General features: G+C 39.8%; 100 protein-coding genes, 2 tRNA genes, 1 other RNA gene and 3 pseudogenes (1 of these 106 running past the window's edge). 54 read left to right on the top strand and 52 right to left on the bottom strand.

The genetic code is table 11. The features are described from left to right. Together EAL04_RS01500 and topA are read right to left on the bottom strand one after the other, a co-directional pair. Positions 1-209 carry the beginning of a radical SAM protein gene (locus EAL04_RS01500; protein ID WP_120972798.1) on the bottom strand. It extends 718 nt beyond the left edge of the window, so 209 of the gene's 927 nt are visible here — the first part of the coding sequence; it begins with the start codon at positions 207-209; its stop codon lies beyond the left edge, outside the window. Further along, entirely contained in the window at positions 202-2,412 is a 2,211-nt protein-coding gene (topA, locus tag EAL04_RS01495; protein WP_120972796.1) for a type I DNA topoisomerase, read from the bottom strand. Before topA ends, EAL04_RS01500 begins: the two co-directional genes overlap by 8 nt. A gap of 166 nt (positions 2,413-2,578) precedes the next feature. Here topA and EAL04_RS01490 point away from each other — a divergent pair, with 166 nt between their 5' ends. Both EAL04_RS01490 and EAL04_RS01485 read left to right on the top strand, forming a co-directional pair. Next, positions 2,579-4,123 (top strand): flagellin B, encoded by a 1,545-nt coding sequence (locus EAL04_RS01490; RefSeq protein ID WP_000010023.1) that lies wholly within the window; start codon positions 2,579-2,581, stop codon positions 4,121-4,123. 60 nt (positions 4,124-4,183) lie between these two features. Next, entirely contained in the window at positions 4,184-6,067 is a 1,884-nt protein-coding gene (locus tag EAL04_RS01485; protein WP_162982446.1) for a motility associated factor glycosyltransferase family protein, read from the top strand. A 28-nt stretch (positions 6,068-6,095) separates the two neighbouring features. On the opposite strand, the gene EAL04_RS01480 is transcribed toward EAL04_RS01485, so the two are convergent. Next, positions 6,096-6,392 (bottom strand): hypothetical protein, encoded by a 297-nt coding sequence (locus EAL04_RS01480; protein WP_120972791.1) that lies wholly within the window; start codon positions 6,390-6,392, stop codon positions 6,096-6,098. A 20-nt stretch (positions 6,393-6,412) separates the two neighbouring features. Continuing rightward, positions 6,413-7,051 (bottom strand): class II aldolase and adducin N-terminal domain-containing protein, encoded by a 639-nt coding sequence (locus EAL04_RS01475; RefSeq protein ID WP_120972789.1) that lies wholly within the window; start codon positions 7,049-7,051, stop codon positions 6,413-6,415. 210 nt (positions 7,052-7,261) lie between these two features. Here EAL04_RS01475 and EAL04_RS01470 point away from each other — a divergent pair, with 210 nt between their 5' ends. Genes EAL04_RS01470 through dnaK form a run of 3 tightly spaced genes read left to right on the top strand, consistent with a single transcriptional unit; the run spans position 7,262 to position 10,557 of the window. Continuing rightward, positions 7,262-8,092: an HrcA family transcriptional regulator gene (locus EAL04_RS01470; RefSeq protein ID WP_120972787.1), complete on the top strand. Its 831-nt coding sequence runs from the start codon at positions 7,262-7,264 to the stop codon at positions 8,090-8,092. Beyond that, positions 8,092-8,664 carry a nucleotide exchange factor GrpE gene (gene grpE / locus EAL04_RS01465; RefSeq protein WP_120972785.1) on the top strand — a complete coding sequence of 191 codons (573 nt, stop codon included), beginning with the start codon at positions 8,092-8,094 and terminating at the stop codon, positions 8,662-8,664. Before EAL04_RS01470 ends, grpE begins: the two co-directional genes overlap by 1 nt. Before the next feature lie 30 nt (positions 8,665-8,694). Further along, positions 8,695-10,557: a molecular chaperone DnaK gene (dnaK, locus tag EAL04_RS01460; protein ID WP_120913351.1), complete on the top strand. Its 1,863-nt coding sequence runs from the start codon at positions 8,695-8,697 to the stop codon at positions 10,555-10,557. Between the two features lie 254 nt (positions 10,558-10,811). Here the strand turns inward: dnaK and EAL04_RS01455 are convergent, their stop codons facing one another. Continuing rightward, a complete protein-coding gene (locus EAL04_RS01455) occupies positions 10,812-11,402 on the bottom strand; it encodes a hypothetical protein (RefSeq protein WP_120972783.1) in 591 nt (196 codons plus the stop codon). Between the two features lie 120 nt (positions 11,403-11,522). On the opposite strand from EAL04_RS01455, the gene EAL04_RS01450 reads away from it, so the two are divergent. The 6 genes from EAL04_RS01450 to EAL04_RS01425 all read left to right on the top strand — a co-directional run bounded on the left by EAL04_RS01450 (position 11,523) and on the right by EAL04_RS01425 (position 18,711). Next, the gene (locus EAL04_RS01450; protein WP_162982445.1) at positions 11,523-12,440 is read left to right on the top strand and encodes an O-acetylserine-dependent cystathionine beta-synthase; all 918 of its coding nucleotides are present in this window, start codon (positions 11,523-11,525) and stop codon (positions 12,438-12,440) included. Between the two features lie 23 nt (positions 12,441-12,463). Further along, complete coding sequence (locus tag EAL04_RS01445; RefSeq protein ID WP_120972781.1) at positions 12,464-13,606, top strand: cystathionine gamma-synthase; 1,143 nt, start codon at positions 12,464-12,466, stop codon at positions 13,604-13,606. A 37-nt stretch (positions 13,607-13,643) separates the two neighbouring features. Continuing rightward, complete coding sequence (locus EAL04_RS01440; RefSeq protein ID WP_000783570.1) at positions 13,644-14,102, top strand: S-ribosylhomocysteine lyase; 459 nt, start codon at positions 13,644-13,646, stop codon at positions 14,100-14,102. 141 nt (positions 14,103-14,243) lie between these two features. Further along, a complete protein-coding gene (locus tag EAL04_RS01435) occupies positions 14,244-15,989 on the top strand; it encodes a bifunctional metallophosphatase/5'-nucleotidase (RefSeq protein WP_120972779.1) in 1,746 nt (581 codons plus the stop codon). A gap of 214 nt (positions 15,990-16,203) precedes the next feature. Continuing rightward, on the top strand, positions 16,204-17,901 hold the full coding sequence (gene tlpB / locus EAL04_RS01430; RefSeq protein ID WP_120972777.1) for a methyl-accepting chemotaxis protein TlpB: 1,698 nt from the start codon (positions 16,204-16,206) through the stop codon (positions 17,899-17,901). A 30-nt stretch (positions 17,902-17,931) separates the two neighbouring features. Further along, positions 17,932-18,711, top strand: a complete 780-nt coding sequence (locus tag EAL04_RS01425) for a glycosyltransferase family 2 protein (protein WP_120972775.1) — start codon at positions 17,932-17,934, stop codon at positions 18,709-18,711. Here EAL04_RS01425 and EAL04_RS01420 read toward each other — a convergent pair. The 3 genes from EAL04_RS01420 to tlpA all read right to left on the bottom strand — a co-directional run bounded on the left by EAL04_RS01420 (position 18,694) and on the right by tlpA (position 22,802). Next, the gene (locus EAL04_RS01420; protein ID WP_120972773.1) at positions 18,694-19,455 is read right to left on the bottom strand and encodes an outer membrane beta-barrel protein; all 762 of its coding nucleotides are present in this window, start codon (positions 19,453-19,455) and stop codon (positions 18,694-18,696) included. The genes EAL04_RS01425 and EAL04_RS01420 overlap by 18 nt on opposite strands. 213 nt (positions 19,456-19,668) lie before the next feature. Continuing rightward, the gene (locus tag EAL04_RS01415; RefSeq protein ID WP_120972771.1) at positions 19,669-20,775 is read right to left on the bottom strand and encodes an epoxyqueuosine reductase QueH; all 1,107 of its coding nucleotides are present in this window, start codon (positions 20,773-20,775) and stop codon (positions 19,669-19,671) included. Then, complete coding sequence (gene tlpA / locus EAL04_RS01410) at positions 20,775-22,802, bottom strand: methyl-accepting chemotaxis protein TlpA (RefSeq protein ID WP_120972769.1); 2,028 nt, start codon at positions 22,800-22,802, stop codon at positions 20,775-20,777. The genes EAL04_RS01415 and tlpA overlap by 1 nt, the downstream gene beginning before the upstream one ends. A gap of 204 nt (positions 22,803-23,006) precedes the next feature. On the opposite strand from tlpA, the gene thrC reads away from it, so the two are divergent. Both thrC and EAL04_RS01400 read left to right on the top strand, forming a co-directional pair. Next, on the top strand, positions 23,007-24,467 hold the full coding sequence (gene thrC / locus EAL04_RS01405; protein ID WP_120972767.1) for a threonine synthase: 1,461 nt from the start codon (positions 23,007-23,009) through the stop codon (positions 24,465-24,467). Positions 24,468-24,573: 106 nt separating this feature from the next. Then, positions 24,574-25,287 carry a hypothetical protein gene (locus EAL04_RS01400; RefSeq protein ID WP_120972765.1) on the top strand — a complete coding sequence of 238 codons (714 nt, stop codon included), beginning with the start codon at positions 24,574-24,576 and terminating at the stop codon, positions 25,285-25,287. 150 nt (positions 25,288-25,437) lie between these two features. Here the strand turns inward: EAL04_RS01400 and EAL04_RS01395 are convergent, their stop codons facing one another. Next, entirely contained in the window at positions 25,438-26,382 is a 945-nt protein-coding gene (locus tag EAL04_RS01395; protein ID WP_120972763.1) for a D-2-hydroxyacid dehydrogenase, read from the bottom strand. A 73-nt stretch (positions 26,383-26,455) separates the two neighbouring features. On the opposite strand from EAL04_RS01395, the gene EAL04_RS01390 reads away from it, so the two are divergent. Next, a complete protein-coding gene (locus EAL04_RS01390; RefSeq protein WP_120972761.1) occupies positions 26,456-26,986 on the top strand; it encodes a hypothetical protein in 531 nt (176 codons plus the stop codon). A 95-nt stretch (positions 26,987-27,081) separates the two neighbouring features. Next, positions 27,082-27,978 (top strand): alpha-1,2-fucosyltransferase, encoded by an 897-nt coding sequence (locus EAL04_RS01385; protein WP_120972759.1) that lies wholly within the window; start codon positions 27,082-27,084, stop codon positions 27,976-27,978. Here the strand turns inward: EAL04_RS01385 and EAL04_RS01380 are convergent. The 3 genes from EAL04_RS01380 to EAL04_RS01370 all read right to left on the bottom strand — a co-directional run bounded on the left by EAL04_RS01380 (position 27,975) and on the right by EAL04_RS01370 (position 29,963). Beyond that, complete coding sequence (locus EAL04_RS01380) at positions 27,975-28,829, bottom strand: DNA-methyltransferase (RefSeq protein WP_120972757.1); 855 nt, start codon at positions 28,827-28,829, stop codon at positions 27,975-27,977. The two genes, EAL04_RS01385 and EAL04_RS01380, sit on opposite strands and share 4 nt — an antisense overlap. Continuing rightward, complete coding sequence (locus tag EAL04_RS01375) at positions 28,826-29,665, bottom strand: type II restriction endonuclease (protein WP_120972755.1); 840 nt, start codon at positions 29,663-29,665, stop codon at positions 28,826-28,828. Before EAL04_RS01375 ends, EAL04_RS01380 begins: the two co-directional genes overlap by 4 nt. Before the next feature lie 206 nt (positions 29,666-29,871). Then, a tRNA-Ser gene (locus EAL04_RS01370) sits at positions 29,872-29,963 on the bottom strand. A gap of 132 nt (positions 29,964-30,095) precedes the next feature. Between EAL04_RS01370 and fabD the strand changes: the two genes are divergently transcribed. The 9 genes from fabD (at position 30,096) to tlpC (ending at position 40,309) form a co-directional block, all read left to right on the top strand. Further along, entirely contained in the window at positions 30,096-31,025 is a 930-nt protein-coding gene (fabD, locus tag EAL04_RS01365) for an ACP S-malonyltransferase (RefSeq protein ID WP_001199001.1), read from the top strand. An 11-nt stretch (positions 31,026-31,036) separates the two neighbouring features. Continuing rightward, positions 31,037-31,732, top strand: a complete 696-nt coding sequence (locus tag EAL04_RS01360; protein WP_120972753.1) for a 5'-methylthioadenosine/adenosylhomocysteine nucleosidase — start codon at positions 31,037-31,039, stop codon at positions 31,730-31,732. A gap of 221 nt (positions 31,733-31,953) precedes the next feature. Beyond that, positions 31,954-33,993, top strand: coding sequence for an RNA polymerase sigma factor RpoD (rpoD, locus tag EAL04_RS01355; protein ID WP_120972751.1), 2,040 nt, complete (start codon positions 31,954-31,956; stop codon positions 33,991-33,993). Between the two features lie 19 nt (positions 33,994-34,012). Continuing rightward, positions 34,013-35,386, top strand: a complete 1,374-nt coding sequence (locus EAL04_RS01350) for an SH3 domain-containing C40 family peptidase (protein WP_120972749.1) — start codon at positions 34,013-34,015, stop codon at positions 35,384-35,386. 53 nt (positions 35,387-35,439) lie between these two features. Then, positions 35,440-36,792 (top strand): FAD-dependent oxidoreductase, encoded by a 1,353-nt coding sequence (locus EAL04_RS01345; protein ID WP_120972747.1) that lies wholly within the window; start codon positions 35,440-35,442, stop codon positions 36,790-36,792. Between the two features lie 5 nt (positions 36,793-36,797). Continuing rightward, a complete protein-coding gene (locus EAL04_RS01340) occupies positions 36,798-36,986 on the top strand; it encodes a DUF5408 family protein (RefSeq protein ID WP_001178798.1) in 189 nt (62 codons plus the stop codon). A gap of 351 nt (positions 36,987-37,337) precedes the next feature. Next, entirely contained in the window at positions 37,338-37,763 is a 426-nt protein-coding gene (gene rplM, locus EAL04_RS01335; RefSeq protein WP_000167675.1) for a 50S ribosomal protein L13, read from the top strand. Next, positions 37,760-38,149: a 30S ribosomal protein S9 gene (gene rpsI / locus EAL04_RS01330; RefSeq protein ID WP_001227269.1), complete on the top strand. Its 390-nt coding sequence runs from the start codon at positions 37,760-37,762 to the stop codon at positions 38,147-38,149. Before rplM ends, rpsI begins: the two co-directional genes overlap by 4 nt. A gap of 138 nt (positions 38,150-38,287) precedes the next feature. Further along, positions 38,288-40,309: a methyl-accepting chemotaxis protein TlpC gene (tlpC, locus tag EAL04_RS01325; protein ID WP_120972745.1), complete on the top strand. Its 2,022-nt coding sequence runs from the start codon at positions 38,288-38,290 to the stop codon at positions 40,307-40,309. 429 nt (positions 40,310-40,738) lie between these two features. Here the strand turns inward: tlpC and EAL04_RS01320 are convergent, their stop codons facing one another. From EAL04_RS01320 to rpsT, 4 genes are all read right to left on the bottom strand, one after another. Next, positions 40,739-42,508, bottom strand: a complete 1,770-nt coding sequence (locus EAL04_RS01320) for a dentin sialophosphopreproprotein (protein WP_120972743.1) — start codon at positions 42,506-42,508, stop codon at positions 40,739-40,741. Positions 42,509-42,756: 248 nt separating this feature from the next. Beyond that, on the bottom strand, positions 42,757-43,524 hold the full coding sequence (locus EAL04_RS01315) for an outer membrane protein (protein WP_120972742.1): 768 nt from the start codon (positions 43,522-43,524) through the stop codon (positions 42,757-42,759). Between the two features lie 423 nt (positions 43,525-43,947). After that, the gene (gene prfA, locus EAL04_RS01305) at positions 43,948-45,006 is read right to left on the bottom strand and encodes a peptide chain release factor 1 (protein ID WP_120972739.1); all 1,059 of its coding nucleotides are present in this window, start codon (positions 45,004-45,006) and stop codon (positions 43,948-43,950) included. Between the two features lie 122 nt (positions 45,007-45,128). Continuing rightward, complete coding sequence (gene rpsT / locus EAL04_RS01300; RefSeq protein ID WP_001273615.1) at positions 45,129-45,398, bottom strand: 30S ribosomal protein S20; 270 nt, start codon at positions 45,396-45,398, stop codon at positions 45,129-45,131. An 89-nt stretch (positions 45,399-45,487) separates the two neighbouring features. Between rpsT and glmM the strand changes: the two genes are divergently transcribed. From glmM to EAL04_RS01250, 10 genes are all read left to right on the top strand, one after another. Continuing rightward, a complete protein-coding gene (gene glmM, locus EAL04_RS01295) occupies positions 45,488-46,825 on the top strand; it encodes a phosphoglucosamine mutase (RefSeq protein ID WP_120972737.1) in 1,338 nt (445 codons plus the stop codon). Next, on the top strand, positions 46,819-47,292 hold the full coding sequence (gene lspA, locus EAL04_RS01290) for a signal peptidase II (protein WP_120972735.1): 474 nt from the start codon (positions 46,819-46,821) through the stop codon (positions 47,290-47,292). Before glmM ends, lspA begins: the two co-directional genes overlap by 7 nt. A 20-nt stretch (positions 47,293-47,312) precedes the next feature. Further along, positions 47,313-47,388 (top strand) — tRNA-Val (locus EAL04_RS01285). Between the two features lie 249 nt (positions 47,389-47,637). Beyond that, a complete protein-coding gene (gene ureA / locus EAL04_RS01280) occupies positions 47,638-48,354 on the top strand; it encodes an urease subunit alpha (protein ID WP_000779231.1) in 717 nt (238 codons plus the stop codon). A 3-nt stretch (positions 48,355-48,357) separates the two neighbouring features. Then, on the top strand, positions 48,358-50,067 hold the full coding sequence (gene ureB / locus EAL04_RS01275; RefSeq protein ID WP_000724295.1) for an urease subunit beta: 1,710 nt from the start codon (positions 48,358-48,360) through the stop codon (positions 50,065-50,067). Positions 50,068-50,259: 192 nt separating this feature from the next. Next, entirely contained in the window at positions 50,260-50,847 is a 588-nt protein-coding gene (ureI, locus tag EAL04_RS01270) for an acid-activated urea channel protein UreI (RefSeq protein WP_000901274.1), read from the top strand. A 1-nt stretch (position 50,848) separates the two neighbouring features. Continuing rightward, positions 50,849-51,361: an urease accessory protein UreE gene (gene ureE / locus EAL04_RS01265; protein WP_120972733.1), complete on the top strand. Its 513-nt coding sequence runs from the start codon at positions 50,849-50,851 to the stop codon at positions 51,359-51,361. A gap of 22 nt (positions 51,362-51,383) precedes the next feature. Further along, positions 51,384-52,154 (top strand): urease accessory protein UreF, encoded by a 771-nt coding sequence (locus tag EAL04_RS01260; protein ID WP_120972731.1) that lies wholly within the window; start codon positions 51,384-51,386, stop codon positions 52,152-52,154. Positions 52,155-52,182: 28 nt separating this feature from the next. Beyond that, positions 52,183-52,782: an urease accessory protein UreG gene (gene ureG / locus EAL04_RS01255; protein WP_000238762.1), complete on the top strand. Its 600-nt coding sequence runs from the start codon at positions 52,183-52,185 to the stop codon at positions 52,780-52,782. Next, positions 52,782-53,579, top strand: a complete 798-nt coding sequence (locus tag EAL04_RS01250; RefSeq protein WP_120972729.1) for an urease accessory protein UreD — start codon at positions 52,782-52,784, stop codon at positions 53,577-53,579. Before ureG ends, EAL04_RS01250 begins: the two co-directional genes overlap by 1 nt. An 84-nt stretch (positions 53,580-53,663) precedes the next feature. On the opposite strand, the pseudogene EAL04_RS01245 reads toward EAL04_RS01250, so the two are convergent. The 10 genes and pseudogenes from EAL04_RS01245 to EAL04_RS01200 form a co-directional block, all read right to left on the bottom strand. Continuing rightward, positions 53,664-56,094 (bottom strand): annotated as a pseudogene (locus tag EAL04_RS01245) (FtsK/SpoIIIE domain-containing protein). Further along, positions 56,087-56,434 carry a hypothetical protein gene (locus tag EAL04_RS01240; RefSeq protein ID WP_120972727.1) on the bottom strand — a complete coding sequence of 116 codons (348 nt, stop codon included), beginning with the start codon at positions 56,432-56,434 and terminating at the stop codon, positions 56,087-56,089. The pseudogene EAL04_RS01245 and the gene EAL04_RS01240 overlap by 8 nt, the downstream one beginning before the upstream one ends. A 1-nt stretch (position 56,435) precedes the next feature. After that, a complete protein-coding gene (locus EAL04_RS01235; protein WP_120972725.1) occupies positions 56,436-56,861 on the bottom strand; it encodes an SMI1/KNR4 family protein in 426 nt (141 codons plus the stop codon). Continuing rightward, entirely contained in the window at positions 56,831-58,204 is a 1,374-nt protein-coding gene (locus EAL04_RS01230) for an HNH endonuclease (RefSeq protein ID WP_120972723.1), read from the bottom strand. The genes EAL04_RS01235 and EAL04_RS01230 overlap by 31 nt, the downstream gene beginning before the upstream one ends. A 10-nt stretch (positions 58,205-58,214) precedes the next feature. After that, positions 58,215-58,475 (bottom strand): type VII secretion protein, encoded by a 261-nt coding sequence (locus EAL04_RS01225; protein WP_108583499.1) that lies wholly within the window; start codon positions 58,473-58,475, stop codon positions 58,215-58,217. 15 nt (positions 58,476-58,490) lie between these two features. Next, complete coding sequence (locus EAL04_RS01220) at positions 58,491-59,060, bottom strand: hypothetical protein (RefSeq protein WP_120972721.1); 570 nt, start codon at positions 59,058-59,060, stop codon at positions 58,491-58,493. Beyond that, positions 59,057-61,476, bottom strand: a pseudogene (locus EAL04_RS01215) (hypothetical protein). The gene EAL04_RS01220 and the pseudogene EAL04_RS01215 overlap by 4 nt, the downstream one beginning before the upstream one ends. Before the next feature lie 10 nt (positions 61,477-61,486). Beyond that, on the bottom strand, positions 61,487-61,849 hold the full coding sequence (locus EAL04_RS08275; RefSeq protein WP_423750106.1) for a hypothetical protein: 363 nt from the start codon (positions 61,847-61,849) through the stop codon (positions 61,487-61,489). A 247-nt stretch (positions 61,850-62,096) separates the two neighbouring features. Beyond that, a pseudogene (locus EAL04_RS01205) lies at positions 62,097-62,940 on the bottom strand (coiled-coil domain-containing protein). Next, the gene (locus EAL04_RS01200) at positions 62,941-63,786 is read right to left on the bottom strand and encodes a hypothetical protein (RefSeq protein WP_240454642.1); all 846 of its coding nucleotides are present in this window, start codon (positions 63,784-63,786) and stop codon (positions 62,941-62,943) included. 25 nt (positions 63,787-63,811) lie between these two features. On the opposite strand from EAL04_RS01200, the gene EAL04_RS08045 reads away from it, so the two are divergent. After that, complete coding sequence (locus tag EAL04_RS08045) at positions 63,812-63,985, top strand: hypothetical protein (RefSeq protein WP_240454640.1); 174 nt, start codon at positions 63,812-63,814, stop codon at positions 63,983-63,985. Between the two features lie 302 nt (positions 63,986-64,287). Here the strand turns inward: EAL04_RS08045 and EAL04_RS01195 are convergent, their stop codons facing one another. Beyond that, a complete protein-coding gene (locus tag EAL04_RS01195) occupies positions 64,288-64,497 on the bottom strand; it encodes a hypothetical protein (protein WP_000848999.1) in 210 nt (69 codons plus the stop codon). 312 nt (positions 64,498-64,809) lie between these two features. Here EAL04_RS01195 and EAL04_RS01185 point away from each other — a divergent pair, with 312 nt between their 5' ends. From EAL04_RS01185 to EAL04_RS08040, 10 genes are all read left to right on the top strand, one after another. Then, complete coding sequence (locus EAL04_RS01185) at positions 64,810-68,367, top strand: bifunctional proline dehydrogenase/L-glutamate gamma-semialdehyde dehydrogenase (RefSeq protein ID WP_120972713.1); 3,558 nt, start codon at positions 64,810-64,812, stop codon at positions 68,365-68,367. A 26-nt stretch (positions 68,368-68,393) separates the two neighbouring features. Beyond that, positions 68,394-69,884, top strand: a complete 1,491-nt coding sequence (gene putP, locus EAL04_RS01180; protein ID WP_120972711.1) for a sodium/proline symporter PutP — start codon at positions 68,394-68,396, stop codon at positions 69,882-69,884. Positions 69,885-70,084: 200 nt separating this feature from the next. Beyond that, positions 70,085-71,317: an HNH endonuclease gene (locus EAL04_RS01175; RefSeq protein ID WP_120972709.1), complete on the top strand. Its 1,233-nt coding sequence runs from the start codon at positions 70,085-70,087 to the stop codon at positions 71,315-71,317. After that, the gene (locus tag EAL04_RS01170) at positions 71,314-72,399 is read left to right on the top strand and encodes a DNA cytosine methyltransferase (RefSeq protein ID WP_120972707.1); all 1,086 of its coding nucleotides are present in this window, start codon (positions 71,314-71,316) and stop codon (positions 72,397-72,399) included. The genes EAL04_RS01175 and EAL04_RS01170 overlap by 4 nt, the downstream gene beginning before the upstream one ends. Further along, the gene (locus EAL04_RS01165) at positions 72,377-73,069 is read left to right on the top strand and encodes a DNA-methyltransferase (protein WP_120972705.1); all 693 of its coding nucleotides are present in this window, start codon (positions 72,377-72,379) and stop codon (positions 73,067-73,069) included. The genes EAL04_RS01170 and EAL04_RS01165 overlap by 23 nt, the downstream gene beginning before the upstream one ends. Positions 73,070-73,127: 58 nt before the next feature. Beyond that, positions 73,128-74,120 (top strand): agmatine deiminase family protein, encoded by a 993-nt coding sequence (locus tag EAL04_RS01160; protein ID WP_120972702.1) that lies wholly within the window; start codon positions 73,128-73,130, stop codon positions 74,118-74,120. Then, complete coding sequence (gene hypF / locus EAL04_RS01155) at positions 74,117-76,369, top strand: carbamoyltransferase HypF (RefSeq protein WP_162982447.1); 2,253 nt, start codon at positions 74,117-74,119, stop codon at positions 76,367-76,369. The genes EAL04_RS01160 and hypF overlap by 4 nt, the downstream gene beginning before the upstream one ends. An 11-nt stretch (positions 76,370-76,380) precedes the next feature. Further along, a complete protein-coding gene (hypE, locus tag EAL04_RS01150; RefSeq protein WP_120972698.1) occupies positions 76,381-77,379 on the top strand; it encodes a hydrogenase expression/formation protein HypE in 999 nt (332 codons plus the stop codon). 117 nt (positions 77,380-77,496) lie between these two features. After that, on the top strand, positions 77,497-77,721 hold the full coding sequence (locus tag EAL04_RS07970; protein ID WP_205585775.1) for a hypothetical protein: 225 nt from the start codon (positions 77,497-77,499) through the stop codon (positions 77,719-77,721). Positions 77,722-77,729: 8 nt separating this feature from the next. Further along, entirely contained in the window at positions 77,730-77,972 is a 243-nt protein-coding gene (locus tag EAL04_RS08040) for a hypothetical protein (protein ID WP_240454638.1), read from the top strand. Positions 77,973-78,367: 395 nt separating this feature from the next. Here EAL04_RS08040 and EAL04_RS01135 read toward each other — a convergent pair whose 3' ends face one another. The 14 genes from EAL04_RS01135 to EAL04_RS01070 all read right to left on the bottom strand — a co-directional run bounded on the left by EAL04_RS01135 (position 78,368) and on the right by EAL04_RS01070 (position 90,586). Next, positions 78,368-79,300 carry a GDP-L-fucose synthase family protein gene (locus EAL04_RS01135; protein ID WP_120972696.1) on the bottom strand — a complete coding sequence of 311 codons (933 nt, stop codon included), beginning with the start codon at positions 79,298-79,300 and terminating at the stop codon, positions 78,368-78,370. Then, complete coding sequence (gene gmd / locus EAL04_RS01130) at positions 79,293-80,438, bottom strand: GDP-mannose 4,6-dehydratase (protein ID WP_120972694.1); 1,146 nt, start codon at positions 80,436-80,438, stop codon at positions 79,293-79,295. The genes EAL04_RS01135 and gmd overlap by 8 nt, the downstream gene beginning before the upstream one ends. Positions 80,439-80,478: 40 nt before the next feature. Further along, a complete protein-coding gene (locus EAL04_RS01125) occupies positions 80,479-81,891 on the bottom strand; it encodes a mannose-1-phosphate guanylyltransferase/mannose-6-phosphate isomerase (protein ID WP_120972692.1) in 1,413 nt (470 codons plus the stop codon). Between the two features lie 70 nt (positions 81,892-81,961). Further along, complete coding sequence (locus EAL04_RS01120; RefSeq protein WP_120972690.1) at positions 81,962-83,098, bottom strand: DNA type IV secretion system protein ComB10; 1,137 nt, start codon at positions 83,096-83,098, stop codon at positions 81,962-81,964. Further along, a complete protein-coding gene (locus EAL04_RS01115; RefSeq protein ID WP_120972688.1) occupies positions 83,091-84,077 on the bottom strand; it encodes a TrbG/VirB9 family P-type conjugative transfer protein in 987 nt (328 codons plus the stop codon). Before EAL04_RS01115 ends, EAL04_RS01120 begins: the two co-directional genes overlap by 8 nt. Then, positions 84,077-84,820 (bottom strand): VirB8 family type IV secretion system protein, encoded by a 744-nt coding sequence (locus tag EAL04_RS01110; RefSeq protein ID WP_120972686.1) that lies wholly within the window; start codon positions 84,818-84,820, stop codon positions 84,077-84,079. Before EAL04_RS01110 ends, EAL04_RS01115 begins: the two co-directional genes overlap by 1 nt. Beyond that, positions 84,817-84,930, bottom strand: a complete 114-nt coding sequence (locus EAL04_RS01105) for a hypothetical protein (RefSeq protein ID WP_001217873.1) — start codon at positions 84,928-84,930, stop codon at positions 84,817-84,819. Before EAL04_RS01105 ends, EAL04_RS01110 begins: the two co-directional genes overlap by 4 nt. Positions 84,931-84,945: 15 nt before the next feature. Next, entirely contained in the window at positions 84,946-86,001 is a 1,056-nt protein-coding gene (locus EAL04_RS01100) for a type IV secretion system protein (protein ID WP_120972684.1), read from the bottom strand. Between the two features lie 7 nt (positions 86,002-86,008). Further along, positions 86,009-87,013, bottom strand: a complete 1,005-nt coding sequence (locus EAL04_RS01095) for a PDZ domain-containing protein (protein ID WP_120972682.1) — start codon at positions 87,011-87,013, stop codon at positions 86,009-86,011. Then, positions 87,013-87,315 (bottom strand): YbaB/EbfC family nucleoid-associated protein, encoded by a 303-nt coding sequence (locus EAL04_RS01090; RefSeq protein ID WP_000347926.1) that lies wholly within the window; start codon positions 87,313-87,315, stop codon positions 87,013-87,015. Before EAL04_RS01090 ends, EAL04_RS01095 begins: the two co-directional genes overlap by 1 nt. A gap of 2 nt (positions 87,316-87,317) precedes the next feature. Next, positions 87,318-87,671: an aspartate 1-decarboxylase gene (gene panD / locus EAL04_RS01085; RefSeq protein ID WP_033740615.1), complete on the bottom strand. Its 354-nt coding sequence runs from the start codon at positions 87,669-87,671 to the stop codon at positions 87,318-87,320. Beyond that, positions 87,661-89,883, bottom strand: coding sequence for an AAA family ATPase (locus EAL04_RS01080; RefSeq protein WP_120972679.1), 2,223 nt, complete (start codon positions 89,881-89,883; stop codon positions 87,661-87,663). Before EAL04_RS01080 ends, panD begins: the two co-directional genes overlap by 11 nt. Beyond that, positions 89,883-90,158 (bottom strand): ATP-dependent Clp protease adaptor ClpS, encoded by a 276-nt coding sequence (locus tag EAL04_RS01075; RefSeq protein WP_120972677.1) that lies wholly within the window; start codon positions 90,156-90,158, stop codon positions 89,883-89,885. Before EAL04_RS01075 ends, EAL04_RS01080 begins: the two co-directional genes overlap by 1 nt. A 14-nt stretch (positions 90,159-90,172) precedes the next feature. Next, positions 90,173-90,586 (bottom strand): universal stress protein, encoded by a 414-nt coding sequence (locus EAL04_RS01070; protein ID WP_001023008.1) that lies wholly within the window; start codon positions 90,584-90,586, stop codon positions 90,173-90,175. Between the two features lie 110 nt (positions 90,587-90,696). Between EAL04_RS01070 and EAL04_RS01065 the strand changes: the two genes are divergently transcribed. Further along, positions 90,697-92,460 (top strand): hypothetical protein, encoded by a 1,764-nt coding sequence (locus EAL04_RS01065; protein ID WP_120972675.1) that lies wholly within the window; start codon positions 90,697-90,699, stop codon positions 92,458-92,460. 3 nt (positions 92,461-92,463) lie between these two features. Continuing rightward, positions 92,464-93,120 (top strand): dethiobiotin synthase, encoded by a 657-nt coding sequence (gene bioD, locus EAL04_RS01060; RefSeq protein ID WP_120972673.1) that lies wholly within the window; start codon positions 92,464-92,466, stop codon positions 93,118-93,120. Here bioD and EAL04_RS01055 read toward each other — a convergent pair. After that, positions 93,097-93,624: a DUF1523 family protein gene (locus EAL04_RS01055; protein WP_162982444.1), complete on the bottom strand. Its 528-nt coding sequence runs from the start codon at positions 93,622-93,624 to the stop codon at positions 93,097-93,099. The genes bioD and EAL04_RS01055 overlap by 24 nt on opposite strands. Positions 93,625-93,690: 66 nt before the next feature. Further along, on the bottom strand, positions 93,691-94,968 hold the full coding sequence (gene icd / locus EAL04_RS01050; protein WP_120972671.1) for an isocitrate dehydrogenase (NADP(+)): 1,278 nt from the start codon (positions 94,966-94,968) through the stop codon (positions 93,691-93,693). A gap of 201 nt (positions 94,969-95,169) precedes the next feature. Here icd and EAL04_RS01045 point away from each other — a divergent pair, with 201 nt between their 5' ends. The 4 genes from EAL04_RS01045 to lpxE all read left to right on the top strand — a co-directional run bounded on the left by EAL04_RS01045 (position 95,170) and on the right by lpxE (position 101,899). Then, positions 95,170-96,450, top strand: coding sequence for a citrate synthase (locus EAL04_RS01045; protein WP_000117368.1), 1,281 nt, complete (start codon positions 95,170-95,172; stop codon positions 96,448-96,450). Positions 96,451-97,094: 644 nt separating this feature from the next. Then, positions 97,095-99,143 (top strand): Hop family adhesin SabA/HopD, encoded by a 2,049-nt coding sequence (sabA, locus tag EAL04_RS01040; protein ID WP_120972854.1) that lies wholly within the window; start codon positions 97,095-97,097, stop codon positions 99,141-99,143. Positions 99,144-99,744: 601 nt separating this feature from the next. Next, entirely contained in the window at positions 99,745-101,316 is a 1,572-nt protein-coding gene (eptA, locus tag EAL04_RS01030; protein ID WP_120972669.1) for a phosphoethanolamine--lipid A transferase EptA, read from the top strand. 49 nt (positions 101,317-101,365) lie between these two features. Continuing rightward, complete coding sequence (lpxE, locus tag EAL04_RS01025; RefSeq protein WP_240454644.1) at positions 101,366-101,899, top strand: lipid A 1-phosphatase LpxE; 534 nt, start codon at positions 101,366-101,368, stop codon at positions 101,897-101,899. A gap of 39 nt (positions 101,900-101,938) precedes the next feature. Here the strand turns inward: lpxE and nspC are convergent, their stop codons facing one another. The 3 genes from nspC to EAL04_RS01010 form a co-directional block, all read right to left on the bottom strand. After that, a complete protein-coding gene (nspC, locus tag EAL04_RS01020) occupies positions 101,939-103,156 on the bottom strand; it encodes a carboxynorspermidine decarboxylase (protein WP_120972665.1) in 1,218 nt (405 codons plus the stop codon). Continuing rightward, a complete protein-coding gene (cheV1, locus tag EAL04_RS01015; protein ID WP_120972663.1) occupies positions 103,153-104,118 on the bottom strand; it encodes a chemotaxis protein CheV1 in 966 nt (321 codons plus the stop codon). The genes nspC and cheV1 overlap by 4 nt, the downstream gene beginning before the upstream one ends. A 103-nt stretch (positions 104,119-104,221) precedes the next feature. Continuing rightward, positions 104,222-105,562, bottom strand: a complete 1,341-nt coding sequence (locus EAL04_RS01010; RefSeq protein WP_162982443.1) for a COG3014 family protein — start codon at positions 105,560-105,562, stop codon at positions 104,222-104,224. Positions 105,563-105,738: 176 nt separating this feature from the next. Between EAL04_RS01010 and ffs the strand changes: the two genes are divergently transcribed. Continuing rightward, positions 105,739-105,836: signal recognition particle sRNA small type (gene ffs, locus EAL04_RS01005), an RNA gene on the top strand. A 30-nt stretch (positions 105,837-105,866) separates the two neighbouring features. On the opposite strand, the gene EAL04_RS01000 is transcribed toward ffs, so the two are convergent. The 6 genes from EAL04_RS01000 to dnaG form a co-directional block, all read right to left on the bottom strand. Next, the gene (locus tag EAL04_RS01000) at positions 105,867-108,230 is read right to left on the bottom strand and encodes a VirB4 family type IV secretion/conjugal transfer ATPase (RefSeq protein WP_120972659.1); all 2,364 of its coding nucleotides are present in this window, start codon (positions 108,228-108,230) and stop codon (positions 105,867-105,869) included. 1 nt (position 108,231) lies between these two features. Next, complete coding sequence (locus tag EAL04_RS00995) at positions 108,232-108,495, bottom strand: hypothetical protein (protein WP_000584956.1); 264 nt, start codon at positions 108,493-108,495, stop codon at positions 108,232-108,234. Further along, complete coding sequence (locus EAL04_RS00990; protein WP_001272690.1) at positions 108,495-108,776, bottom strand: TrbC/VirB2 family protein; 282 nt, start codon at positions 108,774-108,776, stop codon at positions 108,495-108,497. Before EAL04_RS00990 ends, EAL04_RS00995 begins: the two co-directional genes overlap by 1 nt. 146 nt (positions 108,777-108,922) lie before the next feature. Beyond that, positions 108,923-109,750 (bottom strand): DUF5718 family protein, encoded by an 828-nt coding sequence (locus tag EAL04_RS00985; protein WP_120972657.1) that lies wholly within the window; start codon positions 109,748-109,750, stop codon positions 108,923-108,925. 88 nt (positions 109,751-109,838) lie between these two features. Further along, a complete protein-coding gene (locus EAL04_RS00980) occupies positions 109,839-110,891 on the bottom strand; it encodes an MnmA/TRMU family protein (protein WP_120972655.1) in 1,053 nt (350 codons plus the stop codon). Continuing rightward, the gene (dnaG, locus tag EAL04_RS00975; RefSeq protein ID WP_120972653.1) at positions 110,888-112,567 is read right to left on the bottom strand and encodes a DNA primase; all 1,680 of its coding nucleotides are present in this window, start codon (positions 112,565-112,567) and stop codon (positions 110,888-110,890) included. The genes EAL04_RS00980 and dnaG overlap by 4 nt, the downstream gene beginning before the upstream one ends. A 285-nt stretch (positions 112,568-112,852) precedes the next feature. On the opposite strand from dnaG, the gene groES reads away from it, so the two are divergent. Both groES and groL read left to right on the top strand, forming a co-directional pair. Then, complete coding sequence (gene groES, locus EAL04_RS00965; protein WP_120855516.1) at positions 112,853-113,209, top strand: co-chaperone GroES; 357 nt, start codon at positions 112,853-112,855, stop codon at positions 113,207-113,209. A gap of 25 nt (positions 113,210-113,234) precedes the next feature. Continuing rightward, positions 113,235-114,875 carry a chaperonin GroEL gene (groL, locus tag EAL04_RS00960; RefSeq protein WP_001040278.1) on the top strand — a complete coding sequence of 547 codons (1,641 nt, stop codon included), beginning with the start codon at positions 113,235-113,237 and terminating at the stop codon, positions 114,873-114,875. The last annotated feature ends 468 nt before the right edge of the window (positions 114,876-115,343 follow it).

Below are 115,343 nucleotides of genomic sequence, written 5' to 3'. Positions count from 1 at the left end.
TTGTTTAGGGCGTTTTGAATAGCGTTAATCAAGGTTTCCACTTTGATCACTTCTTCCATGCGTTCAATGGGCTTGGCTTTACCCAACTCGCAATAAATGCAATTGTAATTGCATTGTTTTTTAGAGGGCGATAGATCCACGCCCAAAGACTTCCCAAAACGCCTGGATAAAACAGGCCCAAAAACGACAGGCGGATTTTCTTTAGCCATTATCTTCCTCTAAAAACACGCGCTCTTTGCATTTGATGCATTCATGCACCTTTTTTTTGCGATAGATTCTTTCACTCATTAAATAATGGCATTTTTCACAGCGTTTGTTGATGGGCTTATGGTTGGATAAAAAATTGCATTTAGGGTAATTGTTACAGCCATAAAACGAGCCTTTCTTACTCCTTTTTAAGGCAATATCCCCTCCGCATTCTGGGCATTTCACGCCTTCTATTGTTTCTTTGGCGTTAGGGGTGTTTTTTAACGATTTGGTGTTTTTGCATTCAGGGTAATTGTTGCAAGCTAAAAACGCACCGTTTCTGCTGAATTTTTGCACCATTTCCCCTCCGCATTTTTCGCACAATTCTTGCTTGGCTTCATCATTGGCGTTTTCAGTCTGTTTGACATATTTGCATTTAGGGTAATTATTGCAAGCGATAAACTCCCCATAACGGCTATTCTTTTTGACTAATTCCCCCCCGCATTTAGGGCATGATTGGCCGGTTTTTTCATGCACTTTTTGAGAGATGATATTCTTTTTCCCGGCTTCAATTTTATCCATAAAGGGGTAGTAAAAGTCCTTTAAGACTTGCTGGTAGTCGGCTTTATTTTGAGCGATATTGTCCAGTTCTTCTTCTAAAGAAGCGCTGAATTTGGAATCCACGATTTCTTCAAAATGCTTTTCTAAAATTTCTATCACTTTAAAAGCGCTCTCTAAAGCGCTGATTTGCTTTTTTTCTACCTTGATGTAGTCTCTGTTTTGTAAAAGAGAAATCGTTGGGGCGTAGGTGCTGGGCCTGCCTATGCCTAAACTTTCTAAAACTTTAATCAAACTCGCTTCTGAATAGCGCGCTGGAGGCTCTGTAACATGAGTGTTGCTCTCTAGTTTTTCTAATTTAATGGGATCATTTTCTTTCAAATTAGGGAGCAATTTGTCCTTATCGTCATTGCCTAAGATTTTATAATAGCCATCAAAAAGGAGTTTTCTCCCACTCGCTTTAAACTCGCCTTTTTCGCAAGCCACAACCACGCTTTGGCTTTCAAAAAGAGCGTCTTGCATTTGAGAAGCTAAAAAGCGTTTGTAAATTAAAGTATAGAGCTTTAATTCTTCAGGCTTAAGGTAGTCTTTTAAAGCGTTTGGCTCTAAAATAATAGAAGTGGGCCTGATCGCTTCATGGGCTTCTTGGGCGTTTTTATTCTTGCTGGAATAGACTTTGGCTTTAGGGGGTAGGTAGTCTTTGCCATAGTCTTTTAAAATCTTATTCCTCGCTTCTTCTAAAGCCTCTTTAGCGATATTCAAGCTATCGGTCCTCATGTAAGTGATCACCCCCATAACCCCTTGCGGGGTGGCTACGCCTTCATATAATTTTTGAGCGATACTCATGGTTTTTGTGGGCGAAAAGCCTAAAAGACTGGAAGCGCTTTGCTGTAAAGTGGAAGTCATGAAGGGGGGCGGTGTGGGGGATTTTTTAGACTTTTTAACGATACTAGAGATAGTGTAGCTTTCTTTTTCTAATTCGTTTTTAATTTCTTGGGCTTTTTTTTCATCAATAAGTTCTTGGGCTTTGAGTTTGTTGCCCTTATAGCTGATGAGTTGCGCTTCTAAATCCGGCTCAAAGTAAGCGTCTAGCGTGAAGTAGGTTAAAGGCTTAAAGGCTTTGATTTCCCTTTCTCTATCAATCACAAGCTTTAAAGCCGCGCTTTGCACCCGCCCAGCGCTCAAACCTTTAGTGATTTTAGATGAAATCAACGAGCTGAGCTTAAAACCCACGATCCGATCCAAAAAGCGTCTGGCTTGTTGGGCATTGACCTTAGACATGTCAATTTGTCGTGGGGTTTTTAGAGCGTTTAAAATCGCATTTTGCGTGATCTCATGAAAAACAATCCTGGGATAACTCTCCAATTTCCCTCCAATCAAACATGCCACATGATAGCCTATCGCTTCCCCCTCTCTGTCTTCATCGGTAGCGATATAAGTAATAGACGCCTTTTTAGAAAGCTCTATGATCTGTTTGACAAGCTCTTTGTGGTCTTTATCCACGACATAATTAGGAGTGAAGCCGGTTTCATCAATCTTAATGCCTAAAGCGAATTTGGATAAATCCCTAACATGCCCTTTAGAGGCAATAACTTCGTAATTTTTATCCAAAAAATTTTTAATGGTTTTGGCTTTTGCGGGGGATTCTACGATAATAAGGTGCTTCATTGAACGCCTTTAATAAAATGTTTATACCTATTAATGAATGATTGTAGCATAGAATTTTGACTAAACGATTCATCAAACCATAAAATTCTATAACGGCGCTAAAAATCAAAGAGTTGGAACACCCTTTGCTTGACTAACAGCAAATATCTATGCAAAGGATGCAAACATGAGTTTTAGGATAAATACCAATATCGCCGCTTTAACTTCTCATGCGGTAGGGGTTCAAAACAACAGAGACCTTTCAAGCTCGCTTGAAAAGTTAAGCTCAGGGCTTAGGATCAATAAAGCCGCTGACGATTCTAGTGGGATGGCGATCGCTGATAGCTTAAGGAGTCAAAGCGCGAATTTAGGCCAGGCGATTCGCAACGCTAATGACGCTATTGGTATGGTTCAAACCGCTGATAAAGCGATGGATGAGCAAATCAAAATCTTAGACACCATTAAAACCAAAGCCGTTCAAGCCGCTCAAGACGGGCAAACTTTAGAAAGCCGAAGAGCACTCCAGAGCGATATTCAAAGGTTGTTAGAAGAACTAGACAATATCGCTAACACCACAAGCTTTAACGGCCAACAAATGCTTTCAGGAAGTTTTTCTAACAAAGAATTTCAAATTGGCGCGTATTCTAACACCACGGTTAAGGCGTCTATTGGCTCAACGAGCTCAGATAAGATCGGGCATGTGCGCATGGAAACCTCTTCTTTTAGCGGTGAAGGCATGCTCGCTAGCGCGGCGGCGCAAAACTTGACTGAAGTGGGTTTGAATTTCAAACAAGTCAATGGCGTGAATGATTATAAGATTGAAACCGTGCGCATTTCCACAAGTGCAGGCACAGGGATTGGAGCGTTAAGCGAAATCATCAATCGTTTTTCTAACACCTTAGGCGTTAGGGCGTCTTATAATGTCATGGCCACCGGCGGCACTCCCGTGCAATCAGGAACCGTGAGAGAGCTTACCATTAATGGCGTAGAAATTGGAACCGTGAATGATGTGCATAAAAACGACGCTGATGGCAGATTGACTAATGCGATCAACTCCGTCAAAGACAGGACCGGCGTGGAAGCGAGCATGGATATTCAAGGGCGCATTAATTTGCACTCCATTGACGGGCGCGCGATTTCAGTGCATGCAGCGAGCGCGAGCGGTCAGGTTTTTGGGGGAGGGAATTTTGCGGGGATTTCTGGGACACAGCATGCGGTTATTGGGCGCTTAACCTTGACGAGAACTGACGCTAGAGACATCATCGTGAGCGGTGTGAATTTTAGCCATGTGGGCTTTCATTCCGCTCAAGGGGTGGCAGAATACACCGTGAATTTGAGAGCGGTTAGGGGTATTTTTGATGCGAATGTGGCTTCAGCAGCCGGGGCGAACGCTAATGGCGCACAAGCGGAGACCAATTCTCAAGGTATAGGAGCCGGAGTAACAAGCCTTAAAGGGGCGATGATTGTGATGGATATGGCAGATTCAGCGCGCACGCAATTAGACAAGATCCGCTCTGATATGGGTTCGGTGCAAATGGAATTGGTTACCACCATTAACAATATTTCTGTAACCCAAGTGAATGTCAAAGCGGCTGAATCTCAAATCAGAGACGTGGATTTTGCTGAAGAGAGCGCGAACTTTTCTAAATACAATATTTTGGCGCAAAGTGGGAGTTTCGCTATGGCGCAAGCGAATGCGGTGCAACAAAATGTCTTAAGGCTTTTACAATAACAGCCCTTGATTTAAGGGGGCGTTAGCCCTTTTTATAAGTTATTTTTATAAGTTAAAATGATGGATATTTATCAAAAAAACTTACAAGCTCTTTTCAAAAAAGACCCTCTTTTGTTCGCAAAGCTCAAAGCCATTAAAGAAAACAAAAAATACGAAGTGTTTTTAGGGAATGATAGCGCGAATTTCAACCTCTTAGATAAAGAAACAAACACGCCCTTATTTGAAAAAAGCCCGCTAGATTCAAGCTTAGAGCTATACAAAAATAGCGAAATTTACATGCTTTATCCTTATTTGTATTATTTTGGCTTGGGTAATGGGGTGTTTTATCGCTTGCTTTTAGGCAATGGCAATTTAAAACGCTTGGTGGTCATTGAGCCTGAAATAGAAATTATTTTCATCGTGCTGAATCTTTTGGATTTTTCCACGGAGATTTTAGAAAATCGTTTGATTGTATTGCATGCAAGTTTTTGCAATTACAACATGATCGCTTCATTGTTTGATATGGATAAAAAGTCTCGTTTATACGCAAGAATGTATGATTTAAAACTTTTTAACGCTTATTATGAACGATATTCCAACCAAATGATAGAAATCAACCAGCATTTCACGCGCGCTTTAGAGCATGGCGCTATTAGCGTAGGCAATGACGCTAAAGACGCGCTCATAGGCATCAAACAGCATGCCGCTAATTTGCCTGAAGTCATCAAAAGCCCTAGTTTAGTGGATTTTGTGAACGCTTTAAAAAACAGAGACACCGCCATTATTGTTTCAACCGGGCCCAGTTTGAACAAACAACTCCCCCTTTTAAAAGAAATCGCTCCTTATGCGACGCTTTTTTGCATAGACGCTTCTTTCCCTATTTTAGCCAGAGCCGGTATCAAGCCTGATATTGTGTTGTCTTTAGAAAGGGTGGATTTAACGGCGAAATTCTATGAAGAAACCCCCTTAGATTTTCAAGAAGGCGTTATCTTTGCTTTGACTTCCATTGTGCATAAACGATTGATTCAAGCGGTTAAAAAGGGGGTTAAGCAATTCAGTTTCCGCCCCTTTGGTTATACCAACCTTTTTGATTTGCACCAGTATGGCTATGTGGGCATAGGCATGAGCGCAGCGAACATGGCGTATGAATTAGTGGTGCATTCTCGTTTCAAAAGATGCGTGTTTATTGGGCAAGATTTGAGCTTTTCACAAAGCGGTAACAGCCATGCTAGTGGGGCGATTTATGGCGATAAAGAGATCAAGCCTAAAAAAGATAAAGATAAGATTTTTATAGAAAAATACGGGGGTAATGGGGAAGTAGAAACCACTTTAGTGTGGAAACTTTTCTTAGAATTTTTTGAAAAAGATATTTTCAACACGCCCTATAAATTAGAAGTCATTAACGCTACTGAAGGGGGGGCTAGGATTAAAGGGACTAAAGAAATGCCCTTTAAAGAAGTGTGCGAAAGAATAGATAAATCCAAGCCAAAGCCTCCTATCAATCTTATTTATCCCACCCAATCAGAACAGGCTAAAAATTTAAAGATCGCTAGGCAAAAATGCGAAGAGATCATCAAATACGCCAATGAGAAAAAAACGCAAGTTGAAGAAGCGTTTTTAAAGGTGGCAGAGTTTTTAGAAAAAGTGGAAAAGCTTCATGAAGAAAGCAAATTAGAAGAGTTGGATTTTACAGAATTAGAAAATTTGAGCGCTGAAATTGATAACGTTAAAGAGCTTTTTGATGACAAGCGATTCAATTCGTATTTCATGGATGCGATACAATCTTACATCTTCCACCAGGAATTGCATATCGCTGAAATCGTGTGTAAAAAAACGAGTAATGAAGACGAATTAAGGGCTAAGCAATTAGAATACATTTACGCGCACAAATACTGGCTTTTTAGTTTAGCGGGTGGGATGGATTGCGTGATAGAAGCGATCAAAATGGCTTTGAAAGAATGGTAAAAACCCCTTTTTTTAAGCGTATGTGTCTTTAAGCGTATGTGTCTAGGCTGGAATAAATTTTAGGGGTATTTTCGCCATCAGCAAGGCTTTTTTCAACTTGGGATTTATCTTTAATCTCGCCGTCGTTATTGATAGCGTTTAAAGCTTGTAACCGGTCAAAATCAGGGGCGTTTGGCGCATTATTTTGGCTGAAACCATCTTGAATACTGCTTTGTTGTAAATCCTGCTCTGCTTGATTCCTATCCTTTATGGTTGCGTCATTATTGATATTGTTCAAGGTTTGGAGCTGTGTGAAATTAGGGGTGTAATGGGTGTTGATGGTCATGTTTTATCCTTTTTAGCTTTTTACACGCTCAATCGTGGATCATCATTATAGCAATAATCCATTAAATCGCCCAATCGTAAAACCTTGCATGAGTTTTCAATCAAATCAAAAACTTCCATGAGTTTAGAAAGCTCTCTGTGGTAGGCAAAAATCCCACACCCCTTAATGAAAACAAAATATTTTTTGCTCTCTTGTAATTGGCGTAAAATTTCTGTATCCGCTCTTTCTTGCCAGCTGTCATAATCTTTGGGGTTAAAAATGGCAATTTCTTCGCCCAAAGAACGATACCCTAAATAATCCCTAGGGAGCAATCGGTTGTGGCGCAAGGAATACGCCAAACTATAAGGAGGGCGCGCGTAAGCGATGAATTTAGCATCCAAAAACTCCCGATACACGCCCGCATGAATGGGCGAATCCAGGCTCGCTTCTTTCCAGCGGTAATCTATCTTGTCATGCAAGACCAGTAAGGTGTTTTCATTCAATTGATCAAAAACAGCGTTTCTTTTATTGATCACAAATTGGTTAGTGCCAATGCGCGCCGAAATGGAGCCTTGATAAAGCCCAAAAAAACCCTTTCTAAACATGGATAATGAAATGCTTTGGAGCGAATGAATCAGATTGCTGTCAATGCTTCTTGTGTGTGTGTTCATGTTTATCATGATAACAAGTTTTTTTAATAAAAGGTATTAGTTGCCTAACAGATCTAAATTAAATCAACTCTATAAAAAATCCTAATTTAATGATAGTAAATAAATTTAGTTATACAGACTAAAGTTTAAAGAAAAATCGGGTAATTTTTATCACTTTTTTAAAACAAGTGATAGATTATTAACTTTTTGCGCTATAATGCGAGGGTTCTTTCATCAAGAATGGTGATTGACGAGATTTTTCAAATAATGATGTTAAGAAGAATTAAAGTAGGTTCTAATTTGAATAAAAAAGAGAGTTTGTTAGATGCGTTTGTTAAAACCTATCTGCAGATTTTAGAACCCATTAGCTCTAAACGCTTGAAAGAGTTGGCAAACTTGAAAATATCTTGCGCGACGATCAGGAATTATTTTCAAATCCTTTCTAAAGAGGGCATGCTTTATCAAGCCCATTCTAGCGGCGCTAGATTGCCCACTTTTAAGGCGTTTGAAAACTATTGGCACAAGTCGTTGCGCTTTGAAGTTTTAAAGGTGAATGAAAAACGCTTAAAAAGCGCGAGTGAAAATTTTGGGCTTTTTACGCTGTTAAAAAAACCCAGTTTGGAGCGTTTGGAAAGAGTCATTGAATGCGAAAAACGCTTTTTGATTTTGGATTTTTTAGCGTTTTCTTGTGCGGTGGGTTACAGCGTTAAAATGGAGAAATTTTTATTAGAGCTTGTGGGTAGAAGCGTTAAGGAAGTGCGCTCCATCGCTGCTTCTGTCAATGCGTTGAGTTTGGCCAAGCAATTAGAGCGTTTGGAGTATTCCAACACACAAATTGCGCGCTTTAATCTAATGGGGTTAAAAACGCTTTTAAACAGCCCTTTATTTTTTGACATTTTAGAGGGTAAGGTTTTGGAGCGTTTGAGTAAGGGGTTGCATTTTATAGAGCCTGATTGCATGCTAGTAACACGCCCTATAGAATTTCAAAACAAGCGGATGCAACTGCTTTGCGTGGGGAAACTAGAATGCGACTATGAAGGGTTTTTTCAAACGATTTCTGAGGAGGAATAATGAAAGATGAACACAACCAAGAACACGATTTAAGCCAAAAAGAGCCGGAGTCTTATCAAAACGCTTGCGCTTGCAAAGAACAACAAGATGAAGAAAAACAAGAAGCGAGCGAAAAAGAAGGCGAGATCAAGGAAGATTTTGAGCTTAAATATAAAGAAATGCACGAAAAATACTTGAGAGTGCATGCGGATTTTGAAAACGTGAAAAAGCGCTTAGAAAGAGACAAGAGCATGGCGTTAGAATATGCGTATGAAAAAATCGCATTGGATCTATTGCCGGTGATTGATGCGCTTCTTGGGGCTTACAAGAGTGCTGTAGAAGCGGATAAAGAGAGCGCTTTAACCAAAGGCTTGGAGCTTACGATGGAAAAGCTGCATGAAGTTTTGGCAAGGCATGGCATTGAGGGGATTGAATGCTTAGAAGAATTTGATCCCAACTTCCACAATGCGATCATGCAAGTCAAAAGCGAAGAAAAAGAAAACGGGAAAATCGTGCAGGTTTTGCAACAGGGTTACAAGTATAAGGGTAGGGTTTTGAGGCCGGCAATGGTGAGCATTGCTAAAAACGATTAAAACATTTATTTTAATAAGAAAGGATAACGCATGGGAAAAGTTATTGGAATTGATTTAGGGACAACCAACTCCGCAATGGCGGTTTATGAAGGTAATGAAGCAAAGATTATTGCGAACAAAGAGGGTAAAAACACCACTCCTTCTATTGTGGCTTTTACAGATAAGGGCGAGATTTTAGTGGGCGAGAGCGCCAAAAGACAAGCGGTAACCAACCCAGAAAAGACCATTTATTCTATTAAAAGAATCATGGGCTTGATGTTTAATGAAGATAAGGCTAAAGAAGCTGAAAAACGCTTGCCTTATAAGATTGTGGATAGGAATGGGGCTTGCGCGATTGAAATTTCGGGTAAAGTTTATACCCCTCAAGAAATTTCAGCCAAAATTTTAATGAAGCTCAAAGAAGACGCTGAGAGCTATTTAGGCGAGAGCGTTACGGAAGCGGTGATCACCGTTCCTGCTTATTTTAACGACAGCCAACGAAAAGCGACTAAAGAAGCCGGCACGATTGCAGGGCTTAACGTTTTAAGGATTATTAATGAGCCTACTAGCGCGGCGTTAGCTTATGGCTTGGATAAAAAAGAGAGCGAAAAAATCATGGTTTATGATTTGGGTGGGGGGACTTTTGACGTTACCGTGTTAGAAACAGGCGATAATGTCGTGGAAGTTTTAGCCACAGGGGGCGATGCGTTCTTAGGAGGCGATGATTTTGACAATCGTGTGATTGATTTTTTAGCGGCTGAGTTTAAAAGCGAAACGGGCATTGAGATTAAAAACGACGTGATGGCGTTGCAACGCCTGAAAGAAGCGGCTGAAAACGCTAAAAAAGAATTGAGCTCTGCGATGGAGACTGAAATCAATTTACCCTTTATCACCGCAGACGCTACCGGGCCTAAACACTTGGTTAAAAAACTCACTAGGGCTAAATTTGAAAGCTTGACAGAAGATCTCATGGAAGAAACGATTTCTAAAATTGAAAGCGTGATCAAAGACGCGGGGCTAACCAAAAATGAGATTTCAGAAGTGGTGATGGTGGGTGGCTCTACTCGTATCCCTAAAGTCCAAGAAAGGGTGAAAGCGTTTATCAACAAAGAGTTGAATAAAAGCGTCAATCCTGATGAGGTCGTGGCGGTGGGAGCGAGCATTCAAGGGGGCGTGTTAAAAGGCGATGTGAAAGATGTGCTTTTATTAGACGTTACGCCTTTAAGTCTTGGGATTGAAACTTTAGGAGGCGTGATGACTAAAGTGATTGATAGAGGCACGACTATTCCTGCGAAAAAATCTCAAGTGTTCTCAACCGCTGAAGACAACCAGCCTGCTGTGTCTATTATGGTTTTACAAGGTGAGAGGGAATTGGCAAGGGATAATAAATCTTTGGGTAAATTTGATTTGCAAGGCATCGCTCCCGCTCCAAGAGGCGTGCCGCAAATTGAAGTAACCTTTGATATTGACGCTAATGGGATTTTAACCGTGTCAGCGCAAGATAAAAATACCGGCAAAAGCCAAGAGATTAAAATTTCTGGTTCTAGCGGGTTGTCTGATAGCGAGATTGAAAAAATGGTGAAAGACGCTGAATTACACAAAGAAGAAGACGCTAGGAAAAAAGAAGTGATTGAAGCGAGAAACCATGCCGATAGTTTGGCACACCAGACCCAAAAGAGCCTTGATGAGCATAAAACGAACTTGAATGAAAACGACGCTAACGAGATCCAAAACGCCATTAACGCTCTTAAAGATTGCATCAAAAACGATAACGCTACTAAAGCGGAGCTTGAAGACAAAACGAAATTATTAGCGCAAGCGGCTCAAAAATTAGGCGAAGCCATGGCGAATAAAAACAACGCTGAGCAACCCAAGAAAAAAGACGATGATGTGATTGATGCGGAAGTGGAGTAAAAACGCTTTTAAAACTTCTTTCAAGCGAGCGGTTTTAATCAAAACCCGCTTGCTTTTTTATTTGCATCAATGGGATACCGATTGCAAAGTCTAAAAAACACTCAAAGCGTTTTTTTTAATCCAAATATCAAAGCTTGATTGTAATCAAGCGATAGCTTTTCAAGGTTTATTTTAAAAAGCGTTGGTGGGATTTTAGGAAAATCCCTTATGAGAGAGTTCTTTTTTGGTATGGGGTTGTTTCATCAAGTTATTTCTTAATGGCTCGCGCTAGATGGCTCTAATTCAAAATGCGCAGTAGGGATTTGATTAAATTCATTAATAAGGTGTAAAAAATAGTCTGTAATGCTTTCAAGATCGGATTCTAAATCGTCATAGAGCTTTTGATAGCATGCGTTTTCAATAATGATCTTATCATACGCTAGGCATTTTTGACACTCTTTTTCCCCATCTTTCTCTCTGGATCGACCTATGCAAAGATCAAACTTTTTTACATTCTCGTGCTCGCGATAGTGCTCGCACCAATAGTAAGCAAACCAAATATAAAAACCTTTTTTTGGGGTTGGTTTTTTACCATTGACAAACTCTTCCCCTAAAATATCCTGACGGCAAAAGGCGATGGATGGCTCATGGGATAAATTCCCAGAGCCAAGACTGATTTTGCACGCATAACCCCATGGCGCTAAAAACTCGTTCAGCCCGTTTTGGCATGAAGCCCGCTCTGGTGCCGTTGGGGTTTTGCCTGTTTGCTTTTTCTCTTGTGCTTTAGCGTCTATTAGCTCTACAAACTCTCTTAACAAGTCTTGAAACGCTTTTCTTTGCTCTTCATTCCATTCTATCGTTTTCATTGAAAGCTCCTTGATCGATCTTAATAAGCTCAAATTTTATCCTTAATTTTACTCCATTTAATGAGTTTAGGCATAATCGCTAAAATTGAGTTATTGTTATTTTTATTATTAGGAGGAATAATGATCCTTACCGCAATGCAAGACGCCATAGGCCGCACCCCCGTTTTTAAATTCACCAGAAAGGATTACCCCATTCCATTAAAGTCCGCTATTTACGCCAAACTAGAGCATCTAAACCCAGGAGGGAGCGTTAAAGACCGCTTAGGCCAATACCTCATAAAGGAAGCGTTTAGAACGCACAAAATCACTTCCACAACGACCATTATTGAGCCTACTGCAGGCAATACCGGCATCGCTCTAGCCTTAGTGGCAATCAAACACCATCTCAAAACCATCTTTGTTGTCCCGGAAAAATTCAGCACAGAAAAACAGCAAATCATGAGAGCTTTGGGGGCTTTAGTGATCAACACGCCTACTAGCGAGGGGATTTCTGGCGCCATTAAAAAAAGTAAAGAGCTAGCCGAAAGTATCCCTGATAGCTATTTGCCCTTGCAATTTGAAAACCCTGACAACCCTAACGCTTACTACCACACCCTAGCCCCTGAGATTGTCCAAGAATTAGGCACAAACCTTACGAGCTTTGTAGCCGGGATAGGGAGTGGAGGCACTTTTGCAGGCACAGCCAGGTATTTGAAAGAGCGCATCCCTAATATCCGCTTGATTGGGGTGGAGCCGGAGGGTTCTATTTTGAATGGGGGAGAGCCTGGGCCTCATGAGATTGAGGGCATTGGCGTGGAGTTTATCCCCCCTTTTTTCGCAAACTTGGATATTGATGGCTTTGAAACGATCTCAGATGAAGAGGGTTTTAACTATACCAGGAAATTGGCCAAGAAAAACGGCTTATTAGTGGGGAGCTCTAGCGGGGCAGCTTTTGCGGCAGCCTTGAAAGAAGTGCAACGCCTCCCCGAAGGCAGCCAGGTTTTAACCATTTTCCCGGATGTTGCCGATCGTTATCTTTCTAAAGGTATTTATTCATAAAGATTCAATAAAAAGGAAAAACCATGCGCATGCAAACCAAATTAATCCATGGGGGCATTAGCGAGGACGCAGTAACAGGGGCAGTGAGCGTGCCTATTTATCAAACTTCCACCTACCGCCAAGACGCCATAGGCCGCCATAAGGGCTATGAATACTCTCGCTCAGGCAACCCCACGCGCTTTGCTTTAGAAGAACTCATCGCTGATTTAGAAGGGGGGGTTAAGGGGTTTGCTTTTGCCTCTGGTTTAGCCGGGATCCACGCCGTTTTTTCCCTCTTGCAATCAGGCGATCATGTGTTATTGGGCGATGATGTCTATGGGGGGACTTTCCGCTTGTTTAATAAAGTGCTTGTCAAAAACGGGCTTTCTTGCACCATCATAGACACTAGCGATATATCCCAAATTAAAAAGGCTATCAAGCCCAACACCAAAGCCCTTTATTTAGAAACCCCTAGTAACCCCTTGCTTAAAATCACGGATTTAGCGCAATGCGCTAGTGTCGCTAAAGATCATGGTTTGCTTACTATCGTGGATAACACCTTTGCCACCCCCTATTGCCAAAACCCGCTTCTTTTGGGGGCGGACATTGTGGTGCATAGCGGCACAAAATACTTAGGCGGGCATAGCGATGTGGTTGCCGGTCTTGTAACCACTAATAATGAAGCACTAGCCCAAGAGATCGCTTTTTTCCAAAACGCTATCGGCGGGGTTTTGGGCCCTCAAGACAGCTGGCTGTTGCAAAGAGGGATTAAAACGCTGGGATTACGCATGGAAGCCCATCAAAAAAACGCTCTTTGCGTGGCTGAGTTTTTAGAAAAACACCCTAAAGTAGAGAGGGTTTATTACCCAGGCCTTCCCACTCACCCTAATTACGAACTAGCCAAAGCCCAAATGCGTGGCTTTAGTGGGATGCTCTCTTTCACCCTCAAAAATGACAGCGAGGCGGCTCTTTTTGTAGAAAGCCTTAAATTATTCATTTTAGGCGAGAGTTTGGGCGGGGTGGAAAGTTTGGTTGGGATTCCGGCGTTTATGACCCATGCGTGTATCCCTAAAGAACAACGAGAAGCTGCAGGGATTAGAGATGGCTTGGTGCGTTTGTCTGTGGGGATTGAGCATGAACAGGATTTGTTAGAAGATTTAGAGCAAGCGTTCGCTAAAATAAGCTAAAGTTTCATTACAATTTATGAATAAAGGAGTTAAAAACATGAAAATGAATGTAGAGAGTTTCAATTTGGATCACACCAAAGTCAAAGCCCCTTATGTGCGTATCGCTGATCGCAAAAAGGGCGTTAATGGGGATGTGATTGTCAAATACGATGTGCGCTTCAAGCAACCCAACCAAGATCACATGGACATGCCAAGCTTACATTCTTTAGAGCATTTAGTCGCTGAAATTATCCGTAACCATGCCAGTTATGTCGTGGATTGGTCGCCTATGGGTTGCCAAACGGGATTTTATCTCACGGTGTTAAACCATGACAATTACACAGAGATTTTAGAGGTTTTAGAAAAGACGATGCAAGACGTGTTAAAGGCTAAAGAAGTGCCTGCCAGCAATGAAAAGCAATGCGGTTGGGCGGCTAACCACACTTTAGAGGGCGCACAGAATTTAGCACGCGCTTTTTTAGACAAACGCGCTGAATGGTCTGAAGTGGGGGTTTGATGAATGGGGGGAATGATTTTACTCCCCTACCCCCTTACCCATTTTGCCCATAAGCGTTAAATGCCAATCAAAAACCATCGTATCGGTGTTAATATTATGTAAAAATTAATGTTATGAATCTCTTGTATTAGAAGGATTTCAATGAAAAAATGGATTTTGGTCATCTTTTTAACGCTAACACTTTCAGTATCTGCAAAAGAAGTCAAAATAGTGTTTTTAGAAACTTCAGACATTCATGGGCGGCTTTTTTCGTATGATTATGCGGTGGGGGAGCAAAAACCCAATAACGGCTTGACAAGGATTGCGACTTTAATCAAAAAGCAAAGGGCTGAGAATAAAAATGTGGTTTTGATTGACAGCGGGGATTTGTTACAAGGCAATAGCGCGGAGTTGTTTAATGATGAGCCAATTCATCCGCTAGTTAGAGCCGAAAACGATTTGAAATTTGATGTTCGTGTGCTTGGGAATCACGAGTTTAATTTCAGTAAAGATTTTTTAGAAAAGAATATTAAGGGGTTTAATGGCGGTGTCGTGAATGCGAATATTATCAAAATTGTAGACAATAAGCCGTTTGTGAAGCCTTATATGATTAAAAAAATTGATGGCGTGAGGGTGGCGGTTGTGGGGTTTTTGGTGCCGCATGTCCCAACTTGGGAGGCTTCTACGCCTGAGCATTTTGCAGGATTGAAGTTTTTGGACGCTGAAGAGGCGTTAAAAAAGACCTTGAAGGAGTTAAAAGGGAAGTATGATATTTTGATTGGCGCTTTTCACTTGGGGCGAGAAGATGAAAAAGGTGGCGATGGGATACCGGATCTGGCGAAAAAATTCCCGCAATTTGACATCATTTTTGCTGGGCATGAGCATGCGGTTTATAACACCAAAGTAGGGAAAGTGCATACCATTGAGCCTGGAGCGTATGGGGCTTATCTGGCAAAAGGCGTGGTGGTGTTTGACACTAAAACGAAGAAAAAAACCATAACGACTGAAAATTTACCCACTAAAGATATTCCAGAAGATGAAGAATTAGCGAAAAAATATGAATATGTGGATAAAAAATCAAAAGAATACGCTAATGAAGTGGTTGGCGAAGTGACAAAAACCTTTATTGACAGGCCTGATTTTATTACAGGAGAAGAAAAAATCACCACGATGCCAACCGCCGCCTTGCAAGAAACACCGGTGATAGAATTGATTAATAGAGTGCAAAAATATTACGCAAAAGCCGATGTTTCAGCGGCAGCCTTGTTCAATTTTGGGGCGAATTTGAAAAAAGGGCCTTTCAAAAGAAAAGATGTCGCCTATATTTACAAGTTCGCTAATACGCTCATTGGGGTGCATATCACGGGTGAAAACCTGTTGAAATACATGGAATGGTCATATCAATTTTACAACCAGTTGCAACCGGGGGATTTGACGATCAGTTTTAATGAAAACGTTCGTGGCTATAACTTTGATATGTTTTCTGGCGTGAAATACCAAGTTGATGTTACCAAACCCGCCGGGCAAAGAATCATTAATCCCACAATTAATAACAAACCCATTGACCCTAAAGCGGTGTATAAATTAGCGATCAACAATTACCGATTCGGGACATTATCCACGACTTTAAAGCTGGTTACGGACGCTGATAGGTATTATAATTCTTACGATGAACTGCAAGATAACGGGCAAATACGGGATTTGATTATTAAATACATCACTGAAAAAAAAGGCGCAAAAGTAACCCCTGAACTGGAACATAACTGGGAAATCATCCACTACGATTTTAAAAATCCGTTGTTGGAAAGATTGGCAGAAAAATTAAAAGAGGGGAGCATCAAAATCCCCACTTCAAAAGACGGGAGGACTTTGAATGTCAAATCCATTAAGGAAAGTGAAGTTAAATAAGATTTTTTATTTTTATTATTTATTCTTTAAGCCTAACTTAAAAAAGGGTGTTCTATAATCCTAGATTGTTGGTTTTTCACTTTGTTAGCGGTTTTCAAACGACCGGATTTTAATTTTGTTTTGCGCCACTCATTTTTCGGGGGGGGGGGGGGGGGCATTTAGAAGCTGAACTCTCAAATTAGGGTTTGACTTAAAAATGATTGATAGGAGATAAATGATGTTTGCTTCAGTATTTGCTTCGCTAGGGACTCGTATCATGTTTGTCGTGCTAGCTGCGCTTATTTCTTTAGGGGGGCTTTTTATTGGTTTTGTAAAAGTTATGCAAAAAGATGTGTCAGCGCAACTCATGGAGCATTTAGAAACCGGGCAATACAAAAAGCGTGAAAAAACGCTCGCTTACATGACAAAAATTCTTGAACAAGGCATTCATGGGTATTACAAAAATTTTGACAATGCTACTGCAAGAAAAATGGCGTTGGATTATTTCAAACGCATTAACGACGATAAGGGCATGATTTATATGGTGGTGGTGGATAAAAATGGGGTGGTATTGTTTGATCCAGTCAATCCTAAAACCGTAGGCCAATCAGGGCTTGACGCTCAGAGCGTTGATGGGGTGTATTATGTTAGGGGGTATTTGGAAGCGGCTAAAAAAGGGGGAGGCTATACTTATTACAAAATGCCTAAATACGATGGAGGCGTGCCGGAGAAAAAATTCGCCTACTCGCATTATGATGAGGTGTCTCAAATGGTGATCGTAGCGACTTCTTACTACACTGACATTAACACCGAAAATCAAGCGATCACAGAAGGCGTGGGTAAGGTTTTCAGTGAAAACACCACAAAATTATTCCTTTGGATACTGACAGCAACGATAGCGTTAGTGGTTTTGACGCTCATATACGCTAAATTGAGGATCGTGAAACGCATTGATGAACTGGTCCTTAAAACCAACGCTTTTAGCCATGGGGATAAGGATTTGAGGGCCAAAATTGATGTGGGTGATCGCAACGATGAAATTTCGCAAGTGGGTCGTGGAATCAATTTGTTTGTGGAAAACGCCCGCTTGATTATGGAAGAGATTAAAGGGATTTCCATTTCCAATAAAACTTCAATGGATGAATTGGTCCAAATCGTGCAAGAAACCCAAAAGAGCATGAAAGATTCCTCAACCACCCTAAATTCCGTAAAAAATAAAGCCACGGATGTAGCGAGCATGATGAATGCTTCTATAGAACAATCTCAAGGGTTAAGGAAGCGCTTGATTGAAACGCAAGGGCTTGTCAAAGAGAGTAAGGATGCGATCGGGGATTTATTTTCTCAAATCATAGAGAGCGCGCACACTGAAGAGGAACTCTCTAGTAAAGTGGAGCAATTAAGCCGTAACGCTGATGATGTCAAATCCATTTTGGATATTATCAATGATATTGCCGATCAAACGAATTTATTAGCCCTAAATGCTGCTATTGAAGCCGCAAGGGCTGGTGAACATGGCAGAGGCTTTGCGGTGGTGGCGGATGAAGTCAGGAATTTAGCCGGGCGCACTCAAAAGTCTTTAGCCGAAATCAATTCCACTATCATGGTGATTGTCCAAGAAATCAACGCCGTGAGCTCGCAAATGAATCTCAATTCGCAAAAAATGGAGCGCTTGAGCGATATGAGTAAAAGCGTGCAAGAAACTTACGAAAAAATGAGTTCTAATTTAAGCTCAGTCGTGTCAGACAGTAATCAAAGCATGGACGATTACGCCAAATCCGGATGCCAAATTGAAGCTATGGTAAGCGATTTTGTAGAAGTGGAAAAAGTGGCTTCTAAAACTTTAGCGGATTCTTCAGATATTTTAAATATCGCCACGCATGTGAGTGGAACGACCATGAATTTAGACAAACAAGTGAATTTATTTAAAACTTAATTAGGGGGAGTTTATCAAAAAAGGGTTGGATTGTTAAAAGTTTCTGTGATCACGGCGTGTTTTAATAGCGAAAAAACCATTGAAGACACCATTCTTTCCGTGCTTCATCAAACTTATAAAAACATTGAATACATTATTATAGACGGGGCTAGCGCGGATAGCACTTTAGAAATCATTCAAAAATACAGAGACAAAATCGCTTGCGTGGTGAGTGAAAAGGATAAAGGCATTTATGACGCTATGAATAAGGGCATAAGGCGTTCTAGTGGGGATATTATCGCTTTATTGAATAGCGATGATTTTTATGCTGATGAGTTTGTGATAGAAAAAGTGGTGCATGAGTTTGAAAACAAAAATTGCGATAGCGTGTATGCGGATCTGGTTTTTGTCAAACCCAATCGTTTAGAAAAAGTGGTCCGTTATTATGAAAGCGGGGAGTTTAACCCTAAAACCTTGCTTTATGGCGTGGTGCCAGCCCACCCCACGCTCTTTGTCAAAAAAGCCATTCATGAACGCTATGGGCTATACAAAACCGATTATAAGATTTCAGCGGATTTTGAGATGATCATCCGCTTGTTTGTGGTGCAAAAAATAAGCTTTTCTTATTTGAAAGAAGTGCTAGTCGTCATGCGCACCGGGGGGGTTAGCGCAAATGGGTTTAAAAGCCTTTTATTAAGGAATAAAGAAAACATAAGAGCATGCCAAGAAAACGGCATTCAAGCGAATGTTTTTTCCATGCTTTTGAAATACCCTAGGAAAATCATGGGCTTGTTTAAAAGGGGGAAAGGGGGGCTAAAACGAAACGATTAAAGAAAGATTAGCGTTAAATCGTGGTTTGAATCTTTCTTGATGGTTGTTGTAGGTGTAAAAAACATTCCTCACTAAAGGCATTTCAATCCCTAACTGCAAGGACAAATAGCCGATAAAATCCACGATAAAACCAAAACGCAAAGGAGCTTGAAAAAAGGTTTTTTTGGTTCTTGGGATAATCGTCGTGATAGCACCGGTTTTAATCGTATCCACTAATAGCACCCCTTGCTCTAAAGCGATTCCTAAATAACTCCTAAAACGATAAATATTTTTATCTACAAAAATCCAAGAAAAATCTAACGCGCCCCCGTAATTTTGCACCATTAGGATTTGAGGCTGAGAGAGCGAAACAAAATGGAAATAGTTATAGACGCTAAAGATTCTAAAACCGACTTTAGGGTGGTTTCTTAAAAAATGCTCCAAGCCCGTAGCGGTGTTAAACCCTATGCTATTGGCTACAAAAGTCAAGCTTTGATTGGAAGTTGAAAAAGTGGCTTGCGAATAGTTGTATCCAAAAATGAAAAAGAATTTAAGGCTTTTTTCTAAAGCCCTTTTTAGGATTTGCTGGTTTTTGTCTAGGATTTGCTGTTTTTCATTGTTTTTATCAATAGTTAGGGGTTTAGGTTTGTCGTCTTCATTCTTGTTTTTAAAATTTTCCAAGAATTGAGACCAAGTGATCTCTTTAGCTTCTAAAAAGAGTGGGTTCAACGATAAAAAGAGATAAACACTGAATAGAGTTTTCAAATACAGCCTTAAACTTTTTACGGCTATTGTGCCTAATTATCTTAAATTAACTTTAAATTACTTGCATGTTTTGACTAAATATAACCCCTACTTACACGCAACGCTATATTTTAAAATACGATCTATTGAGATTTTGTCCTCATCAAGTAGGATACTAAAGCCAACTTTAATGATTTTTTATTACGAGAATTTATCGCTCCATTAAAGTTCAGCTTAGAGCAAATAAAACACCTTTTCTTCTTGAAAAACGCTTTTAATTTCTACAAAAAGGGTTTTTTCTGTGCGTTCTTCTAGCACGATAATAGGATTAATACTCTCGCTCCCGCTCACTAACGCCCTTAAGGATAACTCTTCTTCATAATTCAAGGGGTTAAGGTTTAACTCTTTTAAATTATCGTAGTTTTTTGCCATAAGGGTATTAAGGCCTTCTAAAGTTAAAAACAAGGTTTCATCTCTTTGGCTATAACCCACTAGAGCGCTTAAACGCTGAGAAAATACCCACCTTAAATCGTTGATCCTAACCTTAGCCTTACTTTTAGAGCGCGCTAGAATGCAGCAATCCAAGGGGTTTGAATTTTTAGAAAGCCACACGCCCCCATTCAATAAGCGGTAAGTTGCGATCGTTTTTTGGGCTAAAAAAGGCTTATTAGCGTCCTTTTTAGCCGCTTCTAATGCTCTAAAAACTTGCGTTCTTTCTTCAATACTTGCGGGTAAAATCTGGCGTTTTAAAGGCGAGTAAAGCTCAAAGGGGCTTCTGTTTTGGGATTCTTTTTGGATTTTTAAAGCGAATTGGCAACCGCAATAATTTTGCCTGTAAAGCTCATTTTCTCTCGCCAAAGCTTGCAAATTTAAATCCAACTCGCTCTTAAAATGTTCAAAATTATCGTTTCTAAACACAACAAATTCCAAATTGTGCCTTTGTGCGATGCTCTGCCCCTTAGCGATGAGCTGGTTAGGGTCTTTTTTAGGGCTTGTGAGTAAGGTGGTAGTGAATCTTTCTTCCCCTAATTCAAAGGCTTTCAAAGCGCTCGCTTCTAAGCGTAAATCAAAGCACTCAAAACAGCGTTCGCTTTTTTCCCCTAACAATTCCTTACCCTTAGCTTTATCTAAAAATTTTTCTAATTCATAATCGCCCTCAAGCAATTCAATTTCTAGCATCTCGCAAGTGCGTTTCACATCCTCTAAACGCAACAAGTATTCGCTATAAGGGTGGATATTGGGGTTATAAAAAAACCCTACAATTTTTTCACCCACAAAAGCCTCTTTAGCCTTTTTTAAAAAATAGAGGTTATCCACCGAGCAGCAAATATGAATGAGCATTAAAACTGCTTTTTATTCACATCTTCTAAAATATCGTTAGAGACTTTGTCAATTTCTTGACTGATTTCTAACGAATCGCTAGCGATTTTTAGATTGCCCTCAGTAACCGATCTTAAGGCTTCAATAGAAGCGTTGATCTCTTCTACTTCTTTAACCTGGTTTTTAATGCTCTCGCTCGTGTCTGAAATGCTTTGAACTAAAATATTGATATTGGCTTCAATCTCGCTGAGGGATTTTTGCGTCCTTTCAGCGAGCTTCCTCACCTCATCAGCCACCACCGCAAAGCCTCTGCCATGTTCGCCCGCTCTTGCGGCTTCAATAGCAGCGTTTAGGGCTAATAAATTCGTTTGATCAGCGATGTCTCTAATGATTTCCACAATGCTTTTAATGTCTTGCCCTTGCTCAATCATGGCTTCACTTTGAGAGCTCACGCCTTGAATGGAAGTGGTGATATTTTCTATCGTTTTGGAAGTTTCCATCAAGCTTTTGTGTTGGGAGTTTGAAGCCTTTTCTAAATTTTGCACGCATTCTTTTAAATTCGCGCTATCGTTCGCTAAATCTTTGGCAAAATTAGACGAAGTTTCTAGCATTTTTTGGATTTCTTGCCCTAAAGCGTTAGTGACCAATTCCACCCTACCCGAAGCGTTTTGGATCCGGCCTCTAAAATCCAAACCAGAATAGCTTTCAAAAATTTTGAAAATGCTTGGCATGTGAGTCCCTACGCTTTCTTGCAAATAATCCATGATTCCGTTTAGCGCATCCCTCAATTCTTTCAAATCAGGGCTTGCGGGATCAGCCGTGATGCGCACCGCAAAATTCCCTGCTTTCACATCTGAAACCACTTTAATGGTGTCTTGGACGGCTTGCTTGTCTTCTTGCATGGTCTTTTGGGTTTGCAAGATATTTTTATTAATGGCTGTTTGCATGCGCCCCAATTCGTCATTAGATCGCGCTTCAATCAATTTAATATCGCTAGAATGGGCTTGATTGTTCAATAATTTAAAGAAATGAGACAAGGTGCTAGAAACGGCTTCCAAACGATTGCTCACGATCGCTCGCATTAAGAGAGTGATCGCTATAATCAAGGCTAACACCATGATCGCACTCGCTATGATCACCACAAAACGCACCGAGCCTACTTGCTCATAGACCTTGTCTTTTTCAATAATTAAAGCGATCATCCAATTGAGATTGTCTTTACTTTCTGTTTTGCCTAGCATTTTAAAGGTTTCAACGGCTAAAAAATTCTCCTTATGGCTAAAGGGATCTAAGTATTCTAAAGTCGCTTTAGAGCCGTTTTCTAAAATTGCCATCACTTCGTTGGTGGCTTTAGGCACGCTCTTATAAATTTCGGTGATGGATTTGTCTTGCAAGCTTTTATTCGCGCTCAAAAGCACTTTACCTTTAACACCGATTAAGAATAAATCGCTCCTGTTTTTAGTGATTTCATTACTGAAGCTGTCAATGGAAAAGAAAATCATCAAAACCCCTACAACCTCTTGAGTGTTCCCATTCAATAAAGGTAAAAGAATATCCACCCCATAAACTTCCGCCCCGTTAGGCATTTTCCTGTAATAAGGCAAGCTTTTAGAAATTTCTCTATTTTTCATCGCTTTTTGCACTAAAGGGTTATTCCCTAATGACGGGTTTTCCATCACTTTGATCGTATCGTTATCTCGTAAAAGCGTCAGTCTTAAATCTTCTCTGTCTTTAAAAAACATGCTCACCCCAGCGACATGCGAATTGGCTAAAATGAAGTTTTTTAATAATTGGATTTTGATTTCTCTTTTGGTGTCTTTAGGGAGCATTTCTTTGACAATGCCCATGCTCGTATAAGTGTTTTCCAAAACCCCTTGCACTTCCTTAACCTTGAAATGCAAACTATCTTGCATTGAATGCAGAGCGCTTTCTTTTAAAATCTCTTTCACCCTGCTGTTTAAGGATACCCCTAAAATGCTCACGCACACGATCACAATCAACGCCACGCACAATATGATTTTATTACCGATGCTCAAACCTTTAGACAAAACACAACCTTACTATGATGAATTTTTTGCCTATTTGTGGCAAAATTTTAAACCGCATTATAGTATTATAAGCATAAATCCAAAATTAAACTGAATAAAAAAAGCGATCGATCATTCTCATTAAAAAATCATTTTAAGGTTGCATTCGCTCTTTTAGGGTATGCTACGGCTTAAAATTATCCAAAGTATTAAGAAGGAAAAATCATGCCTTTTGTCCCCACGCGCTCTTTGAAAGAAAGAAAGATTGATTTTATTGAAGCAATATTAAACCCCAACGCCCCCAAAGGCGGGCTTTACACTTTAGAGCATTTTGAAACGCTAGAATGGCAAGATTGTTTGAGCATGAGCTATAGCGAATTAGTAGAGCATGTGTTTGAGCTTTTAAATTTAGAAATCCCTAAAAATTTACTGGCGAGCGCTTTAAAACGCTATGAAAATTTTGATAACCCTAAAAACCCAGCCCCTATTTTTGCGCTCAATGAAAGGCTTTTTGTCCAAGAACTCTACCATGGGCCTAGTTTGGCGTTTAAAGACATGGCGTTACAGCCTTTAGCGAGCTTGTTTTCTAATCTAGCGGTGGGGAAAAACGAAAAGTATTTGGTGTTAGTATCCACAAGCGGCGATACCGGCCCTGCGACTTTAGAAGGTTTAGCGGGCATGCCTAATGTTTTTGTGGTGTGTTTATACCCCAAAGACGGCACAAGCTTAGTGCAAAAACTCCAAATGGTAACCCAAAGCGCTAGCAATTTAAAGGTGTTTGGGGTGAGTGGGGATTTTGATGATGCGCAAAACGCGCTCAAAAACCTTTTAAAAGACGATGATTTTAACGAAGCGCTAAAAACGCGCCAATTAAAATTAAGCGTGGCTAATTCCGTGAATTTTGGGCGCATCGCTTTTCAAATCGTCTATCATATTTGGGGCTTTTTGGAATTGTATAAAAAAGGGGCGATCAATTCTAAAGAAAAAATCACCCTAGCCATACCTAGCGGTAATTTTGGGAACGCTTTAGGGGCGTTTTATGCCAAAAAAATGGGCTTGAATATTGCTAAAATCAAGGTGGTAACCAACAGCAATGATGTTTTAAGGGAGTTTATAGAGACAGGGCGTTACGATTTAACCCACCGCTCTTTAAAGCAAACTTTCTCGCCGGCTATGGATATTTTAAAAAGCTCTAATGTGGAAAGGGTGCTTTTTAGCCTTTATGGGTTTGAACGCACGCTAGAATTGATGCAAGCTTTAGAAGAAGAGAAATTTTATGCCTTAAAGCCTAAAGAATTAGCCCTTTTACAAGAGCATTTTTCTTGTGCGAGTTGCTCAGATGAAGCTTGTTTGAAAACGATCCAAGAAGTTTATGCAGAGCACCAATACCTGATTGATCCCCACACCGCCACCGCTTTAAACGCCAGCTTGAAAACCAACGAAAAAACCCTTGTTTCTGCCACCGCCTCTTATGAGAAATTCCCTAAAACCACCCTTTTAGCCCTGAATGAGCAAAAGAAAAACGATAACGATAAAGCCGCCCTAGAAACGCTTAAAAACAGCTACAATACCCCGGATAGCCAGCGCCTTGATGATTTATTTGAAAGAGGGATCAAGCACCAAGAAGTTTTAAAACTCAATGAGATCAAATCTTCTATTCTTTTGTGGTTAGAAAGCCTACATTAAATCTTTTTTAAGCCCTTATTCCTAATAAAATCTTAATTTTAAGTCAAACTACACTATAATAAGGAAATTCTAAACGAAGATTAAACTTTGAATGAAAGGAGTTTGAATGAAAAAAATCGTTTTAGTAGCGATAGCCTTACTGATAAGTGGTTGTGCGAGCTATAAAATCACGCCTGAACATGTTACTTCCTATAATAATGGGATTCAAGTGATGACCTCCACGCAAGCCAAGTCTAAAGTCCAGTTAGAAATCGCTCAAAGCAAATTGAAAGGTTTGAATGAATCCCCCTTAGTGCTGTATGTAGCGGCACAAGTTATAGAGGGAAATCCTGTGGTGTTTAGCCGTAAAGCCATTTCAGTGTCTATCAACCAAACGAATTTACCGGTCTTAAGCTTGAGACAGGTGATGAAATCCAGTTTTGATTTTGAGGGCATTTTACAAAGTTTTAATATTGCCGTGCCGACCGCCCCTATTGATAATGTCAATATGATCACCCCGCCTATGTTTTATTACGGGCAAGGGGGGTTTTTAGCTTATAACGGCATGATGTATGGGGGAATGGGCATGTATGGGCCAGGCTTTGGCATGATGATGATGGATGATGTGGAAGAGCAAGAAGTCATGCAAGAAAGCCGCCAAGCTTTAAAAATCCTAGCGATCAATTATCTTAAAAACAACACCCTTAACGTTGAAAATAAGGCTAAGGGAGGGTTTGTGGTAGTGGATACCAAAAACCTTAAAACCCCGGGCGTGGTGGTGGTTAAAGTCTTTTTAGAAGATGAAATCCACACCTTTAAAATTGATATTTCTAAGATGTAATCATCCCCATTTAATAAAAGCCTTTGGGTCAATCCACCTAGAGGTTTTTTCTTAATTGGGTTAAAAACGATTGAACCTTACCCCATTTTTTAGACTTTATTTAATGGTAAAAGGGGAGAAAATCCCAACAATTAACCCCTTTTTTTGCGTTTATTTTTGAGAAGCTAAAAAATCCTGGATATTTTCTTTGGTTTTTTCTATCAAGGTTTTCAAGCTGTCGCTATACGCCCATGCGATGTGGGGGGTTAAAAGCAATTTGTTTTGGATCTTTGGGTTCAAAAACGCATGGTCTTTTTCAAAAGGCTCTTTCACAAACACATCGCTAGCGTAATACAAATCTTTGGTTTCTAAAGTTAAAGCCAAATCCTTTTCATTCACAATGCCCCCACGCCCCACATTGATTAAAATCGCCCCTTCTTTTAGGCTTTGCAATTCTTTGAGAGCAATTAAATCGCGCGTGCTTTCATTTAAGGGGGCATGAATGCTGATAATATCGCTTGTTGCGAGCAGATTTTTTAAACTCAAGTGCTCATACTCTTCTTTTTTATCTTTAGGGGAATAATACACCACCTTTGCCCCAAAAGCTTGAGCGAGCTTAGCGACTCTTTTACCAATAGTTCCTAAACCAATAACCCCCCATTGACCCCCTTTAATAAGCCCCATTTTCATACCGCTAATGTGCGTAAAAATATCGCTTTGGCTATATTCCCCGCTTTTGCAATAACGATCGTAATAGTTGATCCTCCCCAACAAAGACAACGCGCACGCTAAAGTGTGCTGGGCTACAGATTCCGTAGAATAAGCATTCACATTTTTGACTTCTATACCCAAAGCTTTCGTGCTTTTTATATCCACATTATCCGTGCCTGTAGCGGTGATGCAAATGAGTTTGAGTTTAGGCAATTGGCTTAAAACCTCTTCAGTAATCACGACTTTATTCAATACCATGATTTCAGCTTCAATAGAGCGTTCAACGATTTGACTGGGCGAAGTAACCTCATAAAAATCAAAATCCGCCACTTCTTTTAAAACTTCTAGCGCTTTTAACCCCACGCTTTTAGCGTCTAAGATCACGCCTTTTTTGAATGTTTCCATCTCTATACTCCCAGATTTAATTTTAAAGTTATATAATTAAACCACAAAAATCCTTTTTTAAAAGAAACTAAGCATGCCAAAACCCAAGAAAAACACCCTCCCTTGTAGCCTTTCTGTCAAAATGTCTTATTTCATGCACCTTCTCATTAAATGGCGCACCCGCTCTTTAAGCCATAAGATGATGACTCTAGTTCAAATTTTAAGCATTCTAGCCTTAGCGAGCAAGGCCAGTGAAGATTTAGAAGAGCAGCTCAAAAAAATCAAAGACTACATTTATAGAACCCTAAACGCTAAAATCGCATCGGATGTGTATGACCGAGTGCTTATTTTAGTGAATGAATATTGCGCTAATGAAGAATTGTTTGATAAAGAGAGCGTTAAAATTTCAGATTTACTCATTCAAGACATTCAGCTTTACGCTTTAGTGGATGAAATGCTTAAAGAAGATAAATACCAGGTCCAGCACACCATTTTAAAGGGCATTATCAAGCACAAATACGATGAAGCCTACTCGCTCAATAGCGAAGACAGGATTCTTTTAGAATACCAAGAACGCTTGCTAGAACCCTCATACGCGTCTTTTTCCAATAAAAAATTCAAATGATTTGAAAGCGTTACCCCACTTTTTAGGTTTTTATTGAAAAAGGGCTTTAAAATAAGCTAAAATGAGCGTTTTATTTGAAAATATAAAGGGATTGAATGGCTTTTAAGGTGGTGCAAATTTGTGGGGGGCTTGGGAATCAAATGTTTCAATACGCTTTCGCTAAAAGTTTGCAAAAACACCTCAATACGCCCGTGCTATTGGATATTACTTCTTTTGATTGGAGCAATAGGAAAATGCAATTAGAACTTTTCCCTATTGATTTGCCCTATGCGAGTGAAAAAGAAATCGCTATGGCTAAAATGCAACACCTCCCCAAGCTAGTGAGAGAGGCGCTCAAATACATGGGGTTTGATAGGGTGAGCCAAGAAATCGTGTTTGAATACGAGCCTAAATTACTAAAGCCAAGCCGCTTGACTTATTTTTATGGCTATTTTCAAGATCCACGATATTTTGATGCTATATCCCCTTTAATCAAGCAAACCTTCACCCTACCCCCCCCCGAAAATGGAAATAATAAAAAAAAAGAGGAAGAATACCACCGCAAACTTGCTTTGATTTTAGCCGCTAAAAACAGCGTGTTTGCGCATATAAGAAGAGGGGATTATGTGGGGATTGGCTGTCAGCTTGGTATTGATTATCAAAAAAAGGCTATTGAGTATATGGCAAAGCGCATGCCAAACATGGAACTTTTTGTGTTTTGCGAAGACTTAAAATTCACGCAAAACCTTGATCTTGGCTACCCTTTTATGGACATGACCACTAGGGATAAAGAAGAAGAGGCGTATTGGGACATGCTGCTCATGCAATCGTGTCAGCATGGCATTATCGCTAACAGCACTTATAGCTGGTGGGCGGCTTATTTGATAAACAATCCAGAAAAAATCATTATTGGCCCCAAACACTGGCTTTTTGGGCATGAAAATATCCTTTGTAAGGAATGGGTGAAAATAGAATCCCATTTTGAGGTAAAATCCCAAAAGTATAACGCTTAAAGCGGCTTAAAAAAGGGGCTTATAAGATTTAAATCTTTAATTTTAGATCGTATCTCTTGATAGCGAGCGTCTAATTCTAATTTTCTGTTCATGGATATTTTGATAAATTCGCTTTCTTTTTCTATACCGATAAATTCCCTTTTCAAAAGATTAGCCGCAATGCCTGTGGTGGAGCTCCCGCTAAAAGGATCGCCAATGAGGGAATTGTCATCGCTCGCCATTAAAAGCAAGCGCACCAACAGCGCGAGGGGTTTTTGAGTGGGGTGCTTGCCATTTGCTTTTTCCCAAGGAGCGATCGCTGGGAAGCTCCACACATCACGCATTTGTTTATCGTTATTGATCTTTTTTAAAACCTCATAATTAAAAACATGCTTGTGCTTGCGGCTTTTCCTCGCCCAAATGATTTGTTCAGCGGAATGCGTCAAATAACGGCAGCTGAAATTGGGAGGAGGGTTGGTTTTTTGCCAAGTGATGAGGTTTAAAATCTTAAAATCCAGTTTTTGTAAAACACGCCCCAAAGAAAAAAGGTTGTGGTAAGTCCCGCTGATTAAAAGGCTTCCTGTGTTTTTTAAAGCCTTTTTGGCGTTGTTGATCCACTGGTAATTAAACTCATCAATATCGTTAATCCCATTTTCTTTATCCCAATCGCCTTTATTGACGCTCACAATCTTACCGCTCTGTATGCTTAAGCCGTCGTTAGAAAGGAAATAAGGCGGATCGGCAAAAATCAAATCAAAAGCATTTTCAAATTGGGGCAAAATCTCATTACAATCCCCTTGATAAAGAGTGAAAAGCTCGTCTGCACTTTTAAAAATGGGGTGTGCGATTTCATTAGAATGCGCGATTATCATTTTTGCACCTTTGATATAAAATCATTCACATAGCTTAAGTTATAGATTTCTACAGATTTGTAAGCTTCTTGGAGTTTGCTTTTAGCGTCTAGCCAACCTGTGCCATCAGTTATCCAAATAAATTCGTAATTAGGGAATGCTTCAAATTTTAAAGCTAAGTCTTGATAGGATCTTGCGACTTCATTAAGCTTGCTCCCACTAATGGTATAAAAATTAGCTTCTATAAAATAAGTTTTATTTTTACCAAAAATAACAAAATCAAATTTTTTAATATCATTTCCAAAAGCTTGGCATAAATCCTTAAATTCTCTAATATCTACTTGTTCTTTAAAATTTAATTGGGCTTGGACAAAAAGATCGCTAAGATGATTTTCCATAGCCTTTCCGCTGCGATTTTTTCTTGCATTGCTATCAAGCCCCACTTCTATACCAAATATACCAAAAACAAAATCATTTAAATCTTTAATGTTTCTGTTGCAAAAAATTTGCTCCAACCCCGTTTGGCGAATAAATTCATAGACTTTTTCATCATTTTCAAAATAAGAATGTAGGGGATAAAAATTACCATTAGCATCACGCACTATATCATCTTTATCTCTCACAGCAATGAGAATATTTAAAACATTAAAAGCTTTGGGATATTCTTTAAAAAGTATTTTAATGCAATTTTTAAGCTCTTTTGTATCTTTCCCAAGTAAAAAATTCAAGTGGTTTAAAGCGATACTTATTTCATTTTTATTTTTGAGACACTTTTGCCAATCGGTGAAAAAGTCTAAAGTCCTGTTGCTTGTCTTAAGGCTTTTTAAAAAAGTATCAAAGGGCAGATGGTTTTTCATTTTTGCTCCGTTTTAATGTTTTTCTTTAACTATATATTGTTTGTGCTTTACAACCCTTAATAGGGTTTAGGCTGGGTGTCTCTCTTCACCCAACCTAAAATTTGTATTTGTAAAATCTGTAAAAGGAGTGTCGTAAAAGGAATGCTTAGAAACTATGGTGTCTCGTTAATACATTCTAAACAAAAAGTTTTTAAAGGCAAAAAGGCTGGCGGACAGGGAGGGATTCGAACCCTCGGTAACCTTGACGGCTACGCATCCTTAGCAGGGATGTGGTTTCAGCCAACTCACCCACCTGTCCTCATTCATAAAGTGGAATTATAGTAAAAATAAGTTAAAATAAACCTTAAACTTTAATGGTTTCTAAACAAAACTAAGGGCTTTTATATTACAATTTTAAATTATGGATTAATAAAATTTAAAGGATAACACCATGCAATACGCGCTATTATTCCCAGGGCAAGGCTCGCAATGTATAGGAATGGGGAAATCGTTCTATGAGAGCCACACCCTAGCTAAAGAATTGTTTGAAAGGGCTTCTAACGCGCTTAAAGTGGATATGAAAAAAACGCTTTTTGAAGAAAACGAGCTTTTAAAGGAGAGCGCTTACACCCAGCCTGCCATTTATTTAGTGAGCTATATCGCTTATCAGTTACTCAACAAGCAAGCAAATGGGGGGTTAAAACCCGTTTTCGCTTTAGGGCATTCGCTCGGTGAAGTGAGCGCGGTGTCTTTGAGTGGGGCGTTAGATTTTGAAAAAGCCCTTAAACTCACGCACCAAAGAGGCAAAATGATGCAAGAAGCGTGCGCGAATAAAGACGCTTCCATGATGGTCGTTTTGGGCGTTTCTGAAGAAAGCCTTTTGAGTTTGTGTCAAAGAACTAAAAACGTGTGGTGCGCGAATTTCAATGGCGGCATGCAAGTGGTTTTAGCCGGGATTAAAGACGATTTGAAAGCCCTAGAGCCGACTTTAAAGGAAATGGGGGCTAAAAGAGTGGTTTTTTTAGAAATGAGCGTGGCGAGCCATTGCCCTTTTTTAGAGCCTATGATTTTTAAATTCCAGGAATTGCTAGAAAAAAGCCTAAAAGATAAATTCCATTTTGAAATCATCTCCAATGCGACTAATGAAGCGTATCATAACAAAGCAAAAGCCGTTGAATTATTGAGCTTGCAACTCACTCAGCCGGTGCGTTATCAAGACTGCGTGAAATCCAACAACGACCGAGTGGATGTCTTTTTTGAATTAGGCTGTGGGAGTGTGTTAAAGGGGCTTAACAAGCGCTTAAGCAACAAGCCCACCATAAGCGTGGGGGATAATAAAGGGCTTGATGAAGCCATTGAGTTTTTAGAAGAATACGTGTGAATTAGGAGAAAATGGTGCAAAAAATTGGCATTTTAGGGGCGATGAGAGAAGAAATAACCCCTATTTTAGAATTGTTTGGCGCGGGTTTTGAAGAGATCCCTTTAGGGGGGAATGTTTTCCATAAAGGCGTTTATCATAATAAGGAAATCGTTGTCGCTTATAGCAAGATTGGCAAGGTGCATTCCACTTTAACCACAACGAGCATGATTTTAGCGTTTGGCGTTCAAAAGGTGCTTTTTAGCGGGGTGGCTGGAAGCTTGGTTAAAGATTTAAAAATCAATGATTTGTTAGTGGCTAACCAATTAGTCCAGCATGATGTGGATTTGAGCGCGTTTGATCACCCTTTGGGGTTTATCCCAGAAAGCGCGATTTTTATTGAAACGAGTGGAAGTTTAAACGCTTTAGCTAAAAAAGTCGCCAATGAGCAACATATCGCGCTCAAAGAAGGCGTCATCGCATCAGGCGATCAGTTTGTGCATAGCAAAGAAAGGAAAGAGTTTTTAGTTAGCGAGTTTAAAGCGAGTGCGGTGGAAATGGAGGGAGCGAGCGTGGCGTTTGTGTGCCAAAAATTTGGCGTGCCATGCTGTGTGTTAAGGAGCATTAGCGATAACGCTGATGAGGAAGCTAACATGAGCTTTGATGCGTTTTTAGAAAAAAGCGCTCAAACTTCAGCGAAATTCTTAAAAAGCATGGTGGATAAGCTTTAGGTTTGTTTTTATAGAGTTATGGAATGGAGTGGTGGAATGCAAAAAAGCTTTTTAGTATTTTTTACATTTTGTGATGAATATTTAATAAAGTGGGGAAAAATTCCAATAATATAATTAGAATTTAAGCTATTTTTTAGTAGAATGGCAAAGGATTAGGTGTATCTTATCTTATAGGCCTAGCTTTTGATTGAAAGCATGGGTTCTTATTTATGGAGTGTCCAATGAAAAAGAAAGCTAACGAAGAAAAAGCCCCCAAAAGAGCCAAAACAGAAGCCAAAGCAGAAGCCACACAAGAAATTAAACAAGAAAACAAAGCTAAAGAAAGCAATAAAGCCAAAGAGAGCAAAATTAAAGAAGCCAAAACCAAAGAAAGCAAAGTCAAAGAAACAGCGAAAGAACCTGTTCCTGTTAAAAAGCTTAGTTTTAATGAAGCGTTAGAAGAATTGTTCGCTAATTCCTTAAGCGATTGCGTTTCTTATGAGTCCATCATTCAAATCAGCACGAAAGTCCCCACTCTAGCCCAAATCAAAAAAATCAAAGAATTGTGCCAAAAATACCAAAAGAAATTGGTCAGCTCTTCAGAATACGCTAAAAAACTCAATGCGATTGACAAGATTAAAAACACCGAAGAAAAGCAAAAAGTTTTAGATGAAGAATTAGAAGATGGCTATGACTTTTTGAAAGAAAAGGATTTTTTAGAGTGGAGCAGGAGCGATAGCCCAGTGCGCATGTATTTGCGTGAAATGGGGGATATAAAACTTTTAAGCAAAGATGAAGAGATTGAATTGAGCAAGCAAATCCGCTTGGGTGAAGACATTATTTTAGACGCGATTTGCTCGGTGCCGTATTTGATTGATTTTATTTATGCGTATAAAGACGCTTTAATCAATCGTGAACGAAGGGTCAAAGAGCTTTTCAGGAGCTTTGATGATGACGATGAAAATAGCGTGAGCGATTCTAAAAAAGATGACGACAGCGAAGAAGATGAAGAAAACGAAGAAAGGAAAAAAGTCGTTTCTGAAAAAGACAAGAAGCGCGTAGAAAAGGTTCAAGAAAGCTTTAAAGCCCTAGACAAGGCTAAAAAAGAATGGCTTAAAGCCCTTGAAGCCCCCATAGATGAAAAAGAAGACGAATTGGTGCGTTTATTGACCCTAGCTTACAAACGCCAAACGCTCAAAGACAGACTCTATGATTTAGAGCCTACCAGCAAACTGATCAATGAATTAGTCAAAACGATGGAGACCACTTTAAAAAGCGGCGATGGGTTTGAAAAAGAGTTGAAACGCTTGGAATACAAACTGCCCTTATTCAATGACGCTTTGATCGCTAACCATAAAAAAATCCTCGCTAATATCACTAACATGACTAAAGAAGATATTATCGCTCAAGTGCCAGAAGCGACCATGGTGAGCGTGTATATGGATCTCAAAAAACTCTTTTTGACTAAAGAAGCGAGCGAAGAAGGCTTTGATTTAGCCCCTAACAAGCTAAAAGAAATTTTAGAGCAAATCAAAAGAGGGAAATTGATTTCCGATCGCGCTAAAAACAAAATGGCTAAATCCAATTTAAGGTTAGTAGTGAGCATCGCTAAACGATTCACGAGCAGAGGCTTACCCTTCTTGGATTTGATTCAAGAGGGCAATATCGGCTTGATGAAAGCAGTGGATAAGTTTGAGCATGAAAAGGGCTTCAAGTTTTCTACCTATGCGACCTGGTGGATCAAGCAAGCCATCAGCAGAGCCATAGCCGATCAAGCCCGCACTATCCGCATCCCCATTCACATGATTGACACGATTAATCGCATCAATAAAGTCATGCGCAAACACATTCAAGAAACCGGCAAAGAGCCTGATTTAGAAGTGGTGGCTGAAGAAGTGGGGCTTTCGTTAGATAAAGTGAAGAATGTGATTAAGGTTACTAAAGAGCCTATCAGTTTGGAAACCCCAGTCGGCAATGATGATGACGGCAAATTTGGGGATTTCGTGGAAGATAAAAATATCGTTAGCTCCATTGATCACATCATGCGAGAAGATTTAAAAGCGCAAATTGAAAGCGTTTTGGATCAGTTGAATGAGCGAGAGAAAGCGGTGATCCGCATGCGTTTTGGGCTTTTAGACGATGAAAGCGATCGAACTTTAGAAGAAATCGGTAAGGAATTGAATGTTACTAGAGAAAGGGTGCGCCAGATTGAAAGCTCTGCGATCAAAAAATTGAGAAGTCCGCAATACGGACGCATTTTAAGAAACTATTTGCGCATTTGATGTTAAGGTTCTCTAAAGCATGCGTTACTTTCTTGTAGTTTTCTTGTTTTTGTTTGTGGGTTGCATGAAAAAGGATTTCACGCTCAAAGATTTATCCTTGCCCCAAGAGGCTTCAAGCTATCTTGCAAACTCTCAAAATGGCAGTCATAATAACCAAAGCATTGACCCCCAAGCGTTAAGAGAAAATCTAAAAGAGAGCTATCTCAAAGCGTGGTATTCCCCATGGCTAGATGCGAAAGTCAAAAGCAATAAAAAAGAAGTGTTTTGGATCCTTAAGGAAATGAATAAATCCACCGGTTATGGCGAAGATCTAAAACCCAACGCAAAAGCTTTCAATGACGAGCTTATTAAAAGCATGGATATTGCGCATTACCCGAGCGCTAAGATTAAGGCTGTTGTGGTGCGAGATAGCGATGTGAGGGCTGTGCCTACTAACAAGCCTTATTACCTTTCTCAAAAAGGCTATCCTTTTGATAGGTATCAAAATTCGCTGATTTTTCAAGGCACGCCGGTTCTAGTCACGCATTTTAATCTAGATAAAACTTACGCCCACATTCAAAGCAGTTTTGTTTATGGCTGGATTAAAGTCAGCGATTTAGCTTACATGCGCGATAAAGACATAGAGCTTTTAACCAAGCTTAAAAATTATGTCATGCCCATAAAAGACAAGATCCCCCTTTATACAGACTATGGGGATTTTTACACCGATGCTAGGGTGGGCGAATTGTTCGCTCTCATCCCCCAAAGTCAAAACGCATCTCAAAACCCCCAAAAAAAGGAATTGAAAGCCTATGGTTTTTTGAAGGACGCTAAGGGCTATGTAGCTTTACAAAGCGTGATCTTAGATGAAAAGGATTTTTTTGTTTTCCCTAAGGCTTTTACTAGCGAGAACATGGCGTATTTTATAGACACCATGCTAGGGCAAAAATACGGCTGGGGTGGGCTATTGGGCAACAGAGATTGCTCGGCTTTCACTAGGGATAGTTTCGCTAATTTTGGTATTTTGCTCCCCAGGAATTCCTACGCGCAAAGCCGTTATGCGAACAATTATGTGGATTTAAGCTCCATGAAAGCCAAAGAAAAAGAAGACTACATTATTAAAAACGCCACGCCTTTTGGCACGCTCATCTACTTAAAGGGGCATATCATGCTCTATTTAGGCGCATACAACCATCAAGCGATAGTCGCTCACAGCATTTGGTCGGTGCAAACCCAAAAGCATTTTAAAACCTTGAGCCATAAAATAGGGGGCGTGGTGATCACTTCATTATGGTTAGCCGAAGAACATAATGGGGCGTTTTCTAAAAAGAAATTATTGATTGATAGGGTGCTTGGAATGAGCGATTTGAAAGATTTTGTCCATAAAACTTCAAGCCCTTTGAATGCGAATTGATTTTCTTATACTATGATTACGATTTATCAATTTAAAACATTTGGAGAAAGACAATGAGTATGGAATTTGATGCTGTGATTATTGGAGGTGGGGTTTCAGGGTGCGCGACCTTTTATACTTTGAGCGAATACAGCTCTTTAAAGCGCGTGGCTATCGTGGAAAAATGCTCTAAATTAGCTCGAATCAGCTCCAGCGCTAAGGCTAATTCACAAACCATTCATGATGGCTCTATTGAAACGAATTACACTCCTGAAAAAGCTAAAAAAGTGCGTTTGAGCGCTTATAAGACTAGGCAATACGCGCTCAATAAAGGCTTGCAAAATGAAGTGATTTTTGAAACCCAGAAAATGGCTATAGGCGTGGGCGATGAAGAATGCGAGTTCATGAAAAAACGCTACGAATCCTTTAAAGAAATCTTTGTGGGGCTAGAAGAATTTGACAAACAAAAGATTAAAGAATTAGAGCCTAATGTGATTTTAGGGGCTAATGGCATAGACAGGCATGAAAACATTGTCGGGCATGGTTATCAAAAAGATTGGAGCACCATGAATTTTGCGAAGTTGAGCGAAAACTTCGTTGAAGAAGCTCTAAAATTAAGGCCTAACAACCAGGTGTTTTTGAACTTCAAAGTGAAAAAGATTGAAAAACGCAACGACACTTACGCGCTCATTTCAGAAGACGCTGAAGAAGTGTATGCTAAATTCGTGTTAGTCAATGCCGGCTCTTACGCTTTGCCTTTGGCTCAGAGCATGGGCTATGGCCTGGATTTAGGGTGCTTGCCTGTGGCGGGCAGCTTTTATTTTGTGCCGGATTTATTAAGGGGTAAGGTTTATACCGTTCAAAACCCCAAACTCCCTTTTGCAGCCGTGCATGGCGACCCTGATGCGGTCATTAAAGGAAAAACACGAATCGGGCCTACCGCTTTAACGATGCCTAAATTAGAGCGCAACAAATGCTGGCTTAAGGGCATTAGCTTGGAATTGTTGAAAATGGATTTGAATAAAGATGTGTTTAAAATCGCGTTTGATTTGATGAGCGATAAAGAAATCCGTAATTATGTGTTTAAAAACATGGTTTTTGAATTGCCCATTATCGGTAAAAGGAAATTTTTAAAAGACGCTCAAAAAATCATCCCCTCTCTTAGCCTAGAAGATTTAGAATACGCTCATGGTTTTGGCGAAGTGCGCCCACAAGTTTTAGACAGAACCAAGCGAAAGCTGGAATTGGGCGAAAAAAAGATTTGCACCCATAAAGGCATCACTTTTAACATGACCCCTTCTCCAGGTGCGACGAGTTGTTTGCAAAACGCCCTTGTGGATTCCCAAGAAATCGCTGCGTATTTGGGTGAAAGCTTTGAATTAGAGCGCTTTTATAAAGATTTATCCCCAGAAGAATTGGAAAATTAAAACGCATGCAAAACGAACAAGAAGCCCGAGAAATCGCTAAAAAAGCCGTTCAAATCGTGTTTTTTTTAGGGATTGTGGTGGTGCTTTTGATGATGATAAACCTTTACATGCTCATCAATCAAATCAACGCGAGTGCTAAAATGAGCCAACAAATCAAAAAGATAGAAGAAAGGCTTAACCAAGGGCAAAAATAAAGGCTTTGGCTTATTAAGCATGAGTAACAAAATTAAAAAAGCTTAAAGGCATTTTTTAAAATAAATACAATAAAAGAGCTTGCGAAAAGCAAGTGATAGCCTCTTTAAAAGCAGTCTTTTGGGGTTAGAGGGTCTTTAGTTGGGGGTTGTAGGGGAGGGTTATTGTAAAATACCCCCCTATTCTTTTAAGAAAATGCATTTTACTTAAGAAATGAGTTTTACCATAAAATCAAAAGCAGTCAAACAAATTTTTTAAAAACCCTATTTTTAAACTTTAAACTTTCCTTAAATTCAGCAATATTTAAGCTTATTTCCTTATAATAGTCGCTTTAATTTTATCAAAGGATTCTCATGACAAAGACTGCTAAAGTCAATGACATCGTTCGTGATTGGGTCGTTTTGGACGCTAAAGACAAGGTTTTTGGCCGCTTGATCACTGAAATCGCTGTGCTTTTAAGAGGCAAACACCGCCCTTTTTACACCCCTAATGTGGATTGTGGGGATTTTGTGGTGGTTATCAACGCTAATAAGGTTAAATTTTCAGGCATGAAATTAGAGGATAAAGAGTATTTTACCCATTCAGGCTATTTTGGCAGCACTAAGAGCAAGACTCTCCAAGAAATGCTAGAAAAAACCCCCGAAAAGCTCTACCACTTAGCCGTTAGGGGCATGCTCCCTAAAACGAAATTAGGGAAAGCGATGATTAAAAAACTCAAAGTTTATCGTGATGATAAGCACCCTCACACCGCACAAACTAGCAAAAAGGACGCTAAATGAGAAAAATCTATGCTACCGGTAAAAGAAAAACCGCTATCGCTAAAGTGTGGCTCACTCCGGGTAAAGGCGAATTGAGTATCAATGAGCAGAGCCTGAATCAATGGTTAGGCGGGCATGAAGCCATTAAAATGAAAGTCATGCAACCCCTACTTTTAACCAAACAAGAGCAATCTGTGGATATTAAAGCGGTGGTTTTTGGTGGGGGCTACTCAGCGCAAGCGGAAGCCTTAAGGCATGGCATTTCTAAAGCTTTGAACGCTTATGATATTGCTTTTAGAGCCATTTTAAAACCTAAGGGCTTGCTCACTAGGGATTCAAGGGTGGTTGAACGCAAAAAATATGGTAAAAGAAAGGCCAGAAGAAGCCCGCAATTCTCTAAAAGGTAATTTTTATTTCTTTAGCTCTTCTTTGGGGGGGCTTTGGCTCTCTTTTATTCTACTTTTTGTTCTCTCTTGTTTTATTAAAATTTCAAAATAATGTATAATAATCGTTCTCTATCAATTCGTTTTAAAAGGGCAAAGGGAATGAAATCTACAAGAATTGGTTCTAAAATTGTCATGATGGTGTGTGCGGTTGTTATTATCATTAGCGCTATTATGGGCGTTATTATCAACCACAAGGTTGAAAGCGTGTTGCAAAGCCAAGCCACAGAATTGTTGCAAAAAAAGGCTCAGTTAGTCAGTTTTAAAATTCAAGGCATCATTAAACGCATTTTTATTGGCGCTAATACCCTTGAAAAATTTTTAAGCGATGAAAATAGTGCTATCAACGACACCCTAAAAAGGCGCATGCTCTCTGAGTTTTTACTGGCAAACCCCCATGTGCTATTGATTAGCGCAATTTATACGAATAATAATGAACGAATTATCACTGCAATGAACATGGATTCAAAAATCGCTTACCCTAATACCGCGCTCAATGAAAACATGGCCAATCAAATCCATTCGCTCAAAAGTATAACCCATTCAGATCCCTATTATAAAGAGGTTAATGGCGATAAAATCTATGGCATGGATATTACCCTCCCCCTAATGGGTAAAAATCAAAATGTGATAGGCGCGCTGAATTTCTTTTTAAACATTGACGCTTTTTATACCGATGTAATAGGCCAAAAAAAGAGCAACACCTTTTTAATGGGGAAAGATGGCAGGCTTTTAATCAACCCTAATCGTGAGATTCAAGATAAAATTTTAAGCGCCATCAATCCAGATAAACGAGTCGCTAAAGCTGTGGAGTATTATGACAAAAACGAAGCGGGCACTTTGAGCTACCATTCATTGAGCGGGAATACAGAAACCTTTTTAGCCATACAGCCCTTTGATCTTTTTGAAGAAAAAGGGAATAACGGCAATCATTGGCGTTGGGCAATCGGAAAATATGTCAATAAATCTTTAGTCTTTAAAGAAGCGACAAACACCAAATTCATTATTATCACCACTTTGATTTTAGGCGTGCTGGTGTTAGCCTTTTTAGTCTTTATCATCGTTTCTAGCCTCATAACCAAACGCATCAGTAGGGTCAATAACACCCTAAATGGTTTTTTCAACTTACTCAATAACCCCAAAAATAACCATGCCATAAGCCTAACGCCCCCAAGCGCTTATGATGAAATCGGGCAAATGCAAGCTTCCATTAATGAAAATATCCTTAAAACCCAAGAAAACATTCAAGCCGATAATAAAGCCATTCAAAACAGCATTGAAGTGGCTAATTTTGTGGAAAATGGGGATTTCACGCAAGAAATCGCATGCGTGCCTAAAAACAAAGACTTGCAAGCTTTAAGAAGCACGATTAATAGCATTATCCAGTATTTCCGCAACCAAATTGGTGCCAATATTGAAGCCCTAAATAACGCCCTAGAGCATTATAAAAACCTGGATTTCACCCACCACATCCAAAACCCCAAAGCCAACATGGAAAAAGCGCTCAACACTTTAGGGCAAGAAATTTCTAGCATGCTTAAAGCTTCTTTAGGGTTTGCGAACACGCTCAATCATGAATCCAAAGATTTAAAAACTTGCGTGGATAACTTGACTAAAACCGCCCACAAGCAAGAAAGAAGCTTAAAAAACACCACCCAATCCTTAGAAGAAATCACTAATATTATTACAACAATTGATTCTAAAAGCCAAGAGATGATCTCTCAAGGCGAAGACATTAAAAGCGTGGTGGATATGATTAGAGATATTGCCGATCAAACGAATCTATTAGCCCTAAATGCTGCTATTGAAGCCGCACGAGCCGGTGAGCATGGCAGAGGCTTTGCGGTGGTGGCTGATGAGGTGAGGAAGCTCGCTGAAAGGACGCAAAAATCCCTCAGCGAGATTGAAGCCAATATCAATATTTTAGTTCAAAGCATTGCCGATAACGCCGAGTCTATCAAAATGCAAAACAAGGGCGTAGAAAACATCCACAACTCCATTAACGCCTTGCAACAAGATGTGCAGGATAATTTGACTATCGCTAACCATTCCTTACAAGTCAGCGCAAAAATTGATGGGATTTCCCAAGATATTTTAGAAGATGTGAGCAAGAAGAAATTTTGATTTCTGCTTTTAATTTTGAGCGTCTAAAATGTGAAACCGCCCCCTTTTTCTAAAGCAAGGGGATTTCTAGCTGTAAAGTGTTCTAACGGACGCTAATGCGAAAGGCTCTTTAAAGTCTGCATGGGCATTTCTTACCCTAAAAAGATTAGAGGTATTTTGTTAGCTTGAATATAGCCTAAGCGCTTACATCTTGCGCCCTAAAGGACGGAGTTTTTTGCGCTAGTTTGATGATAAAAAGTTTTGGTTGGATTTTTAAAAGCGTTCTTAGGGGGAGTGTTAGTTGTGGGGGTTAAAGGGGTATCAAAATATCCCCCTATCCCCCTTAAAAGAATGGTTTTTACTACAAATAAAAAATACCCATTGAAGTTTTGGCTATCAATCTTTGATTAAAAACAAGGCTAGTTTTAACCAAAGAGCTAGGGTTTAATCTCAATTCCCCATATCGCCCATATCCCCCATGTCTCCCATATCGCCACCCATATCGTCGTTCATATCCCCCATATCGCCCATGTCATCGTTGCCATTACCCATGTCGTCGTTCATGTCGTTCGCGTTGTTCATGTCATCGCCCATGTCGTTGCCGTTGCTCATGTCGTCATTAGCGTTACCCGCATCATCGTTGCCGTTGTTCATGTTGCTCATATCATCAGTGTTACCGGTATCGGTGTTACCAGTGTCCGTATTGCCGGTATCCGTGTTATTCATATCGCCGGTATTGTTGCCGCTAGCATCTTTATCATCAGTGGGGGTGTCGTTTGCGTTGCCGGTGTCAGTGGTGTTAGTGTCCATGTGATCATCATTGTGATCATCGTTGGTGGTGTTGTTAGGGTTTATGAGCGCGTTACTCCCTTGATCTTTGCTGTCATTTGCATGGGTGTTGTCCATGTTGTTAATAGGCGTTTGTTGCGCAGGTTGTTGCATAGGGTTATTCATCGCATCATTCAAATCGTCTCTGTCATCGCCATCAATTTTCAAACTCCCGTCTAAATAATTCCCCACCACATCGCTGCTATGGCTTAATTGTTGCACGCTGTCTAGGGCTTTATCCACTTGGGCTTGTTGCTCGCTTGAAAGCCCTTTTTGATCTTTTAAGTCATTGTCTAGTTGGTTGAGGTTATTGTCTAATTTGTCCCTCACTTCCATAGCTTTATTGACCACTGAATCAATCTTACTAGGACTCGCCCCGTCTTGCTTCATCTCTTTGATTTGCCCCACTAAATGGTTAAGCTCTTTGGCTTGAGAAGTAATTGCATCCACGCTTTTAGTGGGCATGGCTTTAGTGTGGAAGAGCGAATTGTCTTTGAGCATGCGGCTGTTGTCTAAATTGACTAAGGCACTATTCAAGCGGTTGGTTTGAATGCCTTTACTGAATTTGGGATCACGATAAAAGCTCATGAGATTTGCTGGTTGCGAAGATTTATCGTCCTTATCGTCTTTGTCATCATCAGTAGGCGTATCAAGTTGGTCAGTAGAAGCGTCATGGTCTAAAATCTCTTCTTGATCGAGCGCATACATGTAATTTTCTAACATCAAGTAATCTTGAACTTGCATCATGAAAAACATGTTAGGGTAGAACCCATACATGCCATCATAAAAGTCATAAAAATCATACATGCCCATTCCATACATTCCATACATGCCCATGCCATACATGCCATACATGCCATAATAAGGGCTATAGTAAGAGTTGTAATAGTTGTTGCTCCTGTAATAAGGGCTTTGAGCCTTTTCATTCTCTTGTTGTTTTTTAAGATACGCCCCTACCACGCTCAAATCAGCGAGCATCTTTTGAGCCGTTTTTTGATCTTTTAAAGAAATCCCTAAGGGGATATAAATACCGGTGCGGTAGCTATAAAAAGAATCCCTAGCGATGATTTTAAGGCAATATTTCAAATTCTTTTGCAATTTTAGGGCTTGCCTTAAACGCGCATGCGCTCTAAAATTCCCCAAGATGCCGGAGTTAAAACGCATTTTTTCCACTAGCGCGCTGAATTTTTTCGCATCGCCATTAGCCGCATTGATATAGTTTAAAGCAGTAGCTCCCCACTCTTTGGTGCTGCTTTTATAACCCCCAAAATTCACTATTTTTGGCGTTAATTCCCCTTTTAATTGCGAATCTTTTAAATCAAACAACGCCCTATTCACGCTGATAGCGTTCAAACTGAGTGTCATTATAAAAAGTATTTTTATAGCTTTCATTGATAACCTTAAAAAATATCTCTTGCGAGCATTATAGACTATTTTTAGAAATCAAAATGATTTTTGAAAACAAGCCAAAGTAAAAAATCAAATCCCAAAACAAAAGGTTCTGTTTTAAACGCTTCTTTAGTTTTAAAAAACTTTCTTAAACAAAAACCTAACCCCCCAACACAACAAAACAAACACCACAAAAAAAGAAAAAAGAAACCAACAGAGAGAAAACCCTCTGTTAAAAAGAAGAAAAAGGATTAGAAGTTGATCATGTAGTTAAAATAGATAGAGAAGTTCCTTTTATAGAACACATCTACTGATCCATCTACGCCCCTTTCCTTATAGAATTGGTTGGTAAATAAAGGCAATTTAAAGCCCACTTCAATCCCACTGTGTTTAGAAAAATTGCTCCTAAAACCAAATTCAACAGGCATTTGGAAATAGCTCGTGTTCATGCTCGCTGAACAGCCTGCGGTGTTGTTGCAAATTTGCATTTGAGATTTTAAGTAGCTCTCTCCTTGAACGATAAACGAATCCCCTCCTAACCCAAAGCCCACGAACAACCCTGCTGTGTTATAGCTCTCTTTACTTTCATAGAAGTTATAGAGCGCATCAAAGCCCACGCCATAAGTGAAGTTATTCACTTGAGACGCGCCCTCCATGATTCCAAGCTGGCTCCCCACAAAGCTTAAATTCGCATGGTTATAGCTGTAGTATCCATAAGACCTAAAGCCAAAGCGTTTGGTTTTACCAAAGAACCACTTATACCCTGCCATCGCATCTACCCCATACATTTGCCCGTAATTATTGGTATTAATCACGCTTGGCGTTTCTTGGGCTGGAGCTACTTGATTGCCGCTAAACATTGAAGTGTCTATCGGGGTGTTATTGTTAGCGCCTGGGGTGCGGGTGGTGTTTTGGTTTTCTAAATTAGAATATTGAAACCCTCCCCCTAAAAACGTGCCGCTTTTTTCTGCCATAGACACACCAAAGGCTAATGCCATACCTAAAAAAACTTTTTTCATTCAAAACTCCTTAATATGAGAAATCCTAAGGATTTCTTTTTTATTGCATTCATGCTATGACACAAAAATATAGGGATCTATCAAAATTTGAGAGTTGTCCTTGAATACATTCGCTTCTACAGAATACAATTCGCTCTTACAAATATTAAGCTTTGGAGTTATATCACAAAAAAGTGAATTTTTTGTTAAGAATGGGTTAAATAAATCGTTTTATGTTTTAAAAATGTATTTATATATAAAAATATATATATAGAATTTAAAATTATATTTATAACTAGATTTTATGGAAGCTTTTACGCTGTTTTTGTGTGGGGCGAAAATTTAGAGCATGTAAACATGTTAGGGTTTGTGGTAGTAGTGGGTGGCTATCTTAAAAAATGCTTGAGTGTTTTATCGCTTTGTTTTATCGTTTTAGTAATGGTCTTATTCAAACTGGCTTTGAGCATGAGCGATTAAAGGGTTGATCACTTCATCTAAATTCCCTGAAAGCATGATTTCTTCTAAACTATACAGAGTTAAATTGATTCTATGCTCGCTCAAGCGGTTTTGCGGGTAATTATAGGTGCGGATCCTTTCGCTCCTGTCCCCACTACCCACTTGCTCCTTTCGGTCTTTAGCGTTAGCGAGCTGTTGCTCTTCAATTTGTTTTTCATAAAGGCGCGCTTTTAGGATTTTTAGGGCTTTGTCCTTGTTTTTATGCTGGGATTTTTCATCTTGCATGCTCACGCTGATATTGGTGGGAAGGTGCGTGATGCGAACCGCAGAGTCTGTGGTGTTGACGCATTGCCCCCCATGCCCGCCAGCGCGAAACACTTCAATCTTTAAATCGCTAGGGTTGATAGAAACTTCCACATCATCCACTTCAGGCATGATCGCCACTGTGATAGCGGAAGTGTGGATTCGCCCTTGAGATTCTGTCTCGGGGACTCTTTGGACTCGATGCGTGCCTGCTTCAAATTTGAGCCTTGAATACACGCCCTTGCCCTTAATCAAAGCGATGATTTCTTTATAGCCCCCTACGCTGTTTTCGCTAGAGCTTACTATCTCCACTTTCCATTTTTTCAAATCCGCATAACGGCAATACGCTTTAAACAAATCCCCTACAAAAATGCCCGCTTCATCGCCCCCCGTGCCGGCCCTTAACTCTAAATAGATGTTTTTATCATCGTTAGGATCTTTGGGGATAAGGAGTTGCTTAATGGCAGTTTCTAGCTCGCTTTTTTGGATTTCTAAAATTTTTAACTCTTCTTTAGCCAGTTCGCTCAATTCCTTGTCTTCTAAAAGCTCTTTATTTTCTCTAATGCCCTCCAAAACGCTCAAATACTCCTTACTCGCTATGGAGATTTCTTCAATGGAGCTTTGCTCTTTGCTCAATTCGGTGAGTTTTTTAATATCGCTAATCACTTCAGTGCTAGAAAGCAACGCCGTGAGTTCATCGTATCGTTTGAGAATGGAAGAAAGCTTTTCAGCTAGAATGGACATGCGAGACTACCTATAAAAAGATGTGAATAAAAAATACAACAATCTAAAAAACGCAAAACTTAAAAAGAAGCCCAATAACAAAACCCATTACTGAGCTTAAAGAAGTTAAAAACACCCCAAAACTAAGCGAGAGCGATTTTTTTCACTGAAGCGTTAAGCCTTGAAACTTTCCTAGAAGCGGTGTTTTTCTTTAAAATCCCTTTGCTGACAAATTTATGCAACTCTTTGTTAGCGATTTTCAAACGCTCTTGAGCTTTTGCTACATCATTGACAGCGACCGCTTCACGCACGGCCTTAATGATATTTTTAATTTTAGTTTTATAGAACCTGTTGCGTTCGGTTCTTTTAATGGTCTGTCTGATTCGCTTTTCTGCGGACTTATGATTTGCCATAGCCTTGTTTTAATCCCTTTGTAATGTAAAATTTGGCATAATCCTATCTAAAAATTGATTAAAAATAGTTTAAAAGGTATTTTATAACGATGAAAATTTTTGGGACTGATGGCGTGAGGGGTAAAGCAGGGGTGAAACTCACCCCCATGTTTGTGATGCGTTTAGGCATTGCTGCCGGGTTGTATTTTAAAAAACATTCTCAAACGAATAAAATTCTAATCGGTAAAGACACTAGAAAAAGCGGCTATATGGTAGAAAACGCTTTAGTGAGCGCTCTCACTTCCATAGGCTATAATGTGATCCAAATAGGGCCTATGCCTACCCCTGCGATCGCGTTTTTAACCGAAGACATGCGCTGTGATGCGGGCATTATGATAAGCGCGAGCCACAACCCTTTTGAAGACAATGGTATTAAGTTTTTCAATTCTTATGGCTATAAGCTTAAAGAAGAGGAAGAAAAAGCGATTGAAGAAATCTTTCATGATGAAGAATTACTGCATTCTAGTTATAAAGTGGGCGAAAGCGTCGGTAGCGCTAAAAGGATAGATGATGTCATAGGGCGCTATATCGTGCATTTAAAGCATTCTTTCCCCAAACATTTGAATTTACAAAATTTAAGGATCGTGCTAGATACCGCTAATGGCGCGGCTTATAAGGTAGCTCCGGTCGTTTTTAGCGAGCTTGGGGCTGATGTGTTAGTGATTAATGATGAACCTAATGGGTGTAACATTAATGAGCAGTGCGGGGCTTTACACCCTAACCAATTGAGCCAGGAAGTGAAAAAATACCGCGCGGATTTAGGCTTTGCTTTTGATGGCGATGCGGATAGGCTAGTGGTGGTGGATAATTTAGGGAATATCGTGCATGGGGATAAGCTTTTAGGGGTGTTAGGGGTTTATCAAAAATCTAAAAACGCCCTTTCTTCTCAAGCGATTGTCGCCACGAGCATGAGCAATTTAGCCCTTAAAGAATACTTAAAATCCCAAGATTTAGAATTGAAGCATTGCGCGATTGGGGATAAGTTTGTGAGCGAATGCATGCAATTGAACAAAGCCAATTTTGGAGGCGAGCAAAGCGGGCATATCATTTTTAGCGATTACGCTAAAACCGGCGATGGCTTGGTGTGCGCTTTGCAAGTGAGCGCGTTAGTGTTAGAAAGCAAGCTTGTAAGCTCTGTTGCGTTAAACCCCTTTGAATTATACCCCCAAAGCCTAGCGAATTTGAATATCCAAAAAAAGCCCCCTTTAGAAAGCCTGAAAGGTTATAGCGCTCTTTTAAAAGAATTAGACCAATTAGAGATCCGCCATTTGATCCGTTATAGCGGCACTGAAAACAAATTACGAATCCTTTTAGAAGCTAAAGACGAAAAATTGCTCGAATTGAAAATGCAAGAATTAAAAGAGTTTTTTGAAGGGCATTTGTGCTAAACACCACCCAACAAAGCCTGTTGGTTTTTATAGGGGTTTTTTTTCTTATTTTTGGCGTGGATCAAGCGATTAAATACGCTATTTTAGAGGGGTTTCGCTATGAAAGTTTGGTTATAGATATTGTTTTGGTGTTCAATAAAGGCGTGGCGTTTTCCTTGCTCAGTTTTTTAGAGGGGGGTTTGAAATACTTGCAAATCCTTTTGATTTTAGGGCTTTTTATTTTTTTAATGCGCCAAAAGGAGCTTTTTAAAAACCATGCGATAGAGTTTGGCATGGTGTTTGGCGCTGGGGTTTCTAATGTTTTGGATCGGTTTGTGCGTGGGGGCGTGGTGGATTATGTGTATTATCATTATGGCTTTGATTTTGCCATTTTTAACTTCGCTGATGTCATGATAGATGTGGGCGTGGGCGTTTTATTGTTAAGACAATTCTTTTTTAAGCAAAAACAAAACAAAATTAAGGCATAATCACTCCTTTTAAAATAAAAGGTCGCGTAGCTCAGTTGGTAGAGCACTACCTTGACATGGTAGTGGCCGCTGGTTCAAGTCCAGTCGTGGCCACCATTATCACTCCAATTTTAATTCTCATTTTTTTGTGGGTTTTTGATCTTTATAAATTCTAAAGGGGTGTTAAACACGCTTCCAATAACGATTTTATAGCACTTCAAAACTATAACACTAATTCATTTTAAATAATAATTAGTTAATGAACGCTTCTGTTAATCTTAGTAAATCAAAACATTGCTACAATTACATCCAACCTTGATTGCGTTATGTCTTCAAGGAAAAACACTTTAAGAATAGGAGAATGAGATGAAACTCACCCCAAAAGAGTTAGATAAGTTGATGCTCCACTACGCTGGAGAATTAGCTAGGAAACGCAAAGAAAAAGGCATTAAGCTTAACTATGTAGAAGCAGTAGCTTTGATTAGTGCCCATATTATGGAAGAAGCGAGAGCTGGTAAAAAGACTGCGGCTGAATTGATGCAAGAAGGACGCACTCTTTTAAAACCAGATGATGTGATGGATGGCGTGGCAAGCATGATCCATGAAGTGGGTATTGAAGCGATGTTTCCTGATGGGACCAAACTCGTAACCGTGCATACCCCTATTGAGGCTAATGGAAAATTAGTTCCTGGTGAGTTGTTCTTAAAAAATGAAGACATCACTATCAACGAAGGCAAAAAAGCCGTTAGCGTGAAAGTTAAAAATGTGGGCGACAGACCGGTTCAAATCGGTTCACACTTCCATTTCTTTGAAGTGAATAGATGCCTAGACTTTGACAGAGAAAAAACTTTCGGTAAACGCTTAGACATTGCGAGCGGGACAGCGGTAAGGTTCGAGCCTGGCGAAGAAAAATCCGTAGAATTGATTGATATTGGCGGTAACAGAAGAATCTTTGGATTTAACGCATTGGTTGATAGGCAAGCAGACAACGAAAGCAAAAAAATTGCTTTACACAGAGCTAAAGAGCGTGGTTTTCATGGCGCTAAAAGCGATGACCACTATGTAAAAACAATTAAGGAGTAAGAAATGAAAAAGATTAGCAGAAAAGAATATGTTTCTATGTATGGCCCTACTACAGGCGATAAAGTGAGATTGGGCGATACAGATTTGATCGCTGAAGTAGAACATGACTACACCATTTATGGCGAAGAGCTTAAATTCGGCGGTGGTAAAACCCTAAGAGAAGGCATGAGCCAATCTAACAACCCTAGCAAAGAAGAACTGGATTTAATCATCACTAACGCTTTAATCGTGGATTACACCGGTATTTATAAAGCGGATATTGGTATTAAAGACGGCAAAATCGCTGGCATTGGTAAAGGCGGTAACAAAGACATGCAAGATGGCGTTAAAAACAATCTTAGCGTGGGTCCTGCTACTGAAGCGCTAGCCGGTGAAGGTTTGATCGTAACGGCTGGTGGTATTGACACACACATCCACTTCATTTCACCCCAACAAATCCCTACAGCTTTTGCAAGCGGTGTAACAACCATGATTGGTGGCGGAACCGGTCCTGCTGATGGCACTAATGCGACTACTATCACTCCAGGTAGAAGAAACTTGAAATGGATGCTCAGAGCGGCTGAAGAATATTCTATGAACTTAGGTTTCTTGGCTAAAGGTAACGCTTCTAACGATGCGAGCTTAGCCGATCAAATTGAAGCCGGTGCGATTGGCTTTAAAATCCACGAAGACTGGGGTACCACTCCTTCTGCAATCAATCATGCGTTAGATGTTGCGGACAAATACGATGTGCAAGTCGCTATCCACACAGACACTTTGAATGAAGCTGGTTGTGTAGAAGACACTATGGCTGCTATTGCCGGACGCACTATGCACACTTTCCACACTGAAGGCGCTGGCGGCGGACACGCTCCTGATATTATTAAAGTGGCCGGCGAACACAACATTCTACCCGCTTCCACTAACCCCACTATCCCTTTCACCGTGAATACAGAAGCCGAACACATGGACATGCTTATGGTGTGCCACCACTTGGATAAAAGCATTAAAGAAGATGTCCAGTTCGCTGATTCAAGGATTCGCCCTCAAACCATTGCGGCTGAAGACACTTTGCATGACATGGGGATTTTCTCCATCACTAGTTCTGACTCTCAAGCGATGGGTCGTGTGGGTGAAGTTATCACTAGGACTTGGCAAACAGCTGACAAAAACAAAAAAGAATTTGGCCGCTTGAAAGAAGAAAAAGGCGATAACGACAATTTCAGGATCAAACGCTACTTGTCTAAATACACCATTAACCCAGCGATCGCTCATGGGATTAGCGAGTATGTAGGTTCAGTAGAAGTGGGCAAAGTGGCTGACTTGGTATTGTGGAGTCCAGCATTCTTTGGCGTGAAACCCAACATGATCATCAAAGGCGGATTCATTGCGTTAAGTCAAATGGGCGATGCGAACGCTTCTATCCCTACCCCACAACCGGTTTATTACAGAGAAATGTTCGCTCACCATGGTAAAGCTAAATACGATGCAAACATCACTTTTGTGTCTCAAGCGGCTTATGACAAAGGCATTAAAGAAGAATTAGGGCTTGAAAGACAAGTGTTGCCGGTAAAAAATTGCAGAAACATCACTAAAAAAGACATGCAATTCAACGACACTACCGCTCACATTGAAGTCAATCCTGAAACTTACCATGTGTTCGTGGATGGCAAAGAAGTCACTTCTAAACCAGCCAATAAAGTGAGCTTGGCTCAACTCTTTAGCATTTTCTAGGATTTTTAGGAGCAACGCTCCTTAAATCCTTAGTTTTTAGCTCTCTGATTTTTTGTTTATCAAAAAATTGGGGGCTTTTTTTTGTTTTTATTTTTTGTCAATTTACTATTTTTCTTTATGATTAGCTCAAGCAACAAAAGTTATTCGTAAGGTGCGTTTGTTGTAAAAATTTTGTTTTGGAAGGAAAAGGCAATGCTAGGACTTGTATTGTTATATGTTGGGATTGTTTTAATCAGCAACGGGATTTGCGGATTAACCAAAGTCGATCCTAAAAGCACTGCGGTGATGAACTTTTTTGTGGGCGGACTTTCCATTGTTTGTAATGTGGTGGTCATCACTTATTCCGCGCTCCACCCTACAGCCCCTGTAGAAGGTGCAGAAGATATTGTTCAAGTATCGCACCATTTGACTAGTTTCTATGGGCCAGCGACTGGGTTATTGTTTGGTTTTACCTACTTGTATGCGGCTATCAACCACACTTTTGGTTTGGATTGGAGGCCTTATTCTTGGTATAGCTTATTCGTAGCGATCAACACTGTTCCTGCTGCGATTTTATCCCACTATAGCGATATGCTTGATGACCACAAAGTGTTAGGCATCACTGAAGGCGATTGGTGGGCAATCATTTGGTTGGCTTGGGGTGTTTTGTGGCTTACCGCTTTCATTGAAAACATCTTGAAAATCCCTTTAGGGAAATTCACTCCATGGCTTGCTATCATTGAGGGTATTTTAACCGCTTGGATCCCTGCTTGGTTGCTCTTTATCCAACACTGGGTGTGATATGATCATAGAGCGTTTAGTTGGCAATCTAAGGGATTTAAACCCCTTGGATTTCAATGTGGATTATGTGGATTTAGAATGGTTTGAAACGAGGAAAAAGATCGCTCGTTTTAAAACCAGGCAAGGCAAAGACATGGCCATACGCCTTAAAGACGCTCCCAAGTTGGGTCTCTCTCAAGGGGATATTTTATTTAAAGAAGAGAAGGAAATTATCGCCGTTAATATCTTGGATTCTGAAGTCATTCACATCCAAGCCAAGAGCGTGGCAGAAGTAGCGAAAATATGCTACGAAATAGGGAACCGCCATGCGGCTTTATACTATGGCGAGTCTCAATTTGAATTTAAAACACCATTTGAAAAGCCCACGCTAGCGTTATTAGAAAAGCTAGGGGTTCAAAATCGTGTTTTAAGTTCAAAATTGGATTCCAAAGAACGCTTAACCGTGAGCATGCCCCATAGTGAGCCTAATTTTAAGGTCTCACTAGCGAGCGATTTTAAAGTGGTCATGAAATAGAAAAGAAATAGAAAATAACAGAATGGATAAAGGAAAGAGCGTGAAAAGCACTAAAAAAAGCGTGGGTACGCCCCCAAAAACCCCAAAGACAGACGACAACGCCAATAGTCATGTGGATAACGAATTTCTGATCTTGCAAGTCAATGATGCGGTGTTCCCTATTGGCTCTTACACGCATTCTTTTGGGCTAGAAACTTACATCCAGCAAAAAAAGGTTACCAATAAAGAAAGCGCTTTAGAGTATTTAAAAGCCAATCTTTCTAGCCAATTCCTTTACACGGAAATGCTGAGCTTGAAATTAACCTATGAAAGCGCCCTCCAACAGGATTTAAAAAAAATCTTAGGGGTTGAAGAAGTTATTATGCTATCCACAAGCCCCATGGAATTACGATTAGCCAATCAAAAGCTAGGCAATCGCTTCATTAAAACCTTAAAAGCCATGAACGAATTAGACATGGGTGCATTTTTTAACGCTTACGCTCAACAAACCAAAGATCCCACCCATGCCACTAGCTATGGCGTTTTTGCGGCGAGTTTGAACATTGAATTGAAAAAGGCTTTAAGGCATTATCTTTATGCGCAAACTTCTAACATGGTGATCAACTGCGTTAAAAGCGTCCCACTATCTCAAAACGATGGGCAAAAAATCTTATTGAGTTTGCAAAGCCCTTTTAACCAGCTCATAGAAAAAACCCTAGAACTAGACGAAAGCCACCTGTGTGCGGCAAGCGTTCAAAACGACATTAAGGCGATGCAGCATGAGAGTTTATACTCGCGCCTTTATATGTCTTGAATTTTAATCTCAAATTGAAAGGAATTTTATGGTAAAAATTGGAGTTTGTGGTCCTGTAGGAAGCGGTAAAACCGCCTTGATTGAAGCTTTAACGCGCCACATGTCAAAGGATTATGACATGGCGGTTATCACTAATGATATTTACACTAAAGAAGACGCAGAGTTTATGTGTAAAAATTCGGTGATGCCACGAGAGAGGATTATTGGCGTAGAAACAGGAGGCTGTCCTCACACCGCCATTAGAGAAGACGCTTCCATGAATTTAGAAGCGGTAGAAGAAATGCATGGCCGTTTCCCTAATTTGGAACTGCTTTTGATTGAAAGCGGAGGCGACAACCTTTCAGCGACTTTCAACCCAGAGCTAGCGGATTTTACGATTTTTGTGATTGATGTGGCTGAGGGCGATAAAATCCCCAGGAAAGGTGGCCCAGGAATCACGCGCTCAGACTTGCTTGTCATCAATAAAATTGACTTAGCCCCCTATGTGGGAGCGGACTTGAAAGTCATGGAAAGGGATTCTAAAAAAATGCGCGGCGAAAAGCCCTTTATTTTTACAAATATCCGTGCTAAAGAAGGCCTAGATGATGTGATCGCTTGGATTAAGCGCAACGCTTTATTGGAAGATTAATGAACACTTACGCTCAAGAATCCAAGCTCAGGTTAAAAACCAAAATAGGGGCTGATGGGCGGTGCGTGATTGAAGACAATTTTTTCACTCCCCCCTTTAAGCTTATGGCGCCCTTTTACCCTAAAGACGATTTAGCTGAAATCATGCTTCTAGCGGTAAGCCCTGGCTTAATGAAAGGCGATGCGCAAGACATGCAATTACACATCGGTCAAAATTGCAAGTTAAGGATCACTTCGCAATCCTTTGAAAAAATCCATAACACTGAAGACGGGTTTGCTAGCAGAAACATGCATATCGTTGTGGGGGAAAACGCTTTTTTGGACTTCGCACCCTTCCCGTTAATCCCCTTTGAAAACGCGCATTTTAAGGGCAATACCACGATTTCTTTACGCTCTAGCTCCCAATTGCTCTATAGTGAAATCATTGTCGCCGGGCGAGTGGCGCGAAATGAGTTGTTCCAATTCAACCGCTTGCACACCAAAATCTCTATTTTACAAGATGAGAAACCTATCTATTATGATAATACGATTTTAGATCCCAAAACCACCGACATGAGTAACATGTGCATGTTTGATGGCTACACGCACTATTTGAATCTGGTGCTTGTCAATTGCCCCATAGAGCTGTCTGACGTGCGAGAATTGGTTGAAGAGAGCGAAGGAGTGGATGGAGCCGTGAGCGAGATTGCTAGTTCTCATTTATGCCTAAAAGCTTTAGCGAAAGGCTCAGAACCCTTGTTGCATTTAAGAGAAAAAATCGCTCGCTTCATCACGCAAACCACCACGCCAAAGGTTTGAAAGCACTTTAAAAAGATTAAATCCCTTTAGTCTTTTTAACCCCCCCCACTTTTTTTAACTCTCTTTTTTTAACCCCCCCTTTTTTTAATCTTGTAAGCTGAAGGGCCTAAACTCAGTGCGGCTGTCTTTGGAAAGCTCTATGAAGAGCGCGTTGTGTTCGCTTGGTGAGGGTAAACCGCTTTGGAGGGCGTTCAAGTTTTCCCCATTGCACCTAAAGGCTAGGCATTGCTTGAAGTGGTTGCTTAACAATTCTCTTAACTTGTCAAGATGGTAATTAGTTTTAATTTGTTTGTAGTCATGTGCAAAAATGACGCAATACTGCTCGTTGTCTGTGGCTTTTTCTAAAAACGATTTTAACTTTTCTGCCCCTACTTTGTCGTGCAATTCTTTCGCTTCGTTGAGATTGTCTATCACAAGCGCACTATTAGGGCGGTTAGTAGTGGCATCTAAAGCGTTTAAAGCGTTTTCTATGGGCGTAATACCGTATTCTTTTTGCACATCAAAAGACCTTATCAAGCGTTTTTCTTTATTGCAAAAAACCAATTCTTTGTTCGCGCTCTTAATGTTTTGGAACAAGAGTTTCATTAAAGCGATGCGAGCGTTTAAATCTTGGCTAACCACTAACAAATGCGATTCGTTGTTTTCAAACTCCACTATCAAGTCCTTTTGCTCATAATCCACTTCTTTGCCCAGATGCAAACGCATTTCATTAGCCTTAAGGATATTGGGCATTTTTAAAGGTGTCTCGCCATTATAGATTTTACGCTCTATGGGTGCAAGGTTTCTTTGGTTAAATTCAGCGTGTATTTTTGTGAGAAAAGATTTGAAATCATCAGGGGCTTTAGGGATACTCATCTTGGTGTGGTATTTTTTATGCCCTCCGTTGTTGTTGAAAATGCCTTCTGGCCTGACAAGCTCACAAGCCGCATCATCGCCCAAAACACTACTGCTGTCTTCTGCATCCATAGGCAAAGCGATGCGGTTGGCGATTTGAGCCTTAAAGCTTGGATTAATGTCAGTGCCGCGCATGGTTTGAGTGGCTAAAACTAAATGCACCCCATAGCTGCGGCCCTTTTTGAGTAGGGTGTTTAAATGCCGCTCCACCTCACCTTTTCCTTTTTTATCGTTAAAAAGCACCTGAAATTCATCAATCACTACGATCAATCTGGGCATTTCGTCATGCTTTCGGTAATCGCTTAAGTCTTTCACCTTAAACTGCTTGAACCGATCGGCTCTTTTTTCCATTTCACCGCAAAGCCATTTCAAGAAAGTGATGCCATAAGAGATTGAACTCGCCACGCTCACCAACCTCGCATGCTCTAAAGGGGGATCTGCTACATACGCGTTAAATTCCACCCCCTCTTTATAGTCTAACAAAAAAAGTTGGACTTCATTGGGCGCGTAGTAGAAGGCTAGATTTTGGATCAACACATGCAAGAAATTGGATTTCCCGCTCCCGCTGTGCCCGCAAATGAGCGTGTGGTTTTGTTCGTTACCGATTTCAAAACACACTTCCTTATGGTTAATATCCCACCCCACCGGCACAACCACCTCATGCTGAGAGCTTTTAGTCCAAAATTCTTTATCCCTTTGTAAGTCTTTCAATTCCCTTTTAATTTCTTTTTTTTTGCTTGTAATACGCTTTAATTCTATCAGCGAAGTCTTTCATGTGCTGGGATTTAATACCTTGATCATTGATGACTTCTACATTAAGGTATTTTAAGCGTTCAAAACTTGTCCTATCTTTAAAAAACTCCGCATAATTTTTCAAATATTCTGCGGATTGATTGTTTTTTTCGCTCTCCAAATTGACAAAGCTCAAAACCCCATTTTTAGAGCCAAAACGCACGATTTTTTCCAAATAATAAAGCGCGTCTTTACTCAAAGCATCTACCCCGCTTAAAAAAAGCGCTTTTAAAGGCAAGCGGTCTTCTTTTTCTTCATTATAATGCGCAAAATCTCTAAAACCGGCTAATTTTTCTTGCAAATTAACCTTTAAATATTCATACAAATGCTTTAGGGCTTCTTCTATTTCCTTGCTTTCGGTCAAAATCCTTTGCTGGTAAATAAAATCATTGTCTTTATTTAAAAGCCTTCTGGCCAGATTGAAAATACCCCCCAAACTCAACGCATCAATTAAAATCACTTCCAGTTGCACTAAAGGCACGCTGGAGAGTAAGTGCATGAGCATTTCTCTCAAAAACTGCCCGTCTTTTTCATGCTCTATATACAAGCTTTTAGGGGGGAAAGGATAAACTTTAGGCAATAAAAATTCCATATTAGCGCCATTTTTGCCCCTAACATGCAACAAACCACAGCTTAAAAATTTAGGGTAAGTGGTCGTTTCATTGAATTTTGGCGCGTCTATGAATTGCGCTTGAATTTGCCTGATACTCTTTTGATAGTCCTCTATTTTTAAAGTGGATGGCCTAAGAAAACTCTCTGGCTCTTTTTTAGCAACAACCTTATCTAAGGCGTCGTCTAATTCTTTTAATAAATTACCCGCATCAATCATTTTTATCCTTAAGATATTCATCATAGCGTCTCTTAGCTTCTCTTTCATGCTCTTTGGCTTCACGCATAAGCCTATCGATCTCGCTTGGTGAATGGAAATTCATATCAATTTGCTTCTCCAAATACTTGGCTTCTTCAATTTGCTCGTTGATTTTTCTTCTTTGGTATTGAGTGTCTTGCTCTAAATTTTCTAAGTCATGCGCGATTTTTAGCATCTCCTCTAGCACCTCACTTTTAAGTTTCTGCCCCAAATCATCTTGCATGGCGTTTTCTACAAATTCATCGCAAATCTTTCTTAATTTATTGGTGCAACCCTCCAAAAAAACTTTATGAGAAAACATTTTAACCACTTGATTCCAGTTTTTTTAAAAACATATTAAGATTTAATAGCGCTTTTTTTGAGCCATCATCAGTGTCTAAAAACAGCACCACATCAGTAGTCGTATTCCAAAGATAATACCCCCCATACCCGTCATTAGCGAAGACGATTTCTTCAGGCTCTAACCATTCTTTCAAGCTTTGCATGAAATCAATCAATAAACCCTTGCCCTCTAAATTGAAATTCAAAACATGCTTGAACGTGTAGGATTCATTGCCCACCATGAAATAACGCCATTGGCTAAAACCATAGTTTGATCGTTTGATGAAGTCCTTAAACGCATCGCTCAAGCCTATTTTCAACCGCTCTTCTAACCCGTTCAACGCATTCTCATTGAGCGGCTCTACAAATTCCCAATTCAATTCTGTTTCTGTAGAAATTCTGTCCATAGTGAATATCCTTTCGTGTGTTTCACGCCTAATAATAATTCTTCTCTCACCAACGCCACATTCCCTAAAACATTCGCGTCAAAATGCCACAAATAGCCCCTAGGGATGAATCCTTTTGCGATCTGTTCCAGTTCTGTTGCATCAAAGCCCAAATCGTTGTCTTTAAGCGCGGTTTGTAAAGCCTTTAGGGCATGATGAGCGCATGCGGTTTTATTTAAATCTTCTAAAGGCGCAATGGCGCTAAAAACGCTATCAAATTCCGCCAAATGCAAATCATTGAATTTGACCTCATCAGGGTAGGGGTTTTGCTCATCTACAATAAAGCCCTCTTTACGGCTTTCTAAAAACTCCCTATACTCCAACGCTTTTTGCGTATAATCTTCATTCCGTTCTAAGATGGGATCGATTTTTTGGCTCAAATTTTCCGTAGCGCGCTCCAACTCTGTTTCTAAGTTATCAAAGGCTTCATTGATAGCGTTTGAATCGTTGGGGGATTTTTTGATTTTTTCTGTAAAACCTTCCAAAGCTTTCTTACAATTTTTAACGCAACGATTTTTGGCTAGAGTCAAGCTTTCAATATCAACATTCATCAAATCTAATTCTCGCTCTTTAGAAGTTGTGGCGCGATCCCTATGAGAAAAAGCGTTGATCTTGTCTTTCAAATCAGCGCATAGATCAGCGTATAAAGAAGCACTAAAATTTTCCCTCAAATCTTTCAAGCGCTCATCAAAAACGCTTTTTTTAGGGGTATAAGAGATAGCAGGCCGTTCAAAATCGTATTCCATTAAAACGCCTGGGGTTGGCAAGTTGTATTCGTTATCTATCGCATCGCTCGCTTGTTTCAAACGCCTAATAAATTCCTGGTGTTTATCAGTATAAAAATGCAACCTCTTTTTAATGCCCTCCCAAGCTTGATTCACAAGATCCACGCTCGCTTTGGCTTGATTCGAGTAGATTTCAAGCATTCGTTCTAATAGCTCCACATTCCTTTTGCATTTTTCTGTGTCTTCTTTCATAAATTTCAAAACAGTTTCAGCGACTGCAATGGCTGCCGCAGCAGCTATTCTAGCAGGAGGCCAAATACACGATACAATAGAAGCACCTTGCAAGACTCTTAAAGCAATTTTAGCGTCATCTTCATTGCTTTTGGCTTTTTTTAATTCTCCTATGGCTTTTTCCAATTGCATTTCAATTTTTCTGCGCTCTACTATGATTTTTCGTGCGTAACTATCAAGGTCTTTGATAAAACCAAGACACCTTTCTTCTTGCAAGGATCTTTTAAATTCCCTGCATTTATCAACAACCTTTTTGACTTCTTCTGTGTCCGTTTTCCATTCGGCCATAAACCACCCCTTAATAATCTTGCTCTAAAACCCTAATCCTCTCTTTAAGCCATGCGATTTGCTCTTGCGCGGCTTCATCAAATTCATTGAAAGTGCCTTTCAAGTTATCCACCACCTCGCTAAATCTCTCTCTTTTAGCGTCTTGCCATGATTCTAAATTATGGAAATGATTACTCAAGCTATTCACTTCCTCTCTTAGTAACTCTTTAAAGCGTTCTAAATGCCCTACAAATTCCCTGACCTCTTCGGTATCCATTTGCACTTTGCTCATCGGTTATCCTTTCTTTTAAAAATTTTCTTCATTAGAATCAGGCTTTTTATCGCCGCTGATTCTAATGCTCCCACCCCCATAGCTAGGGGGTGTTGTGGGGCGAACCTCTAGCGTTTCGCCTCTTTCTCTTTTGTATTTTTCTTGCTGGCTTTGGTGGTATGTTTTCATGCTGTCTATCACGATTGTTTTATGGTTGCTCCCTAAATCAGCGTTGGTGAGCAATTTTTTAGCGCCATTACCCAAGCTATTAGAACGCTTGTCTTCTACTTTAAGAGACAAATTCAAACCCTTAAAACTCTCCAAAGCCTCCACTAACGCTACCACAAGCTTTCTGTCCCAAATGGAATTTTTCAAATCCTTACACAAGGAAAAAACCTCGCTTGAAAACTGGTAGTCATACAAAAACAAAAGGTCTAAATTTTCTAAAAATTCCAGATTGCAACGCTCTTTAAAACTTCTCAAAAAGCTCTCTTTTAACGGCGCAAAGCCTTCAGTGATAGGGATTAGCCCCTTGTCTTTGGCGCATTTAAACACCATAATGCTTTTTTCAATCACGACAAACGCATAAGCGTTCTTAGTCATCATAGTTTTTCTACCTCGCTTTCATAGATCAATTGGTCGTCTTTAAACAGCCCCACTTTAATGCTTTGGGAATCCACGCAACACACTTTCACGTCCACTTCTTCAACCTCTTCTAGCGCTATGGAAATCATTTGCGTATCTTTAATGTCCAAAGTGTTGGTGTTGGCTAGGGCTTTGTCGCTGTAGCGTATCTCTAGCTCATCAAAGCCTCCCCATTCCTCTTTAGTTTGGAAAATCTGGTATTCATTAGGCTTTAAAGAATCCCTGTGGATTTTAGCGTGGAATTTCCCCTCTATCTCAATGCCCAAATCGTATTTAAACACAGGGTTGGAGCTTATAGAGGACCTTTCAATCCCTTTAGCCTTGTCCCTGCTTTCTAAAAGCCCAAAAGCCACCCCGGTTTTGCAAGTGGGCTTCAAATAAGCGGGCGTGTTAGAGACATCTTCTCCTGTAAGCTCTAAAATCTGTTTGTCTGAGGCTTCTGTGCCTAGTGGCTCATAAATAATGAATGTGAAATCATCTTTAGAAGTCTTTTGCTTGTAATCTTTGAGCTGCTTTTCTTTGGCGTTTTCAAACGCTTGTTTGACTAGCACCGATCGGCTCGCATTCCCTCCTAAGAAAATGTGAAACGCTTTGCATTGATCATCAATGTTTTCAGCCATCACTTTAGAAAATCCTGCAAAGAAGTTGGCAACGCCTTCATTGATCTTGTCTTTTAAGAGGTTTAAAAGCTCTTTGCAATCAACTTTAAGATCGCATTCTGTTTCTACCCCATTCCTATCCAACAGCATGGTTTTAAAATCCTTTTCAAAACCCTCTATGTTAAACTCTTCATTTTCTTCTATCGTCTCTATAATACCAGCGTCTAAATTTTCTAAAAAAGGGCGTAATGTAGAAGCGATCTCTTGCAAATTCAAACATGCTTCCCTGGAGTTTTGCATAAACGATCCAAAGCGTTGCGTATCGATCCTGTCATAGTTGGGCTTAGCGATGACAATATCTTTTGCTTTCAGCTCTTGGAAATTTTTGGCATACGCTTCAAAAGCCAATAATTCCAATAAATTTTCACCGCCTAAATATTTATCCCCTCCGCTACTAAAATGCGTCATTTTGTAAAGGAATTTGGGGTTAGCGCTTTTTTCCCATTTGCCAAAGTCAAAATCCGTCGTCCCGCCCCCAAAATCAAACACCCCATAATAAACCGGCTTGTCTAACTTCTCTGATTTAAAAACCCATAGCTTTTTAAAGCGCTAATGGCATACGCGCAAGGCTCGCTCGCTCTCAATTCCACTTTGAAAGTTTTAGCCGTTTTTTCATCGCCAAAAACATGCCGGGGTAAGGATTTCTTCAAGCCTCTTTCAAAACTCTCTCTGATTTTTTCAGCCTGATGCTTTTCATACTTGATGGGGTAGGATAAAAAGTATTTCAAAAACACGCCATTGTGCATGTTGTTGATGCAGCGGCCGATGCAGTAAGCGTAGATTTCTATGGGGTTAAAACCCGTGCAGTGAGCGAAGCTTTCTAAAGGAAAATCCTCTATGAGATCCCTAAAATTCTGTTTTTCATCCGCTCCAGCCCATTGCTTCAATTGAGAAAAAAACCGATACAAATCATTCCCTTTAACGCCTGCAGCGCTCTTTTGGGCTTCATGCGCCACTTCTATATCGTTCTTTTCTGTGAAAGGGCGGTGATCTAGCGCGTTGTATTCTGTAATAAATTTTTTTCTGTGTCTAAACTCCATGATCGTAGGGTTTTCAAACTTTGCAAGGCTTGCGTCATCTACTAGCCCGCCAATAGAGAGCAAGCGGTATGTTCCCATCTTATCCATATAGCTTGCGGTCGTGCTTTTAGTCCCAAAGTCAATAGCGACAACGCCCTTGTTTAAGTCTTTCAAGCTTGAGCGGGCATAGAAGTTCATTTCTTTGTTATTGCTGTCTAAATTATCAAACCTAAAGGTTACCCTTTCTTTAGGCAAGCTAGGCACCTCTAAATCCCAATGCCCTCCATTTAAATCAAGCAATTGGCTTTGACTATAGCTCTTAAGGCCTACCGCTATATTATCCACATTGAGCATCAATTCTTTAAATGCTTCAAAATCCACATACACATCGCTAGTAGAAACGATCTCTAAGGTTTTTTCTATTTGCTCATTAGCGATCTTTTCAGCTTGCGCTAAACTCTCTAAGAATTTTTGATTGTCATCAGAAAGATACCTTGAAGAAGTCTCATTATTGACGATCGCATGAAGCACCCGCAACGCTCGTTCAAACTTAGTTCGATCTTCTTTTGACACTTCTTCTTTGAAATGGATCGGTATTTCTTCATTGAATGCGGCTTTATTGTTTAAAGACAGATCGCACAATTTCTCTACTAAGGGGTGGCCAAGAGGCAGTCTTAAACTTTGTAAGGGTTTTACCATGATATTTCCTTTATTGTGGTTTTTGTGGTTGCAATGTGAAGAGTTGCTCGTTCAAGCCATCAACCCTCTCTTTGAGTGCCATGTTCTCTTCTTCTAATTTTCTGTTTTGGCGTTTTAAATCCTGGTTTGCGCTCGCTAAACGCCTGTTATCCAAGTCCAGTTTGCTTTTTTCTTGGTGCGATGCGATAAGCTTATCTCTTTCTATGGCTAGCGCTTTAATTTTTCCAGTCAGCTCTGTTCTTTCTGTTTTTAGCTTGGTGTTTTCGTTGGTCAGCTCGGTTTTTTCATTTTTTAAAACTTGCTGAGATTGTTCTAACGCTTCTACTTGCTTTTGTGATGCGATAAGCTGATCGTTTAGAAGTTCTTTTTCTATGACTAGCTTGTGTTTTTCTTTTTTTAGCCTTTCTTTTTCTTTTAGCCAATCGGTTTTTTCATTTTTTAAAAGATGATAAGAATTTTCTAGCTCATGTACTTGCTTTTGTAATTTGTCGTTTTTGTTGGCTAGCCTTTCTTTTTCTTTTGATAATTCGGCGTTTTCACCTTTTAAAAAATAATAAGAGTTCTCTAACTCTTCTACTTCCTTTATGAGTTCTTCAAAGTCTTCGTCTTCTGTTTCTTCGTCAAATGACATTACCAGCCTCCTCTTTGAGTTTTATATTCTCTTCTTCTAATTTTCGGTTTTGGCGTTTTAAATCCTGGTTTGCGCTCGCTAAACGCCTGTTATGCAAGTCCAGATCGCTTTTGGCTCCCATACCCTCTAAGCTCTTCAAACGCGCGATTTCTCGCTCCAGCTCGCTTTTTTCTGTGGCTATTTTTTTCTTTAGCTTGCGCTAATTGAGCGTTAGAGTTTTCTAAAGCTTGCCGTAATTGATTGTTAGTGTTTTCCAAATTTTTTTGAGCGCTTTCTAATTGTTTGAGCTTGTCGGTTAGGCGTTGGTTGTCTTTTTCTAAATTGGTGCATCGTTTTTCTAAAAACCCATGCTCACCTTGCAATTTCGCTCGCTCTTGTTTGAGGCTGCCCTGCTCTTTATTGAGTGCGATAACTTGGTGGTTGAGCTTGTCGTTTTCGGTTTTCAAATCGGCGGTTTTTTCAGTCAATACGGCGTTTCTGTTTTCTAGATCGGTATTTTTTCTGGCTAGCCTTTCTTTTTCTGTTGTCAATTCTCTTTTTTCTTCAGTCAGCCGATCTCTGGCTGCTAATAAGCGTGTGTTTTCTTTAGCTAAAATGTCTTTTTCTGTTTTCAGTTCTGCTTTTTCTTTAGTGAGCTTTTCTTTAGCTTGCCATAATTGATCGTTAGCGTTTTCTAACCCGCTGATTTTTACAGATAAGCTTTCGTTTTCTGCGAATAACTTGTCATTTCTGTTTTCTAGCTCGGCGTTTTCGTCTTCTAACTCACCGATGCGAGCTTCTAATTCTTCTCTTATTTGAGAGAAGCCAAACCATTTTTCAATAAGCCTTCCCATTTATGATCCCATATCCACGATAGTGTGATACACTTTATCATTGTGCTTATAGCCTCTTAAAACCACTCTTTGCATCTTTTGAGAAGTGTTTTGCTCTGGGTATAGCTTTTTGCATGAATGGTCATAAGCGCTTGGCTCTTTCAAACGCTCAAATTTACTATCCTTAATATATTCAAAAAGCAAATCAAACAATTCAGCTAATTTTTCGCCTTTATCGCTCCTCTTATCGCCTAATTCTTGGCTCGCTTGGTTATAAAGGCTTTCTAAATAGTATTTGCTATCGCTAAGAACAGATGCGATCAAGTCCATTGCACTGTGAGTTGTTGCTACAAAATTAAAATTCAAGCGATCTTTGACTCCCAAAAAGACTTCATAGAGTTTTTCTAATTTTTGGTATGGAGCGTGCCTTCGCTCTAGCTCGTTTAGTTTTTGGCTCGTTTGTTCGGCTTGGGTTTTTGCATTTGATAGCGCTGTATTGAGTTTTTCTTTTTCTTTAGTTAGATTATCTTTTTCTGTGGCTAATCCGGTGATCTTATTAGTCAGCTCTGTTTTTTCATTTTTTAGCTTGGTGTTTTCGTTGGTCAGATCGGCTTTTATATTTTCTAAAACTTGCTTAGAGTCTTGTAACGCTTTCACTTGCTTTTGTAATTCGGCATTCTTGTTAGTCAGCTCTGTTTTTTCTTTAGTTAGGTTATCTTTGTCTGTGGTTAGATTTTTACTTTCTCTTTCTAGCTTGTCTTTTTCTGTAGATAACCCGGTGATCTTGTTATTCAGCTCGGCGATTTTGCTAGTCAGCTCGGCTTTTTCATTTTTTAAAACTTGCTGAGATTGTTCTAACGCTTGCACTTGTTTTTGTGATGCGTTAAGCTGATTGGTTAGGTTTTCTTTATCTGCGGATAACCCGGCGATCTTGCTATTCAGCTCGGTGGTTTCAGTCGGCTTGGTGTATTTCTCTTGGAAATTGGTGAATTTTAAAGCGTCTTTTGGGTTTTCTTGGGTGTCGTTAGAAGATTTTCCAAGCGAAAAGAAAGAGCCTATAAAATGAGAGGGTTTTCTAAGGGGTTCAAAGTCTTCTAATTTAAGGTCTTCTAATTTTTTAAGGCGATCTGCAAGATCTCCAACAAGTTTTAAAAGCTCTTCATTATTGGGGGGGGGGTGGAAGCGGTGGGATTTGAAATATTTGGTTTTTCTATTTTCTCATTATTCGTATTTTCTACAATATGAGTGCCACTCATAAGAATATCTCCTTTTTTATTATATCAGTGTTAAAAAGGTTGTTATTGTAATTTGAGAAAACTTAAAATGAGCTTTATTTCCCCCCCTTTTTTCGCCCCCTCTAATAAACCCCTAGAATGTAGAATCCCAGTGGTTTAAGTTAGAAGAATAAGGGTCAAAAAAGCCCTTAGGCGTGTATTGCGCTTCTTTTTTGGTAGAAGCGTCTTTTGAAGAATGGTCTTTAGGGAGACAAGCGAAACGCTGAGCATCAAAGCTAGAGCAACCGCTCAATAACAACGCACCGAGTGTGCCGATCATAATGCCATTTTTAATTGTTTTCATTTTATATCCTTTGTTTTGTAAAATTTTTATCAATCCGTTTAATTTAAAATCGTTTCGTTCAATGGTTTTAAATTATACGGCGAGAATGATAAAATTTATTTTTAAACGAAAAGTAAATGAACTTTTTAAAAGATCAAAAATTCTCCCCATTTTAACGCTCAATTGGTAAATAATTACCACATTTGAATATATCAATTTTAATAATTAAATTCATTTAGTATAAAAACAATCAAGAAATAAAAATCATTATTAAAAAATGCCTGTTTAAAACATGTTATAATCAAGCCAAATTCTTAAATAAAAGGTAAGCTCATGCAAAAAATCATTGACGATTCATTAGAATTAGCTAAAAAACTGCAAGATAGTATCAGTAGTCATTTGAGCGAGCAAGAAAAAGCGTTCCACTCTAAAATGCAAAAGCTTTTAAATAACCCTGAAAACAAAGTCATGCTCATAGAACTTATGGATCGGAGTTTTAGATGCCTAGACAATAAAGCCCGCTTTGAAATGATTGAGCATGTTTTAGACAAATACAAAAGCCGTGAGATTTTTTCTTCGTTTGAAAAATGGCTTTTAATGGGGTTTTTAAGCTTTGGGAAAATGCTCCCTGATATGAGCGTGCCTTTCTTTGTCAATAAAATCAGAAGCGACACGAAAGCGATGGTCTTGGATCAAGAAGAGAGCCAATTAAGAGAGCGGATTTTAAAAAGAAAGAATGAAAAAATCATTTTGAACGTGAATTTTATTGGCGAGGAAGTTTTAGGCGAAGAAGAAGCTAATGCGCGCTTTGAAAAATACTCTCAAGCCCTAAAATCCAACTACATCCAATACATTTCCATTAAAATCACGACGATTTTTTCTCAAATCAATATCCTTGATTTTGAATACTCTAAAAAAGAAATTGTCAAACGATTAGACGCTCTTTACGCTCTAGCTTTAGAAGAAGAAAAAAAGCAAGGCATGCCTAAATTCATCAACTTGGATATGGAGGAATTTAGGGATTTAGAGCTAACAGTGGAGTCATTTATGGAATCCATCGCTAAATTTGATTTGAACGCCGGTATTGTGTTGCAAGCTTATATCCCTGATTCTTATGAATATTTGAAAAAACTGCATGCTTTTTCTAAAGAAAGGGTTTTAAAGGGGTTAAAGCCCATTAAAATCCGCTTTGTTAAGGGAGCGAACATGGAGAGCGAAGAGACTATCGCTTCCGTGAAAGACTGGGCGTTACCCACATTTTCTAGTAAGCAAGACACCGACTCTAATTACAATAAAATGCTGGATTTTGTTTTAGATGGCGATAATTATAAATACATTCATATCGGTGCAGCGAGCCATAATATCTTTGAAATCGCTTATGTCTATACGCGCATTCATGCCCTTAATGACCCTGTTGTGTTGGAGCATTTTAGCTTTGAAATGCTAGAGGGCATGAGCTTGCAAGCGAGCCAAGAATTAAAAGAGATGCACAAGCTCATTCTTTATGCGCCGGTGTGCGATGAAGCGCATTTCAATAATGCGATCGCTTACTTGGTGAGGAGATTAGATGAAAACACCTCAAGCGATAATTTCATGAAAGCTTTCTTCAACCTCAAAGTAGGCACGAGCGAATGGAAAGACCAGGAACAACGCTTTTTAAACAGCCTTAAAGGAATCGCCACTTTAGACAACGCCACCCACAGGACCCAAGACAGAAACGCCAAGCAAACCGGGCATACCACCTACCCAAACCACTCCTTTAAAAACGAAAGCGATACCGATTTTATCTTAAAAGCCAACCGAGAATGGGCTAAAAAAGTGCGCGAGAAAATGCATAACGCCCCTATTTTAGAGCTTTACCCAGAAATAGATGGGAGGTTTGAAGATCCTAATTTAACCCCTTTAGAAGTCTTTGATAAAATCCATCATAAAAAAATCGCCAGCGTGCATTTAGCGGATAAGGAAGCGATTTTAAAAGCCCTAGAAGTGGCTAAAAGCGATAAGAGTCATTTCAGTCAAAAAAGCTTCACAGAAATCCATGCTTTATTGAGTCAAACCGCCCAGCTTTTTAGAGAAAGGAGAGGCGATTTAGTAGGGATTTCGGCTTTAGAAGTGGGTAAGACTTTCGCTGAAACGGACGCTGAAGTGAGCGAAGCCATTGACTTTTTAGAGTTTTACCCTTACAGCTTAAGAGTGTTGCAAGAGCAAAATGAAAAAACGCAATTCACCCCCAAAGGCGTGGGCGTGGTCATCGCTCCATGGAATTTCCCTGTGGGCATTTCTGTAGGCACTATCGCTGCCCCTCTAGCCGCTGGCAATCGGGTGATTTACAAGCCCTCAAGTTTGTCTAGCGTAACGGGTTATAAGCTTTGTGAGTGCTTTTGGGATGCGGGCGTGCCAAGAGATGCACTCATTTACTTGCCCTCTAAAGGGAGCGATATTAGCGAGCATCTTTTGAAAGATGGAAGCATCCAGTTTGCCATTTTAACCGGGGGCGAAGACACCGCTTATAAAATGCTAGAAGCTAACCCCACTTTGGCCTTGAGCGCTGAAACGGGCGGTAAAAACGCCACCATTGTGAGCAAAATGGCAGACAGGGATCAGGCGATCAAGAACGTTATCCATTCAGCTTTTAGCAATTCGGGGCAAAAATGCTCCGCCACTTCGCTTTTAGTGTTGGAAAAAGAAGTCTATGAAGATGAGAATTTCAAAAAGACTTTGATAGATGCGACTCTAAGCCTTAGCGTGGGCGATCCTTTTGATTTCAAAAACAAAATCGGCACTCTAGCGGACAAGCCTAATGAAAAGGTCATCAAAGCCATAGATGAATTGAAAAGCTATGAAAATTACGAAATCCCGGCAAGCTTTGTTGATGATAACCCCTATTTGATGAAGCCAAGCATCAAATACGGCACTAAAAAAGGCGATTTCACGCACCAAACTGAGCTTTTTACGCCCATTTTATCCGTGATGAAAGCGCAAGATTTAGACGAAGCGATAGAGATAGTCAACTCTACCGGTTACGGGCTGACTAGCACGTTAGAGTCTTTGGACGAAAGGGAGTGGGAATATTATTTAGAACGCATTGAAGCCGGTAATATCTATATCAACAAACCCACCACAGGAGCGATCGTTTTGCGCCAGCCTTTTGGGGGGGTTAAAAAATCCGCTGTGGGGTTTGGGAGGAAAGTAGGTATTTTTAACTATATCACGCAATTTGTGGATATCCACCAAGAAGAAGAAGATGAACACGCCCTAAAAAACCCCTTAAGTGAAGCTTTAGAGGGCTTGACTCAAAAAGGCTATGACGAGCACACGCATGAGTTGAAGCGTGCAATTTTTATGGCGAAGAGCTACGCTTATCATTACAAGCATGAATTTAGCCAAGCTAAAGACTATGTCAAAATCAGAGGCGAAGACAACCTTTTTTCCTACACTAAAGTTAAAAGCGTGGGCTATCGCATCACCGAAAAGGACACCTTAAGCGACATGTTAGGCGTGGCTTTAGCGTGTTTAGTTTCTCAAATCCCTTTAACGCTCAGCATAGAAAACGAACGAACGAACAAGGATTTAACATTTTTCTTGGAATGCTTAAAAACGCTCCAAGCAAACGCCCCTATCGTTTATGAAAGCTTGCAAGCTTTTAGCGAGAAATTGTATGCTTTCAATCGTGTCCGTTATTTAAAAAGCGATTTGGATTTATTGCACAAGCAAGCGAGCGCTTTAGGGATGGTTTTAGCCACGGCTAAACCCTGCTTGAACGGGCGTTTTGAATTGCTGTATTACCACTTAGAGCGATCGGTTAGCATCTCATATCATCGTTACGGGAATTTAGGCTCAAGGGTTTTAAGGCAACCCACTTGCCACAAATCATGTTGTGCTGAAAAATAAATATTGTATTAAATAAGGAGATCAAAATGGGACATGTTGTTTTAAGCACCCCTATTGTTACGATGTTTATCGTTTATTCGCTACTAATGCTCTATATTGGTTTTTATTTTTATAAGCAAAATGAAACGACTGAGGATTATTTCTTAGGCGATCGCTCTATGGGGCCTGTGATTAGCGCTTTGAGCGCTGGGGCGAGTGACATGAGCGGGTGGCTTTTAATGGGGTTACCTGGAGCTTTATATGTGGGGGGGCTTATCAATTCACACATCGCCATAGGATTGAGTTTAGGGGCATTGATTAATTGGGTTTTTGTGGCCAAACGCTTACGCATTTATACGAGCGTGATCGCTAATTCCATTACCATTTCAGATTATTTTGAAACGCGCTTTAGCGATGATAAACACATCTTGCGCTTGATTTCGGCTTTTGTGATTTTAATCTTTTTTATTTTTTACATTTCTTCAGGGCTAGTGAGTGGGGCCAAACTCTTTGAAGCGACCTTTGGCATCCAATACAACTACGCTTTAAGCATTGGCACGCTGATCATTGTTTCTTACACCTTTTTAGGAGGGTATAAGGCGGTGTGCTGGACGGATTTGATTCAAGGGCTTTTGATGATGAGCGCTTTAATCGTGGTGCCGATCGTTATGACAATCCATCTTGGTGGGATTGGAGAGGGGATTAAAATCATTAGAGAAATCAAGCCTGAAAACCTTTCTTTCTTGCAAGGATCTAGCGTGGTCGCTATTATTTCAAGCCTTGCTTGGGGCTTGGGCTATTTTGGACAACCCCATATTTTAGTGCGCTTCATGTCTATCCGCTCCATTAAAGATGTGCCTAAAGCGACCACTATTGGGATTTCTTGGATGGTTATTTCTTTGATTGGGGCATGCGTTATGGGGCTTTTAGGCGTTGCGTATGTACATAAATTTGATTTAAGCTTAGAAGACCCTGAAAAGATTTTCATTGTGATGAGTCAATTGCTCTTTAACCCTTGGATCACAGGCATTTTATTGAGCGCGATTTTAGCGGCAGTGATGAGCACGGCCAGTTCGCAACTGCTTGTAAGCTCTTCTACCATTGCTGAAGATTTCTATGCGACGATTTTCAATAAAAACGCCCCCCAAAAATTAGTGATGGTTATTTCTAGGCTTTCGGTTTTAGGGGTGGCTTGCATCGCTTTTTTCATTTCAACGGATAAAAACGCTAGCATCCTCAGCATCGTGAGTTACGCATGGGCTGGCTTTGGCGCGAGTTTTGGCTCTGTGATTTTGTTCTCGCTTTTTTGGTCAAGAATGACGCGCATTGGCGCGATTGCTGGCATGCTCTCTGGGGCTAGCACGGTGATTTTATACGATAAATTTGGCAAAAGCTTTTTGGATATTTATGAAATCGTTCCGGGCTTTATTGTAGCGAGCGTAGCTATTGTGGTGTTTAGTTTGTTTTCTAGCGTGCGAGCAGGCACTAAAGAGGCTTTTGAAACCATGCTCAAAGAAATTGAGAGCTTGAGGCGTTGAGGCACTTCAAATGAGCTTGGTTTAATCCTTAATCCCCCTATGCTCTTTGATCAAACCTTAACCTATGTTTCTTTATTTTCTGGGGTTAGGGCAAAATTTGAGTGGCGATACTCTATGATGAGATAATCAATTCTAAAACCTTTAAACAAAAACTAATGAGCACTATTTTATAATCCTTTTTAAAAAATGAAAGGTTATTGTTGCTTGTTTCTTACTTTTTAAACGCCATTGACCCTTTTAATTTAGGGGTGTTGTTGAGCCGTTTTCAAATTAAAAATGGTTGTATTTATGGGGTGTGTTCTTATAGGGCTTCAAAATTTATCCCTGGCTATGAAAAAAGCAAAGCGCGAGTTTTAAACGCTCTCAATACTTTAAGTGCATATCCAATTTGGCAATCCAATCAAGAGAGCGTTACAAAAATCAAAGGAACTTTTGTTTTCATTTTAGAAAACGACTTGCATTTAGACGAAAACGCTTTTTACAAGAAACTTTTAAACCTGATTATAGACAACGACTTTTTTAACCGCTCTCATTTAATTAATTCAATGACCCCCAATCAAAAACGCTTTTTGAGCGGCTTTTTTGAAAGCAGGGGCAGCATTGATACGCAACGGAATTTTTTAACTTTAGATCACTTCTTTCATAGCCCTTTAGAGTTTAAAAAGTTCCATTATTTAATTGATCATTTCACTATTCCTAGCGAAGCACTGAATTTTAATTTTAGGGAATTACAGCCTGAATACGTGCAAGGCATTAACCAACGAAACGCTCAATTCAGGATTTATTTGGATTGGTATTTATACCATATCGGTCTGTTTAACCCCTATAAAGCGAAAATCGCTGAGCATGTTTTTAAGACCACTCTTGTTAATGATAATGGGTATTACAAATTAAGCTACCCGCCAAGAACAAAATATCATGGTAATAGCTTCATAGAACGCGCTCATTTTTATTTGAAAAACGTTTATCAACAGGATTTAGACGATAAAAGCATTGAAAAATTAAGGGAGCGGTTAGGATTTATCCAAGATAGCGAGGAATTTAGACGAGATAGCAAAATCATCAATTTTTATCGTATTTCAACGCCTAATGTTTGCAGTGCATGTTGCGGTGATTATGACATTAAAGAAAGGAGTTTTATTTCTTTGCCTTTATATCAAATCACTCAAAGATCTGATTCCTACTACACTGAAATACACCATGTGATCTCTTTAGGCAAAAACCAAGAATTAGATGTTTTAGAAAATCTCGCTAAACTCTGCCCCACTTGTCATAGGGCTTTAAAAAAAGGGGCTAGCGAAGAAGGGTTTCAAAAACGCTTGATTAGAAAGATTTTAAAACGCAATAAAGACAATTTAGAGTTCGCGCAATTGCGTTTTGAAACCGATGATTTTTTAACGCTTATTGATAAGGTTTATGAAAGCTTAAAATGAATTATAAAATTTTAGATTTATTTTGTGGGGCTGGAGGTTTTAGCGCTGGGTTAGAGCGTTTAAAGGAGTTTGACACTTTAATAGGGCTAGATTGCGATAAACAAGCCCTAATCACTTTTGAAAACAACCATAAAAACGCCATAGGCGTTTGTGGGGACATCACTCAAACCGAAATTAAAGAAAAAGTTATAGAGTTGGCTAAAAAATTAGAAATCAACATGATCATTGGCGGGCCTCCTTGTCAAGGCTTTTCTAATAAAGGGAAAAATTTAGGGCTAAAAGACCCTAGAAATTTTTTATTCTTAGAATATATAGAAATAGTCAAAGCCATAAAGCCAGAAATTTTTATCATTGAAAACGTGAAAAACTTAATCTCTTGCGCTAAAGGCTATTTTTTAGAAGAAATTAAAGAAAGGTTGAACGCTTTAGGGTATCAATTAAGCTATCAAATCCTAAACGCTAAAGATTATGGCGTGCCTCAAAACAGAGAGAGAGCTTTTATTGTAGGGGCTAGTCGTTTTAGTTTTGATTTCAATCTTTTAGAGCCTTCTCAAAACGTGAACGTTCAAGATGCCATAAGCGATTTGGCTTATCTTTGTTCTAATGAAGGGGCGTTTGAGAGCGATTATTTAAACCCTATCCAATCAAGTTATCAGGCTTTAATGCGAAAAGATAGCCCTAAATTATACAACCATCAAGCCACCAACCACTCGCAAGCCGCTTTAGAGAAATTAAAGCTCATCAATAAAGAGCAAGGCAAAGAATGCTTGCCTAAAAACTTGCATGGCAAACAGCAATTCAAAAGCACATGGGGGCGCTTAAATTGGAACAAAATCAGCCCCACCATAGACACGCGCTTTGACACCCCCAGCAATGGCACCAACTCCCACCCCGAATTGCACCGCTCTATCACACCCAGAGAAGCCGCCAGGATACAAAGTTTTAGCGATAATTATATCTTCTATGGCAATAAAACGAGCGTTTGCAAGCAAATCGGTAACGCTGTGCCTCCTCTTCTAGCCCTAGCCTTAGGCAAAGCGATCTTAAAAAGCGCAAGAAATGATACAAATCCATCACGCTAACGCCTTTGAAATCATCAAGGATTTCCACCAGCAAAATTTAAAAGTGGATGCGATCATCACAGACCCTCCTTACAACATTTCGGTTAAAAACAATTTTTCCACCCTAAAGAGCGCTAAAAGGCAAGGCATAGATTTTGGGGAATGGGATAAAAATTTCAAGCTTTTAGAATGGATCACGCGCTACGCCCCCTTAGTCAATCCAAACGGCTGCATGGTGATTTTTTGCTCTTACAGGTTTATAAGCTATATCGCTGATTTTTTAGAAGAAAACGGCTTTGTGGTCAAAGACTTTATCCAATGGGTTAAAAATAATCCCATGCCAAGAAACATCCACCGGCGCTATGTCCAAGACACAGAATTTGCCTTATGGGCGGTTAAAAAGAAAGCCAAATGGGTGTTTAATAAACCTGAAAATGAAAAATATTTACGGCCTTTGATCTTAAAAAGCCCTGTGGTGAGCGGGCTTGAAAGAGTGAAACACCCCACGCAAAAAAGCCTAGCTTTAATGGAAAAAATCGTTTCCATCCACACAAACCCTAATGACATCGTGCTAGATCCTTTCATGGGGAGCGGCACCACCGGCTTAGCATGCAAGCGTTTGAAACGAAAATTTATCGGTATAGAATCAGAAAAAGAATATTTTCAAACCGCGCAAAAGCGTTTGAGCTAGCTTTTAAAAACGCTATTTGAATGAGATTGTGTTATAGTTATTTAAAAGGATATTTTGAATGAAAAGAATGTTAGCGGAGTTTGAAAAAATCCAAGCGATTCTAATGGCGTTCCCCCATGAGTTTGGCGACTGGGCGTATTGCATTGAAGAAGCCAGGGAGAGCTTTTTACACATCATTCAAACCATAGCCAAACACGCTAAAGTGCTAGTGTGCGTCCATACTAACGACACTATCGGTTATGAGATGCTTAAAAACTTACTGGGCGTAGAGATCGCAAAGGTCGACACTAACGACACATGGGTTAGGGATTTTGGAGCGATCAGCGTTGAAAATCATGGCGTTTTAGAGTGCTTGGATTTTGGTTTTAATGGCTGGGGGTTAAAATACCCGTCCAATTTAGACAATTTAGTGAATTTCAAGCTCAAACATTTAGGTTTTTTAAAACACCCTTTAAAAACGATGCCCTATGTTTTAGAGGGCGGGAGCATAGAAAGCGATGGGGCTGGGAGCGTTTTAACCAACACCCAATGCCTGCTAGAAAAAAATCGTAACCCCCATTTGAATCAAAATGGAATAGAAACCATGCTTAAAAAGGAATTAGGGGCTAAGCAAGTGCTGTGGTATTCTTATGGCTATCTCAAAGGCGATGATACCGATAGCCATACCGACACGCTCGCTCGCTTTTTAAATAAAGACACCATTGTTTATAGCGCATGCGAGGATGAAAACGATGAGCATTACACAGCCTTAAAAAAAATGCAAGAAGAATTAAAAACCTTTAAAAAACTAGACGGCACGCCTTATAAACTCATCCCCCTAGAAATCCCCAAAGCCATTTATGATGAAAACCAACAACGCTTGCCGGCAACTTATGTGAATTTTTTATTGTGCAATAACGCTCTGATTGTCCCCACTTACAACGACCCTAAAGACGCGCTCATTTTAGAAACCTTAAGACAACACACGCCCTTAGAAGTGATAGGGGTTGATTGCAACACTTTAATCAAACAGCATGGAAGCTTGCATTGTGTAACGATGCAGCTTTATTGAACAAAATCACGCTTTTTGGCGTGGTTCAAGGCGTGGGCATGCGCCCTTTTGTTTATACCCTAGCTCAAAAATTAGAGCTTGTAGGCTTTGCGCGTAACACCCAAGCGGCTTTAGAAATCATCTTACCCGCTCACAAAACAGAGTCTTTTTTAAACGCCCTAAAAAAAGGATTACCCCCTTTAGCGTTGGTGGAAAAAATCATTATTAGCCCTTATGATAAGGCGCTTCATTTCAATGATTTTAGGATTTTAGAAAGCAAGAACCACCCCTTAAATTTGCTCAGTCAAATCCCTAAAGATTTAGGCATGTGTGAGGATTGCTTGCGCGAAATCAGGGATAAAAACTCCCCCTATTTTCATTACGCTTTCAATTCTTGCGCGAAATGCGGAGCGAGATACAGCCTTTTAAACGCCCTACCCTATGACAGAGAAAACTCCGCCTTAAAACCTTTCAAACTCTGCGGATTTTGCGCATCCGTTTATAAAGACGCTCATAACAAACGATTCCACATTCAAGGCATCAGCTGCAAAAAATGCGGTATCGCGCTCAATTATAAGCGATTCAAAAATGATGACGCTCTTTTAGAATGCGCTAAAGACATTCAAAAGGGTAAAATCATCGCTCTTAAAGGTTTGGGGGGCTTTGCTCTCTTGTGCGATGCGAGGAATTTTCAAACCATAGAAAGGTTACGGCTTTTAAAAAACCGCCCCCTAAAGCCTTTCGCGCTCATGTTTAAAGACTTAAAATCAGCCAAACAGCATGCGTTTTTGAACGCGTTAGAAGGCGAGAGCTTAAATTCTACAAGCGCCCCCATTCTTTTAGCACGTAAAAAACCTGACACAAAATTAGCCCCCAATATCGCTAAAAACTCCCCCTTTTATGGCGTTATCTTGCCCTATACCCCTTTGCATGCTTTATTACTGGATTTATTGGATTTCCCTATTGTGTTCACGAGCGCGAATTTCAGCTCCCTCCCTTTAGCGAGCGATGAAAAAGAGATCGATTCGCTTCATTTTATTTTTGATTTTAAGCTCACGCACAATCGCGCTATCATCCACAGGATTGATGATAGTATCGCGCAGCGCGTGGATAATGTAATTCGCCCCATGCGTTTGGCTAGAGGGTTTGCCCCTCTTTACCTCACTTTACCCAAACGCTCTAATTGTTCGCAAAAAAAGATTTTAGCGCTTGGAGCGGAGCAAAAAGGGCATTTTAGCTTATTGGATAGCGGAACTTCTGTTCTTTTACTCTCGCCTTTTTGTGGGGATTTGAGCGTTTTAGAAAATGAAAAGCACTTTAAAGAAACTTTGAATTTTTTCTTAAAAACCTATGATTTCAAACCCACGCTCTTAGCTTGCGACAAGCATCAAAACTACACCACCACTAAAATGGCTTTTGAGTTTAATACGCCCTTATTGCAAGTCCAGCACCACCATGCCCACTTTTTAGCGAGCGTCTTAGACGCATTGTTACAAGATCCGCATTTAAATCACCCCTTTATAGGTATTGTTTGGGACGGGAGTGGGGCTTATGAAAATAAGGTTTATGGGGCGGAATGTTTTGTAGGGGATTTGGAACGCATTGAAGAAATCGCCAGATTTGAAGAATTTTGGCTTTTAGGGGGGCAAAAAGCGATTAAAGAGCCTAAACGCTTGGTTTTAGAAATTTCCTTAAAACACCAACTCAACAAGCTTTTAAAACGCGTTCAAAAGCATTTTAAAGAAGACGAATTAGAAATTTTCCAACAAATGCATGACAAAAAAATTCAAAGCGTCGCTACCAATTCCATAGGGCGTTTGTTTGATATAGTGGCGTTTAGTTTGGATTTAACAGGAACGATCAGTTTTGAAGCCGAGAGCGGGCAGGTTTTAGAAAATCTAGCCCTACAAAGCGATGAGATCGCTTTTTACCCTTTTACAATCAAAAACAGCGTGGTGGGTTTGAAGGAATTTTATCAAGCGTTTGAAAAGGATTTGGGCGTTTTAGAACCCAAACGCATCGCTAAGAAATTTTTTAACAGCTTAGTAGAAATCATTACCGCTTTGATTGCGCCTTTTAAAGAGCATGTCGTGGTGTGCAGTGGGGGCGTGTTTTGTAACCAATTGTTGTGCGAACAATTGGCCAAGCGATTGAAAAAACTTCAAAGGGAGTATTTTTTCCACAAGCATTTCCCCCCTAACGACAGCAGTATCCCTGTCGGTCAGGCCTTAATGGCGTATTTCAACCCTACAATCATCAAAAAAGGATAAAAAGGATAAAAATGGATAGCGTAACTCTAGCATGCGGGAACGGAGGGAAAGAAACAAACGCTTTAATTGAGCGGGTCTTTATGCCCTATTTAAAAGAATGGATTGTTGCGTTTGATGAAGACGCCCCTAAATTTGAAGCTAGTGGGGAATATTGCGTAAGCACGGATAGTTTTGTCATCACGCCCTTAATTTTTAACGGAGGCGATATAGGCAAGCTTTGCGTTTGCGGGAGCGCGAATGACGTGAGCGTGCAAGGGGGCGAACCTTTGTATTTGAATATGGGTTTTATTTTAGAAGAAGGCTTAGAAATCCCTCTTTTAAAACACATTTTACAATCCATACAAAAAGAATTGTTTAAAGCCAACCTAAAACTTCTCTCCCTAGACACTAAAGTCGTGCCAAAGGGGAGCGTGGATAAGCTTTTTATCAACACAACCTGCATTGGTAAAATCATCAAGACAGGGATTTCTTCGCGCCATTTACAACAAGGGCAAGCCATTATCCTAAGCGACACGATCGCCAATCATGGGGCAAGCCTGTTTGCGATGCGTAATGAAATCAAGCTTAAAACGAATCTAGAAAGCGATTGCCAACTGCTCTATCCCTTATTAAAACCCCTATTTTTAAGCGATCTCAAAATTGATGCCTTAAGAGATGCGACTAGAGGCGGTTTAGCGAGCGTGTTAAACGAATGGGCGAACAGCTCCAGAGTGAAAATCGTTATAGAAGAAGAAAAAATCCCCTTAAAAGAAGAAACTAAAGGGATTTGTGAGATTTTAGGGCTAGAACCCTACACGCTAGCCAATGAGGGGGTGTTTGTTTTAGCGCTCAATCAAAAAGACGCCCCTAAAGCCTTAGAAATTTTAAAAAGTAACGAGAAAGCTAAAAACGCTTGCGTGATTGGCAAAGTGTTTGAAAACCCTTATCCTAGCGTGGTTTTAAAGAACGCATGGGGTTTTGAAAGGATTTTAGAGGTGCCAGAGGGCGAATTATTGCCTAGGATTTGTTAAAGCTAAGGCGCTTTTTAAAACCCTACCGCCTTTGCCCTCTAAAATTTTTTAGAGATCACCTAAGCTAAGTCTACTATACTCAATCCATTTGAGAAAACTTACAATAAGAGGGTGTTAGTGGCGGGTTATAAAAAAGCGGGCTTGGTATTAGCAGTCATTTTTGGGTTTGCTGTGTTTTTTTCTGGGTGTAAGAGTGATTACGCAAAAAAAAAGATAGTAAAGATAATAAAAGAGAAGGGAATTAAAAAAAAGATAAAAGAGGAAGAGACAATAAAAAAAGAAAAGATAAAGGAAAAGATAAGAGAAGCGTTTGATGAAAAACTGCCAAAAAACCACCAATAGATCTTATAATGACTTTTGGATACAATCCTTATTGGATAAGCATCATTTCAAATGTTGATAGTATCACTATATTGAGCGCAAAAATCAATCGTGGGAATTGTGATAACGATGGATTTCCTTATTTTAAGATTAATAAAACGCTAAGATTTGGCGATAGCTATCAATTTTATATACTTCGTTGTCAGCATATAAAGGAAGTTAGTATAAAGACTGATAAAGGGACTTTGGATTTTGGAATTGGAAGAAGATAAAAACCAACTGATAATCATCTTTAAAAACAGACAGCATAGAAATCTAGGACATTCAGTTCAATAGAGGGAATTGCCCGCTCACATAGGATAATAGACAGATTTTCATGCTATTCAAAACTATCTCTTGTAAAAGTTTATTTTTAGCGTAAAGATATTGATGATTAGCCCAATAAAAAGCCCCTTACTTTCCCCCACTCCCTAGCTCTTTATGAAAAATTAAAGCGTTAACACGCCTTACTTTTTGAAAGCGTTTGAAATTGAGAGCGAAGCGACCAAACCCCCATTAATGGCTCAAGCTTTTTGAAGCGAATTGATAAGCACAATATCGTAAAATCGCTAGCCTAACGCCTAATAGCGGAGCGTTTTTATAACCCTATAAGAGCCTTGATTTTATTTCAAACCTCTAAAAGTTTCAAATAATACTCATAAGCTTCTTTGATGCCCTGCTCTAAAGGGATTTCTAATTCCCATTTTAAAGCCTTTTGTTTGGAAATATCCATAAGTTTTTGCTGCATGCCCACTGGTTTGGATAAATCCTTAACAAACACGCCCTTATAGTCTAAAACCTGAGCGACTTTTTCGTAATACTCTTCAATGCTGTAATCCACGCCAGAGCCGACATTCATCACGCTAGGGATTGAAGCGATATTCTCATAAGCTAGGGCGATGAATCTCGCTAAATCTTTAGCGTTTAGATACTCTCTTCTGGCCGTGCCATCGCCCCACATCGCAAAATTTTTTTCATTTTTTAATTTAGCGGTGTGCATCCTAGCGATAAGCCCTGGTATCATGTGCGCTATTTTTTCTTCAAACTTGTCAAACTCGCCATAAAGGTTGCAAGGCACTAGAGTTTTATAAAAAACGCCCTTTTCAGTGCTCATGTATTCGCAATACTTCATCACAGAGAGTTTGGCTAAAGCGTAGCCCTCATTCGTTGGCTCTAAAGAGCCGTTCAATAAATCGCTCTCTTTTAAAGGGTTAGGGGCGTATTTAGGATAAGCGCAAGAGCTCGCCAGATTAATGGCTTTTTTCACACCCAAATCTAGAGCGCTAGAAAAGAGGTACAAGCCCATGAGTAAATTCTCAACCATGTAAGTTGAAAGATCGTTCATGTTCGCGACAATGCCCCCCACTCTCCCGGCGCAATGGATAATGCCTGTAGGCTTGTATTCTTTCAAATAAGCCTGAATGTTATCCTTATCCAACAAATACAATTCGCTCTTTTTAGGGGTGAGTAAAGTAACATCAGGCCTATTTTTTTTAAAATACAACGCCGTGTTCTGCCCCACCATGCCATAAGCGCCGGTGATTAAAATAATCTCATTCATAAAAATTCCTTAAAATATAGCCCCCATCTTGCAAGTAAAGGTTTTTCTGGCATTCTTTTAAATCGTATTCTAACATGTCCTTAATTAACTCTTTTAAATCGTATTCCCTAACCCAGCCTAGCTCTTTTTCTGCCTTAGTGGGATCGCCTAAGAGCAAATCCACTTCAGTAGGCCTGAAATAGCGCTCGTCTATGCGCACCACGACTTTGCCCGTTTTTAAATGGCTTAAGTTTAATTGTAAAGCGTTCGCTCTTTTTTCATCAACGCTTTTAATCAAACCGATTTCTTTAATCCCTGTATTTTGAAATTCTAGATCAATGCCGATAAATTCAAAGCTCATTTTCACAAAATCGCGCACGCTCGTGGTCTTCCCTGTGGCGATCACATAATCTTGTGGAGTGGGCGCTTGGAGCATTAAATGCATCATTTTCACGTAATCTTTGGCATGCCCCCAATCTCTTTTAGCGTCCAAATTCCCTAAATACAAGCAATCCGTTAAGTTATACGCTATCGCACTAGTGGCTCGTGTGATTTTACGGGTTACAAAAGTTTCGCCCCTTACCCTGCTCTCATGGTTAAAAAGGATGCCATTAACCGCAAACAAGTTATAAGCCTCTCTGTAATTTTTAGTGATGTAAAAGGCATACATTTTAGCGACCGCATAGGGGCTTCGTGGGTTAAAGGGGGTGTTTTCATTTTGTGGGGTTTCTAAGACTTCGCCATACAATTCGCTCGTGCTGGCTTGATAAAAGCGCGTTTTCTTTTCTAAGCTTAAAATCCGCATGGCCTCTAAAATCCTAAGCGTGCCAATACCATCAGCGTTAGCGGTGTATTCTGGGGTTTCAAAAGAGACTTTCACATGGCTTTGCGCGGCTAAATTATAAATCTCTGTAGGCTTAGTGGTAGCGATTAAATGGATGAGGTTGGAGCTATCGGTCATATCCCCATAGTGCAAGAAAAAACGCCTTTTGTGTTCGCTGTGCAAATCCTCATACAGATGATCGATCCTAGAAGTGTTGATGCTAGAAGAGCGCCTTTTTAACCCATGCACTTCATAACCCAAATTCAGCAAGTATTCGGCCAAATAGCTCCCGTCTTGCCCGGTAACCCCGGTGATCAAAGCGATTTTTTCTTTCATTATTTTTCCTTTATTGAATTTTCTTTATCAAATCTTTTCATTAGGCGTTTTGATTCTGCCTGTTAAAATCATCATCAACCCTTACAATATCGTCTTCACCGACATACTCGCCCACTTGGACCTCTATGATAATCAAAGGGATTTTGCCATAATTAGCCAGGCGGTGTAGGGTGTTTTTAGGGATATAAGTGGACTCATTAGCTTGCAATTCAAACGATTGGTGATCCAATTCCACGCTCGCCATCCCGCTAATCACCACCCAGTGTTCGCTCCTGTGGAAATGCTTTTGTAAAGAAAGCCTAGCGTTTGGTTTGACTTCTAAAATCTTAACCTTGTAGCAACCGCTCTCATGCAAGACTTCATAGCTCCCCCAAGGGCGATACACTTTAGTGTGCGTTTGCAACAATTCTTGGTTATGCGTTTCTATCTCGCTCACTAAAGCTTTTAAATCTTTAGCCTTGTCTTTATGAGCGATTAAAAGAGCGTCTTTAGTGTCAATGATGGCTAAATCCTCAACGCCTAAAAGAGCGCTCACTTTATGGGAAAACACTAAATTATTCTCGCTCTCTTTGGCAAAAACAGGCGTTTGATTCAGGCTGACATTTTCTTTAGTGCCGTTAGCCGCTTCTTCAAAAAGGGCGTTAAAATTCCCTAAATCGCTCCATTTGGCGTTCAATTCTACCATTTTGATTTTGTGGCTTTGCTGCATTAAGGCTATATCAATACTCACGTCTTCTAAATCTTGCATGCTTTTTTCACTCAAACGAGCGATCTTTTGTTCAAAAAAATACGCGTTTTCTAACGATTCAAACGCTCTTTCGCACCCCTTTAAAATAGTAGGGGCATGCTTTTTTAGTTCGTCTAAAAAAACGCCCGCTTGGAAAACAAACATGCCGCTGTTGAAATAAAAACCCCCGCTTTTTTGAAACTCTATCGCTTTTTCTAAACTTGGCTTTTCAATGAATCGCTTGACATCTAGAGCGTTAGGGCTTTCAATATACCCAAACTCCGTGTTGGGCTTGTCAATACTCACCCCAAAAGTGACTAAAAAGCCTTCTTGGGCTAAACCAATCGCTTTTTTTATCGCATTTTCATACGCTTGAAAATCTTTAATCAAATGATCGCTTGGCGTAACGATGAGTAAATCTTCTTTATCGCTCATTAAAGCGCTCAAACTAATGGCGTTAGCGGTGTTTTTACTCAAGCTCTCTAATAAAAAACCCACGCTTTTGTTTTTGATTTCGTTTTTTATTTCTTCTAGGGCTAAAAAATAATGCTTTTCATTGCACACAATGAGCGTTTCATCTACTAAGGAAGCGTTTCTTTTAAAACTCAATTCAAACAAGCTTTTATGGTTAAAAAGCTTTAAAAATTGCTTAGGGTATAGGCTACGGCTTAAAGGCCATAAGCGTTTGCCGCTCCCCCCACTCAGTAAGATATTTTTAATTTTCATGGGTTTTCTTGTTAGGCTCTCTTTTGTTTTTTAGGGTTATTATAGCGTTTTTAATTGGGCATTTTTTAAGTCACTTCAAAAACTCCGCGATGACTTCATTCTCTCTGGGTATAGGGAAGAAGATGTCAGTATTAGGCGAAATGAATACCCTACTCCCCTCTCTAATCACCACAATGGGGGCGATCTTGCTCTTGTCTCTTAAAATTTGATTGACCACTTGATTGATCCCCATGCCGCTTTGTCTCATCAATTGCAATAAAAGATAATCCCCAAAGAAATTAGTTACCTCTTCTTTATTGCCTCTGTTGTTTAAAGCTGAAGTGATCCCAATCAATAAGCCGTTAGTGAGCGTAGAAAGCAGTAACGGCACGCCATAGCGTTGGAAATTCCTTTCAATCAATTCCCCCACTAATCCGTTATAGCCTTTAATATCCGCCCCTTTAGCGTTAGTGAGCATGATATTAATGCCATGGGGAGTGATGATGCGACTCCATACAATATCCAAGCGGTATTCGCCCATTTTGTTATTGTTGCTGTAATAGCCTATGACTTTAGAGCCTTTGGGGATTAAGACGGCTTTGCCCATGTGAGCGAAAATATCGCTTTCCACTTGCGCAATCACTTTACCAGCGATCTGGCTAGAAATGGGCGTGATCAAAAAAGCGGGTATCATTTTATCGGCTGTAATGGTGCGTAAAAGCTTGTTTTCATTAGTGGCGATGTCTTTTTCTTTAAGGTTAGTGAAACCATCAATGCCATTAGGGTTATCCACAGGGAAAATCAGGTTTTCTTCGTAATTTTTAGGACTTTGTTTGAAAGGGGTGATGCGAGCGGCTAATAAATCTAATTGCTTTAAAGAAAAATCTTTTTTAGGGGGGGTTGTGTTTGTTTTTAAATCCATGGGAGGGCTCTTAAAAGTTTCTTCTTTGGAATAGTTCATTTCTTTGGAGTTTAGGGCTTTTAAAGCGGCTTTGAGCTGTTCTTGTAAGGCTTTGATGGTAGCGTCTTTGGAGCTTTCTGTGTTAGTTGGCTGTGGGTTTTGAGTGAAGGTGTAGTCTTGTAAGGGGTATTTCACCTCATCGTCATTCAAAAGGCTAGGTTGGTTATTTAAGGGGGCTTTTGGCTTTTGATGATAGACTAAAGAAATTGTTGTAATCGTTGCAAAACCCCCTATAAAAATAAGCACACCCTTAAGCCACTTATTCATCTCTAGCCCTTTTGACAAAACGGATGCACAAATAGTCCTTACCCAACCTTAAAGTCCATTTAGTAGAAACGTCTTCAGCGATAATGTAATCGCCCACAATCCTAGTATTCACCGGGTTATCATAGCCATCAACGACCTTATAAATCACCGGGAATTTAGAAAGCGCTAATCTTTTGTCAAATTTGAAATAAGTGAATTGCTTGTCGTTAAAAATTTCTTTAGGCATTAAGGAGAGTTTGGATTTTTTAGAACAAGCCCATAAACAATACCATTTCCTTTGAGAGCTTTTTAAAGCCTTATAACCTTTTTGGATGTCTTTTTTAATAATTTTCATCGCGTTGGTGTTATCGCCAATAGTTATAGTCTCTTCTTCTTTTTCTTTAGTTTCTTCTTTTTCTTCTTTTAGGGGCTTATTATTTTTTTGGGCATCTTTAGGGGCATTTTCAGCCATATTTTCTTGATTTTCTTTTTGGGGCTTGATAAAAGCGTTAGTGTAATAGTTTTTATCTTCTATAAAAACCTGCAAATTAGGGTGTTTGGAGCTGGTGAAAGTGGTAGAAAACACATAGAAAGAAAAAATCTTACCCTCGCTATCAATCACGCTGATATTAGAATCCACACCAATTTGTAAAGGCTTGATGAGTAAAATGCGATCGTTGCTTTCTAAGATTTTCGCATCAAAGCCCACCTTATCCCCCAAAACAAAATCGCTAATGGGTTTTGAAAAAAACAATAAGGTTGCCATCGCATAACGCAAGCGGATTTTATAGGTTTGCCCTTGAAAATAATTAATGTTCAAAGTGTTGGACATTTTGGAGCGGTTTTTGTCAAAAAAGCTCCCTTGAATGGCGTTTAAATCCTGCATGGGGTGGTTCAAATTCGCCGGGGCTGTTTCGTTCGCTTCTTCTAAAAAATCATCGGCTTTTAAAACGCTAAAAGCCAACAAAAAGCCCATGAGAGCGTATAAAAATTTCCGCATCAATCATTCCTATTAATCGGCGCGATTTCAGTGATGCTGTAGCGAGTGATTTTAAAGCCGGTAGGGTTTTTAGGCATGGAAGCGTAATCAAAATCCGGGGTGTCAAACAAATAGCTCAATACGATTTTATAACGCTTTTCATACACGAGCTTGTTTTCATTCAAAAGTTTAGCCGCAATGGACACGCTTGCAATGGGGTTATTGTCTTGCTGATAGATCGCAATATTGACGATATGGACTTCTCTTTCCAAATGGCTTTGCGCATAAATGCTGTTTTGCGTTTTAATCAAATCTTCAAAGCGTTGCCACACTTTAGAACTGCTTTGCAAACGCACCAGTTCATAGCGCGATTTATCGTCAATGCGGTTAATGCTCTCTCGGTTTAACACATACGCCCCAATGAGCGAACGAGCCAACGCTTCATTACTGGAAATGCTTTTATCCGCTCTTTGGATAATGGCGTAATGCTTGTCCTGGTTTAAAAAATCCACGAAATGGTGTTCGGTTTTTTGTAAGGGCAGGATACTGATTAACACGATCGCTAAAACAAGGGCGATAAAGCTCATCAAACCTAAAAGCCTGTAAGCGATTTTCAAGCGGTTCCTTTCTAGCCGAAACACGCTTTGCATGTCCAAATCGTTCACCGAAAAACCAGAAAGCTTGTTTTCTAAATGCTTTTCTTGGTGGCTTAAAAGCTCTTCTAAATAGATCAACTGCTCGCTGTTGAAAGGCTTTTCTCTCATGCGAGATTTAACCTGTTTTCATACAAGGTGCAAGGGCTTTTTTTCATCTCATGCACCTTACTGGTGCAACCAAAAAACACAAGTCCCATGATAACAAAAAAAATTCTCATTAAATTCCCATTTATTTAAATTTCATTTTTTGTATTTATTGTATCCTTTTTAACCTTTTTTTGCTTGAAATTTGGAATTTTTACATCTAATTGAGTGGTTTCTACCTTAAATGTGGGGGAATGCGTTTCTTTTTCTTTAGAAACGCTACCGCTTGTAGAAGTAGAAACGCTAGAGGGAGCGGGCGAGGTCGTGATATATTGTAAGGAATTGAAAGCATTTTGGCTGAGGTTAGCGCTCAAATTGGTGGCGAGTTTGTAAGTTTCTTTAAGGCTGTTTTGCACCCTAAACAAAGCGTTGATGAAGAAAGGCACGCCTATGATAAAAACGCAACACAAAAATAACGCTACCACCAATAAAAGGCTTAAGTCTTGTTTTTCTTGCATGCTAGCGTTTATTAAAGCCTTAGTAACCGACACATTCAAAAACCCCACCAACAACAAAAAAGGCTTGTAAAACCCAAGAGCGAAGCATTTTTTTAGGCACATAACCACAACGCTCCTCCAGGTTTTGAAAAACCCAAACGCTAAAAACAGTACCCCTAAAGAGCACCACACATGCACTTCCAAATACACTAAAATGATGATCGCAAACAGCACGCTCAAAAAAAGCGCTTGCAAAATGCTTAAAAAAAGCCACACAGACATTTCGTTATGGCTCAAATCGCTGATGAAACTAAGGGCATAAAAACCATGATTGAAGATAAAATCTAAAGAAAGCGCATGGTTAGAAAAGTTACTCAAGCTTTGAGAAAGGCTTTGAGTGATCATGTTAGGCGCAATAAAAATAGCGTTTTGAAACAATTCATAAAAGCGCGAAGGGTTTTTCAAAGCGTAGTTAAACAGCGCAAAAAACCCCACAAACAATAACGCCTCTAAAAGCGCCCTAGCGCTGAAGAAATTCTGTTCTTTCAAACTTTTATAAGCAAAGAGCATGAACGCCAAAGCGACCACGCTATTAAACACCAATTGCGCATGCAAGGTGTAGAGGAAAAATTCAGCGAAACGCCCTAAAATCGCCGTGAGAGGCGTGATAAACCAAGAAAGAATGATTTCATAAGCGTCATTTTTCATCAATGTTTCAACGGACTTTAATGTAAAATTCAAAGCCTTTACGCCAGACTAATAATTCAATTTTAGGCGCGCTTAACGCTTCTCTTAAAGCCTTCGGGTTGAACGAAACGCTTTTATGATTCACCCATAAAATCCTATCCCCAAGCTTTAAAAAATCCAAGCCTTTGGGCAAATGAGCGCCTATTTTAGTGATGATAAAACGCTCGTCTAAAGCGATGCCATAGCGCTCTAAAAAAGTGTCTTTGAGTAAAAACCCCCCATAACGCTTATTGACTTTGAGCGTTACTTCTTTGATTTTGTGGTTTCGTTTGATTTTCACTTTGGCAAGGCTTTGGTATGAAAGATTGCTCACCACCCATTCAAACTCCGCTAACGAGTGGATCTTTTGATTATTGATCGCTAGGATTTCATCGTTTTTTAAAAAAGGGTTTTTAGGGAAAAAGGGATCAAATTGCGCCACCACTAAACGCTTATGATATTCTTCTAAACGCACCCCAATATCCCCATAATAAGGCTCTTTTTGGTTTAAAAAGCGCTTGATAAATTTCGTTTCTATAAAGCCATTCCCCCCTACCCCTAGCCCTAGCATTTGATAGCAAATATTGCTGATAACGCCATTTTTTTGAATCTTTTGTGAAATTTGAGCGTAGCGATCATAGCCTTTTTGCCCCACCAATAATCGTGCTTCTGTGGCTTCTTTATCCCCTATGCTAGCCATGGGTCTTATAAGGGCGTCTTTGTCCAAATCCCTTAATGTATAAACATACTCACTTGGTGCGCTTTGTAATAAATACAGCCCTACAAAAGGATCGGATTTGATGACTTTGGCGTGTTTAGGGTAGGTTTTGGAATAATATAAATACACGCCCTTAGGCAATTCCTTTAAAGCCACGCCCCCTTTTTGAAGGCTCGCTTTTTTAAAAAACGCCTGACAATGCTTGAAATCATAAGCCCCTAAGCCATTCAAAAAACCCAACAGAGCGATAAAGGCAATAAGGGTCTTATAAAGCATCACAATTTAGCGAAATTCCCCAACATGTTAAAGGCTAAATTTTTTCGGTTTTCTTCTACGGCTTTATACCCGTCATTCAAAGCGCTCATCAAATAGATTTGCATCGCTTCTTTATCTTCTAACAGGCTGTCATCAATTTGCAAATCCACTAATTCCCCCAACCCATTAAAACTCACACTCACCATTCCCCCACCGCTTTTGGAAGTGTGGATCGTGTCTTTATTCTTTTCTTCTAGTTGGGAAAACTCTTTTTTCATGCCGTCTAACAACCCGCTTAACCCACCCAATTGACTAAAATCCATCTCTAACCCTTTTCTAAAATTTCATTCTTTTCATCCACTAGCACGATGCTCGGCTTGTGCGCGTTGATTTCATCTTCATTCATGCTCGCATAAGCTAAAATGATCACCACATCGCCTATGGCCACTTTTCTGGCTGCTGCGCCATTGACGCAAATTTCGCCCTTTTTTTTCCCTAAAATCACATAGGTGCTGAAGCGTTCGCCGTTATTGACATCCACGATTTCCACTTTCATGCCCTCTCTGAGCTTAGCGAACTTGGCTAAATCCTCATCTATGGTGATCGAGCCTACATAATTGAGATTAGCGTCTGTGATAGTAGCCCTATGGATTTTACTATAAAGCATTTCAAAAGTCATTTTCTTTCACCTTTTGCGCGCGCTTGATTTCTTTTAGAACCAATTGGTTTTTTTCCAATAAGCAAGCGATCTTACAAGGTTTTTTAAGCGATTGCAAGAGCAGTATATCGCTTAATTTAGTTTTGATTTCATTATGAATGATTTTTTTGATTTCTCTCGCTCCTAAAGTCGTTTGGTAGCTTTTTTGCGCGATGAATTTCACAACTTCTTTATGGAATTTTAAGGTTATGTCTTGCTCTAGCGCTAGGGTTTTTAATTTGTCTAATTCCACAGAAACAATGCGTTCAAAATCCTCCAAACTGAGCGCATTAAACGGCACGATCGCATCAATCCTGGATCGTAATTCAGGGGTCAAAAGCTCTTTAACGGCTCTATCATACTTGGTGTTTTTAGCGTTAAAAAACCCTAGCGTGTCCTTATCCTTACTCCCCACATTTGAAGTCATAATCAGTATCACATGCTTAAAACTCGCCTGATTGCCTAAATTATCGCTCAAAGTAGCGTTATCCATCACTTGCAACAACAAATCATACACATTAGAATGGGCCTTTTCTATCTCATCTAAAAGCAGCAAACAATGCGGGTGCTTTTTAATCGCATTCACCAATAACCCCCCTTGCTCAAACCCTACATAACCGCTAGGGCTTCCGATGAGCTTTGCCACGCTATGGGCTTCTTTGTATTCGCTCATGTCAAAGCGTTCAAAATGCAAATTCAAATTCAAGGCCAATTCTTTAGCCAACTCCGTTTTCCCCACCCCACTAGGCCCCACGAATAAAAAGCTCCCCACAGGCTTATTTTTAGAAGAAAGCCCGCAATACTGGATTTTAATCGCATTGCTGACAAGATTAATCGCTTCGGTTTGGGCAAAAATCTTATTTTTTAGCGATTTTTCTAAATTCCTTAAAAGGGCTTTTTTATCGCTGCTCAAACGCATTTTAGGGATTTTAAGCTTGAGAGCGAGCGTTTCTTTCACATCATCAACGCCGATTTTTTTGCCCTTTTTGGGGTTGATTTTTTTCCTCGATCCCACCTCATCTAATAATTCAATCGCTTTATCCGGCAAGAATTTATCATGCATGTAATAACTCGTTAAATCCACGCATGCCTTAAACACGCTCTCATCATAACGCACCTGGTGGTGTTCTTCATAAAGAGGAGCGATCTTTTTCAAAATCAAGTAACACGCTTCTTTAGAAGGCTCTTCAACTTTTATTACTGAAAAGCGCCTATTAAAAGCCTTGTCTTTTTCAAACACGCTGCGGTATTCTTCAAAAGTGGTCGCTCCTAAACATTTCAAACCCCCATCCGTTAAAACCGGTTTTAATATGTTCGCCGCATCCAAGCTCCCAGCGTTACTGCTCCCTGCACCTAAAAGGGTGTGGATTTCATCAATGAATAAAATGATACGGCCGTTTTGTTGGATTTCTTTGAGCGTTTTTTTCAAGCGTTTTTCAAAATCCCCTCTGTATTTTGCCCCAGCCACCATTAAGGCTAAATCCAAAGAATAGACTTCATATTCTTGCAAAAACTCCGGCACTTCTTTTTGAGCGATTTTTAAAGCCAAAGCTTCAGCGATGGAGGTTTTCCCCACGCCCGCTTCGCCAATTAAAAGCGGGTTATTCTTTTTCCTGCGCCCTAAAATTTCTATCACTCTTAAAATCTCTTCTTCTCTGCCAATGACTGGATCTAAAGCGTTCTCTTGGGCTAAAGCGCTCAAGTTTTTAGCGTATTTTTTTAAGGGAGTGTTTTTGGGCGCTTCTTCCTTATTGGTATTATTAGGAATACCATGGTTATCCAGATCCAATAAAGCAGAACTAGAATACAAACGAGAGACGCCAAAACTATCCATGAGTTTTGAAGCGTAACAATCAGGGTGATCTAGCATTACAACAAGCAATTCTTCCACGCCCACGCTCTCAAAACAACTCGCATACATTCTTTTAAGCATTCTTAATAGCACAAAACTCCTGTCAGGCATTTTGACTGGATCATTCTTTAAAGGCACGTATTGCAACAAGTAGTCTTTAAGGATTTGCCTCATTTTATCATAATCATCTCTTTCTAAAGCGCCAATAATCTTTTCCCCGCTCTCATGTTCTAAAATGACTAGTAGCACATGCTCTGTGGTGCAAAGGGCGTGGTTAAGATCTAGGGCTAAATTTAAAGCTTGGTTTAGAACTTCATTGAGATCTTGATTGAATTTAGCCATTATTTTATCTCTTCTACCAATAATTTTAAGGGGAGATCTAGCTCTCTGGCCTTATCCCTAACCCATGCTGCCCTATGCCTGGCAATATCATAAGGATAGACGCCACAAACCCCACAGCCATCACGATGGATGCTTGATGTGAGGGCTTTGACCTCTTCTAAAGACTTGTCAAAAAAATCCCTCAAAGCAGAGATGACAAATTCCGCTGTCGTAATGGGGTCATCAACCATGATCACTTGCGCCATGGTGGGGGTGGGTATGTTATACATTTTCATGCCACTTATCCATGCTACTTGGCGATCACAACAGGGATACTGGATTGTTCAACCAAGCTATTTTGGTGTGAAATGAACAAACGATACAACAAATTGGATTCGCTCGCTCCGATCAATAACAAATCATAATCCTTAGCCATTTCTAAAACCACATCAATCAAATCACCGCTTTTTAGAACGCTCTCGCACTCTATATTTTCTTTTTTGAAAGCGTCTTCAAACTGCTTTAACAAAGCCTTAGCTTTTTCTTCTTCTAAGGCTTCTGTTTGGCCGTAATCCATCATCCCGCTTTCGCTATAAATAAACACTTCCATGCTCACATGCAACAAGGTGAAACGGACCTCTTTAAGCGAATGGGCTAATTTGACAGCGAATTTAATAGCGTTATAGCATTCCTGCGTGTCGCTAATCCCAAATAAAATATTCATAAGAACCAACCTTAAATGAAGTTTTGATATTATACCAAATAAACCCTAATGACCCGCTGAAAGCTCAAAGATAAAGCGTTACAATCTCGCTTAAAGAAAAGGACACGATAATGCTATTGAATTACGATTTTTTAGAATTGGTTGATGAGCCACAAAGAAACACTTCCTTGACAGCATCTATTGATAAGGCGTTAGCGGACAAGAAATTAGCTAGACAAAATAAACCTAGAGTGAGGATAAAAGGGGGCTTATCTTTAAGAGCCACACTAGATGCTTTTGGTGAGGAACTCTCACGACTTAAAAATCAACAAGAGACTAGTAGCAAACAAAACACGACTATTAAAGCTACTAGACTTGGAGGTATTGTCAATAAAATCAAAAGCGGACTACCTTTTGGGACTATCTCTGCGTTTAGAGTTTTTAAACCTTATTTTGAAGCTACATTCACTAATGACCAACAAGCCTTGTTAAAAAAAGCTTATAGTAGTGGATTAAGACCTAATGAAAAAGACAAAATATCAAAGCTTTATTTAGCTCAAATGAAAGAGAATAAGACTAAATTTAGAGAGGCAACTGATGACATTGACCCCACAAAATCTATTAAAGTTAAGGAGTTCTTTAAACCGACAGGTAAAGTTATCCCACAATATAAGATTTTAGTTAAAGGAATTTATGAGACATTGAGTAGGAAGTTAGGTAAAGACTATGTTGATAAGTTCATAAACAGCAATGCGACAATGAGAGACTTTATGTCTAGTGAGAAATTTGTCAAAAAATACCGCTTCACTCAAAAAGACAATATGAAAAGGACACAAGAGCTAAAATCTCTATTAGACCAAAAGAGACACTTTTTAGGTTATCTACAAGTAACAGGTTATTGGAAAGATAGGTTAGATGACCCATTATTACCAAGCAAAGAAGTTAGTTTCTTTGTGTTTCAAAACGAACCTAGTAACTCATTTGACTTGAAAGACCAATTATTAGATTTGGCAAAGTATTTCAATCAAGAGGCGATTTGTTATTGTCAAAACGCCGAGACTGGAAAAGTAGATTTAGTATTAGCGACAGAAAAGGATTTTGGTAAAGTGGATTGGACTTTTACAGGCATCACATTCTCTGCTCCTAATGAATTGCCACAATCTCTCACAAGATTACAAGACAAAGTCTATACTTTCTTTAAAAAAGAAGACAAAGACAATTATGGTGTGTATTTTAAAGACATCGTTAAGACACAAATAAAAGCGATAAGACTACCTAGAGATACAGAGGGGTTAGGAGTTATGGACTTTGTTAAATCTAGCATTATAGCAAGACAGAATAGTTCTAGGACTAATGGGTATCAACAATCATTCTCTATTGATGAGATAGAGGATTGGGAACGAAAAGCTGTCTTTGACAGAGAAAAACTAAAATGTCTCACAAGCAAAAGCTTTAGACAGAGCTACAACCACAATATTAAAATCCGCAAGGTTGCCAACGCTATGCGACAAGGCAAAAAAGTGAGTAGGACACTATTAGCTAAAGTGCTTGCTAACACCATAGACACTGATGCAGGGTATTGCTTTATCTCACCGACAGATTTAGCGACACAACTTGATAGCATCAGCCCTAGACTATCTAAAAGCATCGTAACCGCCATAGAGCAAGCAGAGGGAGTTAGACTAAATTATGCGTTAATTGACAAGATTACCTATAACTCGCTCCACAATATCTTAAGTTTCATTTTTGATATTGATAACCCTTTAAGCGACCAAGCGTTTGAGGAATTAGTGATTGAAGTCCCACGAGAAGCGTTAAAGAATGTGAAGTTACCACAAATTAAAAATGTATTGACTTCTCAAATCTTTGATGGGGCGTATCAGTTTAAAAGTTAAACCATGCTCTTTATCAGCGCGACTAACACGAATGCCGGAAAAACCACATGCGCTAGGCTATTAGCCCAGTATTGCAACGCTTGTGGCGTTAAAACGATCTTGTTAAAACCCATTGAAACAGGCGTTAATGACGCCATTAACCACTCTAGCGATGCGCATTTGTTCTTGCAAGATAACCGCCTTTTGGATCGCTCTTTAACCTTAAAAGACATTTCATTCTATCGTTATCATAAAGCTTCAGCCCCTCTCATCGCCCAACAAGAAGAAGATCCAAACACCCCCATTGATATAAATCATTTAATCCAACGCCTCCAAAATTTCACCAAAACTTACGATTTAGTCATCGTTGAAGGGGCTGGGGGGCTATGCGTGCCTATCACTTTAGAAGAAAACATGCTAAATTTTGCCCTAAAATTAAAAGCCAAAATGCTTTTGATTAGCCATGACAATTTGGGCTTGATTAATGATTGTTTGCTGAATGACTTTTTATTGAAGTCCCACCAACTAGACTATAAAATCGCTATCAATTTAAAAGGAAACAACACCGCTTTTCACAGCATCAGTTTGCCCTATATTGAGCTTTTTAATACACGCTCCAATAACCCCATTGTGATTTTCCAACAAAGCCTAAAAGATTTAATGAGCTTTGCTCTTAAATAAAGCGCAGACAGAACGCACGCTGATAAAAAAGCCCCCTAACAGCAAAGCGTATAAAATCCAGCTAAAAATGGGTTTTGAAATGTCAGCGCTCTCTTTTAAGGGCTTTAAAAAAATCACATTAGGGAACATGTTAAACAAATTGATCCGCCAGCCATAGTATTGCACTTCCACTTGCTGGTTGACTAAACTTTGAGCGAGAGCTGAAATATCAGCCGAATTAAACTTAAAATAAAAAGGGAAGCCAAAGCGCGTGTCTTCGTTACGATAAACGGTTACGCTTTTTTGATCCTTAGGGTCGTAAGTTTGCACAAAATAGACATCTCTAGCGAGGGTTTTTACTTCCTTATTATTGGGCGTGTTTTCATTTTCATTCATTCTTTTGACTTCCACCCCGCTAATGACAGCCGCGCTATAATGGGGCATGCAATAGCTCACCAAAAGCATGAGCACTAAAAAGATCGCCGTTAAAATGAACAAAACCACATTACGCACAAATTTTATCAACTTCATTCCTTATGATAGTATTAGCCTATAATCGCATTCAAACACCAGAGCTTAAAAAACGCTCTTTCACATGTTTTCAATCATCACGCTAGCGAATTCAGAGCATTTCACTTCTTTAGCCCCATCCATCAAACGAGCGAAATCATAAGTGACTTTCTTGCTCTTAATCGCTTTTTCCATAGCAGAAACGATCAAATCAGCCGCTTCCACCCAGCCCATATGCCTTAACATCATTTCCGCACTCAAAATAATAGACCCCGGATTGACTTTATCCAGCCCAGCGTATTTAGGAGCGGTGCCATGGGTGGCTTCAAACATGCCCACCGTGTCATTGAGATTAGCCCCAGGAGCGATACCAATGCCCCCCACCATCGCCGCTAACGCATCAGAGATATAATCCCCGTTCAAATTCATGGTCGCAATGACGCTGTATTCGCTAGGGCGCAATAAGATTTGTTGCAAGAACGCGTCAGCGATCATGTCTTTAATGATGATTTCTTTACCGGTTTTAGGGTTTTTCAAAGAACACCATGGGCCTTTATCAATGACTTGAGCGTTAAATTCTTTTTGAGCGAGTGCATAGCCCCACTTCATGAACGCCCCTTCGGTGTATTTCATGATGTTACCTTTATGCACAAAAGTTACGCTTGGCTTGTCGTTATCAATAGCGTATTCAATCGCTTTTCTCACCAGCCTCTCTGTGCCTTCTTTACTAATGGGTTTTACCCCTATGCCGCTGCTTTCAGGGAAGCGGACTTTTTTAACCTTTAGTTCATTTTGTAAAAAATGGATGAGTTTTTTCGCTTCCGTGCTGCCTTCTTGCCATTCAATGCCCGCATAAATGTCTTCAGAATTTTCTCTAAAAATCACCATATCCACTTTTTGTGGTTCTTTCACTGGGCTTGGACTCCCATACCACCGAACCGGTCTCAAGCACACATACAAATCCATTTTTTGGCGTAACGCCACATTCAAAGATCTAAACCCTTCACCAATAGGCGTGGTCAAAGGCCCTTTAATAGAGATTTTATAATGGTTAATCGCTTCAATAGTGTCCGGTAAGAGCCATTGCTCTTCGGGGCTTAGCTCTTTGTGATCTTTAAATTTTTGATAGCATTTTTCGCCCACAAACACTTCATACCATGCGATTTTTTTCTCGCCTTTATACGCTTTTTGAACCGCGCTATCCACGACTTTAATCATCGCAGGGGTAATATCTGATCCAATGCCATCGCCCTCAATGAAAGGGATAATGGGGTGGTTTGGCACATGCAATTTGTTGTCTTTAATCGTAATTTCTTCGCCCTCTTTAGGCTTTTGTAAAATTTTAGGGTTGTAAGCCATCTCTTAATCCTTTTTATAAAATTTAAGTAACTATACTAGCGCAAAAATACTATATAACCCCTAAAAATCTTTTTTTAAATGCGTGTTTAAAAGTAGCGGTTGGGAATAACTTGAAAAAACGGAATGTTTTTAAAAAGAAATCATTTAATTTTTTGGCTTATAATTAGGAGTTGGATACTATCAAAACTTAAGGAAATCACAATGTCTGTTACTTTAATCAATAATGAAAATAATGAACGCTATGAATTTGAGATGATTGAATGCACTCGTGGGCCTAAAGCGGTGGACTTTTCCAAGCTTTTTGAAACGACCGGGTTTTTTTCCTACGATCCAGGGTATTCTTCTACCGCTGGGTGCCAATCTAGGATCAGCTATATCAATGGCAAAAAAGGCGAATTGTATTACAGAGGGCATAGAATAGAAGATTTAGTCGCCAAATACAAATATGTAGATGTGTGCAGGCTATTACTCACAGGGGAATTACCCAAAAATCAAGATGAAAGCTTGGAATTTGAACTGGAATTGCGCCACAGAAGCTTTGTGCATGAGAGCTTATTGAACATGTTTTCAGCTTTCCCTAGCAACGCCCACCCTATGGCGAAACTCTCTAGCGGGGTGTCTATTTTATCCACCCTTTATTCCACGCACCAAAACATGCACACTGAAGAAGATTACCAAACGATGGCTAGAAGGATTGTCGCTAAAATCCCCACGCTTGCGGCCATTTGCTATCGTAATGAAGTGGGAGCACCCATTATTTATCCGGACATTGCACGCTCTTATGTGGAAAATATCCTTTTCATGCTGAGAGGGTATCCTTATAGCCGCTTGAAACACACCACTCAAGGCGAAGTAGAAATCACGCCCCTAGAAGTGGAAGCCTTTGATAAAATCCTAACCTTGCACGCTGACCATGGGCAAAACGCCTCTTCTACCACGGTAAGGAATGTCGCTAGCACCGGCGTGCATCCTTATGCCGCTATAAGCGCTGGTATTAGCGCTTTATGGGGGCATTTGCATGGCGGGGCGAATGAAAAAGTGCTTTTACAATTAGAAGAAATCGGCGATGTGAAAAATGTGGATAAATACATCGCGCGCGTGAAAGACAAAAACGATAATTTCAAACTCATGGGCTTTGGGCATAGGGTGTATAAAAGCTACGATCCGCGCGCCAAAATCTTAAAAGGCCTAAAAGACGAACTGCACCAAAAAGGCGTTAAAATGGACGAAAGATTGAGCGAAATCGCCGCGAAAGTGGAAGAAATCGCGCTAAAAGACGAGTATTTCATTGAAAGGAATCTCTACCCTAATGTGGATTTTTACTCCGGCACGATCTTAAGGGCTTTAAAAATCCCGGTGCGTTTCTTCACGCCGGTGTTTGTCATTGGCAGAACCGTAGGCTGGTGCGCTCAATTATTAGAGCATGTCAAAAGCCCGCAAGCTAGGATCACGCGCCCAAGACAAGTCTATGTAGGGGATTAATCTTAGGCTAGGCTTTGTTTTAATAAAGCGTTGATGATAGTTTTAAGGAACGCTCAAAGCCTTTTTAAAAGAGTGAGAATCTCGCATCAAGCTTTTTTAATAACCGCATGCAAACGCCCCAAAACTCAAGGATAACCCCGCTTTTACAAACAAACCCTTGAGTTTTTGGGGAAAATGATTGCAAAACCTTTCTATCTCCTTAAGAAAATCCTTTTTATAACAAATCTCAAGCAATCAAATCTCATTTTTTAGAAGAAATCCTTTTGACAACCACACCAAACAATCAAAGTTAAAACCCCCTTTTATATAGCTACACCCATTCAAACAACCTCATTTATTTTAAAACCGCTTTTGTTACAAACAAATCTCAAACAACCAAACAACCAAAGTTAAAACCCCTTTTTTATCACTACCCCCATTCAAACAACCTCATTTCTTTTAAAATGACCTTTATTGGTTTAATATTTGTTTAGAAACTCCACAAAAACCTTTTTTTGAAAGGGCAAAAACGCCTAATTAATCTCAAAATCCCATGAATTTATATTATATTAACGAAAGCTTGCGGTATGGTCTTACTTAAAGACACACTTCCGCAAGATCTGACGGATAAAATCAATCTTATTTTAAAAAGAAAAGGAGAAAACATGAAGAAAAGATTTCTGTCATTAATCTTAGGTTCGCTTTTAGTTTCCGCTTTAAGCGCTGAAGACAACGGCTTTTTTGTGAGCGCCGGCTATCAAATCGGCGAATCCGCTCAAATGGTGAAAAACACCAAAGGCATTCAAGAACTCTCAGACAGCTATGAAAGATTGAATAATCTTTTAACGAATTATAGCGTCCTAAACACTCTCATCAGGCAGTCCGCCGACCCCAACGCTATCAATAACGCAAGGGGCAATTTGAACGCGAGCGCGAAGAATTTAATCGATGATAAAAAGAATTCCCCGGCGTATCAAGCGGTGCTTTTAGCCTTAAACGCAGTGGTAGGGTTTTGGAATAGTATCGCTTGGAATGTGCAATGCGGAGGTTATACTGAAGCAAATGGAGTGGAAACAACAGGCAGTGAAACCTTTAACAACCAACCGGGACACAGTTCAGATCACATTACTTGTGGTGGTAGTGGTCTAGATCCGTATAAAGCCGGAATCAGTGGTCCTCTATCCATTGAAAACTTTAAAAAACTCAATGAAGCTTATCAAATCATTCAAACAGCTTTTAAGGGCAATCCTAAAGAAGGGCTTCCCGTTTTGAGTAACACAAATACAACAATGGAAGTCAAAATAATCACAAATCAAAATCTTAATGAGACTAAGAATGTTACTAATAATGCCCACAATCTTTTAACTCAAGCTCAAACGATAATGAATGTTCTCACGCAAAATTGCCCATGGGTCAATAACAGAAAGGGTGAATTAGGCGGTGCGTCGTGGAACATTAAAAAAGGTGGGAATGCGTGTGAAATCTTTGACACTGAAATCAGCGCGATTCAAGACATGATCAAAAACGCTACAATAGTCGTAGAGCAATCCAAAATCGTTGCTGCAAACGCGCAAAACCAGCACAACCTAGACACCGGGAAGACATTCAACCCCTATAAAGACGCCAACTTCGCCCAAAGCATGTTCGCTAACGCCAAAGCGCAAGCAGAGATTTTAAACCGCGCTCAACAAGTGGTGAAGGACCTTGAAACTATTTCTCAAACCTTTAGAGATGAATTTTTGGCATCATGCTATAAGCCCTATGAGGGTGGCACATACGGCACACCGCTAGGCACAGTAACTAAAGACACCTTCGCTACAGGCTGTGCGTATGTGGGAGAGACCTTAACGAGTCTAAAAGACAGCATCGCTCATTTTGGCACTCAAGCCGAGCAAATCCATAACGCGCGCAACCTCGCCTACACTTTAGCGAATTTCAGCAGTCAGTATCAAAAGCTAGGCGAACACTATGACAGCATCACAGCGGCCATTTCAAGCTTGCCTGACGCTCAATCTTTACAAAATGTGGTGAGCAAAAAGACTAACCCTAATAGCCCACAAGGCATACAGGATAACTACTACATTGACTCCAACATCCATTCTCAAGTGCAATCCAGGAGCCAAGAACTCGGCAGTAACCCTTTCAGGCGCGCCGGGCTAATCGCTGCTTCTACCACCAATAACGGCGCGATGAATGGGATCGGCTTTCAAGTGGGCTATAAGCAATTCTTTGGGAAAACAAAACGATGGGGCGCGAGATACTACGGCTTTGTGGATTACAACCACACCTATAACAAATCCCAATTTTTCAACTCCGATTCTGATGTTTGGACTTATGGCGTGGGGAGCGATTTGTTAGTGAATTTCATCAACGATAAAGCCACTAAACACAATAAAATTTCTTTTGGCGCGTTTGGCGGTATCCAACTAGCCGGGACTTCATGGCTTAATTCTCAGTATGTGAATTTGGCGAATGTGAACAATTACTATAAAGCTAAAATCAACACCTCTAACTTCCAATTCTTGTTCAATCTGGGCTTAAGGACCAATCTCGCTAGGAATAAGAGGAGAGGCGCTGATCATAGCGCGCAACATGGCATGGAATTAGGCGTGAAGATCCCCACGATCAACACGAATTACTATTCTTTGCTAGGCACTACCTTGCAATACAGAAGGCTTTATAGCGTGTATTTGAACTATGTGTTTGCTTACTAAAGCATTAAACCTCTTTTTAAACCCTCTTTTTAGGGGGTTTAATCTTTTTTCACTGACTTCCCACTCGCTTTTTAATCTTTTCATAAAGCTTTTATTTTTCTAAACTTTTTTAATTTTTTCCACCAAATAAAGTTTTTTGATTTTATTCTTAAGCATGCATGGCTGATTAAAAACGCTTTAAGTGTTTTTTAAAAGAGTAAGGATCTCACACCAAGCAAGCGATCCTTTTTATAACCCAATGGAAACGCCCCAAAGTCAAGGACAAACCCACTTCACATAAGGAAACCCCTAAGTTTTTAGGCTTAGGGAACGCTCTTAGAAATTAGCGTTTCATCAAAAACACTACCTTAAACCAAGAAAAAGAAATTTCAAGGTATAATAGTTTCCAAGAGCGTTTGCCACTTTTACGCTTCATGGCATGCTCCTTATTTGGATTTGCCCCATATCCTAACTATGGGGCGTGATGAAATCCTACAACAAACACGCTTTAAAGCTCTTAAATGCAACCACCCTAAAAAACGCACTTTCCACTTTAAAATAAACCATAAAATCCCCATACCTACGATATAATCCTAAGATTGATTGATTTTAAGGGGCGTGTTTGACATCATTATTCCATCTGAAGTTTTTAAAGCCCCTAAGTTGTCTGCAAGCCGGTTTGCTCTATAGCCTTATTTTTGGCGTTTTATACCATTTCCCTTTGTTCGCTTATGTTTATAAAGAAAGCAACCAGGTTAGTTTTATAGCCATGATGGTTGTGGTGCTTTTTTGCGTTAATGGCACTCTTTTTTTGGCGTTAGGCTTGATCTCTGCTTCTTTGATGCGCTTAAGTGCGGTTGTTTTTAGTTGGCTCAATTCTGTCGCTTTCTATTTCATTAGCGCTTATAAGGTGTTTTTAAATAAGAGCATGATGGGCAATGTCTTAAACACCAACACGCATGAAGTTTTAGGCTTTTTGAGCGTTAAATTATTCGTTTTTATCGTTGTTTTTGGGGTGTTACCCGGCTATATCATTTATAAAATCCCCATCAAAAATTCTTCTAAAAAAGCACCCTTTTTAGCGATCTTAGCGTTAGTGTTTATCTTTATCGCTAGCGCTTTAGCTAACGCTAAAAATTGGCTGTGGTTTGACAAGCATGCGAAATTCATAGGGGGCTTGATCCTGCCCTTTGCTTATAGCGTGAACGCTTTTAGAGTGAGTGCTCTTAAATTTTTCGCCCCCACTATCAAGCCGCTCCCTCTCTTTTCACCCAACCATTCTCATTCGTTTGTGGTGTTAGTCATTGGCGAAAGCGCCAGAAAGCACAATTACGCCCTTTATGGCTATCACAAACCAACCACCCCAAGATTAAGCAAACGCTTAGAAAATCATGAACTCACCCTTTTTAACGCCACTTCTTGCGCCACTTACACGACAGCGAGTTTGGAATGCATTTTAGATTCTTCTTTTAAAAACAGCTTGGGCGTTTATGAAAACTTGCCCACTTACTTGACTAAAGCGGGTGTCAAAGTCTTTTGGTATAGCGCGAATGACGGCGAAAAGAATGTTAAGGTTACAAGCTATCGTAAAAACTACGAATTGATTCAAAAATGCTCCAATTGCGAAGCGATCGCCCCTTATGATGAATCCTTACTCTATAATTTGCCTGACCTTTTAAAAGAACGCTCTAGTGAAAATGTCTTACTCATCTTACACCTTGCCGGCTCGCATGGCCCCAACTATGACAATAAAGTGCCTTTAAATTTTAGGGTGTTTAAGCCTTATTGCTCAAGCGCTGATCTGTCTTCTTGCTCCAAAGAAAGCCTGATTAACGCCTATGACAACACCATTTTTTATAACGACTATCTGTTAGACAAAATCATTAGCATGCTCAAAAAAGCCAAACAGCCCGCCTTAATGATTTATTTAAGCGATCATGGCGAAAGTTTGGGCGAAGGGGCGTATTATTTGCATGGCATTCCTAAAAGCATCGCCCCTAAAGAGCAATACGAGATCCCCTTTATCGTTTATGCCAACGATCTTTTTAAAGAGAAGCATTCCATTATCCAAACCCAAACCCCCATTAATCAAAATGTGATTTTCCATAGCGTTTTAGGGGTGTTTGAGGATTTTAAAACCCCTAGCACTGTTTATCGCCCTTCTTTAGATCTGATTAAACACAAAAAAGAGTAAAATAACACTCATGAAAAAATTCTTATTTAAACAAAAATTTTGTGAAAGCCTGCCCAAAAGCTTTTCTAAAACTTTGTTAGCGCTCAGTTTGGGCTTGATTTTATTGGGTGTTTTTATCCCTTTCCCTAAAGTCCCTAAACACCAAAGCGTGCCTTTGGTGTTTCATTTCACCGAGCATTACGCGCGCTTTATCCCTACGATTTTATCTGTGGCGATTCCCTTGATCCAAAGAGATGCGATAGGGCTTTTTCAAGTCGCTAACGCTTCTATCGCCACAACTTTTCTCACGCATGCCACCAAAAGAGCCTTAAACCATGTAACGATCAATGATCAGCGTTTGGGCGAGCGCCCTTATGGGGGTAATTTCAACATGCCAAGCGGGCATTCGTCTATGGTGGGTTTGGCGGTGGCGTTTTTAATGCGCCGTTATTCTTTTAAAAAATACTTGTGGCTCTTGCCTTTAATCCCATTAACCATGCTCGCTCGCATTTATTTAGACATGCACACCATTGGCGCGGTGTTGGCCGGGCTTGGCACTGGAATGTTGTGTGTAGGCCTTTTTACAAGCCCCAAAAAGTTTTAATCAAAAGCCTTAATCAAAAAACCTTGATTAATTAAAGCCTTAATTCCTGTTTTTATAATCTTCATAAGAAAAGTTTTTAAGGATTTTAAAACCTTGCGAGTCTATTTTAGCCAGGCTTGGGAGCGGCACGCCATTAAACGAGTTGTTTTTGACAATCGTATAATGGAGCATGTCCTGAAACACGATTTTATCACCCCTTTTTAAAGGCGTTTCAAAGCTAAAGCTCCCCATAAAATCCCCCGCTAAACAAGTAGGACCGCCTAAAAAATAAGAAAACGCCCCTTGATTTTCGCCCTTTTCAACTTCAATAAGTTCTTCATCATTTTCTACAGAAATTTTAAGGATACTAGGGCGATAAGGCATTTCTAAGCAATCGGGCATGTGAGCGCTAAAAGAAGCGTCTAAAATCGCAATTTCTTGATCGTTTTGAACGATGTCTATCACGCTTGCGATTAAAAACCCGCATTGCCACCCTATGGCTTCCCCAGGCTCTAAAATCACTTCTATATTATGATAACGCTCTTTGAAATCCTTAATCGTTTGGATGAGCAAATTCACATCATAATCGCTCTTAGTGATATGATGCCCCCCACCAAAATTCACCCACGCCATGTTTTCTAAATAGGGCTTGAAATGCCTTTCCACATGCTCTAAAGTCCGGCACAAAGCGTCAGCGTTTTGCTCGCAATGCGTATGGAAATGCAACCCACTCACCCCTTCTAACCCATGCTCTTTCACCCCCTTTTCAAATCCGCTAGGCGTAATCCCTAACCGGCTCATTTTAGAGCATGGGTTATAGATCGCTGGGGTTACTTCGCTATAAAGGGGGTTGATTCTTAAACCCATTTTAATGGGGCTTAAGCCCAAGTTTTCTAATTGCTTGTTTTTCTCTAAAATCCTGTCTTTATAGGTGGCGTATTGGTAAAAAGAGTTGAAAATGATGCTTGTCGCTAGGGGTAAAATCGCGCTCATTTCAGTTTCTTTAAAAGCCGGGCTATAAACGCAAATTTCCTTATGGCTCTCTCGCCCCCCAAATTCTTCAAAAGCGAGCTTAGCCTCATAAAGACCGCTCGTGCAACACCCGTTCAATTTTTGCCTCAAAATCCCAAACTCACGCCAAAACGCATACCCCTTTAAAGCGAGCAAAACCTTTGCCCCGCTTTGTTGGCGCACGATTTCTAAAATCTTGGCGTTTTTTTCTAAGCGTTCGCTCTCTAGCACATAGCAAGGGGTGGGGATAGCGCTGTATTTTTTCATGCTAATTCCAAAAATTGCTTAACCACCCGCTGGATGTCTTTAGGGTTAGACTTAGAGATGAAATCATCGGCCTTCAAACTCCTGGCCATGTCTTCATTAGAGCTGCCGCTCATAGAAGAATTGACCACGATAGGGATTTTTGAAGTCAAAGGATTGTTTTTAACCTGTTTGATCACTTCAAAACCGCTCGCTTCTGGCATTTCTAAATCGGTAATAATCAGGCCAATATTACTCACATCGGTTGTTGGGTTGAACAAATGCTCTAATAAGGTTTTACCATTGATAAAATCAATGTGCTTGACGCCTAGCTTGTCTAAAATCATTTGCATGGTTTTTAAAACGCTTGGGGAGTCATCAGCGAGCAAAACGCATTGGTTAGAATGGATTTTAGAAAGCGTTTCTAAATCGTTGTGTTTTTCATCTTCAATCCAAGGGAACACATCTATAAGCATTTTTTCAATATCCACCACTTGCACCAAGCGGCCGTCAAAATAGCGCGTGCGGCTCACGAGTTTGTTATTGCCTGTAGATCCCCCTAACCCAGCGCTTTGCTCCATTTCAGTCCATTTCTTGCTCAAAATCCTATCCGCTTCATAGATCCTAACCCCTATAGTCCAGCGAGAAAACTCACAAATCATGACAATATCGTCTTCGCCTTTTTCTTTTTCTATCCTGTAAGGGCGTAAATCCTTGTTTTTGTTTTGGCTGTCATAATAAAACCATTTTTTCATATCAATCAAGGGAATGGTGAGCTCTCTTATAATGATTAGCCCCTCAACAAGCGAATTGTTTTCGTGGCTAATGATAGTGAGATTGCCATGGTATTTCACCACTTCACGGATCTTAAAGACATTGACCGCATACAAATCCTTGTTTTTACCCAGCCTGAAACACAACAATTGCAACTCGTTATTTTTATGCAAACTCGTAACTTGATCAATGCCCGCTAAACTATCAGCCATGACTTCCCCTTAATTTAGGTTTTCGTATCGTTTTATAATTATATCGTGTTTGTGTTTAATGCCAACGACACTTAAAAACTAAAATTCCTTTGGGGTTTTGGAATCATTTTAAATGACTCAAAACAAACCCGTTTTTAAAACTGCGGATGTATAAAATATTATGGCGGTTAGAGCAAAAGATTTGTGGGGCTGTTACAAACCCTGAAAGCAATTCCCTAGCGTCAATGACTTTAGGGTTTTCAAGCGATCTTTTACAAGGCTTTAATGAAAACGAAAAAGCGTCAATAGAATCAGCTCGAACTTCATAATTTTCAAAAGCTTTGTTTTTGATACGCATAAGATAGATTTTATGGGCAAAAATGCTCGTGTTTCTGGTGTCTGCAAAGGTGCTCACACCCGAATACAACGAAGTTACTAGCCCTCCAACAAACCCCAAATAATAATTCGCTACCGCTTGCATGCCCACCTTAAAAGTAGCCGATAAAATGGCTCTGGTGATAATGTAGGGCAATTGCTTCCTAAATTCGCTAGCGACCACCGCATCTATTGAGGCTAAAGTGTCAAAGGGCGTTACTTTTTCTCCATCTTTGAGGGTGAAATTTTGATAAAACGCTTCCCCTTTTTCTAGCTTGGGCAAGGCTATACTCACATTATAAACCGAATCGATCATAAAAATAGGCACATCAATTTTAAATTCGCTTTTTTGCGGCTCTTTACCATCTTCAATGATGATCCAAGTGAAATAGCTCCTGTTAGGGTTTTTAAAAAAAACCAAGTCTTGGGCTACGAAAGGGCTTTGACTGATCCCATAGGCTTCATTAAGATAGCCTAGCCCCTTATTCTTATCTCCATTTAAAGCGTAAAACAACCCTGAAAGATACGAAACCGCCGGGTTAAGCAAGCCTTGATAAGCTTCGTATTTGTCTAAATTAGAATAGGTGTTGTTTAAAATCTCGCTCACTTCTACCCTAGAGCGTTCCATATTGATATTGTGCTTTTTGCTAGAATCGATCTCTTTAATGGCTTTTTGCACTTCCTCATAATAAAATTCTTTAGCCCTGCGCTGGCGTTCATTCGCACGGTTGAATTGCACCCTAGCTTTTGCACTATCGTTCAAAAGCATGTAATCTATCGCTTTGTAATAATTGATTAAAACGCCCTCATAAATATTCCCCCCATAGGCGCGCACGTTATCATTAATCATGGTAGCGCCCACATAACCAGCCCCTCTTGTGAAAGCGCTTTGGGTTTTATCAAAGCGTTGCTCGGCTTGATCTAACACCCCTAAAGAAGTCTGGTAATCCCTGGCGTATAAAGCGCTCAAGCCGTTTTGCAAGTCCCATAAAAGAGCGTTCTTTTTTTTCTTAGTGAATTGTTTGGAATATTCATAAGCTTGTTTAGGGCTTTCTTCATAATAGAGCGTGTTAAAATGTTCTAAGTCCATACGATAGCCTATGCAACCTGTTAATGATATTCCTAAAATTACCGACATCAACAGAACGAATATTTTCAATCTAACCCTTTTAATTTTTTTGCTTGTTTGCTTGACTAATTTGAGCGTATCATAACATTTTTAATGAAAACATAAGCTTTCTATGGTTAAAATGATCCCTAAGCTCTTATTTGGACCTATGCAATAGGACTTTAGGGTAACGCTTCAGGGTAGGAATACAGCAGAGTCCCTTAATTTCTTGTGTGCCTTAGCCATCTGAATAGGAGTGCTTCAAAATGATATTGACTTTTTTAAACTAGCTCTTCAAAAGTTTCTCACGCCACTCTGTAGGGTAGTCTTTTTGTAACGCTTTCACTTTGTTCACATGGCTAGAATCCGAATTAAAGATTTTCAAATAACGCCCCAAACCCTCCAAACTCACATCAATCATGTTAGAATTCCCATTACCCAGATTTTTGACTAAAACCTGCCTGGCATACAAAGGGGTGTTTTCTAAAAATGAAATTTCAGTCTCGCTCAAAGGCACATTGAAGTTGTGTTTCAACTCCCTAGCGTTTTTTTGCGGATACAAAATAAGAGTCCCCATGTTGCTTAAAAAACTATGGGCGTTTTTAACCCCGCTTAATTGGTAAATGTCTTGCAAAGCCAACACCACCACGCCATTAGCTTTTCTGGCTTGCGTGATTAAAGCGTTAATTTTAGTGTTCAACAAATCGTTTTCCACATAGGATTTAAACTCGTCTAAAAAAACCAAAAAACCGCTGTCGTTTTTCCTGGATTCTTCTAAGATTTTATAAAACAAGTAATAGGCTAAAAGCCCTAAGTCTTTAGGGTTTTGGGTGATGGTGTCTAGGTTTATCACATTTAAAAAAGCGTTGGAATTGAGTGCGTCATTCAAAGCGTTAAAAAGGGGGTTATTCAAATACGGCTCTAAACTCAAGCCCAATTGGTTAGATGAGGTTCTTTTAAGCGTTTCTTTAAAGTCTAGCAAACTAAAATCTTTGGGGTATAAAGTCTCATAAAGGCTCTTAATCGCGCTAGAAATCGCATTCATGTCTTCCAAGGCTTCTTTATCCCTTGAAGGGGCAAGATCAAACATGCTCAAAAAGAAGGATTGCAAAAATTCTAGATTCTGTAAATTGGGCTCTAAACAAAAGGGGTTGATGCTAAAAGATTGGCCATCATGGTAATGCCCTTTAAAAAATTCGGTGAAAGAATACAGCCCTTGCATCCTATCAAAGGCCAAAAGACGCATGTTTTGGTATTTCAAAGCGCTCATCATTAAAAAGCTAATCAGCGTGCTTTTACCGCTTCCGGTAGCCCCTATGATTAAAGTATGCCCATTCACTCTAGCGATTTCTTTAGCGTTGTTGTGGCTCACTTCTTGGTTGTGGAAATTGAATAAAAAAGGGGAATAATCCAAATTTTTAAACACGCTCAAAGGGCTATTCCCCCATGAATTAGCCTTAAAGCCTAAATTTTGCCTTTCAAACACCATTAAACACGCTAGGGCTTTAGAGGTTAAAAAACGCAAGCGGTGGTTCAAATGGATGCGTTCAGGAAAAAAGGAAAAATACCCCCCTTTCAAGCCAAAAGTTTCTATAACGCCCACTAAGTTTTCTTTAAATAAAAGCCCTAAAATTAAGCTGGTTTGAGCGTCTAAATCCTCTAAACTAGGGGCTTTGATAAGAATGTTTAGGGCGAATTTTTGCATGGATAGGCGTTTGGTTTTGACTAATTCTTGGTATTCTAGAAGCTCGTTTTTAACGAGATTGGACATGCTAAACTTGGCCCGTTCTTTTAAAAAACTCAGCGTTTTATGCACGCTCATAGGCTCTATAGAAAAGATAATATCTAGTGGCGTTTCTTGGTATAAAAGCGCTCCCACCGCTATAGAAGTGATGCGTTCGCTCTCATAAGCTTTAATGCCAATCAAGCGGTTGTAGGTTTTTTGATTAAAACTTTCTTGAATGAAATAATCTTTTTCAAAAGTGATAGAACTAGCGATATAGCTATCGCTCAAATACCCCCCTACTAAGGGCTTTAGGGGGAGATCAAACCCATTAATATATTCTGCATAAAAATTCAAAACCTCTTTAGAGCTTAAGAGTTTGGGGGCATAGTTTTTGAGCTGGATTTCTAGACTTTTTAAAGTTTCTTGCAAAAAATACGCTTTATAAGAGAGAATATCCTTAAAATTTTCCCTATTGGCATGCATGAGAGATTTTTTCTTATGTTCTAAAACGCCATGCAAAGAGTGCGTGCTTTCTAAAACTAAAAAATACTGATTCTCATACACTTCTTTATTTTCAAATTGATTCAAAATTGCTTGCAAGTATTGAGAGTCAGCTTGAATGTTTTGTTGGTGATCAATTTTACGCCTTTTAACCACTAGGCGTGCCACGACCTTTTCTAAAGAATCCAACGCCATTTGGCGCTCGGTGAAAAGATCTTGCAATTGCTCTGTGCTTAAATGGGTGTAACTCACCCCCTCTAAACGGAGGATGCCCACTAAGTTTTCGTTTTTAGTGAGTAAAAAATGCTCATCATACAAGCCTAAAATGTTGTTTTCTTCGCTCATAGAATAGCTTTTAGGCAAAGCCCCTAAAAAATAATTTGAAACTTTTTGTTTGATAGCGCCTAAAAACTTTTCTAACATCCTACGCTCTATAACATTTGGTTTTAGTCTTTATTTTGCTTTTAGCCACAATAATATCTGCAATGTCTTCATCAAAAAATTCTAGCACGCTAAAGAGCGCTAAAAACCCTAAATACAATAAAAAAGCGCTCAATAAATCAATCCAAGGGAGCAAGATAAAAGGCGCAAAGACAGAAATCAAATAAGATTTAGCGTTCAGCCATAAAAACTTTTCTTTAACCGAAATTTCACGCAAATTCTTCACGCTCGCTGAGAGGATAATCATTAAAAAATTCCCATAAACCAATTCGCCAAACTCGGGGCTTTAAAGAATAAAAAAATCCCAAACACCACGCCAAGGATCGTGAATAAGATCTCTTTCCACCGGTCTAAATTCCTCCACACATAAATAGCGATCCCTATGAAAATCACCATTAAAATCCCCTTAGCGATGGGGCTTTTGAGCTGGGCTTCTAGGGCGTTAAAAAACCCCTCTAAACCTTCAGCGAACAAACTTGAAACGCACATGCCTACTAAAAAAACGATTTTTAAAAAATGAGCGGACATCACAACCCTTTTGTTTAATTTTAATTAACTTTCTAAGGCTTTATTATCTCAAAAAAACCATAAAAATCCTCTAAAAGAGGGTTAAAAGGGGTGCATTTAATCTTTAAGGGGGTAAAAAAGCAAAGCCAAAGAGTGTAAAAGCCTTACTATTCTACGATTTGATAGACATAAGAAAGATTGGTGTGTTCTTTGGTTTGTAGGGTGTCTTCTTCTAAGAGGTTTTGAATCTTTTCAAAACTGTATTGTAAATGGTTGTAAGCAACAATCACCACCTCATCGCCTTTTTGTAAAAAATGCTCTTGCGCAAAAGGCATATAAGGGGTAGCCCCGATCGCAAAAATCATTTTAGTAGGGAAATTATGGCGCTCTAAAAAAGGTCTTAGAGCCTCTAAAGAATCACCATCTTGTTGGTGGTTCAATCTGTCTTTGATCCAGTCTAAGAGTTTTTGATAAAAAAATTCGTATTTGAGCAATTTGCTGTTTTCCCCATAAATGTGCCAAACATTATTGTATTTCAAAAAAGATGCGATAGAAAAATTGTTACACACCCCCCCATAAACAAACCTATCAATAGGCAATTTCTGCCCTATACCTTTAGAAGCTGGTGAAAAATTCTTTTTTTGGGAGAGCTTTGCGGCTTCTAAATTACGCACAGAAGCGTCATTAAACGCCATGAAAAAATTAGGTACAAGCTTGGTTACCAAATGTTTTTCATCGTATTTAACATCGCATTCTAAAGCGATTTCTGGCTCTGCTTGCACTTTCAAATTCAAATCATTAGGCAAAATAATCTTATGGTTATCAATGCAACAACGCCCCAAATAGCAATTCTCATACGGGATATAAAAAGGGAATAACCCCTTAGGGGCGTCCTTTTCTTCGCTTTTCATGTTAATAAAACTATGACTCTCTCCTGCTTGCTCCAAATGCCCTGCAAAATTCCCCACCACACCAAAACCTAAAAACTCTTGCATGCAAACCTCCTAGCAAATAGCTTAATCATTAGAGCTTTTTTCATTATAGCATAAAAGAAAACCCCTAAAACCCTCAAAAATTCCCCTTTTAAGCGAATAAATACTCTCTAGCGCTCTCTTTATCCAAAGGGTAAAGCTCGCGTTTTTCATTCCCTATTTGAATGAGGTAAGCTTGATTTTTTAAAGTCTTAGCATAGCCTAGAGCGATACGACCGGCCAATTCTTTATCTTCTTTGCTGGCATTTTTATCCACCAAACTCAAAGGGCCTTTACAGCTTAGCAATTCAATCTTATCCATTAATGGGTGTTGAATATCCAATTTATGGTTTTCTTCTTCATTCCTTGCCACCACCAAACGAGCGTTATGGGGTAAGACAAAATAACGCCCAATTTTAACGATCACGCTGTCTTCAAACACCATTTCTCTGTATTCTTTCAGATTCTTAATCTTATTACTCACTTGAATGTCCGTAAGCAAGCACCCCCCACCTGGCTTTTCATAATATTTCAAGCCGTAATCCTTAACCATCTGTAATTGCCTAGTGCGCCCCCTACCACTCACATCTAAAAGCTTTTCTCTATCAACAAAACCCTTTTTTTCCATAAAAGTAGGCTCTAAGAGTTTAGCGCTCATGGGCCTTAAGAGCAATTCATCTAAAAACTGCGGTTTTTCACCGCCTGCTTGCGTTCGGTCTAAAATAGGATCAAAACGAGCCTCTTCGCCCACTTCTCTGACTAATTTCCTCACCTGATTGAGCGCTTCTTTCCTTTGGGATTTAGGGCGTTGCCCTAGCACTTCCCCGCTCAAAACAAAATCCGCGTTCAATTCAAGCATTTTATAAAAAGCGTTCCTAAACATGTTGGCATGGCAGTCAATACAAGGGTTGAAATATTTCCCATAGCCGTATTTGGGCTTGAATAACACATCGTTAAAAAATTGCTCTCTAATATCGCACACCAAGAGCTTAGCCCCGATTTGCGCGGTAGCGTTTTCAAAATACTCTCTTTTATCTTTATTCCCCCCAAACCCTATATTGAAATGTAAGGCGGTTACCTCAATGCCTTGATCAATGAGTAATTTCATGGACAACAAACTATCCAACCCCCCACTAAATAAGGCTAAAGCTTTTATTTTTTTCATATGGCGACTAATTCTCCTTGTTTTAATTTCATAATGGCCTGACGAGCCTTTTTCAAACAGATCATTTTTTCGCTAAAAGAAAGTGGGCTTTTAGGGATTTCTTTGAGTTGGCGCTCAAAATAGCGCAAAATCAACAAACGCAATTCCTTTTCAAAACCCCCTTTTTTTAGGGGTAAATTCGCATCTAATAATAACGCAACTAATTTAGGGTCGTCTAATTTTTCTTGACACAAAGCGTCAAATTCTTGTTTTTTATGCAAGAATACCCCACTATGGATATAGCCCACCGCCAAATCTAACAGGCTTCTGTCTTCTAAAAGATAGCGGATCACTAATTTTTCTAAAAATTCCAAACTGAGCGTGTTAGGAACATGAGCAAACTTTTGAACATGATTAGGTTTTTCTGTTTTGGGGTAAAAAGGCTGAAAAGAGATTGGCTCTCTAATCCCTAAAACATGCAAAGGCACTTGTAAAAGCGTAGCGATTAAGGGCTTGTATTCGCTTTGTAAAAGCAAAGAGAAATTTTTTAAAAACCCTAACATTTCTTTAAGAGCCTTATCTTTTTCTAAAGGATCGTCTAAAACATAAGAACCCGCCATGTGCCTTAAAACAAATTCAATAAAAGCCATGGGGCGCGATAGCCAATTTTTTAAGGTTTCAATCTGATGATTAGCGATCATATCCGCTGGATCAAGATTGTTTTCAAACAAAATCACCCCCCCTTTCCTTTGCTCTTTAGCCAACATCAAGCTCGCTTTATAAGCCGCATTCCGCCCTGCCTTATCCCCATCATAGCTTAAGAGGATTTCTGGATCGCCTTTTTTAAGCAAGGGCAAATGCGATGGCGTTAAAGCTGTCCCAAGCGTGGCTATGGCGTTTTTAAAACCCGCCTGGTGCAATAAGATCACATCTAAATACCCTTCTGTTACAATGACTTGCTTTTGTTTATAGATGTGTTCTTTAGCCAAATGATAGCCATAGAGCAAACTGGATTTATCAAAAAGCTTATTTTGGGGCGAATTGATATACTTGGCCGCTTTTTCTTTTAAGGTGCGCCCTCCAAAACCCACCACTTGAGCGCTAGGGCTATAAATAGGGAACATGATGCGATCCAAAAAGCGCAAATAGGTTTTCTGATCGTTATCGTTTTTGCCTAGCACGCCTAATTCAATCAATTTGTCCTTATTCAAGCCTTTATTTTCAATGCCGTAATCAATTTTATTCGTGCATAAGCCTAACTTAAACGCTCTTATACTCTCCATGCTAAGCCCTCTTTTTTGCAAATAATTCAAAAAAAATGGGGCGTTAAAAAGCTCTTCTTGATACAACGAGCTCACCATTTCTAAAAGGTGGTAATCTTCTTTATAATCGCAATAAGCGCCTTTGTCATACTCTAAAGCTATATTGAATCGGTGGGCTAATTTCTCAAGCGCTTCCACAAACGAAAGTTTTTCAAACGCCATCACAAATTTAATGCTATCCCCACTCGCCCCACACCCAAAGCAATGGTAAAACCCTTTGATTTGATTGACGCTAAAACTCGCGCTCCTTTCTTCATGAAACGGGCAACAAGCCATGTAGCTAGAACCTGATTTCCTCAAATCCACATAAGAGCTAATGACTTCTACAATGTCTATCGTTTGTAAAAGGCGATCAATGGAACTTTTAAGAATCATTTTTCATGCTTTCTTCATCGTGCTTTCTTGTTTTAACTCGCTTAAATGAATTATACTCAATAAATAAAATCTTCAAAAAGGTTTGTTGATAACGCCCCTTTTTCTAATCCTTATATTTTTAAACTAATAAAACTTGATATAAATAGACTTAATAATCCTTATAGTTATAGTCTTATATTTGTTTTTATAGCTTGACTTATCCCTAAAAATGCGCTATAGTTGTGTCGCTTAAGAATACTAAGCGCTAAATTTCTATTTTATTTATCAAAACTTAGGAGAACTGAAATGAAGTTTCAACCATTAGGAGAAAGGGTCTTAGTAGAAAGACTTGAAGAAGAGAACAAAACCAGTTCAGGCATCATCATCCCTGATAACGCTAAAGAAAAGCCTTTAATGGGCGTAATCAAAGCGGTTAGCCATAAAATCAGTGAGGGTTGCAAATGCGTTAAAGAAGGCGATGTGATCGCTTTTGGCAAATACAAAGGCACAGAAATCGTTTTAGACGGCACTGAATACATGGTGCTAGAACTAGAAGACATTCTAGGCATTGTGGGCTCAGGCTCTTGTTGTCATACAGGTAATCATGACCATAAACATGCTAAAGAGCATGAAGCTTGCTGTCATGATCACAAAAAACACTAAAAAACATTATTATTAAGGATACAAAATGGCAAAAGAAATTAAATTTTCAGATAGTGCAAGAAACCTTCTATTTGAAGGCGTGAGACAACTCCATGACGCTGTTAAAGTTACCATGGGGCCAAGAGGCAGGAATGTGTTGATTCAAAAAAGCTATGGCGCTCCAAGCATCACCAAAGATGGCGTGAGCGTGGCTAAAGAGATTGAATTAAGTTGCCCGGTGGCTAACATGGGCGCTCAACTCGTTAAAGAAGTAGCGAGCAAAACCGCTGATGCTGCCGGCGATGGCACGACCACCGCAACCGTGCTGGCTTATAGCATTTTTAAAGAAGGTTTGAGGAATATCACGGCTGGGGCTAACCCTATTGAAGTGAAACGAGGCATGGATAAAGCCGCTGAAGCGATCATCAATGAGCTTAAAAAAGCGAGCAAAAAAGTGGGCGGTAAAGAAGAAATCACCCAAGTAGCGACCATTTCTGCCAACTCCGATCACAATATCGGGAAACTCATCGCTGACGCTATGGAAAAAGTGGGTAAAGACGGCGTGATCACCGTTGAAGAAGCTAAGGGCATTGAAGATGAATTAGATGTCGTAGAGGGCATGCAATTTGATAGAGGCTACCTCTCCCCTTATTTTGTAACGAACGCTGAGAAAATGACCGCTCAATTGGATAACGCTTACATCCTTTTAACGGATAAAAAAATCTCTAGCATGAAAGACATTCTCCCGCTATTGGAAAAAACCATGAAAGAGGGCAAACCGCTTTTAATCATCGCTGAAGACATTGAGGGCGAAGCTTTAACGACTCTAGTGGTGAATAAATTAAGAGGCGTGTTGAATATCGCAGCGGTTAAAGCTCCAGGCTTTGGGGACAGGAGAAAAGAAATGCTCAAAGACATCGCTATTTTAACCGGCGGTCAAGTCATTAGCGAAGAATTGGGCTTGAGTCTAGAAAACGCTGAAGTGGAGTTTTTGGGCAAAGCCGGAAGGATTGTGATTGACAAAGACAACACCACGATCGTAGATGGCAAAGGCCATAGCGATGACGTTAAAGACAGAGTCGCGCAAATCAAAACCCAAATTGCAAGCACGACAAGCGATTATGACAAAGAAAAATTGCAAGAAAGGTTGGCTAAACTCTCTGGCGGTGTGGCTGTGATTAAAGTGGGCGCTGCGAGTGAAGTGGAAATGAAAGAGAAAAAAGACCGAGTGGATGACGCGTTGAGCGCGACTAAAGCGGCGGTTGAAGAAGGCATTGTGATTGGCGGCGGTGCGGCTCTTATTCGCGCGGCTCAAAAAGTGCATTTGAATTTACACGATGATGAAAAAGTGGGCTATGAAATCATCATGCGCGCCATTAAAGCCCCATTAGCTCAAATCGCTATCAACGCTGGTTATGATGGCGGTGTGGTCGTGAATGAAGTAGAAAAACACGAAGGGCATTTTGGTTTTAACGCCAGCAATGGCAAGTATGTGGACATGTTTAAAGAAGGCATTATTGACCCCTTAAAGGTAGAAAGGATCGCTTTACAAAATGCGGTTTCGGTTTCAAGCCTGCTTTTAACCACAGAGGCCACCGTGCATGAAATCAAAGAGGAAAAAGCGGCCCCAGCAATGCCTGATATGGGTGGCATGGGCGGTATGGGAGGCATGGGTGGCATGATGTAAGCCCCCTTGCTTTTTAATACCATTTTTTATAAAAGCCCTCTTCTTGGGGGGCTTTTATCTCACAAAACCGCTCGCTTTGAAAAACGCGCAACAAAAAATCCCCATTAAAATCAAGCTTTTATCATTAGTGCTCCATTAAAATAAAACCTAAAAACCCTTTCCAATACCACCCAAACAAACGCGCAAGAAATGCAAAAATTCTAAAATTTCTCCAAATGACAAAAAAAAAAAAACGATTTTGCGCTACAATGCTTTAAATACATTCTTAATGTATAAAATTCCAACCACTCAATTTAATTTCAAGGATTTCAAGGAGAATATTTATGAAAAAAACCTTATTACTCTCTCTCTCTCTCGCTGCATCGCTTTTAAACGCTGAAGACAACGGCTTTTTTATCAGCGCAGGCTATCAGATCGGTGAAGCCGCTCAAATGGTGAAAAACACCGGCGAATTGAAAAAACTCTCAG

Origin of the sequence: Helicobacter pylori (assembly GCF_003638305.1) — a bacterium.
Classification (GTDB): domain Bacteria; phylum Campylobacterota; class Campylobacteria; order Campylobacterales; family Helicobacteraceae; genus Helicobacter; species Helicobacter pylori_DJ.
This window is presented reverse-complemented; position numbering and strand designations above follow the sequence as displayed.

Excerpts from the sequence above, each read along its gene's own strand:
- topA (WP_120972796.1), bottom strand. The coding sequence starts at position 2,412 with ATGAAGCACCTTATTATCGTAGAATCCCCCGCAAAAGCCAAAACCATT.
- EAL04_RS01490 (WP_000010023.1), top strand. The coding sequence starts at position 2,579 with ATGAGTTTTAGGATAAATACCAATATCGCCGCTTTAACTTCTCATGCG.
- EAL04_RS01485 (WP_162982446.1), top strand. The coding sequence starts at position 4,184 with ATGGATATTTATCAAAAAAACTTACAAGCTCTTTTCAAAAAAGACCCT.
- EAL04_RS01480 (WP_120972791.1), bottom strand. The coding sequence starts at position 6,392 with ATGACCATCAACACCCATTACACCCCTAATTTCACACAGCTCCAAACC.
- EAL04_RS01475 (WP_120972789.1), bottom strand. The coding sequence starts at position 7,051 with ATGATAAACATGAACACACACACAAGAAGCATTGACAGCAATCTGATT.
- EAL04_RS01470 (WP_120972787.1), top strand. The coding sequence starts at position 7,262 with ATGGTGATTGACGAGATTTTTCAAATAATGATGTTAAGAAGAATTAAA.
- grpE (WP_120972785.1), top strand. The coding sequence starts at position 8,092 with ATGAAAGATGAACACAACCAAGAACACGATTTAAGCCAAAAAGAGCCG.
- dnaK (WP_120913351.1), top strand. The coding sequence starts at position 8,695 with ATGGGAAAAGTTATTGGAATTGATTTAGGGACAACCAACTCCGCAATG.
- EAL04_RS01455 (WP_120972783.1), bottom strand. The coding sequence starts at position 11,402 with ATGAAAACGATAGAATGGAATGAAGAGCAAAGAAAAGCGTTTCAAGAC.
- EAL04_RS01450 (WP_162982445.1), top strand. The coding sequence starts at position 11,523 with ATGATCCTTACCGCAATGCAAGACGCCATAGGCCGCACCCCCGTTTTT.
- EAL04_RS01445 (WP_120972781.1), top strand. The coding sequence starts at position 12,464 with ATGCGCATGCAAACCAAATTAATCCATGGGGGCATTAGCGAGGACGCA.
- EAL04_RS01440 (WP_000783570.1), top strand. The coding sequence starts at position 13,644 with ATGAAAATGAATGTAGAGAGTTTCAATTTGGATCACACCAAAGTCAAA.
- EAL04_RS01435 (WP_120972779.1), top strand. The coding sequence starts at position 14,244 with ATGAAAAAATGGATTTTGGTCATCTTTTTAACGCTAACACTTTCAGTA.
- tlpB (WP_120972777.1), top strand. The coding sequence starts at position 16,204 with ATGATGTTTGCTTCAGTATTTGCTTCGCTAGGGACTCGTATCATGTTT.
- EAL04_RS01415 (WP_120972771.1), bottom strand. The coding sequence starts at position 20,775 with ATGCTCATTCATATTTGCTGCTCGGTGGATAACCTCTATTTTTTAAAA.
- thrC (WP_120972767.1), top strand. The coding sequence starts at position 23,007 with ATGCCTTTTGTCCCCACGCGCTCTTTGAAAGAAAGAAAGATTGATTTT.
- EAL04_RS01400 (WP_120972765.1), top strand. The coding sequence starts at position 24,574 with ATGAAAAAAATCGTTTTAGTAGCGATAGCCTTACTGATAAGTGGTTGT.
- EAL04_RS01395 (WP_120972763.1), bottom strand. The coding sequence starts at position 26,382 with ATGGAAACATTCAAAAAAGGCGTGATCTTAGACGCTAAAAGCGTGGGG.
- EAL04_RS01390 (WP_120972761.1), top strand. The coding sequence starts at position 26,456 with ATGCCAAAACCCAAGAAAAACACCCTCCCTTGTAGCCTTTCTGTCAAA.
- EAL04_RS01385 (WP_120972759.1), top strand. The coding sequence starts at position 27,082 with ATGGCTTTTAAGGTGGTGCAAATTTGTGGGGGGCTTGGGAATCAAATG.
- EAL04_RS01380 (WP_120972757.1), bottom strand. The coding sequence starts at position 28,829 with ATGATAATCGCGCATTCTAATGAAATCGCACACCCCATTTTTAAAAGT.
- EAL04_RS01375 (WP_120972755.1), bottom strand. The coding sequence starts at position 29,665 with ATGAAAAACCATCTGCCCTTTGATACTTTTTTAAAAAGCCTTAAGACA.
- fabD (WP_001199001.1), top strand. The coding sequence starts at position 30,096 with ATGCAATACGCGCTATTATTCCCAGGGCAAGGCTCGCAATGTATAGGA.
- EAL04_RS01360 (WP_120972753.1), top strand. The coding sequence starts at position 31,037 with ATGGTGCAAAAAATTGGCATTTTAGGGGCGATGAGAGAAGAAATAACC.
- rpoD (WP_120972751.1), top strand. The coding sequence starts at position 31,954 with ATGAAAAAGAAAGCTAACGAAGAAAAAGCCCCCAAAAGAGCCAAAACA.
- EAL04_RS01350 (WP_120972749.1), top strand. The coding sequence starts at position 34,013 with ATGCGTTACTTTCTTGTAGTTTTCTTGTTTTTGTTTGTGGGTTGCATG.
- EAL04_RS01345 (WP_120972747.1), top strand. The coding sequence starts at position 35,440 with ATGAGTATGGAATTTGATGCTGTGATTATTGGAGGTGGGGTTTCAGGG.
- EAL04_RS01340 (WP_001178798.1), top strand. The coding sequence starts at position 36,798 with ATGCAAAACGAACAAGAAGCCCGAGAAATCGCTAAAAAAGCCGTTCAA.
- rplM (WP_000167675.1), top strand. The coding sequence starts at position 37,338 with ATGACAAAGACTGCTAAAGTCAATGACATCGTTCGTGATTGGGTCGTT.
- rpsI (WP_001227269.1), top strand. The coding sequence starts at position 37,760 with ATGAGAAAAATCTATGCTACCGGTAAAAGAAAAACCGCTATCGCTAAA.
- tlpC (WP_120972745.1), top strand. The coding sequence starts at position 38,288 with ATGAAATCTACAAGAATTGGTTCTAAAATTGTCATGATGGTGTGTGCG.
- EAL04_RS01320 (WP_120972743.1), bottom strand. The coding sequence starts at position 42,508 with ATGAAAGCTATAAAAATACTTTTTATAATGACACTCAGTTTGAACGCT.
- EAL04_RS01315 (WP_120972742.1), bottom strand. The coding sequence starts at position 43,524 with ATGAAAAAAGTTTTTTTAGGTATGGCATTAGCCTTTGGTGTGTCTATG.
- prfA (WP_120972739.1), bottom strand. The coding sequence starts at position 45,006 with ATGTCCATTCTAGCTGAAAAGCTTTCTTCCATTCTCAAACGATACGAT.
- rpsT (WP_001273615.1), bottom strand. The coding sequence starts at position 45,398 with ATGGCAAATCATAAGTCCGCAGAAAAGCGAATCAGACAGACCATTAAA.
- glmM (WP_120972737.1), top strand. The coding sequence starts at position 45,488 with ATGAAAATTTTTGGGACTGATGGCGTGAGGGGTAAAGCAGGGGTGAAA.
- ureA (WP_000779231.1), top strand. The coding sequence starts at position 47,638 with ATGAAACTCACCCCAAAAGAGTTAGATAAGTTGATGCTCCACTACGCT.
- ureB (WP_000724295.1), top strand. The coding sequence starts at position 48,358 with ATGAAAAAGATTAGCAGAAAAGAATATGTTTCTATGTATGGCCCTACT.
- ureI (WP_000901274.1), top strand. The coding sequence starts at position 50,260 with ATGCTAGGACTTGTATTGTTATATGTTGGGATTGTTTTAATCAGCAAC.
- ureE (WP_120972733.1), top strand. The coding sequence starts at position 50,849 with ATGATCATAGAGCGTTTAGTTGGCAATCTAAGGGATTTAAACCCCTTG.
- EAL04_RS01260 (WP_120972731.1), top strand. The coding sequence starts at position 51,384 with ATGGATAAAGGAAAGAGCGTGAAAAGCACTAAAAAAAGCGTGGGTACG.
- ureG (WP_000238762.1), top strand. The coding sequence starts at position 52,183 with ATGGTAAAAATTGGAGTTTGTGGTCCTGTAGGAAGCGGTAAAACCGCC.
- EAL04_RS01250 (WP_120972729.1), top strand. The coding sequence starts at position 52,782 with ATGAACACTTACGCTCAAGAATCCAAGCTCAGGTTAAAAACCAAAATA.
- EAL04_RS01240 (WP_120972727.1), bottom strand. The coding sequence starts at position 56,434 with ATGTTTTCTCATAAAGTTTTTTTGGAGGGTTGCACCAATAAATTAAGA.
- EAL04_RS01235 (WP_120972725.1), bottom strand. The coding sequence starts at position 56,861 with ATGGACAGAATTTCTACAGAAACAGAATTGAATTGGGAATTTGTAGAG.
- EAL04_RS01230 (WP_120972723.1), bottom strand. The coding sequence starts at position 58,204 with ATGGCCGAATGGAAAACGGACACAGAAGAAGTCAAAAAGGTTGTTGAT.
- EAL04_RS01225 (WP_108583499.1), bottom strand. The coding sequence starts at position 58,475 with ATGAGCAAAGTGCAAATGGATACCGAAGAGGTCAGGGAATTTGTAGGG.
- EAL04_RS01220 (WP_120972721.1), bottom strand. The coding sequence starts at position 59,060 with ATGATGACTAAGAACGCTTATGCGTTTGTCGTGATTGAAAAAAGCATT.
- EAL04_RS01195 (WP_000848999.1), bottom strand. The coding sequence starts at position 64,497 with ATGAAAACAATTAAAAATGGCATTATGATCGGCACACTCGGTGCGTTG.
- EAL04_RS01185 (WP_120972713.1), top strand. The coding sequence starts at position 64,810 with ATGCAAAAAATCATTGACGATTCATTAGAATTAGCTAAAAAACTGCAA.
- putP (WP_120972711.1), top strand. The coding sequence starts at position 68,394 with ATGGGACATGTTGTTTTAAGCACCCCTATTGTTACGATGTTTATCGTT.
- EAL04_RS01170 (WP_120972707.1), top strand. The coding sequence starts at position 71,314 with ATGAATTATAAAATTTTAGATTTATTTTGTGGGGCTGGAGGTTTTAGC.
- EAL04_RS01165 (WP_120972705.1), top strand. The coding sequence starts at position 72,377 with ATGATACAAATCCATCACGCTAACGCCTTTGAAATCATCAAGGATTTC.
- EAL04_RS01160 (WP_120972702.1), top strand. The coding sequence starts at position 73,128 with ATGAAAAGAATGTTAGCGGAGTTTGAAAAAATCCAAGCGATTCTAATG.
- hypE (WP_120972698.1), top strand. The coding sequence starts at position 76,381 with ATGGATAGCGTAACTCTAGCATGCGGGAACGGAGGGAAAGAAACAAAC.
- EAL04_RS08040 (WP_240454638.1), top strand. The coding sequence starts at position 77,730 with ATGACTTTTGGATACAATCCTTATTGGATAAGCATCATTTCAAATGTT.
- EAL04_RS01135 (WP_120972696.1), bottom strand. The coding sequence starts at position 79,300 with ATGAATGAGATTATTTTAATCACCGGCGCTTATGGCATGGTGGGGCAG.
- gmd (WP_120972694.1), bottom strand. The coding sequence starts at position 80,438 with ATGAAAGAAAAAATCGCTTTGATCACCGGGGTTACCGGGCAAGACGGG.
- EAL04_RS01125 (WP_120972692.1), bottom strand. The coding sequence starts at position 81,891 with ATGAAAATTAAAAATATCTTACTGAGTGGGGGGAGCGGCAAACGCTTA.
- EAL04_RS01120 (WP_120972690.1), bottom strand. The coding sequence starts at position 83,098 with ATGAATAAGTGGCTTAAGGGTGTGCTTATTTTTATAGGGGGTTTTGCA.
- EAL04_RS01115 (WP_120972688.1), bottom strand. The coding sequence starts at position 84,077 with ATGCGGAAATTTTTATACGCTCTCATGGGCTTTTTGTTGGCTTTTAGC.
- EAL04_RS01110 (WP_120972686.1), bottom strand. The coding sequence starts at position 84,820 with ATGAGAGAAAAGCCTTTCAACAGCGAGCAGTTGATCTATTTAGAAGAG.
- EAL04_RS01105 (WP_001217873.1), bottom strand. The coding sequence starts at position 84,930 with ATGAGAATTTTTTTTGTTATCATGGGACTTGTGTTTTTTGGTTGCACC.
- EAL04_RS01100 (WP_120972684.1), bottom strand. The coding sequence starts at position 86,001 with ATGAAAAATGACGCTTATGAAATCATTCTTTCTTGGTTTATCACGCCT.
- EAL04_RS01095 (WP_120972682.1), bottom strand. The coding sequence starts at position 87,013 with ATGCTTTATAAGACCCTTATTGCCTTTATCGCTCTGTTGGGTTTTTTG.
- EAL04_RS01090 (WP_000347926.1), bottom strand. The coding sequence starts at position 87,315 with ATGGATTTTAGTCAATTGGGTGGGTTAAGCGGGTTGTTAGACGGCATG.
- panD (WP_033740615.1), bottom strand. The coding sequence starts at position 87,671 with ATGACTTTTGAAATGCTTTATAGTAAAATCCATAGGGCTACTATCACA.
- EAL04_RS01080 (WP_120972679.1), bottom strand. The coding sequence starts at position 89,883 with ATGGCTAAATTCAATCAAGATCTCAATGAAGTTCTAAACCAAGCTTTA.
- EAL04_RS01075 (WP_120972677.1), bottom strand. The coding sequence starts at position 90,158 with ATGAAAATGTATAACATACCCACCCCCACCATGGCGCAAGTGATCATG.
- EAL04_RS01070 (WP_001023008.1), bottom strand. The coding sequence starts at position 90,586 with ATGAATATTTTATTTGGGATTAGCGACACGCAGGAATGCTATAACGCT.
- EAL04_RS01065 (WP_120972675.1), top strand. The coding sequence starts at position 90,697 with ATGCTATTGAATTACGATTTTTTAGAATTGGTTGATGAGCCACAAAGA.
- bioD (WP_120972673.1), top strand. The coding sequence starts at position 92,464 with ATGCTCTTTATCAGCGCGACTAACACGAATGCCGGAAAAACCACATGC.
- icd (WP_120972671.1), bottom strand. The coding sequence starts at position 94,968 with ATGGCTTACAACCCTAAAATTTTACAAAAGCCTAAAGAGGGCGAAGAA.
- EAL04_RS01045 (WP_000117368.1), top strand. The coding sequence starts at position 95,170 with ATGTCTGTTACTTTAATCAATAATGAAAATAATGAACGCTATGAATTT.
- sabA (WP_120972854.1), top strand. The coding sequence starts at position 97,095 with ATGAAGAAAAGATTTCTGTCATTAATCTTAGGTTCGCTTTTAGTTTCC.
- nspC (WP_120972665.1), bottom strand. The coding sequence starts at position 103,156 with ATGAAAAAATACAGCGCTATCCCCACCCCTTGCTATGTGCTAGAGAGC.
- cheV1 (WP_120972663.1), bottom strand. The coding sequence starts at position 104,118 with ATGGCTGATAGTTTAGCGGGCATTGATCAAGTTACGAGTTTGCATAAA.
- EAL04_RS01010 (WP_162982443.1), bottom strand. The coding sequence starts at position 105,562 with ATGGACTTAGAACATTTTAACACGCTCTATTATGAAGAAAGCCCTAAA.
- EAL04_RS01000 (WP_120972659.1), bottom strand. The coding sequence starts at position 108,230 with ATGTTAGAAAAGTTTTTAGGCGCTATCAAACAAAAAGTTTCAAATTAT.
- EAL04_RS00995 (WP_000584956.1), bottom strand. The coding sequence starts at position 108,495 with ATGATTATCCTCTCAGCGAGCGTGAAGAATTTGCGTGAAATTTCGGTT.
- EAL04_RS00990 (WP_001272690.1), bottom strand. The coding sequence starts at position 108,776 with ATGTCCGCTCATTTTTTAAAAATCGTTTTTTTAGTAGGCATGTGCGTT.
- EAL04_RS00985 (WP_120972657.1), bottom strand. The coding sequence starts at position 109,750 with ATGCAAGAGTTTTTAGGTTTTGGTGTGGTGGGGAATTTTGCAGGGCAT.
- EAL04_RS00980 (WP_120972655.1), bottom strand. The coding sequence starts at position 110,891 with ATGAAAAAAATAAAAGCTTTAGCCTTATTTAGTGGGGGGTTGGATAGT.
- dnaG (WP_120972653.1), bottom strand. The coding sequence starts at position 112,567 with ATGATTCTTAAAAGTTCCATTGATCGCCTTTTACAAACGATAGACATT.
- groES (WP_120855516.1), top strand. The coding sequence starts at position 112,853 with ATGAAGTTTCAACCATTAGGAGAAAGGGTCTTAGTAGAAAGACTTGAA.
- groL (WP_001040278.1), top strand. The coding sequence starts at position 113,235 with ATGGCAAAAGAAATTAAATTTTCAGATAGTGCAAGAAACCTTCTATTT.